This is a genomic window from Pseudomonas fluorescens (genome assembly GCF_902497855.1).
In the GTDB taxonomy this organism is placed as follows: Bacteria; Pseudomonadota; Gammaproteobacteria; order Pseudomonadales; family Pseudomonadaceae; genus Aquipseudomonas; species Aquipseudomonas fluorescens_BI.
On the sequence record NZ_CABVHU010000015.1, the window covers coordinates 1 to 113667 of the forward strand.

The 113667-nt window shown below is 61.3% G+C and carries 108 protein-coding genes (1 of these 108 only partly in view); 46 read left to right on the forward strand and 62 right to left on the reverse strand.

What is annotated here, in order from left to right; translation table 11 throughout:
- Window positions 1-257 precede the first annotated feature (257 nt).
- On the reverse strand, window positions 258-1181 hold the full coding sequence (locus F8N96_RS25765; protein WP_150800205.1) for a TIGR03571 family LLM class oxidoreductase: 924 nt from the start codon (window positions 1179-1181) through the stop codon (window positions 258-260).
- A gap of 259 nt (window positions 1182-1440) precedes the next feature.
- Here F8N96_RS25765 and mrdA point away from each other — a divergent pair, with 259 nt between their 5' ends.
- Complete coding sequence (mrdA, locus tag F8N96_RS25770; RefSeq protein WP_150800206.1) at window positions 1441-3333, forward strand: penicillin-binding protein 2; 1893 nt, start codon at window positions 1441-1443, stop codon at window positions 3331-3333.
- Between the two features lie 12 nt (window positions 3334-3345).
- On the opposite strand, the gene F8N96_RS25775 is transcribed toward mrdA, so the two are convergent.
- Window positions 3346-4302 (reverse strand): LysR family transcriptional regulator, encoded by a 957-nt coding sequence (locus tag F8N96_RS25775; protein ID WP_150800207.1) that lies wholly within the window; start codon window positions 4300-4302, stop codon window positions 3346-3348.
- 157 nt (window positions 4303-4459) lie between these two features.
- Between F8N96_RS25775 and F8N96_RS25780 the strand changes: the two genes are divergently transcribed.
- The 6 genes from F8N96_RS25780 (at window position 4460) to F8N96_RS25805 (ending at window position 9972) form a co-directional block, all read left to right on the forward strand.
- Window positions 4460-5761 carry an MFS transporter gene (locus F8N96_RS25780; protein ID WP_150800208.1) on the forward strand — a complete coding sequence of 434 codons (1302 nt, stop codon included), beginning with the start codon at window positions 4460-4462 and terminating at the stop codon, window positions 5759-5761.
- Window positions 5758-6513 carry a class II aldolase/adducin family protein gene (locus F8N96_RS25785; RefSeq protein WP_150800209.1) on the forward strand — a complete coding sequence of 252 codons (756 nt, stop codon included), beginning with the start codon at window positions 5758-5760 and terminating at the stop codon, window positions 6511-6513. Before F8N96_RS25780 ends, F8N96_RS25785 begins: the two co-directional genes overlap by 4 nt.
- Window positions 6510-7451, forward strand: a complete 942-nt coding sequence (locus F8N96_RS25790; RefSeq protein ID WP_191635387.1) for a 2-hydroxyacid dehydrogenase — start codon at window positions 6510-6512, stop codon at window positions 7449-7451. Before F8N96_RS25785 ends, F8N96_RS25790 begins: the two co-directional genes overlap by 4 nt.
- A 126-nt stretch (window positions 7452-7577) precedes the next feature.
- A complete protein-coding gene (locus tag F8N96_RS25795) occupies window positions 7578-8957 on the forward strand; it encodes an MFS transporter (protein ID WP_150800210.1) in 1380 nt (459 codons plus the stop codon).
- A gap of 18 nt (window positions 8958-8975) precedes the next feature.
- Complete coding sequence (locus F8N96_RS25800) at window positions 8976-9368, forward strand: RidA family protein (RefSeq protein ID WP_150800211.1); 393 nt, start codon at window positions 8976-8978, stop codon at window positions 9366-9368.
- A complete protein-coding gene (locus tag F8N96_RS25805) occupies window positions 9361-9972 on the forward strand; it encodes an RraA family protein (RefSeq protein ID WP_150800212.1) in 612 nt (203 codons plus the stop codon). Before F8N96_RS25800 ends, F8N96_RS25805 begins: the two co-directional genes overlap by 8 nt.
- Window positions 9973-10225: 253 nt before the next feature.
- On the opposite strand, the gene F8N96_RS25810 is transcribed toward F8N96_RS25805, so the two are convergent.
- A complete protein-coding gene (locus tag F8N96_RS25810) occupies window positions 10226-11158 on the reverse strand; it encodes a LysR family transcriptional regulator (protein ID WP_128869907.1) in 933 nt (310 codons plus the stop codon).
- 161 nt (window positions 11159-11319) lie between these two features.
- Between F8N96_RS25810 and F8N96_RS25815 the strand changes: the two genes are divergently transcribed.
- The 8 genes from F8N96_RS25815 (at window position 11320) to recR (ending at window position 21886) form a co-directional block, all read left to right on the forward strand.
- The gene (locus F8N96_RS25815) at window positions 11320-12630 is read left to right on the forward strand and encodes an MFS transporter (RefSeq protein ID WP_150800213.1); all 1311 of its coding nucleotides are present in this window, start codon (window positions 11320-11322) and stop codon (window positions 12628-12630) included.
- A gap of 286 nt (window positions 12631-12916) precedes the next feature.
- Window positions 12917-14146, forward strand: coding sequence for a Zn-dependent hydrolase (locus tag F8N96_RS25825; protein ID WP_150800214.1), 1230 nt, complete (start codon window positions 12917-12919; stop codon window positions 14144-14146).
- 151 nt (window positions 14147-14297) lie between these two features.
- Window positions 14298-15323, forward strand: coding sequence for a histone deacetylase family protein (locus F8N96_RS25830; RefSeq protein WP_150800215.1), 1026 nt, complete (start codon window positions 14298-14300; stop codon window positions 15321-15323).
- Between the two features lie 247 nt (window positions 15324-15570).
- Window positions 15571-17475, forward strand: coding sequence for a sigma-54-dependent Fis family transcriptional regulator (locus F8N96_RS25835; protein ID WP_150800216.1), 1905 nt, complete (start codon window positions 15571-15573; stop codon window positions 17473-17475).
- A complete protein-coding gene (locus F8N96_RS25840) occupies window positions 17475-19193 on the forward strand; it encodes an ABC transporter ATP-binding protein (protein ID WP_150800217.1) in 1719 nt (572 codons plus the stop codon). Before F8N96_RS25835 ends, F8N96_RS25840 begins: the two co-directional genes overlap by 1 nt.
- Window positions 19183-19860, forward strand: coding sequence for a S8 family serine peptidase (locus tag F8N96_RS25845; protein WP_150800218.1), 678 nt, complete (start codon window positions 19183-19185; stop codon window positions 19858-19860). Before F8N96_RS25840 ends, F8N96_RS25845 begins: the two co-directional genes overlap by 11 nt.
- On the forward strand, window positions 19857-21152 hold the full coding sequence (locus F8N96_RS25850) for an FAD-dependent monooxygenase (RefSeq protein WP_150800219.1): 1296 nt from the start codon (window positions 19857-19859) through the stop codon (window positions 21150-21152). Before F8N96_RS25845 ends, F8N96_RS25850 begins: the two co-directional genes overlap by 4 nt.
- 131 nt (window positions 21153-21283) lie before the next feature.
- Window positions 21284-21886: a recombination mediator RecR gene (gene recR, locus F8N96_RS25855; protein ID WP_150765892.1), complete on the forward strand. Its 603-nt coding sequence runs from the start codon at window positions 21284-21286 to the stop codon at window positions 21884-21886.
- Window positions 21887-22022: 136 nt separating this feature from the next.
- Here the strand turns inward: recR and F8N96_RS25860 are convergent, their stop codons facing one another.
- The 16 genes from F8N96_RS25860 to ccoN (F8N96_RS25940) form a co-directional block, all read right to left on the reverse strand.
- Window positions 22023-22571, reverse strand: a complete 549-nt coding sequence (locus F8N96_RS25860; protein WP_150800220.1) for an adenine phosphoribosyltransferase — start codon at window positions 22569-22571, stop codon at window positions 22023-22025.
- Window positions 22572-22650: 79 nt separating this feature from the next.
- Window positions 22651-23385, reverse strand: a complete 735-nt coding sequence (gene fnr / locus F8N96_RS25865; protein ID WP_128869390.1) for a fumarate/nitrate reduction transcriptional regulator Fnr — start codon at window positions 23383-23385, stop codon at window positions 22651-22653.
- 94 nt (window positions 23386-23479) lie between these two features.
- On the reverse strand, window positions 23480-24862 hold the full coding sequence (hemN, locus tag F8N96_RS25870; protein WP_150800327.1) for an oxygen-independent coproporphyrinogen III oxidase: 1383 nt from the start codon (window positions 24860-24862) through the stop codon (window positions 23480-23482).
- A 194-nt stretch (window positions 24863-25056) separates the two neighbouring features.
- Window positions 25057-25740: a sulfite exporter TauE/SafE family protein gene (locus tag F8N96_RS25875; protein WP_150800221.1), complete on the reverse strand. Its 684-nt coding sequence runs from the start codon at window positions 25738-25740 to the stop codon at window positions 25057-25059.
- A complete protein-coding gene (ccoS, locus tag F8N96_RS25880; RefSeq protein WP_150765888.1) occupies window positions 25733-25951 on the reverse strand; it encodes a cbb3-type cytochrome oxidase assembly protein CcoS in 219 nt (72 codons plus the stop codon). Before ccoS ends, F8N96_RS25875 begins: the two co-directional genes overlap by 8 nt.
- A gap of 23 nt (window positions 25952-25974) precedes the next feature.
- On the reverse strand, window positions 25975-28425 hold the full coding sequence (locus F8N96_RS25885) for a heavy metal translocating P-type ATPase (RefSeq protein WP_150800222.1): 2451 nt from the start codon (window positions 28423-28425) through the stop codon (window positions 25975-25977).
- A gap of 134 nt (window positions 28426-28559) precedes the next feature.
- Entirely contained in the window at window positions 28560-29099 is a 540-nt protein-coding gene (locus F8N96_RS25895) for a FixH family protein (RefSeq protein WP_150765886.1), read from the reverse strand.
- Window positions 29100-29110: 11 nt separating this feature from the next.
- Window positions 29111-30526: a cytochrome c oxidase accessory protein CcoG gene (gene ccoG, locus F8N96_RS25900; RefSeq protein WP_150800224.1), complete on the reverse strand. Its 1416-nt coding sequence runs from the start codon at window positions 30524-30526 to the stop codon at window positions 29111-29113.
- A gap of 274 nt (window positions 30527-30800) precedes the next feature.
- A complete protein-coding gene (locus tag F8N96_RS25905) occupies window positions 30801-31043 on the reverse strand; it encodes a hypothetical protein (RefSeq protein WP_150800225.1) in 243 nt (80 codons plus the stop codon).
- Between the two features lie 224 nt (window positions 31044-31267).
- Window positions 31268-32251, reverse strand: coding sequence for a cytochrome-c oxidase, cbb3-type subunit III (ccoP, locus tag F8N96_RS25910; protein WP_150800226.1), 984 nt, complete (start codon window positions 32249-32251; stop codon window positions 31268-31270).
- The gene (locus F8N96_RS25915) at window positions 32248-32433 is read right to left on the reverse strand and encodes a CcoQ/FixQ family Cbb3-type cytochrome c oxidase assembly chaperone (RefSeq protein ID WP_003175465.1); all 186 of its coding nucleotides are present in this window, start codon (window positions 32431-32433) and stop codon (window positions 32248-32250) included. The genes ccoP (F8N96_RS25910) and F8N96_RS25915 overlap by 4 nt, the downstream gene beginning before the upstream one ends.
- Before the next feature lie 5 nt (window positions 32434-32438).
- Window positions 32439-33047 (reverse strand): cytochrome-c oxidase, cbb3-type subunit II, encoded by a 609-nt coding sequence (gene ccoO / locus F8N96_RS25920; protein WP_018925301.1) that lies wholly within the window; start codon window positions 33045-33047, stop codon window positions 32439-32441.
- Window positions 33047-34489 (reverse strand): cytochrome-c oxidase, cbb3-type subunit I, encoded by a 1443-nt coding sequence (gene ccoN, locus F8N96_RS25925; protein WP_150800227.1) that lies wholly within the window; start codon window positions 34487-34489, stop codon window positions 33047-33049. The genes ccoO (F8N96_RS25920) and ccoN (F8N96_RS25925) overlap by 1 nt, the downstream gene beginning before the upstream one ends.
- A gap of 483 nt (window positions 34490-34972) precedes the next feature.
- Window positions 34973-35926: a cytochrome-c oxidase, cbb3-type subunit III gene (ccoP, locus tag F8N96_RS25930; RefSeq protein ID WP_150800228.1), complete on the reverse strand. Its 954-nt coding sequence runs from the start codon at window positions 35924-35926 to the stop codon at window positions 34973-34975.
- A gap of 38 nt (window positions 35927-35964) precedes the next feature.
- A complete protein-coding gene (ccoO, locus tag F8N96_RS25935) occupies window positions 35965-36573 on the reverse strand; it encodes a cytochrome-c oxidase, cbb3-type subunit II (protein ID WP_008157297.1) in 609 nt (202 codons plus the stop codon).
- A 10-nt stretch (window positions 36574-36583) separates the two neighbouring features.
- Window positions 36584-38008 (reverse strand): cytochrome-c oxidase, cbb3-type subunit I, encoded by a 1425-nt coding sequence (gene ccoN / locus F8N96_RS25940; protein WP_150800229.1) that lies wholly within the window; start codon window positions 38006-38008, stop codon window positions 36584-36586.
- Between the two features lie 95 nt (window positions 38009-38103).
- Between ccoN (F8N96_RS25940) and F8N96_RS25945 the strand changes: the two genes are divergently transcribed.
- On the forward strand, window positions 38104-38781 hold the full coding sequence (locus F8N96_RS25945) for an alpha/beta family hydrolase (protein ID WP_150800230.1): 678 nt from the start codon (window positions 38104-38106) through the stop codon (window positions 38779-38781).
- 232 nt (window positions 38782-39013) lie between these two features.
- On the opposite strand, the gene F8N96_RS25955 is transcribed toward F8N96_RS25945, so the two are convergent.
- The gene (locus tag F8N96_RS25955) at window positions 39014-39937 is read right to left on the reverse strand and encodes a LysR family transcriptional regulator (RefSeq protein WP_150800232.1); all 924 of its coding nucleotides are present in this window, start codon (window positions 39935-39937) and stop codon (window positions 39014-39016) included.
- A gap of 202 nt (window positions 39938-40139) precedes the next feature.
- On the opposite strand from F8N96_RS25955, the gene F8N96_RS25960 reads away from it, so the two are divergent.
- Window positions 40140-41345, forward strand: a complete 1206-nt coding sequence (locus F8N96_RS25960) for an acyl-CoA dehydrogenase (RefSeq protein WP_150800233.1) — start codon at window positions 40140-40142, stop codon at window positions 41343-41345.
- A 160-nt stretch (window positions 41346-41505) separates the two neighbouring features.
- Here the strand turns inward: F8N96_RS25960 and F8N96_RS25970 are convergent, their stop codons facing one another.
- Complete coding sequence (locus tag F8N96_RS25970) at window positions 41506-42312, reverse strand: TatD family hydrolase (RefSeq protein WP_150800234.1); 807 nt, start codon at window positions 42310-42312, stop codon at window positions 41506-41508.
- Window positions 42313-42541: 229 nt separating this feature from the next.
- On the opposite strand from F8N96_RS25970, the gene F8N96_RS25975 reads away from it, so the two are divergent.
- From F8N96_RS25975 to F8N96_RS25990, 3 genes are all read left to right on the forward strand, one after another.
- On the forward strand, window positions 42542-43963 hold the full coding sequence (locus tag F8N96_RS25975; RefSeq protein ID WP_150800235.1) for a transglycosylase SLT domain-containing protein: 1422 nt from the start codon (window positions 42542-42544) through the stop codon (window positions 43961-43963).
- Between the two features lie 106 nt (window positions 43964-44069).
- On the forward strand, window positions 44070-44504 hold the full coding sequence (locus F8N96_RS25980; protein ID WP_150800236.1) for a DoxX family protein: 435 nt from the start codon (window positions 44070-44072) through the stop codon (window positions 44502-44504).
- Window positions 44505-45534: 1030 nt separating this feature from the next.
- The gene (locus tag F8N96_RS25990; RefSeq protein ID WP_128871797.1) at window positions 45535-45843 is read left to right on the forward strand and encodes a class I SAM-dependent methyltransferase; all 309 of its coding nucleotides are present in this window, start codon (window positions 45535-45537) and stop codon (window positions 45841-45843) included.
- Between the two features lie 18 nt (window positions 45844-45861).
- Here F8N96_RS25990 and greB read toward each other — a convergent pair whose 3' ends face one another.
- From greB to F8N96_RS26005, 3 genes are read right to left on the reverse strand one after another with little or no spacing between them, the layout of a single operon-like run.
- Window positions 45862-46359 carry a transcription elongation factor GreB gene (greB, locus tag F8N96_RS25995; protein WP_064676581.1) on the reverse strand — a complete coding sequence of 166 codons (498 nt, stop codon included), beginning with the start codon at window positions 46357-46359 and terminating at the stop codon, window positions 45862-45864.
- 34 nt (window positions 46360-46393) lie between these two features.
- The gene (locus tag F8N96_RS26000; RefSeq protein ID WP_150800237.1) at window positions 46394-48898 is read right to left on the reverse strand and encodes an ABC transporter permease; all 2505 of its coding nucleotides are present in this window, start codon (window positions 48896-48898) and stop codon (window positions 46394-46396) included.
- Complete coding sequence (locus F8N96_RS26005; protein ID WP_150800238.1) at window positions 48898-49581, reverse strand: ABC transporter ATP-binding protein; 684 nt, start codon at window positions 49579-49581, stop codon at window positions 48898-48900. The genes F8N96_RS26000 and F8N96_RS26005 overlap by 1 nt, the downstream gene beginning before the upstream one ends.
- A gap of 10 nt (window positions 49582-49591) precedes the next feature.
- Here F8N96_RS26005 and F8N96_RS26010 point away from each other — a divergent pair, with 10 nt between their 5' ends.
- The 3 genes from F8N96_RS26010 to F8N96_RS26020 all read left to right on the forward strand — a co-directional run bounded on the left by F8N96_RS26010 (window position 49592) and on the right by F8N96_RS26020 (window position 51642).
- Window positions 49592-50197, forward strand: coding sequence for an arylesterase (locus F8N96_RS26010; protein ID WP_150800239.1), 606 nt, complete (start codon window positions 49592-49594; stop codon window positions 50195-50197).
- Between the two features lie 56 nt (window positions 50198-50253).
- The gene (locus tag F8N96_RS26015) at window positions 50254-50547 is read left to right on the forward strand and encodes a hypothetical protein (RefSeq protein ID WP_003226812.1); all 294 of its coding nucleotides are present in this window, start codon (window positions 50254-50256) and stop codon (window positions 50545-50547) included.
- 123 nt (window positions 50548-50670) lie between these two features.
- The gene (locus F8N96_RS26020; RefSeq protein ID WP_150800240.1) at window positions 50671-51642 is read left to right on the forward strand and encodes a L,D-transpeptidase family protein; all 972 of its coding nucleotides are present in this window, start codon (window positions 50671-50673) and stop codon (window positions 51640-51642) included.
- 121 nt (window positions 51643-51763) lie between these two features.
- Here the strand turns inward: F8N96_RS26020 and oprI are convergent, their stop codons facing one another.
- Window positions 51764-52015, reverse strand: a complete 252-nt coding sequence (gene oprI / locus F8N96_RS26025) for an outer membrane lipoprotei OprI (RefSeq protein WP_003172710.1) — start codon at window positions 52013-52015, stop codon at window positions 51764-51766.
- 632 nt (window positions 52016-52647) lie between these two features.
- Here oprI and F8N96_RS26030 point away from each other — a divergent pair.
- The gene (locus F8N96_RS26030; RefSeq protein ID WP_008057026.1) at window positions 52648-52935 is read left to right on the forward strand and encodes a GNAT family N-acetyltransferase; all 288 of its coding nucleotides are present in this window, start codon (window positions 52648-52650) and stop codon (window positions 52933-52935) included.
- 72 nt (window positions 52936-53007) lie between these two features.
- On the opposite strand, the gene F8N96_RS26035 is transcribed toward F8N96_RS26030, so the two are convergent.
- Window positions 53008-54084, reverse strand: a complete 1077-nt coding sequence (locus F8N96_RS26035; protein ID WP_150800241.1) for a 3-deoxy-7-phosphoheptulonate synthase — start codon at window positions 54082-54084, stop codon at window positions 53008-53010.
- A gap of 169 nt (window positions 54085-54253) precedes the next feature.
- Window positions 54254-54697 (reverse strand): PilZ domain-containing protein, encoded by a 444-nt coding sequence (locus F8N96_RS26040; RefSeq protein WP_150800242.1) that lies wholly within the window; start codon window positions 54695-54697, stop codon window positions 54254-54256.
- Between F8N96_RS26040 and F8N96_RS26045 the strand changes: the two genes are divergently transcribed.
- The 4 genes from F8N96_RS26045 (at window position 54696) to cysB (ending at window position 57762) form a co-directional block, all read left to right on the forward strand.
- Entirely contained in the window at window positions 54696-55082 is a 387-nt protein-coding gene (locus F8N96_RS26045; RefSeq protein ID WP_150800243.1) for a thioredoxin family protein, read from the forward strand. The two genes, F8N96_RS26040 and F8N96_RS26045, sit on opposite strands and share 2 nt — an antisense overlap.
- Before the next feature lie 91 nt (window positions 55083-55173).
- Window positions 55174-56079: a 5'-nucleotidase gene (locus F8N96_RS26050; protein WP_150765864.1), complete on the forward strand. Its 906-nt coding sequence runs from the start codon at window positions 55174-55176 to the stop codon at window positions 56077-56079.
- 94 nt (window positions 56080-56173) lie between these two features.
- Window positions 56174-56674 carry a universal stress protein gene (locus F8N96_RS26055; protein ID WP_150747258.1) on the forward strand — a complete coding sequence of 167 codons (501 nt, stop codon included), beginning with the start codon at window positions 56174-56176 and terminating at the stop codon, window positions 56672-56674.
- 113 nt (window positions 56675-56787) lie between these two features.
- Window positions 56788-57762, forward strand: a complete 975-nt coding sequence (gene cysB / locus F8N96_RS26060) for an HTH-type transcriptional regulator CysB (protein WP_150747259.1) — start codon at window positions 56788-56790, stop codon at window positions 57760-57762.
- A gap of 6 nt (window positions 57763-57768) precedes the next feature.
- Here the strand turns inward: cysB and F8N96_RS26065 are convergent, their stop codons facing one another.
- The gene (locus F8N96_RS26065; RefSeq protein ID WP_150800244.1) at window positions 57769-58251 is read right to left on the reverse strand and encodes a transcription elongation factor GreAB; all 483 of its coding nucleotides are present in this window, start codon (window positions 58249-58251) and stop codon (window positions 57769-57771) included.
- 164 nt (window positions 58252-58415) lie between these two features.
- On the opposite strand from F8N96_RS26065, the gene earP reads away from it, so the two are divergent.
- Together earP and F8N96_RS26075 are read left to right on the forward strand one after the other, a co-directional pair.
- Window positions 58416-59558 carry an elongation factor P maturation arginine rhamnosyltransferase EarP gene (gene earP, locus F8N96_RS26070; RefSeq protein ID WP_150800245.1) on the forward strand — a complete coding sequence of 381 codons (1143 nt, stop codon included), beginning with the start codon at window positions 58416-58418 and terminating at the stop codon, window positions 59556-59558.
- Between the two features lie 48 nt (window positions 59559-59606).
- Window positions 59607-60176, forward strand: a complete 570-nt coding sequence (locus F8N96_RS26075) for an elongation factor P (RefSeq protein ID WP_007943632.1) — start codon at window positions 59607-59609, stop codon at window positions 60174-60176.
- Window positions 60177-60282: 106 nt separating this feature from the next.
- On the opposite strand, the gene F8N96_RS26080 is transcribed toward F8N96_RS26075, so the two are convergent.
- Window positions 60283-61239, reverse strand: a complete 957-nt coding sequence (locus F8N96_RS26080; protein ID WP_150800246.1) for a LysR family transcriptional regulator — start codon at window positions 61237-61239, stop codon at window positions 60283-60285.
- A gap of 109 nt (window positions 61240-61348) precedes the next feature.
- On the opposite strand from F8N96_RS26080, the gene F8N96_RS26085 reads away from it, so the two are divergent.
- The gene (locus F8N96_RS26085; RefSeq protein WP_150800247.1) at window positions 61349-62098 is read left to right on the forward strand and encodes a sulfite exporter TauE/SafE family protein; all 750 of its coding nucleotides are present in this window, start codon (window positions 61349-61351) and stop codon (window positions 62096-62098) included.
- Here F8N96_RS26085 and F8N96_RS26090 read toward each other — a convergent pair.
- Window positions 62088-62942: a LysR substrate-binding domain-containing protein gene (locus F8N96_RS26090; RefSeq protein ID WP_150765860.1), complete on the reverse strand. Its 855-nt coding sequence runs from the start codon at window positions 62940-62942 to the stop codon at window positions 62088-62090. The two genes, F8N96_RS26085 and F8N96_RS26090, sit on opposite strands and share 11 nt — an antisense overlap.
- Before the next feature lie 95 nt (window positions 62943-63037).
- Here F8N96_RS26090 and F8N96_RS26095 point away from each other — a divergent pair, with 95 nt between their 5' ends.
- From F8N96_RS26095 to F8N96_RS26105, 3 genes are all read left to right on the forward strand, one after another.
- On the forward strand, window positions 63038-63259 hold the full coding sequence (locus F8N96_RS26095) for a DUF1127 domain-containing protein (protein ID WP_150765859.1): 222 nt from the start codon (window positions 63038-63040) through the stop codon (window positions 63257-63259).
- A 161-nt stretch (window positions 63260-63420) separates the two neighbouring features.
- Window positions 63421-63660: a DUF1127 domain-containing protein gene (locus tag F8N96_RS26100; protein WP_150800248.1), complete on the forward strand. Its 240-nt coding sequence runs from the start codon at window positions 63421-63423 to the stop codon at window positions 63658-63660.
- Between the two features lie 67 nt (window positions 63661-63727).
- Window positions 63728-64957 (forward strand): winged helix-turn-helix domain-containing protein, encoded by a 1230-nt coding sequence (locus tag F8N96_RS26105; RefSeq protein WP_150800249.1) that lies wholly within the window; start codon window positions 63728-63730, stop codon window positions 64955-64957.
- Between the two features lie 114 nt (window positions 64958-65071).
- Here the strand turns inward: F8N96_RS26105 and F8N96_RS26110 are convergent, their stop codons facing one another.
- A complete protein-coding gene (locus tag F8N96_RS26110) occupies window positions 65072-66418 on the reverse strand; it encodes a class II 3-deoxy-7-phosphoheptulonate synthase (RefSeq protein WP_150800250.1) in 1347 nt (448 codons plus the stop codon).
- Between the two features lie 148 nt (window positions 66419-66566).
- Between F8N96_RS26110 and F8N96_RS26115 the strand changes: the two genes are divergently transcribed.
- A complete protein-coding gene (locus F8N96_RS26115) occupies window positions 66567-67322 on the forward strand; it encodes a spermidine synthase (protein WP_150800251.1) in 756 nt (251 codons plus the stop codon).
- Window positions 67323-67457: 135 nt separating this feature from the next.
- Here the strand turns inward: F8N96_RS26115 and F8N96_RS26120 are convergent, their stop codons facing one another.
- Complete coding sequence (locus F8N96_RS26120) at window positions 67458-68249, reverse strand: crotonase/enoyl-CoA hydratase family protein (RefSeq protein ID WP_150800252.1); 792 nt, start codon at window positions 68247-68249, stop codon at window positions 67458-67460.
- A 422-nt stretch (window positions 68250-68671) separates the two neighbouring features.
- On the opposite strand from F8N96_RS26120, the gene F8N96_RS26130 reads away from it, so the two are divergent.
- A complete protein-coding gene (locus tag F8N96_RS26130; RefSeq protein WP_064676602.1) occupies window positions 68672-70345 on the forward strand; it encodes a DEAD/DEAH box helicase in 1674 nt (557 codons plus the stop codon).
- A 76-nt stretch (window positions 70346-70421) separates the two neighbouring features.
- Here the strand turns inward: F8N96_RS26130 and F8N96_RS26135 are convergent, their stop codons facing one another.
- From F8N96_RS26135 to minC, 9 genes are all read right to left on the reverse strand, one after another.
- The gene (locus F8N96_RS26135) at window positions 70422-71759 is read right to left on the reverse strand and encodes an amidohydrolase (RefSeq protein ID WP_150800253.1); all 1338 of its coding nucleotides are present in this window, start codon (window positions 71757-71759) and stop codon (window positions 70422-70424) included.
- A gap of 197 nt (window positions 71760-71956) precedes the next feature.
- Window positions 71957-74113, reverse strand: coding sequence for a mechanosensitive ion channel family protein (locus F8N96_RS26140; protein ID WP_150800254.1), 2157 nt, complete (start codon window positions 74111-74113; stop codon window positions 71957-71959).
- A gap of 77 nt (window positions 74114-74190) precedes the next feature.
- Entirely contained in the window at window positions 74191-74367 is a 177-nt protein-coding gene (locus F8N96_RS35125) for a hypothetical protein (protein WP_167355113.1), read from the reverse strand.
- A gap of 321 nt (window positions 74368-74688) precedes the next feature.
- The gene (locus F8N96_RS26145) at window positions 74689-75978 is read right to left on the reverse strand and encodes a M18 family aminopeptidase (RefSeq protein WP_150800255.1); all 1290 of its coding nucleotides are present in this window, start codon (window positions 75976-75978) and stop codon (window positions 74689-74691) included.
- 75 nt (window positions 75979-76053) lie between these two features.
- The gene (locus F8N96_RS26150; protein WP_150800256.1) at window positions 76054-77157 is read right to left on the reverse strand and encodes a hypothetical protein; all 1104 of its coding nucleotides are present in this window, start codon (window positions 77155-77157) and stop codon (window positions 76054-76056) included.
- Between the two features lie 33 nt (window positions 77158-77190).
- Window positions 77191-77826 (reverse strand): RluA family pseudouridine synthase, encoded by a 636-nt coding sequence (locus tag F8N96_RS26155; RefSeq protein WP_150800257.1) that lies wholly within the window; start codon window positions 77824-77826, stop codon window positions 77191-77193.
- A 194-nt stretch (window positions 77827-78020) separates the two neighbouring features.
- A complete protein-coding gene (gene minE / locus F8N96_RS26160) occupies window positions 78021-78275 on the reverse strand; it encodes a cell division topological specificity factor MinE (RefSeq protein WP_007944431.1) in 255 nt (84 codons plus the stop codon).
- Window positions 78276-79088: a septum site-determining protein MinD gene (minD, locus tag F8N96_RS26165; protein WP_150800258.1), complete on the reverse strand. Its 813-nt coding sequence runs from the start codon at window positions 79086-79088 to the stop codon at window positions 78276-78278.
- A gap of 201 nt (window positions 79089-79289) precedes the next feature.
- Window positions 79290-80027, reverse strand: a complete 738-nt coding sequence (gene minC / locus F8N96_RS26170; protein WP_150765848.1) for a septum site-determining protein MinC — start codon at window positions 80025-80027, stop codon at window positions 79290-79292.
- Window positions 80028-80144: 117 nt separating this feature from the next.
- Here minC and F8N96_RS26175 point away from each other — a divergent pair, with 117 nt between their 5' ends.
- Window positions 80145-81077, forward strand: coding sequence for a lipid A biosynthesis lauroyl acyltransferase (locus F8N96_RS26175; protein ID WP_150800259.1), 933 nt, complete (start codon window positions 80145-80147; stop codon window positions 81075-81077).
- A 174-nt stretch (window positions 81078-81251) separates the two neighbouring features.
- Entirely contained in the window at window positions 81252-82424 is a 1173-nt protein-coding gene (locus tag F8N96_RS26185; protein WP_150800260.1) for a patatin-like phospholipase family protein, read from the forward strand.
- A 250-nt stretch (window positions 82425-82674) separates the two neighbouring features.
- On the opposite strand, the gene F8N96_RS26190 is transcribed toward F8N96_RS26185, so the two are convergent.
- The 9 genes from F8N96_RS26190 to puuE all read right to left on the reverse strand — a co-directional run bounded on the left by F8N96_RS26190 (window position 82675) and on the right by puuE (window position 90805).
- Entirely contained in the window at window positions 82675-83460 is a 786-nt protein-coding gene (locus F8N96_RS26190; protein WP_150800261.1) for an outer membrane protein OmpK, read from the reverse strand.
- Complete coding sequence (locus tag F8N96_RS26195; protein WP_150800262.1) at window positions 83457-83834, reverse strand: hypothetical protein; 378 nt, start codon at window positions 83832-83834, stop codon at window positions 83457-83459. The genes F8N96_RS26190 and F8N96_RS26195 overlap by 4 nt, the downstream gene beginning before the upstream one ends.
- A 1-nt stretch (window position 83835) precedes the next feature.
- Complete coding sequence (locus F8N96_RS26200) at window positions 83836-84621, reverse strand: outer membrane protein OmpK (protein WP_150800263.1); 786 nt, start codon at window positions 84619-84621, stop codon at window positions 83836-83838.
- Between the two features lie 191 nt (window positions 84622-84812).
- Window positions 84813-86171: a nucleobase:cation symporter-2 family protein gene (locus F8N96_RS26205; RefSeq protein WP_150800264.1), complete on the reverse strand. Its 1359-nt coding sequence runs from the start codon at window positions 86169-86171 to the stop codon at window positions 84813-84815.
- A 139-nt stretch (window positions 86172-86310) separates the two neighbouring features.
- A complete protein-coding gene (locus F8N96_RS26210) occupies window positions 86311-87615 on the reverse strand; it encodes a urate hydroxylase PuuD (protein ID WP_150800265.1) in 1305 nt (434 codons plus the stop codon).
- Window positions 87616-87665: 50 nt separating this feature from the next.
- Window positions 87666-88169: an ureidoglycolate lyase gene (locus F8N96_RS26215; RefSeq protein ID WP_150783373.1), complete on the reverse strand. Its 504-nt coding sequence runs from the start codon at window positions 88167-88169 to the stop codon at window positions 87666-87668.
- Window positions 88170-88283: 114 nt separating this feature from the next.
- Complete coding sequence (alc, locus tag F8N96_RS26220) at window positions 88284-89279, reverse strand: allantoicase (protein WP_150800266.1); 996 nt, start codon at window positions 89277-89279, stop codon at window positions 88284-88286.
- An 87-nt stretch (window positions 89280-89366) separates the two neighbouring features.
- Window positions 89367-89882 carry a 2-oxo-4-hydroxy-4-carboxy-5-ureidoimidazoline decarboxylase gene (gene uraD, locus F8N96_RS26225; RefSeq protein WP_150800267.1) on the reverse strand — a complete coding sequence of 172 codons (516 nt, stop codon included), beginning with the start codon at window positions 89880-89882 and terminating at the stop codon, window positions 89367-89369.
- Window positions 89879-90805 carry an allantoinase PuuE gene (gene puuE, locus F8N96_RS26230; RefSeq protein ID WP_128871836.1) on the reverse strand — a complete coding sequence of 309 codons (927 nt, stop codon included), beginning with the start codon at window positions 90803-90805 and terminating at the stop codon, window positions 89879-89881. Before puuE ends, uraD begins: the two co-directional genes overlap by 4 nt.
- A gap of 421 nt (window positions 90806-91226) precedes the next feature.
- On the opposite strand from puuE, the gene uraH reads away from it, so the two are divergent.
- Window positions 91227-91580 carry a hydroxyisourate hydrolase gene (uraH, locus tag F8N96_RS26235; protein WP_150749121.1) on the forward strand — a complete coding sequence of 118 codons (354 nt, stop codon included), beginning with the start codon at window positions 91227-91229 and terminating at the stop codon, window positions 91578-91580.
- Window positions 91581-91744: 164 nt separating this feature from the next.
- Here the strand turns inward: uraH and F8N96_RS26240 are convergent, their stop codons facing one another.
- The 8 genes from F8N96_RS26240 to F8N96_RS26275 all read right to left on the reverse strand — a co-directional run bounded on the left by F8N96_RS26240 (window position 91745) and on the right by F8N96_RS26275 (window position 99774).
- On the reverse strand, window positions 91745-94063 hold the full coding sequence (locus tag F8N96_RS26240) for a hypothetical protein (protein ID WP_150800268.1): 2319 nt from the start codon (window positions 94061-94063) through the stop codon (window positions 91745-91747).
- A 396-nt stretch (window positions 94064-94459) separates the two neighbouring features.
- On the reverse strand, window positions 94460-95089 hold the full coding sequence (locus tag F8N96_RS26245; protein WP_150800269.1) for a LysE family translocator: 630 nt from the start codon (window positions 95087-95089) through the stop codon (window positions 94460-94462).
- A 65-nt stretch (window positions 95090-95154) separates the two neighbouring features.
- Complete coding sequence (locus F8N96_RS26250; protein WP_150749124.1) at window positions 95155-96504, reverse strand: NCS2 family permease; 1350 nt, start codon at window positions 96502-96504, stop codon at window positions 95155-95157.
- A 496-nt stretch (window positions 96505-97000) separates the two neighbouring features.
- Entirely contained in the window at window positions 97001-97372 is a 372-nt protein-coding gene (locus F8N96_RS26255) for a glutathione S-transferase N-terminal domain-containing protein (protein ID WP_150765834.1), read from the reverse strand.
- A gap of 101 nt (window positions 97373-97473) precedes the next feature.
- A complete protein-coding gene (folE, locus tag F8N96_RS26260; RefSeq protein ID WP_150800270.1) occupies window positions 97474-98019 on the reverse strand; it encodes a GTP cyclohydrolase I FolE in 546 nt (181 codons plus the stop codon).
- Between the two features lie 78 nt (window positions 98020-98097).
- On the reverse strand, window positions 98098-98655 hold the full coding sequence (locus F8N96_RS26265) for a Smr/MutS family protein (RefSeq protein ID WP_059404684.1): 558 nt from the start codon (window positions 98653-98655) through the stop codon (window positions 98098-98100).
- A gap of 76 nt (window positions 98656-98731) precedes the next feature.
- Window positions 98732-99052, reverse strand: coding sequence for a hypothetical protein (locus F8N96_RS26270; protein ID WP_150800271.1), 321 nt, complete (start codon window positions 99050-99052; stop codon window positions 98732-98734).
- A gap of 131 nt (window positions 99053-99183) precedes the next feature.
- Window positions 99184-99774 (reverse strand): cysteine hydrolase family protein, encoded by a 591-nt coding sequence (locus tag F8N96_RS26275; protein ID WP_150800272.1) that lies wholly within the window; start codon window positions 99772-99774, stop codon window positions 99184-99186.
- A 239-nt stretch (window positions 99775-100013) separates the two neighbouring features.
- Between F8N96_RS26275 and prmB the strand changes: the two genes are divergently transcribed.
- Complete coding sequence (gene prmB / locus F8N96_RS26280; RefSeq protein ID WP_150800273.1) at window positions 100014-100922, forward strand: 50S ribosomal protein L3 N(5)-glutamine methyltransferase; 909 nt, start codon at window positions 100014-100016, stop codon at window positions 100920-100922.
- Between the two features lie 124 nt (window positions 100923-101046).
- On the opposite strand, the gene F8N96_RS26285 is transcribed toward prmB, so the two are convergent.
- Together F8N96_RS26285 and F8N96_RS26290 are read right to left on the reverse strand one after the other, a co-directional pair.
- A complete protein-coding gene (locus tag F8N96_RS26285) occupies window positions 101047-101838 on the reverse strand; it encodes a hypothetical protein (protein WP_150800274.1) in 792 nt (263 codons plus the stop codon).
- 99 nt (window positions 101839-101937) lie between these two features.
- A complete protein-coding gene (locus F8N96_RS26290; RefSeq protein ID WP_150800275.1) occupies window positions 101938-102891 on the reverse strand; it encodes an alpha/beta hydrolase in 954 nt (317 codons plus the stop codon).
- A gap of 129 nt (window positions 102892-103020) precedes the next feature.
- Here F8N96_RS26290 and aroC point away from each other — a divergent pair, with 129 nt between their 5' ends.
- Genes aroC through F8N96_RS26305 form a run of 3 tightly spaced genes read left to right on the forward strand, consistent with a single transcriptional unit; the run spans window position 103021 to window position 105857 of the window.
- Window positions 103021-104112, forward strand: coding sequence for a chorismate synthase (gene aroC, locus F8N96_RS26295; protein WP_150800276.1), 1092 nt, complete (start codon window positions 103021-103023; stop codon window positions 104110-104112).
- Window positions 104113-104146: 34 nt separating this feature from the next.
- The gene (locus F8N96_RS26300) at window positions 104147-105292 is read left to right on the forward strand and encodes an MFS transporter (RefSeq protein ID WP_150800277.1); all 1146 of its coding nucleotides are present in this window, start codon (window positions 104147-104149) and stop codon (window positions 105290-105292) included.
- A 31-nt stretch (window positions 105293-105323) separates the two neighbouring features.
- The gene (locus tag F8N96_RS26305) at window positions 105324-105857 is read left to right on the forward strand and encodes a 1,2-dihydroxy-3-keto-5-methylthiopentene dioxygenase (RefSeq protein WP_150800278.1); all 534 of its coding nucleotides are present in this window, start codon (window positions 105324-105326) and stop codon (window positions 105855-105857) included.
- A 1451-nt stretch (window positions 105858-107308) separates the two neighbouring features.
- Here the strand turns inward: F8N96_RS26305 and F8N96_RS26310 are convergent.
- The gene (locus F8N96_RS26310) at window positions 107309-107587 is read right to left on the reverse strand and encodes a DUF3509 domain-containing protein (protein ID WP_064676634.1); all 279 of its coding nucleotides are present in this window, start codon (window positions 107585-107587) and stop codon (window positions 107309-107311) included.
- Between the two features lie 345 nt (window positions 107588-107932).
- On the opposite strand from F8N96_RS26310, the gene F8N96_RS26315 reads away from it, so the two are divergent.
- Window positions 107933-109768 (forward strand): long-chain-acyl-CoA synthetase, encoded by a 1836-nt coding sequence (locus tag F8N96_RS26315; protein WP_150800279.1) that lies wholly within the window; start codon window positions 107933-107935, stop codon window positions 109766-109768.
- Between the two features lie 96 nt (window positions 109769-109864).
- On the forward strand, window positions 109865-110383 hold the full coding sequence (locus F8N96_RS26320; protein ID WP_150800280.1) for an ankyrin repeat domain-containing protein: 519 nt from the start codon (window positions 109865-109867) through the stop codon (window positions 110381-110383).
- Window positions 110384-110619: 236 nt separating this feature from the next.
- Here the strand turns inward: F8N96_RS26320 and F8N96_RS26325 are convergent, their stop codons facing one another.
- Complete coding sequence (locus F8N96_RS26325; RefSeq protein ID WP_150800281.1) at window positions 110620-111960, reverse strand: substrate-binding domain-containing protein; 1341 nt, start codon at window positions 111958-111960, stop codon at window positions 110620-110622.
- 125 nt (window positions 111961-112085) lie between these two features.
- On the opposite strand from F8N96_RS26325, the gene F8N96_RS26330 reads away from it, so the two are divergent.
- Window positions 112086-113667, forward strand: the 5' portion of a protein-coding gene (locus F8N96_RS26330; protein ID WP_150800282.1) for a DNA polymerase II. 779 nt of this gene lie beyond the right edge of the window; the window shows 1582 of its 2361 coding nt (coding positions 1-1582); its start codon is at window positions 112086-112088; its stop codon lies beyond the right edge, outside the window.

The window sequence follows — 113667 nt, forward strand, 5'->3', positions numbered from 1 at the left end:
AGTGAAACGATGCATCGCCGATGGTAGTGTGGGGTTTCCCCATGTGAGAGTAGGTCATCGTCAAGATTAAATTCCGAAACCCCTATCTGCGTATGCAGGTAGGGGTTTTGTTTTTGCCTGGAATAAAGCGAAATCCTGTAGGAGCGAGCTTGCTCGCGATGGTCGCCAACGATGACGCTGGCCTCCTGATGCCCCGCGGTGTCCTGAAGTTCTTCGCGAGCAAGCTCGCTCCTACACACACACACATCGCGTTCGCATCAGTGAAACTTCGGCAGCACGTACTCAGCGATCTCTTCGATAACCTCGGCCACCGGTCGTTCGCTGCGACGCACATGCAAGCCAACATGCTGCACCCCCGCCTCACGCAAAGCCTGAAGCTCATCAATCAGGGCCAGCCGCCCACAGCAGCCACCGAACCGCACACGGCGCATCGGCGCATGGGGATTGGCCGCCAGATCCAGGTGCACGAAGCTGATGTAGGGCTTGTCTGCGCCGACCTCCCGCCACAGACCTGCTCGACGACGATGTTCCTCCGGCGTGCCAGGGTAAGCCAGCCAACCATCCATGTGGTGGCCAATCCAGGCCGGCGATTGTTGACCCAGACCGGCTACCAGCAACGGCACCGGCTGATCCCGTTCGGGAAGCAACCGGGCACCTTCAGGCAATCGCCCTTCACCTTGACTGCGCAACAACTCGACAGTCTCGCGAAAAATCTCTCCCCGCTGTTCATAGTCCACCCCAAACAACGGATATTCCATCGGCCGGTCACCACTGGCCACACCCAGCAGCAAGCGCCCTTCACTCAATTCATCGACACTGTTGGCGGACTTGAGCGTGAGCCAGGGCTGACGCAGTGGCAGCACCACCGCGGCCGTGCCCAGCATGATGTTATCGGTGATCCCCGCCAGGTAGCCCAAGTAGGAAAAGGTTTCGAACACCTGTGCGGCATCGCCGAAGTTGGGGTCGTAAACCGGCACGTCACGCACCCACAGGGCGCGGAAACCCGACTGGTCAGCCAGGCGTGCCATGGTCGCGTGCTGCTTCAGGTCGGGAACACCAAACGGCCTGTTCTCGGCGATTCGCAGTCGCTGCCCATCGCTGGACCAATCATTATCCAGCGGCAACTCCAGCCCGATGGAAAAGCCATTCGAGCCAAGTAATCGTTTAAAACGTGGGTGCATGAAAGACTCCGGATTGCACAAAGGGAATGACATGCACCCAGTATCTACAGGCGCTGCAGCCAGAAAAATGCATGAATCGGAATATCAATCTTGAGTGAAAGGCACGAGTGCGCCGCAAACTGCAGGTCAATGACCGCCCTTGGAGCAAATCGCACTAAAGTGACCCCGCGGTTTTTGGTATGGTGCAGCTCGTTTTTTAAAGGACTGATTTCAAGCCTGAGGAAGGGGCCCCCTTTAAAGTCAAAGAGCTGCTGCACAAATGCCCGAACCGATAACGATCAAGGACCATGAACAAGAGACGCGCCTGGTCAACAAACGACTGATGGCCTGCGCCTTGTTCGTTGCCGCGATTACCTGCGCCCTGGTCGTGCGCCTGTATGTCCTGCAGGTACTCGAATTCGACTATAACTCGACGATCTCCGAAAACAACCGCGTGCACGTACTGCCGATCACCCCCTCCAGAGGGCTGATCTACGACCGCAACGGCGTGGTCCTGGCCGACAACCGCCCCAGCTTCAACCTCACCATCACTCGCGAACGCGCCTCCGATATCAAAGGGGAGCTGGACGAAGTGGTCGACCTCCTGCATTTGCCCACCGAAGCCCGCACCCTGTTCGACAAGGCCATGAAGCAGGCCCGCCATCCGTTCGTCCCCGTCACGCTGTTCTACGAACTCAGCGAAGAACAGATCGCGGTATTGGCCGTGAACGAGTTCCGTCTGCCAGGGATCGACGTCGAGCCGCAGTTCGTTCGTCACTACCCGATGGGCGCGCACTTCGCCCATTCGATCGGCTACGTCGGCCGTATCAACGAGAAAGAATCCAAAGTCCTGGACTCGGTGGAATACCGTGGCACCCAATCCATCGGCAAGACTGGCATAGAGAAATTCTACGAGGCGCAATTGCACGGCCACGTCGGTTACGAAGAAGTCGAAACCAACGCCCAGGGCCGGGTGCTGCGCGTGCTCAAGCACACCGATCCGATCCCCGGCAAAAACATCGTCCTGAGCCTGGATGTAAAACTGCAGGAAGCCGCCGAGGCGGCGTTGGGTGATCGGCGCGGTTCAGTGGTCGCGCTCGACCCGTCGACCGGCGACGTGTTGGCCATGGTCAGCAAGCCAAGCTTCGACCCGAACCTGTTCGTGACGGGCATCAGCTTCAAGGAATACGCGGCGCTGCACGATTCCATCGACCGGCCGCTGTTCAACCGCGTGCTGCGCGGCCTCTATGCCCCCGGCTCGACCATCAAGCCGGAAGTGGCGATCGCCGGTCTCGACGCCGGCGTGGTCACCCCGCAAACCCGTGTCTACGATCCGGGTTATTACCAGCTGCCGGACTTCGATCACAAATACCGCAACTGGAACCACAGCGGCGATGGCTGGGTGGACATGGACGCGGCGATCATGCGCTCCAACGACACCTACTTCTACGACCTGGCCCACAAGCTGGGCATCGACCGCCTGCACGACTACATGGCGATGTTCGGCCTCGGCGAGAAGGTCTCGCTGGACATGTTCGAAGAGTCTGCCGGGCTGATGCCGTCCCAGGCCTGGAAGCGCGCCACGCGCCGCCAGCCGTGGTTCCCCGGTGAAACGGTGATCCTCGGCATCGGCCAGGGCTACATGCAGGTCACGCCGCTGCAACTGGCCCAGGCCACTGCGTTGATCGCCAACAAGGGCGTCTGGAACCGGCCGCACCTGGCCATGACGGTGGATGGCATCGCCCCGGTGGATGAGCATCCGATGCCGAACATCCTGCTCAAGGACCCCCGTGACTGGGAGCAGGTCAACCACGGCATGCAGATGGTGATGCACGACGCGCGCGGGATTGCCCGGGCGGCGGCGGCGGGCGCGCAATACCGCATCGCCGGCAAGAGCGGGACCGCGCAGGTGGTGGCGATCAAGCAGGGCGAGCGCTACAACCGTGCGAAAACCCTGGAGCGTAACCGTGATAACGCCTTGTTCGTCGGCTTCGCGCCGGCAGAGCATCCGAAGATCGTCATCTCGGTGATGATCGAGAACGGCGAGGCCGGTGGTCGTGTCGCCGGTCCCGTGGTGCGGCAGATCATGGACGCCTGGCTGCTCGATCAGGACGGCCACCTGAAGCCGCAGTACGCCACGCCGAGCAAAAAGCCAGGCGACCCGCACGTCTGAATGATCGAGGTTTCACAGCACAGGCTCACCAATGCTGAGCCGGTGCTGGAAGCTGTCGAGGAACACGGTTTCGGCCTGGCTCATCTTCTGCTCGCGATTCCACAACAGCTGGATATCGAAATCCACCACCCCGTCTTCCGGCGGCAAACGCCAGAGCAAACCTTGCTCGACATCCCGCCGCACCAAGTGTGTCGGCAGACAACCAATGCCAAAACCTGCGCAGATCAAGCGATAAATCTCTTCGAAACTCGTCGATGAAGCAACGATCTTGCCGGTGAACCCTTGCTGGTCGCGAAACAATGTCAACGGCGACAGATTGCCGCCGAGCTGATCGCTGGTGAAGCTCACGAAGTTCTCCGCCGCGAGCTGTTCCAGGGTCAGGTTCTCTTGTCCGAACAGTCGATGACGCTGGCCGCAAAAGTACGCATACGTCTCACGAAACAGGACTCGCTGCTCCAGCCGCGGTTGCGGTAAGCGGCACAGGCCAACGCCGATCGTCGCGGTCTTTTGCAGCAGTGAACTGATGATGTTCGAGCTGCCCATCACCTCCACTTCAAACTCGATTTTCGGGTGGGTTTCATGGAAATCGGCGAGGAAGTCATCGTAGTGCCGTGCCTGCACGCCACTGACGGTGAGGATGCGAATCTTGCCTACCAGATCGTCATGGCGACTCTCCACCACTGTGCCCAGTCGCGAAATATCTCCGTAAATATCTGCCGCGATACGCAGGACTTCTTCCCCGGTTTCCGTCAGATCGAACCGCCGCCCGCTGCGGGCAATCAATACACATTCGAGCTGTTCTTCCAGTCGTTTCAGTGCCTGGCTGACCGCCGATTGAGTGATGTGCAATCGCGCGGCGGCCCGGCTCATGCTGCCTTCCTGGCCGATCACCAGGTAGGTGCGCAACAGGTTCCAGTCGAGGCGGTCATTGAGAAAACGACGGCCGACCCACGGGTTAGTGGAAGACATAAGGATTCCAAGTAGTAGCAGTACTAATAGTAAAGATAAGAATATGAAAATTGACTAATCCTGGCACGAAAGCGATAAAGGCCACAAGCGCCACAGAGTGCAACCGTAAACCAGCCTTCAGTACCTGCCCAAAACTATAAATACACAGGGTCCTTGCATGCACACTACCCCTCAACCGCGTCGAGCCGCGGCCGCCGCCTTCATTGGCACGACCATCGAGTTCTACGATTTCTACATTTACGCCACCGCGGCGGCGCTGGTACTCGGGCAGGTGTTCTTTCCCAGCAGCGACCCGGTGATGAGCACGCTGGCAGCCTTTGGCAGTTTCGCCGTCGGCTTCATCGCCCGGCCCATGGCCGGCATGGTCTTCGGCCACCTGGGCGATCGCCTGGGTCGCAAGAAAATGTTGCTGGTGACCATGGCCCTGATGGGCGTGGCCACCGCCGGCATCGGCCTGTTGCCCAGCTACGCCAGCGTCGGCATCTGGGCGCCGATCGGCCTGATCGTGCTGCGCCTGATCCAGGGCATTTCGGTCGGTGGCGAGTGGGGCGGGGCAGTGCTGATGGCCAGCGAACACGCACCGGCCAGGCGCAAAACCTTCTATGCGTCCTTTGCCCAGCTCGGCAGCCCGGCTGGTTTGTTGCTGGCCTTGATCGCCTTTCGTCTGGTGACGTCGCTGGAGCCGGAAGACTTCCTCGCCTGGGGCTGGCGCCTGCCGTTTCTCGCCAGCGGCGTGCTGATGATGGTCGGCCTGATGATCCGTTCCGGGGTTCACGAATCGCCGGAATTCGCCAAGGCGCGGGACAACAACGAGACCGCCAAGTACCCGGTGAGGGATGTGATCCGCACCTGCTGGCGGCAAATCCTGTTTGCTGCCGCTGCCGTGACCATAGGCTCGGCCGGCTTCTTCTTCACCAACACCTTCATGATCACCTACGTCACCCAGTACCAGGGTATTGCCCGTTCGACGATTCTCGATTGCCTGTTCCTGGTAACCGTCATTCAACTGCTTTCGCAACCGCTCTCGGCGCTGCTCGCCGAGCGCATCGGCGAAGGCCGATTCCTCAAGCTCGTAGCGCTGCTGTGCATGGTCACGCCCTATCCGATGTTCCTGCTGGTCGGTACGCAGAACATTGTCCTGATGACCCTCGGCATCGCCCTGGCGGTGGTGATTCTGTCGGCGCTGTACGCGGTGATCGCCGGCTACATGACCCAGGCGTTCCCGGTGCACCTGCGCTACTCGGGCATTTCCATCGCTTACCAGCTCAGCTGTGCGCTGGCCGGCGGCACCACGCCGCTGATCGGCACGCTGCTGGCGAGCAAGTTTTCCGGACAATGGTTGCCGTTGGCGGTGTTCTTCACCTTGCTCTCGGCCCTGTCCCTGATCGGTGTTTGCGGCCTGGCCCGCCTGCGTGCCAACCCGGTCGTCACCCACGCTGCTAAAGAGGTGTATTCGTGAGTAAACCTGAACACATCGGCCCGATTGAATGGCAAGCCCGTTGCGAACTGGCGGCGCTGTATCGCCTGGTCGCGCACTTTCGCATGACCGACCTGATCGACACCCACATCACCCTGCGCATTCCGGGGCCGGAGCATCACTTTCTGATCAACCGCTACGGGGTGATTTTCGACCGTATGCGTGCCTCGGACCTGGTGCGCATCGATCAGGACGGTCGGGTGGTCGACCCGTACTACGAAGGCCACCGGGTCAACGCCGCCGGGTTCGTCATTCACTCGGCGATCCACATGGCCCGCGCGGATCTCAACTGCGTGATCCATACTCACACGGCCGCCGGCATGGCCGTCGCCGCGCAGAAGCAAGGGCTGCTGCCGATCAGTCAGCATGCATTGAAGTTCTACGGCAAGCTGGCGTATCACACCTATGAAGGTATCGCGTTGTCGCTGGATGAGCGCGAGCGCCTGATTGCCGACCTGGGGCCGCACCGGGCGATGATCCTGCGCAATCATGGGCTGTTGGTCGGTGGTTCCGGCGTGGCCCAGGCGTTCCAGGAGATTCACTTTCTGGAACGTGCCTGTCAGGCGCAAGTGGCGGCCCTGTCCGGTGGTTCGGCGTTGCATTACCCGTCCCCTGAAGTTTGCGCACACACCGCCGAACAGTTTGACCGCGATGAGCAGGACAACATCATCGACCTGGCCTGGGAGGCCGCCCTGACCCTGATCGAATCCCAGCGCGAGTCCTACTTATCGTGAAAACCGTCATCAACACCGTGGTTCTGCTGTCCCGCGACAGTCTTCTACTCAAGCAATTGCAGGCTGCATTTGCTCGCAGTGCGCCGCAACTCAAAGCAGTCCTGGCCGATGATCCGCAGGCTGCCAACGCGCAGATTGCCGCATGCTGGTTTCCCTTGCCAGGCAGCCTCGCCGCGTTGCCGAACCTGCAAGTGATTCATTCGGTGGCGGCGGGCATCGATCACCTGGATCACGACCCGTCGTGCCCGGACTTGCCGATCTGCCGAGTGGTCGATCCCGGCCACCGCCAAGGTATGACGGAGTACGTACGCTGGGCGGCGATTCACTATCACCGCGGCTTCGATCAGGTGCTGTTGCAGCAACAGCACCAGCGTTGGGAGCGGCCGCTGCAACGGGCGGCGGGGCAGTTCAAGGTCGGGGTGATGGGGCTTGGGTCGTTGGGCAGCGCCATTGCCCAGGACCTGGCCGCCGCCGGTTACGACGTTCGTGGCTGGGCGCGCCGCAGCAAGGACTTGCCGGGCGTGCAGACCTTTGCCGGTAAAGAACACCTCAACCCGTTTCTCGATGGCCTGGAGCTGCTGATCAACCTGCTACCCCTTACCAGTGAAACCCGCGGCATACTCGGCAATGCCACGTTCGAACGGCTCGCCAACGGCGCTGCGCTAGTCAACTGCGGCCGGGGCGGGCACCTGAACATCGATGACCTCGAACATGCACTCGAACGGGGAAAACTGCGCGGCGCTCTATTGGATGTTTTCGAACAGGAACCGTTGCCGGTCGATCACCGCCTCTGGACGATGCCCGGCGTCACTATCACTCCGCACATGGCGTCCGCGGCCTCCCATGACTGTATCGCCGAACAAGTTGCAGAGAATTTTCGCCGTTTAAATAGCGGTGAGCCGTTATTGAATTGTGCGGACCGAACACTCGGTTATTAATAAGAAACCGCCTTGCGAACTCGCCCATTGAGTTGGGCGCTATATAACAACAATCCCTCGCTTCGATGTTTTACTGCCAGTTAAAACAATTAAATACGAGTTCTTGATGAACTCCTGGAGACAGTAATGAGCGAACTATCGCCTGTAGAAAAGTCCGGCGCACCTCCGGAAGTTGCAGTCAGCATGAAGAAAGTGGCCGTGGCCAGTGTCATCGGCACCACTGTGGAATGGTACGACCTGTTTGTTTTCGCTACGGCTTCGGCGCTGGTGTTCAACAAAGTGTTCTTTCCGGATTTCGATCCGTTGATCGGCACCTTACTGGCGTTCGGTACGTTTGCTTCGGCCTACCTGGCCCGGATTGTCGGCGCGGCACTGTTCGGTCATTTCGGTGACCGCTTGGGACGCAAGTCGATGTTGCTGGTTTCACTGTTGACCATGGGCGCCGCGACGTTCGCCATCGGGTTATTGCCGAACTACGCGGCCATTGGTATCTGGGCGCCGATCCTGTTGTTGCTGCTGAGGGTGATTCAAGGCCTGGCGTTAGGTGGCGAGTGGGGCGGTGCGGTGCTGATGGCGGTGGAACACGCTCCCGCCAACAAGCGCGGCTTGTACGGCTCGTGGGTACAGATCGGCGTCCCGGCCGGGACCATGATTGCCAACCTGGCCTTCCTGCTGATTGCCGCGTGGCTGTCCCCTGAAGACCTGTTGGCTTGGGGCTGGCGTATTCCGTTCCTGGCCAGCGTGCTGCTGATCGCCGTGGGCTTGTACATTCGCTTGAACATCTCTGAAACCCCGGCCTTCAACAAGGTCAAGGAAGCCGAGGTGCAGGTAAAAATGCCGCTGGCGGAAGTGTTTCGCAAGTACTGGAAACAAGTGGTGCTGGGCGGGATCGCCACCATGTCCACCGGGGCGTCGTTCAACATCATCGTCGCCTTCGGCCTGACGTACGGCACGCAGAATCTCGGGTTCAGCCGCAGCGTGATGCTCGGCGTGGTGTTGCTGTCCTGCGCCTGGTGCATCGTCATGTTGCCGGTGTTCGGCGCGCTGTCGGACCGTTACGGACGCAAGCCGATCATCGTTGCCGGCATCGTGGCCGAAGCGTTGGTGGTGTTCCCGATGTTCTGGTTGATGGATACCAAAGAGTTGCCCTGTGTGATCTTCGGCTACCTGCTGTTGATGACGGCCTTCGCGGCCAATTACGGGCCGATCGCGACCTTCCTTGCCGAACTGTTCGGAACACGTGTGCGTTATTCGGGACTGTCCATCAGCTACATGTTGTCCGGCCTGCTCGGCAGTGCGGCGACGCCCATCGTCACCACCGCCTTGCTGGCGGCGACCGGCAAAGGCTCTTCGGTGGCCTGGTACATGATCGGCGCTGCGTTCATTTCGTTGGTGGCGCTGTTGCTGCTGACCGAAACCTTCAAGCGAGACATCAGTGAAATCCCGGCGGCGGTTCCCGTCGACGAGCCCGCGTTTGGCAAGCCTGTCAAATCGGCCGCCGCCTGATCAATGGAGCACAACGACATGCACAGAATCCAGTCAGCCCCGGGCTTCATCGGCCCGGTCGGCCCTTACTCCCAGGCGGTGGTCAGCGGCCACCTGGTGTTCACCGCCGGGCAGATTCCGGCCCAGAGCGGGCTCGATGACCAGCCCGCCGAATTCACCGAACAAGTGCGGCAAACCTTGCACAATCTGCAGGCGATCCTGATTGAAGCCGGGTCCGACTTCAGCCATGTGATCAAGGTCAATGCCTACCTCACCGATCCGGCACAACTGGAGCCGTTCAACGCGGTGTACCGCGAGTTCCTTGGCCATGCGCCGCCGGCACGCACCACGGTGTGCGTGGCGCTCTGGGGCGTGTCGCTGGAAATCGATTGTGTCGCCGAATTGATAGCCAGGGAGCCGCAACATGGATGAGTCGCAACTGATCGAACGGCTCAAGACGGTGAGCTTTCCGACCCTCGGACATTTCCTCGAGGAGGGCTTTGCCGACTCGCAACTGCGGGCCATGGTGCCCCATGTGAAAGTGGTCGGCCGCGCGCTGACCTTGAAATTGGTGGGCGCCGATGCCATCGCGGTCAACCGGGCCCTGGCGCTGATCCGGCCCGGTGACGTGCTGGTGATCGACACCGGTGGCGACTGGCAACACGCCCCGGTCGGCGCCGTCACCAGTTGCGCGGCGAGTTGCGCCGGGGCCGTGGGAATAGTGGTCGACGGCGCAGTGACCGACCTGTTGGAGTTGCGAGAAGGCGGGTTACCCGTTTTCGCTCGCGGCACCAGCCTGCTGACCACCAAGCTGCATGGTCGGGGCGACAGCCAGATCAATCAGCCGATCCAGTGTGCCGGCGTCACGGTGCATCCCGGGGACCTGGTGCTGGCGGACGACAACGGCGTGCTGTTTCTCGACTGGCCAACGGCGGCCGGCGTCATCGAACAGGCGTTGGCGTCCGATCAAGCCGAGCCGCGCCTGTTGGAGCGGTTGCACGCCGGTGAACCGGTGTCGCAGGTGTTGCGGGTCTAGGGGGCGTTTCCCCTCCGCGCCGGGTCTGCTGTTGTGCAGGGCAAGGCGCGAGAAGCGTGGTTTGGTCATTCCAAAAAAGCTTCGAGCAACGCAGCCCTGCACAACAGCAGGCCCGGCCCTTCGGGTTGTGCCTTAAAGCGGGCCAGGCTGCGTTGCAGGCCTTGGAAAGGGAACAACCATTCCCAGCGGCCTGCGCCTTGCCTGGCCCGCTTTAAGGCGACAACGCGGTGGGTAAACTAATTGAGAACGCCCCCTAGGTCGTCAGGCAGCGTTGCAGGCTCTCGAGAAAGATCGTCTCGGCCCGGCTCATGCGCTGCTCGCGGTTCCACAGCAGATGAATGTCCACATCGGCAATCCCTTCACGGGGCGGCAGGCGCCAGAGCAATCCGGCTTCGACGTCCGCCGCCACCACGTGCTCGGGCAGGCAGCCAATCCCGAACCCGGCGATCACCAGGCGCCGGACCTCTTCCAGGCTCTGTGACGAGGCGACGATCCGTCCGCTGAAACCCTGCTGATCACGGAAAATCGTCAGTGGCGAGAGCATGCCGCCGATCTGGTCGCTGGTGAAGCTGACAAAATTCTCCCGCTGCAAATCCCCTTCGACCACGTTCTGCCGGCCGAACATTGCATGGTGCTTGCCGCAGAAAAACGCGTAGCGCTGCCGCAGGAACAGCCGTTGTTCCAGGCGCGGTTGCGGGCGACGGTTGAGGCTCAGGCCGAGGGTCGCGGTCTTTTCCTGCAAGGCACTGACGATGTCGGAACTGCGCATCACGTCGACTTCCAGATCCACTCGCGGGTGCTGGCGGTGGAAGTCCGCGAGGAAGTCATCGAAGCGCTCGGAGAAGATCCGGCTGATGATCAGCAGGCGCACCTTGCCGATCACTTCGTCGGCCGGCTGCTCCAGCACACTGCTGACCTGGGACATCTGCCCGTAGATTTCCCCGGCCAGTTCGAAGATCTGCTCGCCGACTTCGGTCAGGGCAAACCGTGGCCCGCGACGGGCGATCAGTTGTCGGCCCAGTTGCTCCTCCAGACGCTTCAATGCCTGGCTCACCGCCGGCTGGGTCAGGTGCAGGCGGGCGGCGGCACGGCTGATGCTCAGCTCCTGGCCGATCACCCGAAAAGTGCGCAGCAGGTTCCAGTCCAGACGGTCATTGAGCAGGCGTTGCACATCGCGTTCGGCCATGGAGGCTCTCGATTATAAGCTGTCGTAATACTTCGCATAATAAATAGAAAATTGACTAATCATAGCCCCGGGACGATAAATCACTCCAGACAGGCGCCGTCAGAGCACCTTGATTTTGCTGTTTCACTCCTGCCAAAAAAATAACCAAAGGAGACCGACCCATGAAGCCCCAAGCTTCTCCTCAGCCGCGCCGTGCGGCAGCCGCAGCCTTTATCGGTACCATGATCGAGTGGTACGACTTCTACATTTACGCCACCGCCGCCGCGCTGGTGTTCGGCGCGCTGTTCTTCCCCTCCGAGGACAAGCTGTTCAGCACCATGGCCGCCTTTGGCACCTTCGCCGTCGGCTTCTTCGCGCGACCATTGGGCGGGATTATCTTCGGCCATATCGGCGACCGCATCGGCCGCAAGAAATCGCTGATCATCACCTTGCTGATGATGGGCGTGGTCACGGTGTGCATCGGCTTGCTGCCGACCTACGCGCAAATCGGCGCGGCGGCACCGGTGCTCCTGATTCTGCTGCGCATCGTCCAGGGCATCGCCGTCGGTGGCGAGTGGGGCGGGGCGGTGTTGATGGCCGGCGAGCATGCACCGAAAGGTCGTCGCAACTTCTTCGCCTCTTTTGCCCAACTCGGCAGCCCGGCCGGTTTGATCCTGTCATTGCTGGCCTTCAGCGCCGTCACCCGACTGCCGGAAGAAGAGCTGATGAGCTGGGGCTGGCGCTTGCCGTTCCTCGCCAGTTCGCTGTTGCTGCTGGTGGGCCTGGCGATTCGCCTGGGCGTGAATGAATCGCCGGAGTTTCTCGCCAGCCGCGAACTGGCCCGCAAAAGCACGCGCAAGGAGCAGGCGCCGGTCATGGAAGTCCTGCGTACCGCGTGGCGTCCGCTGTTGTTGTGCATCGGCGCCAACACCCTGGGCATCGCCGGGGTGTATTTCACCAACACCTTCATGATCGCCTACACCACCCAACAGCTTGAGTTGCCGCGCTCGCTGATCCTCGAGTGCCTGTTCGTGGTGGCGATCATTCAGTTCTGCATTCAGCCGCTGGCGGCCTGGGTGGCCGAGAAAATGGGCGCGACGCGTTTCCTGTGCCTGGTGTCATTGCTGGCCATGGCCTCGCCGTACCCGATGTTCGTGCTGGTCAGCTCGGCCCAGGCGCCGCTGATGATCCTCGGCATTGCCCTGGCGGTAGTGTGCATGGCCTCGTTCTACGCGGTGATCGCCGGCTATGTCAGTGGCATGTTCGAGACCCGGGTGCGTTACACCGCGATCTCGCTGGCCTATCAGGTTTGCGGTGCCCTGGCGGGTGGCCTGACGCCGCTGATCGGCACGATGCTGGCGCACAAATTCGCCGGTCAATGGTGGCCGATGGCGGTGTTCTACAGCCTGATCGCCGCGACGTCGCTGATCTGTGTCTTGTCCCTTGCCCGTCGCCATGCCAGTGCTGAACGCATCGAGCTGGCCAACGCCTGACGCCGATCAATCACGAACAACCACCCCCCCTGTAGGAGCTGGCTTGCCAGCGAAGGCGGCCTCAAGCCTTGCATCGCCCATGAAGACGCCTTCGCCAGCAAGCCGGCTCCTACAGGGCCCAGCTTTGAGCACAATCCATCTGTACACCGGGATCGTGTGTAGGAGCTGGCTTGCCAGCGAAGGCGGCCTCGAGCCTTGCGCCGCCCATGAAGACGCCTTCGCCAGCAAGCCGGCTCCTACACAGAAATCACCGTTTCCAACTGAATTTTCGTGGAGTGACTGACTTATGTTGAAGATTAAGGGTGAACGCCTGTGGGCGAGTCTGATGGCCATGGCCGAAATCGGCGCCACCGCCCGTGGCGGCAGTTGCCGCCTGGCCCTGAGCGATGAAGACAAGGCCGGCCGCGAACTGTTTTCCCACTGGTGCCGCGAAGCCGGCATGACCCTGAGCGTGGACGCCATCGGTAACCTGTTCGCCCGCCGGGCCGGCACCGACCCGGACGCCGCACCGGTGATGATGGGCAGTCACCTCGACACCCAGCCCGAAGGCGGCCGTTTCGATGGCGTCTACGGCGTACTCGCAGGATTGGAAGTGGTGCGTTGCCTCAACGATCTGGAAATCCGGACCCGCAAGCCGCTGGAAGTGGCGGTGTGGACCAACGAAGAAGGGGCGCGCTTCACCCCGGCGATGTTCGGCTCGGCGGTATTCACCGGGATCATGCCACTGGAGGCGGCGCTGGCGGTGCGGGACGTCGACGGCATCAGCGTCGACGACGAATTGAAGCGCACCGGTTACGCCGGCGAGCGCCCGCTGGGCGGCGCGGTGGACGCCTACTTTGAAGCGCACATCGAACAAGGGCCGATCCTCGAAGACAACGCCAAGAGTATCGGTGTGGTCAGCGGCGGCCAGGCGATTCGCTGGCTCGACGTGCGGGTCGAAGGCATGGCCGCCCACGCTGGCACCACGCCGATGCCGCTGCGCAAGGACGCCTTGTACGGCGTGGCGCGGATGATTCAGGCGATCGAAGGGTTGGCCGCTGATTTCGCCCCCGAGGGGCTGACCACGGTCGGCGAGTTGAGCATCAACAAGTCGTCGCGCAACACCATTGCGGGGCTGGTGAATTTCACCGTCGACCTGCGTCATCACCGCGATGAAGCCATCGAGGCGATGGAGCAGCAGGTGCGAGCACGACTGCAGGCGATTGCCGACGGTCGCGGACTGAATCTGACGATCACGCCGCACTGGATCAGCCCGGCCACCCCCTTCGACGCCGATTGCGTGGCGGCGGTGCAGCAGGCGGTGGATGCGCTGGGCTACGCTCAGCAATCGATTGTCAGCGGCGCCGGGCATGACGCGATTCACCTGGCGCGGTTCTGCCCGACGGCTATGGTGTTCATCCCGTGTGTCGGCGGCTTGAGCCACAACGAAGCGGAAGACGTGCTGCCCGAAGACGTGCGCCAGGGCACCGATGTGTTGCTCAACGCCGTGCTGAGCCGTGCCGGAAGAGCTGAATAAACGCAATCCCTGTGGGAGCGAGCCTGCTCGCGAATACGGAGTGTCAGCCAACATCATTGCAGGATGACACACCGCATTCGCGAGCAGGCTCGCTCCCACAGTTGAACGCACTCGGTTTCAAGATCTACGTTAACTGACAGGTATTAATCCCATGCGCAGTTTTTTCCATCCCGAACAATTGCTTCACCATCCACGCAGCTACTATTCCCGTGGGCAGATGCGCACGCCGCAGGAAGTGCCCGAGCGTGCTCAACGCCTGGTGCAGGCCTCGCGCGCCCTGGGTTTTACGGTCGAGCAACCGACCGATGCCGGGCTCGATCCGCTGCTGGCGGTCCACGGCGCGCCCTACCTGGGCTTCCTGCAGGAAGCCCATCAGCGCTGGAAGGAAATCCCCGAGGACTGGGGCGATGAAGTGATGTCGAACATTTTCGTGCGCGAGCCCAACGCCTTGCGCGGGATTCTCGCCCAGGCCGCGCGATACCTGGCGGACGGCAGTTGCCCGGTGGGCGCGCAGACCTGGCGCTCGGCCTATTGGTCGGCGCAGAGCGCTGTCGCTGGCGCCCAGGCATTGCTCGATGGCGAACCGGCCGCGTATGCCTTGTGCCGTCCGCCGGGTCATCATGCCCGGGCCGAAGCGGCGGGTGGGTTTTGCTATGTGAATAACGCGGCGGTGGCGGCGCAGGTGTTGCGCGACGGTTTTGCACGGGTCGCGGTGCTCGACACCGACATGCACCACGGGCAGGGGATCCAGGAGATCTTCTACGAGCGCGACGATGTGCTGTATGTCTCGGTGCATGGCGACCCGACCAACTTCTATCCGGGGGTGGCCGGCTTCGCCGATGAGCGTGGCAGTGGCAAGGGGGAGGGGTTCAACCTGAACCTGCCGATGGCCCATGGCGCGAGCGAGGCGCACTTCCTGGCGCAACTGGAGGTGGCGTTGGCGGCGGTGAAGGACTTCGGCGCCGAGGTGCTGGTACTGTCCCTGGGGTTCGATATTTTCGAACTGGATCCGCAGAGCAAGGTGGCGGTGACGCGGGACGGGTTTGCAGTGCTGGGCGAGCGGATTCGCAGCCTTGGGTTGCCCTGTTTGATTGTGCAGGAGGGGGGGTATCATCTGGAGAGTCTGGAGGATAATGCGCGGGCGTTTTTTGTGAATTCTGAAGTGTGGAAGATCTGAGTTTCGGGGTGTCCGGGAGGGCGCCTTCGCTGGCAAGCCAGCTCCTACAGTGGACCGGGGTGAACGCGAGATGTGTGGTCACCATTGCACCTGTAGGAGCTGGCTTGCCAGCGAAGAACGATAACGCGGTCATACTGTTGAAACACAAGTGCTGTAAGGCACTTGCCATCGCCCTTACGTTAACGTAAAGATTGCGCCAGGGCGCTGATCTTAAAAAAGCGCAGGGCGGACCGCTCCGGAGCGCTTGATGACGCTGATAAAAACAACTCCACCCAAGCCGCACCGCGAAGCGCGGCTGGCCCGGGAAAAACTCCATCTCGAGGGCGAAGTCCCGGATGGGGTGTTGCGGGCGGAAATCGATGCCTCGTGGCGACGCAGCCTCAGCCATGGCGTGCATTTCAATGCCAAGCACGAACTGGCGCTGGGATCGGGCGCGAGTCTCGACGTGCTGTTGGCGAGCAACCGCCTGCTGATCGACGCGGCATTGCCGGCGATCGATTACCTGGCCGAGCGCCAGGGCAAGGAAGGGCTGATCATCCTCGCCAATTCCGACGCCACTATCCTGGCCGTCGAAGGACGCGCCGATCGCCTCAAGGGCAGCGGCCTGCAAGACATCACCCTCGGCGCCTGCTGGAGCGAAGCCGCCCGCGGCACCAACGCCCTGGGCACCGCGCTGGTGGAAGCCCGGCCAACGATGATCGATTGCGGCGAACATTACCTCGATCGCCTGAGCGATTTCTCCTGCACTTCGGTGCCGATCCATTGCCCCCAGGGCGACATCCTCGGCGTGCTCGACCTGACCCGCGAAGGCCCGCTGGGCCGCGTCCATGACAGCACCGCGCTGCTGGCCATGGCCGTCAGCCAGATCGAAAGCCGCGTCTTCAACTCAAGCTATCCGGACGAAATCGTGCTGGCGTTCCACAGCCGTCGGCAATACCTCGAATCCCCCTGGCAAGGCCTGCTGGCGGTGAGCCTCGGCGGGCAGATTCTCGCGGTCAGTGTCCAGGCCTGCCAGTTGCTGCAGGCCGAACGTTCGGCGCTGGTCGGTCGACGCTGCGAAGAGTTTCTGGGCGTCGACGGCCTGCAACTGCTCTCGCGCCTGCATCAGGGTGGGGTCGGCAGTCTGCAGACCGCCAAAGGCGAGTTCTTCTACAAGACCCTGCGCGCGCCACAGCGCTCGATCAACGTCAGCACGCCCCCGCGCACCACCGCCAAGACCGCCAAACCGCAACCGGACCTCGAAGCCCTGGCCGGCAGCAACGTCCGTTATGCCCGCGCCTTGCGCATGGCCCGCCAAGGCCTGGCCAATGAACTGCCGGTGTTGCTGCTGGGCGAAACCGGTACCGGCAAGGAAGTCATTGCCCGTGCCTTGCACATGGCCGGCACCCGCTGCGATAAACCCTTCGTCGCGGTGAACTGCGCGGCGATCCCCGAAGGCCTGATCGAGTCGGAACTGTTCGGCTACCGCGAAGGCGCGTTCACCGGCTCCCGGCGTGGCGGCATGATCGGGCGTCTGCAACAGGCCCACGGCGGCACCTTGTTCCTCGACGAAATCGGCGACATGCCACTGGCCCTGCAGGCACGTCTGTTGCGCGTGCTACAGGACCGCAAAGTCGCCCCGCTGGGGGCTGGCGAAGAGCAAGACATCGACGTGGCACTGATCTGTGCCACCCACCGCGACCTCAAGCGCCTGGTGGAAGAAAAGCACTTCCGTGAAGACCTGTTCTACCGGGTCAACGGCATCAGCGTGATGCTCCCGGCACTGCGCGAACGGGACGATTTCAACGGCCTGGTCGCGCGCTTGCTGGCCAGGCTCGACGCGCCGACGATGCTCCTGCATGACGACCTGAGCCGCTTGCTCGGCGCCTATCACTGGCCCGGCAACATCCGCCAGCTGGAGATGGTCCTGCGCACCGCGCTGGCCATGCGTGAACCGGGCGATACGGTGCTCACCCTCGATCACTTGCCCGACAGCATGCTCGACGAGCTGACCGCCACCGAACGCCCTCAATCGGGGAGCATTCGCGAAAACGAACTGGAGCTGATTCGCCAGTCCCTGGACACTCATCAAGGCAACGTCTCGGCCGCCGCCGATGCCCTGGGCATCAGCCGCGCGACCCTGTATCGCAAACTCAAACAGTTGCGCTCGTGATGCAGCGCCTGATCGTGCGGCTGATCGACAGCCAGAACCCCGCAGCGCTGCAAGCGGCGTTGCGCTGGCTGTACAGCTTTGTACGGCCCCATCGGCTGGCGATTGCCGGGCTGCTCGGCTTGTCGGCCTGTGCCTCGGCGCTGGTGCTGGTGCAACCCTGGCTGACCAAGCTGTTGATCGACGATGGCCTGCTGGCGCGCAACTTTCCCATGCTGGTGCTGATCGCCGGGTTGATGATCCTGGCCGGGTTGCTCGGCACGCTGCTGTCGGGCATCAATCGTTACCTGCACACGCGGCTGTCCGGGCGGATTCTGTTTGCCCTGCGCGACGATCTTTATCGGCATTTGCAAACCCTGTCGCCGAACTTCTACGGCCAGCGCCGCATCGGTGACCTGATGTCGCGCCTCGATGGCGACGTCGCGGAGATCCAGCGCTTTGCCGTGGACTCGCTGTTTTCGGCGGTGTCGAGCGTGATCGGCCTGGTGGTCGCGGTGGCGATGCTGGTGACCCTGTCATGGCAACTCTCGTTGCTGGCACTGGTGCTGATTCCCCTCGACGTGCTCTGGCTGCGCTGGATGCGGCGCAAGGTCGAACGCGATGTGCGGCAGTTGCGCGAGCGCTCTGCAGATATGTCCTCGTTCATGGTCGAGACCTTGCCGGTGATGAAATTCATCCAGTCCGCCGGTCAGCAGCAGCGTGAGTCGCGACGCCTGGAAACCTTGGGCCAGGGCTATATGAGCCAGTTGCTGCGACTGCAAGTGACCGAGTTCTTTACCCAGGCGGTACCGGGCACGCTGACGTCTCTGTCACGGGCCTGCGCGTTTTTGATTGGCGGCTACTGGGTGGTGCAGGGCACCTGGCAGCTGGGTGCGCTGATCGCGTTTTCCACCTACCTGGGCATGGCGGTGGGGCCGGTGCAGAGCCTGCTGGGCCTGTATGTCGCGATTCAACGGATGACCGTCAGCCTCGGGCGGGTCATGGAGTTGCGCGGTGAAGAGCCGACGGTGCTCACACCCGTTACGCCGCAGCCGATGCCGAGCTCCGGCGAGCTGCGCTTCGACGACGTGCACTTCAGCCATCCGGGTCGCCCGACGACTTTGCGCGGCATCGAAGCGCGTATTCCCTATGGCTTGAAAGTCGCCTTGAGCGGTGGCTCCGGGGTCGGTAAATCGACCCTGATCGACCTGCTGCAACGGCACCACGATCCGCAGTCCGGCCGGGTGTTGCTGGGGGAGGTCGACTTGCGGGAGCTGGACCTGTTCCAGCTGCGGCGGCGAATTGCCGTGGTCAGTCAGGATATCGTGCTGTTCCGTGGCAGCCTCGCCGACAACCTGGCCTACGCCGTACCGGATGCCAGCCGCGAAGCGATCGCCGAAGTGGCGCGGCTGGCGCAACTCGACAGCCTGATCGCATCCTTGCCCGAAGGCCTCGACAGTCCATTGGGCGAGCGCGGCCAACAATTGTCCGGCGGGCAAAAGCAACGCATCGCCATTGCCCGGGCGTTGTTGCAGGACCCACTGATCCTGGTGCTGGACGAGGCCACCTCGGCGGTGGATGAAACCACCGAGCGCGAAGTGATCGAGGCCATCGACCGCCTGTTTGCCGGCCGTACGCGCATCCTGATCAGCCATCGCCCCTCGACCCTGGCCGATGCCGACCTGCGCTTTGAATTGCTCGACGGTGTGCTGACGTCGAAAACGGTGCCGCATGAAGCCTGAGTTGCGCATTGGCGTGGTGGACAGTGGTCACTCGGCGGTGCAGCGGGTGCAGGTGGTCGCCGGGCGGCGATTCTCGTTGCTGGAAGACGGGCTGGCGGAAAGCGATTTGCGCGACGATCCGCTCGGCCACGGCAGCGCCGTGATCGAGGCCATCGGTCGGCGGGCGCCGGCGGCAGTATTTTGCGTGGGCCAGGTGTTCGACCAGCGAGGAGTCACCAGCGCCTTGCAGATCGCCACGGCCATCGACTGGCTGGTGGCGCAGGACGTGCGCCTGATCAACCTGAGCCTGGGCCTGCGCCAGGATCGCAGCCTGTTGCGCGAAGCCTGCGCCGCGGCGGTGGCGCGGGGCATTCTGCTGTGTGCGTCCAGTCCGGCCCAGGGCGAAGGTGTGTTCCCGGCGAATTATCCACAGGTGCTGCGGGTCACCGGCGATGCGCGGTGCGCCGAATCGCAATGGTCGTGGCTCGACAGTGCCCAGGCGGATTTTGCGGCCTGTGTGCATGGGACCTATCCGGGGCAGTCCGGCGCCAGTTTGGGGTGTGCGGCCTTGAGCGGGCACATTGCCGGTTTCCTGGTGGAACATCCCGAGGCGAGCAACCAGCAAGTCATCGAATGGTTGCGCGAAAACGCTTGTTATCGCGGACCTGAACGGCGTTCCGGCCCATGACGGCGATTGTCATTCTCGGCGCCGGCCCGGCGGGAGCGGCCGTTGCGCTGGGGCTGCGGCGGCTCGGTTATCCGGTAACACTGGTCAGTGAGTGGCGCCGCTTTGCCGCGCTGGAAGGCGTTTCCGTGCGGGTGCTCGAGGCATTGCGGGGCGCGGGGCTGAATCAGGCGCTGGCGGATGCGACGTTGCCTTCCCAGCGCCAGGTGTCGTGGAACGGCCAGCAGCATGCGCAAAACATCGAATACCTAGTGGATCGCCCGAGTTTCGATCGAGGCCTGCGTGAGGACCTGCGCCTGGCGGGTGTCGAGCTGATCGAAGCCCGGGTGTTGACGGTGCACCCGTTGGCGGCGGGCCATCGGATCGAGCTCGAAGGGCGTCCGGCACTGCTGGCGGATTTTCTGGTGGAGGCCCGGGGCCGGCAGGCGCCTGCGCTTGGCAAAGGCCTGCGCGGGCCGGAGACGGTCAGCCTGCTCAATCGCTGGCAAGGTACGCCGGGCACCACCGCCAGCGCCGTGGAAAGCCTGGAGGACGGCTGGGCCTGGATGGCGCGGCGGGCCGACGGTCAGTGTTACTGGCAATGGACGGTCGACGTCGCCAGCGCCGGGTTGCCAGGCAAGGCGCAACTGCTCGATTACTGTCGTCAGCGGCGCCAGGGCTCGGCGTTGGCTCAGGCGTTTTTTGCGGCGGGGCCCGAGAACGATCTACAGCTGCATGCCCGCAGCAGCACGGCGATTCTGAGCCCGCAGGTTTGTGACGCTCACTGGATTCGCGTCGGCGATGCGGCAATGGCGGTGGACCCGCTGTCGGGCAACGGGATTTTCCAGTCCCTGTCTTCGGCGTTACAGGCCCCCACGGTGATCAACACGCTGTTGCGAAAACCTGAACGAGCGGCGCTGGCCCAACGGTTTCATCAGCAGCGGGTCGAGCAGTTGTTTTTGCGATTCGCGCGGATCGGGCGCGATTTTTATGCCGATGAGCAGCGTTGGTCCGGGCAACCGTTCTGGCAGGCGCGGCGACAGTGGCCGGATGCCGTGGTCGCCCATGCCGAGGCGGATTTCAACGCGCTGAGGATCGAGCGCGCGCCGGTGCTCAGGGAGGGCTTTGTCGATGAGGCCGAGGTGGTGATCACCGCCGATCAGCCATTGGGCATCTGGCATGTACAAGGGATCGAGTTGGCGCCGTTGGTGCGGCGGTTGCGTACCGAATCGGCGCAGCAGGCATTGGCGGGGTTAACGGTGGAGCAGGGGCGGGTGGTTCGCAGTTGGTTGCTGGCCCAGGGCTTCAAACCCTGACCGCTCCGGTGCACGCGCGGTTCGGGTCGCGCAGGCCGAGTAATCGACCCTGCCATTTGACGCTGCTATTTGACGCTCAAGGGGAGGCGCGGGTATAAACCGCGTCTCGTTGTTTTGTCGGACTTTTCCCCATGAGCTTCAGCCCTCTGATTCGCCAACTGATCGACGCCCTGCGGATTTTGCCCGGTGTCGGTCAGAAAACTGCCCAACGCATGGCGTTGCAGCTGCTCGAGCGTGATCGCAGCGGTGGCTCGCGCCTGGCCCTGGCGCTGAGCCAGGCCATGGACGGCGTGGGCCACTGCCGGCTGTGCCGCACGCTGACCGAAGACGACCTGTGCCCGCAATGCGCCGATACCCGTCGCGACGACACCTTGCTCTGCGTGGTGGAAGGGCCGATGGATGTCTATGCGGTGGAACAGACGGGCTTTCGTGGGCGCTACTTCGTGCTCAAGGGCCACCTGTCGCCGCTCGACGGCTTGGGCCCGGAGGCCATCGGTATTCCGCAACTGCTGGCGCGAATTGAAGAAGCGGGCACGTTCACCGAGGTCATCCTCGCCACCAACCCGACGGTGGAAGGTGAAGCCACGGCGCACTACATCGCCCAGTTGCTCAGCAACAAGGGGTTGATCGCCTCGCGCATCGCCCATGGCGTGCCCTTGGGGGGCGAGCTGGAACTGGTCGATGGCGGGACGTTGGCGCATTCGTTTGCGGGGCGTAAGCCGATCGCTTTGTAATCTGTGGTGTCTGGGCTGACGTCTTCGCGAGCAGGCTCGCTCCCACAGGGATTTTCTGTGTACACAACGCTCGTGTACGACCGAGATCAACTGTGGGAGCGAGCCTGCTCGCGAAGGCGTCGGTGCAGGCAACGCACTACTTATCGTCCAACGCAAACTGCGTCAGGCAAAAAGTAGGAATCCCCATATCTTCCAACCGCTGCGCCCCACCCAGCTCCGGCAGATCAATGATCGCCGCCGCCTCATGCACTCGCGCACCCATGCGCCGAATCAGGTTCGCCGCCGCTATCAGCGTACCGCCGGTGGCAATCAGGTCATCGAACATCACCACCGAATCGCCTTCACACAGGCTGTCGGCGTGGACTTCGAGGAAGGCTTCGCCGTACTCGGTCGCATACCCCTCGGACAGCACGTCGGCCGGCAGCTTGCCTTGCTTGCGGAACAACACCAGCGGCTTGTTCAACTGATAGGCCAGCACCGAACCGATCAGGAAGCCACGGGCGTCCATCGCCCCGATGTGGGTGAAATCGGCTTCGACATAACGGTGGGCGAAGCTGTCCATCACCAGGCGCAGGGCCGTGGGCGACTGGAACAATGGGGTGATGTCGCGAAAGATCACGCCCGGCTTGGGGAAGTCGATCACGGGGCGGATCAGGGATTTGATGTCGAAGGCGTCGAAGGCCATGGTCGAAGAATCCTGGCAGGCTACAAACGTTGCAGTATAACGGCGGCTGAACCCTTTCGCTCAGCCGCAAATGTTACCGTCAGCCTTCGAGCGAGCCGCCGGCCAGGGCGCACAGCTGGATCGGATCGAGGATATGAATTTCCTTGCCTTCGGCGGCGATCAGTTCGTTTTGCTGGAAGCGCGTGAACACCCGGGACACGGTTTCCACTGCCAGCCCCAGATAATTGCCGATTTCGTTGCGCGACATGCTCAGGCGGAACTGGTTGGCCGAAAAACCCCGGGCGCGAAAGCGTGCCGAGAGGTTGACCAGGAAAGTCGCAATCCGCTCATCGGCGGTTTTCTTCGACAACAGCAACATCATTTGTTGATCGTCACGAATCTCGCGGCTCATGACGCGCATCAACTGTCGGCGCAGTTGCGGCAGTTGCAGCGCCAGCTCGTCGAGGCGTTCGAACGGAATTTCACAGACCGAGGTGGTTTCCAGGGCTTGCGCCGAGACCGGGTGTTTTTCGGTGTCCATGCCCGACAAACCGACCAGTTCACTCGGCAAATGGAAACCGGTGAGCTGCTCTTCGCCGCCATCGCTCAGGCTGAAGGTCTTCAAGGCGCCGGCGCGAACTGCATAAACGGAATCGAACGTGTCGCCCTGGCGGAACAGGAACTCGCCCTTTTTCAGCGGGCGGCCACGTTTGACGATTTCGTCCAGCGCATCCATGTCTTCCAGATTCAGTGAAAGTGGCAGGCAGAGGGGGGCCAGGCTGCAATCCTTGCAATGGGCCTGGCTATGAGCGCGCAGTTTTACTGGCTCGGACATTTCTTCAATCCTTGTGGGAAAAAACACACATAAGCCGTAAGGGTAACCCACGGGAGGACATTCAGGCCAGCGCCTGGCGATTTTGCCGCAGGGTCTAGATCACCCGTGAAAATCGCTGGGGATTCTGCGCGCCCAGATAGGCGTCGAACACCATGCACACCGAACGCACCAGCAACCGACCCGCGGGCAGTACGCTGATTTTTTCGTTATCGAGTTCGATCAGGCCGTCTGCGGCCATGCTCTGCAGTTGCGGCCAAAGTTCGGCGAAATAACCTTGAAAGTCGATGTTGAAGGCGTGTTCGATCCGGGCAAATTCCAGGCTGAAGTGGCAGGTCAATTGCTGGATGACGGCGCGACGCAGACGATCATCGGCGTTGCACAGCAGACCGCGATGGGTGGCCGGTTGCGAGGAGGCCAGCGCGTTCTGATACTGAGTCAGGTCGCTGCTGTTCTGGCAGTACAGGTCGCCGATCTGGCTGATGGCCGAAACGCCCAGGCCGATCAGGTCGCAGTGACCGTGGGTGGTGTAGCCCTGGAAGTTGCGTTGCAGGGTCGATTCTTCCTGGGCAATCGCCAGTTCGTCGTCGGGCAGCGCGAAGTGATCCATGCCGATGTAGCGGTAACCGGCGGCGGTCAGCTGTTGGATGGTGCCCTGGAGCATCTCCAGCTTCTGCGCCGGGGTCGGCAGTTCGTCGCTGTTGATGCGCCGCTGGGGCATGAAGCGTTCCGGCAGGTGCGCGTAGTTGAACACCGACAGCCGGTCGGGTTGCAGCGCGATGACTTCGTCGACCGTGCGCGCGAAGTTGTCGGGCGTCTGTCTCGGCAAGCCGTAGATCAGGTCAATGTTGATCGAGCGAAATTGCAGGGTGCGGGCGGCGTCGATCACCGCGCGGGTCTGTTCCAGGCTTTGCAGGCGATTCACCGCCCGTTGCACCGCCGGATCGAGGTCCTGCAGGCCGATGCTGACCCGATTGAAGCCCAGTTCACGGAGCAGGCCCATGGTCGACCAATCGGCTTCGCGAGGGTCGATCTCGATGCCGTAGTCGCCGGAATCATCCTCGAGCAAGTTAAAGCTTTTGCGCAACCGGGCCATCAGCTGGCGCAGTTCGTCGTGACTGAGAAAAGTCGGGGTGCCACCCCCGAAATGCAACTGCTCTACTGTCTGCGCCGGGTCGAGGTGGCAGGCGATCAGCTGGATTTCCTGTTCCAGGCGCTGCAAGTAGGGCAGGGCCCGGCCGCGGTCCTTGGTGATGACTTTGTTGCAGGCGCAGTAGTAGCAAATGTTCGCGCAGAAGGGCACATGCACATAGAGCGACAACGGACGCTGGGCCTTGCGGCTGTCACGCAGGGCGTGGAACAGATCGAAGGTGCCGACATGGTCGTCGAACTGCAGGGCGGTCGGATAGGAGGTGTAGCGCGGGCCCGCCAGGTCATAGCGGCGGATCAGATCGGTGTCCCAACGAATGGCGTCGAGCATCATGCGGGCATTCCCCCGGATAGGCTGGCTGTGGTGGCGAGTCTGGGGGGCGGGGCGCAGGGGCATCTTGATTTGTATCAACGGTCGGGATGTGTGTTGGCAGTGGGGACCTCTTCGCGGGCAAGCCTCGCTCCTACAAGGGATCGCGAACTCCTGTAGGAGCGAGGCTTGCCCGCGAAGGGCGCGCCGCCGATCTAATGACCCATGAGCCAATGCTGATGCGGCCCAGGCAAGGTCCAGATACCAAACAGCATCACCAGCAACCCACCGGCCATACGCACGCTGCGCTTGCGCAACAGCGCCGTGACCCGTTCGGCCGCCAGCCCCGTGGCCAGCAGCACCGGCCAGGTGCCCAGACCGAACGCGAGCATCAGCAGCGCACTGTCCAGCGCATTGCCCTGACTTGCCGACCACAGCAGCGTGCTGTAGACCAGTCCGCAGGGCAGCCAGCCCCAGAGCGCACCCAGCAGCAGCGCGCGGGGCAGGCTCGACACCGGCAGCAACTTGTTGGCAACCGGCTGGATGTGCCGCCACAGGCCGCGACCGAGGCTTTCGATGCGGGTCAGGCCGCTCCACCACCCGGCAAGGTACAGGCCCATGGCGATCAGCAATAATCCGGCGATGACGCGCATGAACATCGCGGCCGGGCTGTTGGCCACCGCCCATCCGGCCAGTCCGATCAGCAGGCCGGCAGCGGCATAGCTGAGAATTCGTCCCAGGTTGTAGGCCAGCAGCAACCGAAAGCGTCGGCTGCGCTGTTCCTGGGGAATCGCCAAGGTCAGCGCGCCCATCAGGCCGCCGCACATCCCCAGGCAATGACCGCCCCCGAGCAGGCCGAGAATCACCGCAGACACCAACAGGGGCGCCAACTCAAGCATGCGGAGGCGCCTTGTCGTCCGGTTTGGCCGGCTGGCCGCTGGCCTCGTCGACCGCCGCCTGGTGGTTCGGGTCCTGATCGTCGAACAGGATGCTGTGGGCCGGGCCGTCCAGATCGTCGTACTGACCGCTGTCGACCGCCCAGAAGAAAATGTAGATCGCAATGGCCACGATCAGCAGCGCGGCCGGGATCATCACGTAGAGAGCTGGCATGGGTCACTCCATGCCCGCGCGGCTCAGGCCGGCAGCGGGCGGGTTTGTGGCGTGGCGCTGGCGGCAGGCGCGCTCGGCAGGCGAGTCAGGCGCAGGGCGTTCAGCACCACGGTCAACGAACTGATGGACATGCCGACCGCAGCCCATACCGGGGTGATCCAGCCGAGGGCGGCGAAGGGCAACATGAGGCCATTGTACAGCCCGGCCCACAGCAGGTTCTCGATGATTACCCGCCGAGTGCGCCGGGCCAGGCTGAAGGCTTGCACCAGTGCGTCGAGCCGGTTGGACAGCAACACCGCATCGGCACTGGTCTTCGCCAGGTCCGTCGCCGACCCCATCGCCACGCTGATGTCGGCGGCGGCCAGCACTGGCACGTCGTTGACCCCGTCACCGAGCATCAGCACCTTGCGCCCTTCCTTGTGCAGTTGTTGCAAGACCTGCAATTTATCGTCCGGACGCAAGCCGCCACGGGCTTCGTCGATGTCCAGTTCAGCCGCCACGCTGGCCACCATCGGCGAGCTGTCGCCGGACAGCAGCAACGTGCGCCAGCCGCGGGCCTTGCACGCGGCGAGCAGCGCGGGGGCGTCGCTGCGCAAACGGTCGTCGAGGACAAACCAGGCCAGCGGTCCCTGGTGGTTGCCGAGCAGCAACCATTGGCCGGCTTCATCCGGCATGGCGGGCACGGCGGCACCACTGAGTTCGCAGACAAATCCCGGTTGGCCGATACGCAAACGCTGTTCACCGACCATGCCCTGGAGGCCAAGGCCCGGCGTACTGTCGACTTCTTCAGCGGCCAGCGGCGCCCGGCCGAAAGCGCGGGCGATCGGGTGTTCGGAACGGTTTTCCAGGGCGGCGGCGAGGCTCAGGCATTGATCGCTGTCGAGCGCCCCGAGCGGGCGGATCGAGCGCAGCGCCAGGCGGCCTTCGGTGAGGGTGCCGGTCTTGTCGAAAATCACCGTGTCGATCTGGTTCAGGCCTTCCAGCACATGACCGCGCGTCAGCAACAGGCCGAGTCTATGCAGCGTTCCGGTGGCGGCGGTCAGGGCGGTCGGTGTGGCCAGGGACAAGGCGCACGGGCACGTCGCAACCAGCATCGCCAGCACGATCCAGAACGCCCGTGACGAATCCAGTTGCCACCAGACCAGACCGATGACGGCGGCGGCAATCAGCGACAGCAGCAGGAACCACTGCGCGGCGCGGTCGGCAATTTCCGCCAGCCGCGGCTTTTCGGCCTGGGCACGGTCCAGCAGGCGGACGATGGCGGACAATCGGGTGTCCTGGCCGAGGGCCAGCACTTGCACGGTCAACGCGCCCTCGACGTTCAGGGTGCCGGCGGTGACCGCATCGCCCGGCAGCCGTGACTGCGGCAGGTATTCGCCGGTGAGCAGGGATTCGTCGATGCTCGACTGGCCCTCGAGGATCTTGCCGTCGGCCGGGAGGATCGCGCCGGGATGCACCAGCACGTGATCGCCCACGCGCAGTTCGCTGAGCAGGATCCGCTCGCTCTGGCCGTCAGCGCTCAGTCGCAGGCAAGAGGCGGGCAACAGATTGACCAGCTGCGCGGTGGCGGCGGCAGTCCGCTCCCGGGCGCGGCGTTCCAGGTAGCGCCCGGCCAGCAGGAACAGCGCAAACATGCCGACGGCATCGAAGTACAGTTCGCCGACCCCGGTGATCGAGGTCCAGATTCCGGCGATATAGGCGCTGCCGATCGCCAGCGATACCGAGACGTCCATGGTCAGGTGCCGGGTACGCAGGTCGCGCATGGCGCCCTTGAAGAAGGGCGCACAGCTGTAGAACACGATCGGCGTCGTGAGGAACAGCGCGACCCAGCGCAGGATGGTGTGCAGTTCGGGGCTGAGGTCGATATTGAATTCCGGCCAGGTGGCCATGGTCGCCATCATCGCCTGGAACCACAGCAGGCCGGCGACCCCGAGCTGGCGCAGGGCCAGGCGGTTTTCACTGGCCAGTTGTTCGCTGGCGCGGTCGGCTTGATAAGGGTGTGCGGCGTAACCGATGTGGCGCAATTCGCTCAATACCCGACTCAACGGCAATTGCGCATCGGCCCAGCGTACGTGCAGGCGATGGTTGGACAGGTTCAGGCGTGCTTCGGCCACGGCCGGCAAGCCGCGCAGGTGTTTCTCGATCAGCCAGCCACAGGCGGCGCAGCTGATGCCTTCCATCAACAAGGTGGTTTCGGCGAGGTCGCCTTCGTGGCGAACGAAGGGTTGTTGCACGTCGGCGCGGTCGTACAGCGCCAGCTCGTCCACCAGTTGTACGGGCAAGGCTTCGGGGTTGGCCGAGGCTTCGCTGCGATGCTGGTAATAGCTTTCAAGGCCCCCGGCGACAATCGCCTCGGCCACGGCCTGGCAACCCGGGCAGCAGAACTCGCGGGTTTCACCGAGGACGGCAGCGGTGAAGCGGCTGCCGGCCGGGACGGGTAGGGCGCAGTGATAGCAGGGGGTAGGCGTGGTCATGAGGCGTGGTCCGATGATCGTTCCCACGCTCTGCGTGGGAATGCCTCCCCGGACGCTCCGCGTCCGCTTTGGCTGGGACGCGGAGCGTCCCTGGCTGCGTGCCCACGCAGAGCGTGGGAGCGATCAGTGGGTGCTTACTTTTTCAGGTCTTCAGCGCCTTGCAGCGGCTCATCACCCAGCAGCAGATCCTTGTCATGGCTGACCTGTTCTTCCTCGAACATGCGCCAGGTTTTGCCATCCTGCACACCCAGCAACTCCACGAAGCGACGGCCGTCGACCTTGTCGCTCACCTGGCCGATGTAGCGGCCCTGTTCGGTGTCGCTGCGGGCGAGGGTGATCTTGCGATCCTTCTCCGGCTGGGTCGGCGAGATCAGGTTCAGCTCCAGGGTGGCCGGTGCGCTGTTGCCGTTCAGGCGGACGTCGACTTCACCGGTCACGCCATCCAGATGCACGCTGGCGCGCAACAGCAGGGTCTGGGCCAGCAGTTCACGGTCCAGCGAACGGTTGATGCCTTTGCCGGCCTCGTAGTAGTTATCGTTGACCAGGTTGTCCGGGTTGTTCACCGCGATCGTCACCATGGACAGGGTGAGGGTCACCGAGCAGGCCAGGATGGCGATGATGATCCACGGCCAAAGGTGCTTGTACCAGGGACTTGTGGCAGTTGCTGCGGGCATGGTCACTTCTCTCAACGAATTTGTGGGCCGATGAATCGGCTCTTGGCTTCAACGTGGATGCTGGCGTCATCGGCGTCCTTGAGGATGAACTTCACCTCGTTGGTGCTCGACGGCAGTTGTTCCGGTGCGCTGGACAACTCGACCGGCTGGCTGAAAATCTCCCCGGCGGCGACCTTGATCTCGCGCTTGCCTTGCAGCTTGAGGTCCGGCAGGCCCGTGGCTTCCAGCAGGTAGGTGTGGTCGCGCTGGTCCTTGTTCATGATCTTCAGGCTGTAGACGTTCTCGATCCGGCCTTCGGCGTTCTCGCGGTACAGCACGCGGTCCTTGCTGACGTCGAAGCCGACCAGCGAACGCATGAAGAACGCGGTCACCAGCAAGGCGATCATCGCCAGCAGCACCGTGGCGTAGCCGAGCAGGCGGGGCCGCAGTTTATTGGTTTTTTGCCCGGACAGGTTGTGCTCGGTGGTGTAGCTGATCAGGCCGCGCGGGTAGTCCATCTTGTCCATGATGCTGTCGCAGGCATCGATGCAGGCGGCACAGCCGATACATTCGACCTGCAGGCCATCGCGGATGTCGATACCCGTCGGGCAGACCTGGACGCACATGGTGCAATCGATGCAGTCACCCAGGCCCATCGCCTTGTAGTCGACGCCTTTCTTGCGCGGGCCACGGGATTCACCACGGCGCGGGTCGTAGGACACGATCAGGGTGTCCTTGTCGAACATCACGCTCTGGAAGCGTGCGTACGGGCACATGTAGATGCACACCTGCTCACGCAACCAGCCGGCGTTGCCATAGGTGGCGAGGGTGAAGAAGCCGACCCAGAAGTAGGACCAGCCATCGGCTGCGCCGGTGAAGAAGTCGATGGTCAGTTCGCGGATCGGCGAGAAGTAGCCAACGAAGGTCATGCCGGTCACGAAGCCGATCAACAGCCACAGCGCGTGTTTGCTGAATTTGCGCAGGAACTTGTTGGCGCTCATCGGCGCCTTGTCGAGCTTGATGCGCTGGTTGCGGTCGCCTTCGGTGACCTTTTCGCACCACATGAAAATCCAGGTCCAGACACTCTGCGGGCAGGTATAGCCACACCAGACCCGCCCGGCATACACGGTGATGAAGAACAGGCCGAAGGCGCTGACGATCAGGATCCCCGAGAGCAGGATGAAGTCCTGGGGCCAGAAGGTCGCGCCAAAAATGAAGAACTTGCGCTCCGGCAGGTTCCACCAGACGGCCTGATGGCCACCCCAGTTCAGCCAGACCGTACCGAAATACAGCAGGAACAGCCCGGCACCGCCCATCATCCGCAGGTTGCGGAACAGGCCGGTGAAGGCGCGGGTGTAGATCTTTTCCCGAGAGGCGTAGAGGTCGACGCTGTTGTTGGTGTTTTTGGCAGGCGGGGTAACGTCGTGTACCGGAATCTGGTTGCTCATCATTGCATCCCACGGCAGTGGAAAAATGCCCCGGTCAGTACATGCCGACCGCGGTCAAAAAAGGTGTAGCAGTGGCGCAATGATACGCCTGTCGCTCTGGCTCAAGGGTGCGACCTTTGGTCGCGTTGGGGAAAAATCTTGAATGGTGTAGCAGATGTAACAAAACATGATGCAGGTCAATTGACTGTAGCCGAACGCTACTGCTCGCCGATGGACGACGCCTTCAAGCCTGAGGGCGCAGCGGGTCGCCACTGCACCCGTGTACGAGTACTGCTCAATCCAGGCGACCACCTCCCAGGCTGTCCAGCCCGCTACCCTTGGTGCGCTTTTTGTCGTCTCTGTCCCCGGGAGCGGCAAAGTTGGCGCGACGACTCGAAATACCTGCGGTTGCAGGGGCTTGCGCTGGAGCATCCGCGTCGATCGGCGGCGAAACCTCCGTGTCTGGAGTGGTCTGCGGGGTGACTCTGGATTCCGGGAAATAACAGGTTGTGGGTCGGTTTTGCTTGTTTTTGGACATTTGATGAACTCCTTGTTCTCGATGAGGTATTCCCTTGTCCCTGAGTGACCGGAGTCGCAGGGATTGCCCGCTTCCGGCCACCAGGTGGATCGACGTTACCCCTGGTCGCCACGCGGGCCTATCGAATATAGGTTTCAATGTGTGAAAGGTGGGTTCATCCAGGCCCCAAACAAAACGGCCCCGCCAATTCTCATTGGCAGGGCCGTTTTTTACTGCATCAAGCGTTACTGGGCATCCGCCACCGGAGCCTTCTCACCGTGAGACAGGCTGTAGACGTAAGCGGCCAGCAGGTGGACCTTGTCGTTGCCTTGCAGCTGTTCCTGCGCAGGCATCTGGCCCTGACGACCGTAACGGATGGTCTGCTGCAGCTGAGCGAAGCTCGAGCCGTAGATGAACGCACCCGGGTGGGTCAGGTCAGGGGCGCCCATGGCTGGCGTCCCTTTGCCAGCCGGCCCGTGGCATGCCACGCAGTTGGCGGCGAACAGTTTCTGCCCGGCAACCGGGTCGGCCTTGGCGCCTTCCGGCAGCTTGCGCCCATCGAGGTTGGTCAGCACGAACGCGGCAACGTCGGCAACGCCTTGCTCGCCGATCACTTCGGCCCAGGCCGGCATCACCGCGTGACGACCGCCCATGATGGTGGTCTTGATGGTCTCCGCTTCGCCACCCCAGCGCCAGTCGGCGTCGGTCAGGTTAGGGAAGCCATAGGCGCCTTTGGCGTCGGAACCGTGGCAGACCGAGCAGTTGGAGGCGAACAGGCGGCCACCCATCTTCAGGGCTTGCGGATCCTTGGCCACTTCTTCAATGGGCATGGACGAGAATTTGGCGAAGATCGGGCCGAACCTGGCGTCCGACTTGGCCATTTCCTTTTCCCACTCGTGAACGCCGGTCCAGCCGGTCTGGCCATTGGCGAACGCGGTCTGCTTGTCGTTATCGAGGTAGTTATAGCCCGGCAGCAGGCCTTTCCAGTTGCCCAGGCCCGGGTACAGCACCAAGTAGCCCAAGGCGAAAATGATGGTGCCCACGAACAGCATGAACCACCATTTTGGCAGCGGGTTGTCGTACTCCTCGATCCCGTCGTAGGCGTGGCCAACCGTTTCCTCTGTGGACTCGCCGCGCTGGCCCTTGCGGGTAGCCAGCAGCAGCCAGGTCAGGGCGAAGATAGTGCCGAGAGTGAGGACTGTGACGTACAGACTCCAGAATGTAGTCATTCTTTGTTACTCCTAGAAGCTTGCTCGACGTGCTTGATGGCTTCGGGATCATCCGCGAAAGGCAGCAAGGTCGCGTCTTCAAACTCCGACTTGCGCTTGGGGCTGAACACCCACAACGCCAGACCGATAAAGGCCACCATCACAACAACGGTGCCCAGGCCACGAATCATCCCGATATCCATCTAAATCACCGTTTGCTTTTGATGATGGTGCCCAGGCCTTGCAGATAGGCCACCAGCGCGTCCATTTCGGTTTTGCCCTTCACAGCATCCTTTGCGCCGGCGATGTCTTCGTCGGTGTAAGGGACGCCGAGCGTGCGCAAGACTTCCATTTTCTTCGCGGTGTCTTTGCCGTCGAGCTTGTTTTCCACGAGGAACGGGTAGGCCGGCATTTTCGACTCGGGCACGACGTTGCGCGGGTTGTACAAATGCGCACGCTGCCAGTCATCGGAGTAACGACCGCCAACACGGGCCAGGTCCGGACCGGTACGCTTGGAACCCCACAGGAACGGGTGATCCCAGACGCTTTCACCGGCGACCGAATAGTGGCCGTAACGTTCGGTTTCAGCACGGAACGGGCGGATCATCTGCGAGTGGCAGCCGACACAACCGTTGGCGATGTAGATGTCGCGGCCTTCCAGTTCAAGGGCGGTGCGAGGCTTCATGCCTTCGACCGGCTTGTTGGTGACGTCCTGGAAAAACAGCGGAACGATCTGGGTCAGGCCGCCGATGCTGACGGCGATAACCATGAAGAAGGCCAGCAGGCCAATGTTCTTCTCGACTGCTTCATGCTTCATCAGTGAGCTCCAACTACAGCAATCTGTTCAGCAGCTTTGGCTTCAGCCGGGTTCGAGGCACGTACGGTCCGCCATACGTTGTAGGCCATGAACAGCATGCCGCTGGCAAAGAACGCACCGCCCAGGGCGCGAACGATGAAACCTGGGTGGCTGGCTTGCAGCGCTTCGACGAACGAGTAGGTTAGGGTGCCGTCGTCGTTGATTGCACGCCACATCAGACCCTGGGTGATGCCGTTGACCCACATCGAAGCGATGTACAGCACGGTACCGATGGTCGCGAGCCAGAAGTGGGTGTTGATCAGGCCGATGCTGTGCATCTGCGCGCGACCGAACAGTTTCGGGATCATGTGGTAGATCGCACCGATCGAGATCATTGCTACCCAGCCCAATGCACCGGCGTGTACGTGGCCGATGGTCCAGTCGGTGTAGTGCGACAGCGAGTTGACGGTCTTGATGGCCATCATCGGGCCTTCGAAGGTCGACATGCCGTAGAACGCCAGCGATACCACGAGGAAACGCAGGATCGGGTCGGTGCGCAGCTTATGCCAGGCGCCCGACAGGGTCATCATGCCGTTGATCATGCCGCCCCAGCTTGGTGCCAGCAGGATGATCGACATCGCCATGCCCAGGGACTGAGCCCAGTCCGGCAGTGCGGTGTAGTGCAGGTGGTGCGGACCGGCCCAGATGTACAGGGTGATCAGCGCCCAGAAGTGCACGATCGACAGACGATAAGAGTAGATCGGACGCTCGGCCTGCTTCGGCACGAAGTAATACATCATCCCCAGGAAGCCGGTGGTCAGGAAGAAACCGACCGCGTTGTGGCCATACCACCACTGGATCATCGCGTCAGTCGCACCGGCGTAAGCCGAGTAGGACTTGAAGAAGCTGACCGGCAGGGAAGCGTGGTTGACGATGTGCAGCATCGCGGTCACGACGATGAAGGCACCGTAGAACCAGTTACCCACATAGATGTGCTTGGTCTTGCGCTTGACGATGGTGCCGAAGAACACCAGACCGTAGGTGACCCAGACGATGGCCAGCAGAATAGCCAGGGGCCATTCCAGTTCCGCGTATTCCTTGGTGGTGGTCAGACCCATCGGCAAGGTAATGATCGCGCCGACGATCACCGCTTGCCAACCCCAGAAGGTGAAGGCGGCGAGGCTGTCGGAAATCAGTCGCGTTTGGCAGGTTCGCTGCACGACGTAATAAGAAGTGGCAAACAGTGCACAACCACCGAAGGCGAAAATCACCAGGTTGGTGTGCAGCGGGCGCAGGCGTCCAAAGCTCGTCCATGCCAGACCGAAGTTCAACTCCGGCCAGACCAGTTGCGAGGCGATGAAGACACCGAGCCCCATGCCAAGGATCCCCCAGACCACCGTCATGATGGCGAACTGGCGGACTACCTTATAGTTATAAGCAGTCGGACTGATTGCTGTGCTCATTCTAAGGTTCCACGGTTTGGGTGTTTTATTAGGAGTAAAAATCGGCCGCAAGTATGGAGAAAGCGGGGGGTCATTGCAACGCGCCATGACCCTGGTCAATGCTTTCAAAAGCTGATTCTGCGGCCTTTCCATGCGCCGCGTAGGGACAAAATTGGCCCCGGACAAAATGTCGCAGTGGACGAAAAAGATGAGGGGGTCAGGTCAGATGTAACGGGGTATGTTCAAACATGACGATTGGATGGCCGATGGCCAATTGGCACGACAGCCGGTGTCCACCAGCCTTTGCGGCCTTCCATCGAGCAGGTTTGTCGAACACATCCGCTAAGGGCGACCTGGAACCGGCTCATGCCAGTCCGCATCGGAAGAAGCTTAGACCCGAAACTGGGGAACCGAAAGGAGGACTAACGGAGGGTGCGACACTTGGTCGCAAAGAAGCAGGGAACTGCCGCATCCGGGAGAATGCGGCAGCAGAGCGGTCGAGATTTATTCCTGTTTGCCTTCAGCCTGCAAACGCTCTGTATTCAGACCCTGTGACAGGCTGTACACATAAGCGGCGAGCAATTGCACCTTATCGTTGCCGAGCAGTTCGTTCTGCGCCGGCATATGACCCTGGCGACCATGACGAATCGTTTGTCCAAGCTGCGCCAGGCTTGTTCCGTAGATAAAACCGGCCGGTTGCGTCAGGTTCGGCGCGCCCATGGCTTCAGTGCCCTGGCCGTTTGCCCCATGACAGGCTACGCACATCGTGCTGAACGCTTGCTGTCCGGCGTGCAGGTCGGCACCGCTGTCGGCAGGCAACGGCAGGCCGGCCAGGTCATGGCGCACATAGGCCGCGACGTTCTTCACGCCGGCATCACCAAGGATTTCACCCCAGGCCGGCATCGCCGCCATGCGACCGCCCATGATCGTGGTTTTGATGGTGTCGGCGTTGCCGCCCCAGCGCCAGCTGTTGTCGGCCAGGTTGGGGAAGCCAAAGGCGCCCTTGGCGTCCGAGCCGTGGCAGACCGCGCAATTGGAGGCAAACAGGCGACCGCCCATTTTCAATGCTAGCGGGTCCGTGGCCACTTCTTCCACGGGAATCGCCGCGAATTTTGCGAAGATCGGCCCGAACTTCGCCTCGGCCTTGTTCATCTCCTTTTCCCACTCGTGGACGCCGGTCCAGCCGTCCTCGTAGCCGGGCAGGATGCCTTTCCAGTTGCCCAGGCCGGGGTAAAGCACCAGATAACCCACGGCGAACACCAGCGTGCCGGCGAACAGCATGAACCACCACTGCGGCAGCGGGTTGTCGTACTCCTCGATGCCGTCAAAGCTGTGGCCCATGGTCTGGTCGACGCTGCCCTTGGTTTCGCCCTTGCGGGTGCCGATCAGCAGCCAGGTCAGGCCGATCAGGCTGCCGATGGTCAGTACGCAGATCCACGTACTCCAGAAGGTGGTCATGGCCGGGTACTCCTTGTTGAGGGTTCAAAGAACATGGCTCACCTCTTGCTCTTGATGGAGGTGCCGAGCACTTGCAGGTAAGCGACCAGCGCGTCCATTTCGGTCTTGCCCTTGAGCGAAGCCACTGAGCCTGCGATGTCGTCGTCGGTGTACGGCACGCCGAGGGTGCGCATCGCCTTGATCTTGGTTTCGGTGTGGCTGCTGTCGAGTTGATTGGCCACCAGCCACGGATAGCCGGGCATTTTCGATTCCGGCACCACGTTGCGCGGGTTGTACAAGTGCGCGCGGTGCCAGTCTTCGGAGTAGCGACCGCCGACCCGGGCGAGGTCCGGACCGGTACGTTTCGAGCCCCAGAGGAACGGATGGTCCCAGACGCTTTCACCGGCAACTGAGTAGTGACCATAGCGTTCGGTCTCGGCGCGGAACGGCCGGATCATCTGCGAATGGCAACCGACGCAGCCTTCGCGGATGTAGATGTCGCGACCTTCCAATTGCAGCGCGGTGTAGGGCTTCATACCTTCCACCGGTTTGTTGGTCACATCCTGGAAGAACAGCGGGACGATCTGGGTCAGGCCGCCGATGCTCACGGCCAGCACCATCAGCAACATCAGCAGGCCGACGTTTTTCTCGATTGTTTCGTGTTTCATGGCGGCCTCCTCAGGCAATCTGCGCGGCAGCGGCGACTTCGGCAGGCTGCGAGGCCCGCACGGTGCGCCAGGTGTTGTAGGCCATCAGCAACATGCCGCTGAAGAAGATCGCACCGCCTACCAGGCGCACGACGAAGCCCGGATGGCTGGCCACCAGGGTTTCGACGAAGGAGTAGGTCAGCGTCCCGTCTTCATTGACCGCGCGCCACATCAGGCCCTGGGCGATGCCGTTGACCCACATCGACGCGATGTAGAGCACGGTGCCGATGGTGGCGAGCCAGAAGTGCGCGTTGATCAGGCCGATGCTGTGCATCTGCTCGCGGCCGAAGACTTTCGGAATCATGTGGTACAGCGCGCCGATCGAGATCATGGCCACCCAGCCCAATGCACCGGCGTGTACGTGGCCGATGGTCCAGTCGGTGTAGTGGGAGAGGGCGTTCACCGTTTTGATCGCCATCATCGGCCCTTCGAAGGTCGACATGCCGTAGAACGCCAGCGACACCACGAGGAAGCGCAGGATCGGGTCGCTGCGCAACTTATGCCAGGCGCCGGAGAGCGTCATCATGCCGTTGATCATCCCGCCCCAGCTCGGTGCCAGCAGGATCAGCGACATCACCATGCCCAGCGACTGGGCCCAGTCCGGCAGCGCGGTGTAGTGCAAGTGGTGCGGGCCGGCCCAGATGTACAGGGTGATCAGCGCCCAGAAGTGCACGATCGACAGGCGATAGGAATACACCGGGCGTTCGGCCTGTTTCGGTACGAAGTAATACATCATCCCGAGGAAGCCGGCGGTGAGGAAAAAGCCTACGGCGTTGTGCCCGTACCACCACTGCACCATGGCGTCGGTGGCACCGGCGTACACCGAGTACGACTTGGTGAAACTCACCGGCAGTTCGAGGTTGTTGACGATGTGCAGAATCGCCACGGTGACGATGAACGCGCCGAAGAACCAGTTACCGACGTAAATGTGCCGGGTCTTGCGCTGCATGATCGTGCCGAAGAACACCACTGCGTACGCGACCCAGACGATGGTGATCAGGATGTCGATCGGCCATTCGAGTTCGGCGTATTCCTTGGAAGTGGTGTAACCCAGCGGCAGGCTGATCGCTGCCAGCAGAATCACCAGCTGCCAGCCCCAGAAGCAGAATGCGGCGATTTTCGGCGCAAACAATCGGGTCTGGCAGGTGCGCTGCACCGAATAGAAAGAACTGGCGAACAGGGCGCAACCGCCAAAGGCGAAGATCACCGCGTTGGTGTGCAACGGGCGCAACCGGCCGAAACTGGTCCATGGCAGATTGAAGTTGAGTTCGGGCCATACCAACTGGGCGGCGAGAAAAACCCCGAGTCCCATGCCGACGATGCCCCACACCACCGTCATAATGGCAAATTGGCGGACCACCTTGTAGTTGTAGGCGGTACTGATAGAAGTGTTCATGGTTCCCCATCCACGGTTCAGCCGAAGTGAAGGCGGATGCGCAAGGCAACGCTCACTTCGCCTGGAGTTATAGGCAGACTGACAGCGAGGCAAGCATGGGCAAAGAGCACAAGGCCAGTATTGACGGGGATCAATGGGCGCAGTGTGTGCGCGACCATGGATGGTTGTGGAATGCCGCTTCAGCGCCGGCATCGGCGACGTTGATTCTCGCCCACGGCGCCGGTGCGCCGATGGACAGTGACTGGATGAGCGACATGGCTGCACGCCTTGCGGCTCAAGGCGTCAACGTGTTGCGGTTCGAGTTTCCATACATGGCGCAGCGGCGGCTGGATGGCGGTAAACGTCCACCAAACCCGGCACCCAAACTGCTGGAATGCTGGCGTGAGGTCCATGCCGTGGTGCGACGCCATGTCGCTGGGCGCCTGGCCATTGGCGGCAAGTCCATGGGCGGGCGTATGGCCAGTCTATTGGCGGATGAACTGGGGGTGGATGCGCTGGTGTGCCTGGGGTATCCGTTTTATGCGGTTGGCAAGCCGGAGAAGCCGCGGGTCGAGCATTTGGCAGGATTGAAGACGCGGACGTTGATCGTTCAGGGGGAGCGGGATGCGTTGGGCAATCGTGACGCGGTCGAGGCTTACACATTGGCGCCGAGCATCGAGGTGTTCTGGCTGGTGGTGGGGGATCACGATTTGAAGCCACTGAAGGTTTCGAGACTTACGCATGAACAGCATCTGGCGGCAGCGGCGAGCAAGGTTGCCATGTTTCTTCTGTAAGCTTTCGCTGCCGCCCGGGGACTCATGTCGGAACGCCGGCCTCGCTCCAGATTCCACGCCGGTTGTGCGATTTGACGCGACTCCTGAACTGTAGGAGCCGGCTTGCTGGCGAAGGCGTCGTCATGGGCGCTGCAAGGCTTGAGGCCGCCTTCGCTCGCGATGGTCCCGAGGGCGACGCGTTTATTCAGGGAGCACGCGTTATCGTTGGCGTCCATCGCGAGCAAGCTCGCTCCTACAGGGGCTTCTTTTCATGGGCCGTCACCTGCTGGCACAGCTCGATCATCTGCTCGCGCATCCAGCGGTTGGCCGGGTCCTGGTCGGTGCTTTCGTGCCAGTAGAGGTGGGTTTCCACCGGCGGCACGTCATTGACCGGCAGGTTCACCGAGTACAAGTCATGACGGCGGGCGAAGCGCTCGGGCACGGTCATGACCATGTCCGTCTGCTGCAACACTTGCGAGGCCATCAGGTAATGCTGGGAGCGCAGGGCGATCTTGCGCTGGATGCCCATCTTGCCCAATGCCAGATCGACATGGCCCAGACCGCTGCGTCGGCTGGAGATATGGATGTGGGTCTGGGACAGGTAGTCATCGAGGCTGAATTTTTCCTTGCCGGCCAGCGGATGCCCCTTGCGCATGGCACACACGTAACGGTCTTCCATCAGCTTGACGTGGCGCACCTGCGGGTCGGTGTTGAGCGGCGCGTCGACGGCGAAGTCGAGGCGCCCGGCCGCCAGTTCCTTGGTGGTTTCGCGGCGCTTGGACAGGAAGCTCTCGATGATCACGGCGGGGGCCAGGCGACGCAGGCGCTGGAACAGGGGCGGCAAAATCACCGCTTCGGTGAGGTCGGTCATGCTGATGCGGTAGGTCTTGACCGCCTGCAACGGATTGAAGATGCGGCTTTCCTGCACCGAGACCCGCAGCAGGGAGAGGGCGTTGCGGACCGGGCCGATGATGTTCTGGGCCATCGGTGTCGGGACCATGCCCTGGGCGGTGCGCACGAACAACGGATCGTTGAAGGTCTCACGCAGGCGAGCCAGGGCGTTGGACACCGCCGGTTGGGTGATCCCGACTATCTGCCCGGCCCGGGTCAGGTTGGCTTCGGTGTAAATCGCGTCAAAGACGATGAAAAGATTGAGGTCGACCTTGCTCAGATTCATTGGCTGCACTCTTGTTATAGGGGCGGTGTTATAGGGGCGGTGTCATAGGGCTGGGTGGCCTTGCCGATCAGTCGATCATATATCGGTGATGAATGTTAATACACGCCGAGAATAGGCTAGGTAAATTTTCGTAGCTGTTCTAGCATCGATTGCATGACCTGAACAACTCATCAAAACCCCCTGTCAATAGGTAGAGCTGCCCATGGATTTCGCTTATTCGCCCAAGGTGCAAGAACTGCGTGAGCGCGTGACCGCGTTCATGGACTCCTACGTTTATCCTGCCGAAGCCGTGTTCGAACGCCAGGTCGCCGAGGGCGATCGCTGGCAGCCGACGGCAATCATGGAGGAGCTCAAACTCAAGGCCAAGGCGCAAGGGCTGTGGAATTTGTTTCTGCCTGAGTCCGACCTCGGCGCCGGCCTGAGCAACCTGGAATACGCACCATTGGCGGAAATCATGGGCCGTTCGCTGCTGGGACCGGAACCGTTCAACTGCTCTGCGCCGGACACGGGCAACATGGAAGTGCTGGTGCGTTACGCCAACGAAGAACAGAAGCAACGCTGGCTCGAACCCTTGCTGCGCGGCGACATTCGCTCGGCGTTTGCCATGACCGAACCGGACGTGGCGTCTTCCGACGCCACCAACATGGCCGCCCGCGCAGTGCGCGATGGCGACGAGTGGGTGATCAACGGCAAGAAATGGTGGACCTCGGGCGCCTGCGATCCGCGCTGCAAGATCCTGATCTTCATGGGCCTGAGCAATCCGGACGCACCGCGCCATGCCCAGCACTCGATGATTCTGGTGCCGGTGGATGCCCCGGGGGTGAAAATCGTGCGCCCGTTGCCGGTGTTCGGTTATGACGATGCCCCTCACGGTCATGCCGAAGTGCTGTTCGACAATGTCCGGGTGCCGTACGAAAACGTCCTGCTGGGCGAAGGACGCGGCTTCGAAATCGCCCAGGGTCGCCTTGGCCCTGGCCGGATTCACCACTGCATGCGTTCGATCGGCATGGCTGAGCGCGCGCTGGAACTGATGTGCAAACGCTCGGTGAACCGTACCGCGTTTGGCAAGCCCCTGGCGCGTCTGGGCGGTAACATCGACAAGATCGCCGACTCGCGGATGGAGATCGACATGGCGCGCCTGCTGACATTGAAGGCCGCGTACATGATGGACACCGTCGGCAATAAATTTGCGAAGAGCGAAATCGCGCAGATCAAGGTGGTGGCGCCGAACGTCGCCCTGCGAGTGATCGACCGGGCGATCCAGATCCATGGCGGGGCAGGGGTGTCCAACGATTTCCCGCTGGCCTACATGTACGCGATGCAGCGCACCCTGCGCCTGGCCGATGGCCCGGACGAAGTGCACCGCGCGGCGATCGGCAAGTTCGAGATCGGCAAGTACGTCGGGTAGGAGCAAGCTCGCTCGCGATGGACGTAAACGATAACGCCTGTTTACTGAATAAACGCGGCGCTCATGTAGGAGCCGGCTTGCCGGCGAAGGACGTCAACGATGACGCGTGCTATCTGGATGAACGCGTTATCGTTGACGTCCATCGCCGGCAAGCCGGCTCCTACACTGCCATCGGCAGCCCATAGAACGCCCGCGCACACGCCGTGCTATGAGCCGCCAGGTCTTCCTCGCTTTCCCCGCGATGCAGCGCCACTTCGCGCAACACCTCGGTGAGATACGCCGGCTCGTTGCGCCCGTTTTTCGGCTTGGGCCGCAAACTGCGCGGTAACAGGTACGGCGCATCGCTTTCCAGCATCAACCGCCCGCGCTTGATTTCCTTCACCAGTGGATGCAGGTGCGTCCCCCGGCGCTCGTCGCAAATCCAGCCGGTGATGCCGATATGCAAATCCAGATCCAGGTAGCTGAACAGGGCCTTTTTTTCGCCGGTGAAGCAATGCACCACCGCCGCGGGCAATTGATCACGGTAGTCACGCAGGATCTCCAGCAAACGCTGGCTGGCATCGCGCTCGTGGAGGAACACGGGCATTTGTAGCTCGACCGCCATCGCCAGGTGCTCTTCGAGGACTTTTTCCTGCTGCGGACGCGGCGAGAAATCGCGATTGAAATCCAGTCCGCATTCACCCACGGCCACCACATTCGGTTCCTTGAGCAAACTGCGCAGTTGCCGCTCGCTGTCGGCGTTCCAGTCACTGGCCGAATGAGGATGAATACCGGCGGTGGCAAACAGGCGTTGCGCCGTTTCATCCAGCTGGCGACACAGCTCCAGCGCCTGTTCGCTGCCCTCGACACTGGTACCGGTGAGCACCAACTGGCAGACCCCGGCCGCGTAGGCGCGGTCCAGTACAGCCTGGTGTTTGTCGGCAAAACTGGGGTTGGTCAGGTTGACGCCGATATCGATGAGTTGCATGGTGCTACCTCGGACCAAAGGCCGGAAAGCATATCAGAGCTGCAGATTTATAAGAAAAACCAAGAACTACAACGGTTTATTGCTGTCTCTTGAGTCCGAGAGACAGGTCCGGCTGGTGAATGTGCCATCACTGTGCCAGTTTTCGGCACCTTGTCAGCGCTCAATGCGCTCTGTTTCTGTCGTTCGATCCCATGACAACGATCGACCCGGTATTCTTTGCGGAGAGCGGATGATTCGTCCCTCGGTTTTGCTACTGCTGTGTTGTTCGTTGCTGCTGCCGATGCCCGCGGTTGCGCGCCTGGCCGGGCCGCTGCAAGCCGTGCCGGCAGTCAAGGTCCGCGATCTGGCGGACATCCGCAGCAGTCAGGTGTTGAGGGTGTTGGTCAATCAGAGCCGCAATAGCTCCGGCGAAGTCCAGGGTCAGTCCATTGGCGTCGAATACCATCGCCTGCGCGCCTTCGAACAATACCTCAACGGTCACGCCCGAGACGGTCAGGAAATCACCCTCAAGATCATTCCCAAGGCCAAGGATCAATTGCTCGGGGCGCTGCAGCGCGGTGAGGGGGATCTGGTGGCGCCCGGGGAACTGCTCGATCTGCGACCCGGCTACGCCGTGAGCACCAGTGCGCCGGTTTCGAGCAACGTGCCTTTGCTGCTGGTCGGTATCAAGGGCGAGCGACGCTACACCCGTCTTGAACAACTCTCGGGCAAAACCCTGGCGCTACCCACCGGCAGTGCCGCTGGCGATGCCGTCAGTCAGATCAATCAGAAGCTGGCGCTGCACAAGCTGGCGCCGGTGAAGATCGAGTGGGTCGATCCCAGCCTGGCGGTGGAGGATGTGCTGGAGATGGTCCAGGGCGGGATTTTTCACCTGACTATCGTCGAACAACCGATCGCCGAGCGCTGGGGCAAGATCCTGCCCAAGCTGCGTTTTGATCGGCAGGTGCTCATCAGTGAGCCGGGCGAAGAGTTCTGGTTCGTGCGCCGCGATGCTTCGATGCTGCGCGCGAGCATCGATCGCTTCCTGACCGGCTACAAGAAGCCATCGGATCAGGACGTCGCATTCCTGCGGACCTATCGACGCTTGTATCGAGTGCACTATCCCCTGGCCAAGGCGGATCGACAGCGCCTGGAAAAACTTCGACCGGTGCTGCAGAAACACGCTGACGCTCAAGGCATGGACTGGCTGAACCTGGCGGCGCTGGCGTTCAAGGAGTCGTCGCTGCAACCCAATGCCCGCAGCGGCAGCGGCCCCACCGGCCTGATGCAGATCACCCCCTCCGCGGCCCAGCGGGTGGGGGTCAACAATATCCAGAACCTCGACGCCAATGTGCAGGCCGGGGCCAAATACCTGGCCTTGATCCGTCGCAAATTCTTTTCCAGCCCCAAGCTCAACGAGCGCGAGCGCATGGCGTTCGTCCTGGCGGCCTACAACATGGGGCCGGAGCGCGTGCAAGGTATGCGTGCCGAGGCGCGTCGCCGGGGCTTGAATCCCAACCAGTGGTTCTTCCAGGTGGAACGCATCGCCATGGAGCAGGTGGGAATGGGTGCCGTCAGCTATGTTAATAGCGTGAACAAGTATTACCTGGCGTTCGATCGGGAGCGGGAGTCGTTGGAGCCCGGGAGGCAGAAGGTTGTCTCGCGTAAATGATCGAATAAACTGATTGTTATGGCGGATTTATTGCGCTTTTAACATGATATTTACTGATTAATATAGCGGCCAATCCCACACTCAACTCCAGAATGGATGACACAGCATGAACACACTGATCAACAAGGTACTGTTTACCCGCGCCGGCTATGGCCTGACTGTCCTGCGGATTTTCGTCGGCATCATCTTCGCGGCCCATGGTTCGCAGAAACTGTTCGGCGCGTTTGGTGGTTATGGTCTGGCGGGCACGGCGCAGTACATGGAGAGCATCGGTCTGACGCCAGGCTACGTGATGGCGACGCTGGCGGGTGGGACCGAGTTCTTTGGCGGCCTGGCATTGATCATTGGCTTGCTGGCACGCCCGGCGGCACTGGGTCTGACTTTCCTTTCGCTGGTGGCGATTTTCACTGTGCATATTGGCAATGGGCTGTTCATGGCCAACAACGGGTATGAATTCGCCTTGGCGCTGTTGGGTGGCAGTATTGCGGTGTTGATCGAAGGTGCGGGCAGGCTGTCGGTTGATCGGGCCATCGCGGGTTGATCGTTTTCTGTGTACATATCCGTTTCTGCGGTAACGGCCGCTGACGGTTTCGCTCTTACAGCGAGTCACTTTCGAAAAGCGCGAAAGTAACCAAAGCGCTTTGCCCCGCCATTCGGTGCCTCGCCTAGGCTCGGCATGCCGTAACGAAGGCATTGCTCCGGGGGCCCGCCGCCATCGGCCATCCATGGCCGGGGGCGGCTACCGCGGCATCCCTGCCGCGGTGCCCCCTGCGCAACGCCTGCGTTCGGCCTCTGGGAAAGGGGCGGCAGATCTGAAGCCAAAGCAACGGCAACAGCAACAGCAAAGGCAAAGGCAAAGGCAAAGGCAAAGGCAACTTCAGCGAACTCGGTGCTGGGCATCACACAGTTCAACTGTAGGAGCTGGCTTGCCAGCGAAAGCGGTGGGTCAGCTAGAAAATTTTTTGACTGAACGGACGCCTTCGCCGGCAAGCCGGCTCCTACAGAGGATTGGCGTACGGCTTTTGCTTTTCACCACTCAACAGGCCGAGCGTTAGCTCGCCTGCAGCTTTTGATCTTGATGCACCGCCGCCTCGAGAGGCCGAGTGGAGGTTCTGCGCAGTGGGCAACCCGGCATGGATGCCGGGTTAGCCGCCCCCGGCCATGGATGGCCGATGGCGGCGGGCCCACGGAGCAGGACCGGAGCGAGGGCATGCCGAGCACTAGCGAGGCACCGAACGAAAGGGGCAAGAGCGTTTGGTTACTTTGCGCTTTTCAAAGTGACCCGCCGTAAGGGCGGAACCGTCAGCGGCCGTTACCGCAGAAACGGATATGTACTCCCACATTCCCATCGCGCAGCCCGTTGTTTTGTTGCGCGTCATTCTTGACACCCTCCGGTCAGCTTCTCTAGGATGCTGCTCATGCGCCGATTTAAACAGCTACTTGCGGGGCGCCAGGTGACTTATCCAGTTGCCGACAGAAGCTTGCAGCAAGCTTCGAAATACCGCTAAAGCGCTGGTTCGGTGTTGCCTCTCACCTGCCATGCAGACTTTTTGAGGCAGAGACACGACACGATGAATGCACTAAGCCCTGTTATACGCCCCGCGCCGATCACGGCCCACCTGACCCAGCGCAATCCAAAAATCCTGCTTGGCGGCAAACATCAGCCGACGCTCCTGCGTTATCTCGATGGCTGGCCACGTCGCACCGGCGGCCCTGCAGCCTTCCTGATCCAGTTTGTCGAAGACGGCGAGTCCCTGGCCCGATTTGCCAGCGACAGCTTTGATCTGGCGGTGATTCAATCGCCCAGCATTGAAGACGCCCCCGAAGTGATCAGGCAACTGACCCGTGTTGCCCGACAAGGCCTGATCACCCGCCGCTGAAGTTCAGCGCACTGCGACTCAGGGATAGTCGATCGCCACGATATACACACACTGCTCGCCGGTCGGCGTCTGGACCCTGACCTCGGCGTCCAGTGCCTTGCCGATCAAGGCGCGGGCCAGCGGTGAGTCGATGCTGATCAGCCCCAACTTCAAATCCAGCTCATCCGGACCGACGATGCGATAGCGCGACTCTTTGCCAGCCTCGTCTTCAATGGTGACCCAGGCGCCAAAATAAACCTTGTTCGGATCGCTCGGCTTCTCGCTGACCACCTTGAGCGCTTCCAGCCGCTTGGTCAGAAAGCGCACGCGACTGTCGATCTCGCGCAGCATTTTCTTGCCGTAGGTGTACTCGGCGTTCTCCGAGCGATCGCCCTGGGCCGCGGCCTCGCTGACCGACTGCGTGACCTGTGGGCGGCGCACATGCCAGAGTTCATGGAACTCGGCCCGCATCCGCGCTTCACCCTCGGGGGTGATCAGCGCAGTGCCTGCGGTGCGGGGAGGGCGATAACGGCTCATGGCAACTTCTTGTGGTGGAGAAGGCTTGAGTCTATCAACCCTCGCGCAAGACTGTCAGGGGGCTGGCGTTCAAGGCGCGACGAGTCCCGAACACACCGGCACCACCGATCAGCACGGCGCCGATCAGCGGCAGCACCAGCAGCCACGGATGCGGCTGCCAGGGCAGGTCGAAGGCGTAGCGGTAAAGCACCAGGCTCACCAGTTCCGAGCCCAGCGCCGCCAACAAGCCGCTGACTGCGCCAAGCAACCCGAACTCGATGCGTCGGGCCTTGACCAGCAACTGCCGCTCGGCCCCCAGCGCCCGCAACAAGGCACCTTGGCGAATGCGCTCGTCCAGCGTCGCTTGCAGGCCGGAGAACAACACCGCCATGCCTGCCGCCAACACGAACAACAACACGTACTCCACCGCCAGGGTGACCTGGGCGAGGATGCTGCGCAACTGCGCGAGCAAGGCTTCGACTTGCAGAATCGTCACCGCCGGGAAGGACCGGGACAGGTCGACGATCTGCTGATCATGACCGGCCGCCAGGTAGAAACTGGTCAGGTAGGTGGCCGGCAAATCCTTCAACGTGCCAGGCTGGAAGATCATGAAGAAGTTCGGCTGAAAGTTGTCCCAGTTGATGTCTCGCAGGCTGGTGACTTTCGCTTCGCGATTCATCCCGCCGACGGTAAACACCATGTGATCGCCGAGCTTGAGCTTCAAGCTCTCGGCGACCTTGCCTTCCACCGATACGCCGGGAATCTCGTCCGGCGCCTGTTCGGGCCACCAGTTGCCGGCGGTGAGCGTGTTGCCCGCCGGCAGGTCCGCCGCCCAGGTCAGGCTCAAGTCGCGCTGGATCGCCCGATCACCGGCCGAATCCTTGCTGACGATTTCCTGCACCGGTTCGCCATTGATGCTGATCAGTCGCCCCGGCACCACCGGGTACAACGGCGCCGACTGTGCCGACAGTTCGATCAACCGGTCGGTGAAGGCCTGCTTGTCCGCCGGCAGAATGTTCAGCGCGAAATAGTTTGGCGCATTTTTTGGCAACTGGTTCTGCCAGGTGTCCAGCAGTTCGCCGCGCAACAGGGCGATCAATGCCATGGACAGCAGAATCAGGCCGAAGGCCAGGGCCTGCCCCGCGGCGGCCAGCGGATGGCGCAGCAACTGGCCCAACCCGAGCCGCCATGGCAGGGGCGCGCGCGCGAGCATTCGACGCAGGCTGTTGAGCAGCAGCAACAGCAAACCGCCCAGCACCAGCGCGGCGATCACACCACCGCCGAGCAGGGCAAAGGTCAGCAGCAGGTCCAGGCTCAGGCGCCACATGATCAGGCCGAGGGCGCCCAGCGCCGCGCCGTAGACCATCCAGGTGCTGGTGGGAATCGGCAGCATGTCCCGACGCAATACCCGCAAGGGTGGCACCCGACCCAGCGCAGCCAGCGGCGGCAAGGCGAAACCGGCCAATGCCACCAGCCCGGTGCCGATCCCGGCGATGCCCGGCAACAGGCCGCCCGGCGGCACATCGGTCGGCACCAGGTCATGCAGCAAGGCGAACAGGCCGAGCTGCGCCAGCCAGCCGATAAAGGCGCCGCCGATACTGGCGAGCAGTCCGAGCACCGTCAGCTGCAAACTGAACAGCACCATGGTTTCCCGACGGGACAAGCCCAGGCAGCGCAACAAGGCGCTGGCATCGAATCGGCGCGTAGCGAAACGCGTCGCCGACAATGCCACCGCCACACCGGCCAGCAGCACCGCCACCAGGCTGGCCATGTTCAGGTACCGTTCGGCCTTGCCCAGGGCGCCGCCGATCTGCCGGTTGCCGTCCCGGGCATCCTGTATGCGCTGGTTGGCGGCCAGCCCGGGCTTGATCAGTTGCCGATAGGTTTCCAGGGCCTCGGCATTGCCGCGCCAGAGTTCGCGGTAGCTGACCCGGCTGCCGGGTTGCACCACGCCGGTCGCCGCGAGGTCGTCGAGGTTGATCAGCACCCGTGGCGTGAGGCTGTAGAAATTGCCGGCACGGTCGGGTTCGTAGGTCAGCACGCGCGCCAGTTTCAGGGTTTTCATGCCGACGTCGATGCTGTCGCCGATCTTCAGGTCCAGCGCGGTCAGCAGGCGTCCTTCGACCCAGGCTTCACCGGGTTTCGGCCCGCCACCGGCTTCTTCCGCGGCAAAGGGCGCGGGGGTGCTTTTCAGTTCGCCGCGCAGCGGGTAGACGTCGTCGGCGGCCTTGATGCTGGAGAGCTGGATGCCGTTGTCGGTGGCAATGACGCTGGAAAACTCCACCACCTGCGCGTGTTCCAGGCCCAGCTCCACGCCACTGCTGATCTGTTCGGGGCGCGCCGGCGAGCTGCCTTCGAGCAGCAGGTCGGCGCCGAGGAATTCGGTGGCGCGCAGCATCATGGCACCGTTCAGGCGGGCACCGAAGTAGCCGATGGCGGTACTCGACGCCACGGCCACCAGCAGGGCGAAGAACAACACCCGCAGTTCACCGGCGCGGGCGTCGCGCAGCAGTTGGCGGATAGCGAGGCTGAACAGGCGCAGCAGCGGCAGGCGTGCCATCAAGGCTCCAGAGGGGCGACCAGCAGGCCGGCTTCAAGGCGGATCAGGCGCCGGCAGCGATGTGCCAGGCGTTCGTCGTGGGTCACCAGCACCAGGGTCGTGCCCCTTTCCTGGTTGAGTTCGAACAGCAGGTCGCTGATGCGTTCGCCGGTGTGGCTGTCGAGATTGCCGGTGGGTTCGTCGGCGAATAACACATCCGGTTCGGCGGCAAAGGCGCGGGCGATGGCCACGCGCTGCTGTTCACCGCCGGAGAGCTGGCGGGGCGAGTGGCTCAGGCGTTGGCCGAGGCCGACCCGTTGCAGCAATTGGGTGGCACGCTCACGGGCGTCTTTGCGACCGTCGAGTTCCAGCGGCAGCATGACGTTTTCCAGGGCGTTGAGACTGTCGAGCAGCTGGAAGGATTGAAAGACAAAACCGACATGTTCGGCGCGGATGCGGGCGCGCTGGTCTTCATCGAGTTGGCTCAGGCCTTGCCCGGCCAGGGTGACTTCGCCGCTGCTCGGCAGGTCGAGGCCGGCCAGCAGGCCGAGGAGGGTGGATTTGCCGGAACCGGAGGCGCCGACGATGGCCAGGCTGTCACCCTTGTTCAGTTCCAGGCTGAGTTCGTGCAGGATAGTCAGTTCACCTTCCGCGCTGGTTACCACTTTGCTGAGGTTCTTCGCGGTGAGAATGCTTGCGCCCATGGAGAATCCGATGCGAGTGTGGTTTTTGAGTGCTGGCCTGGCCTTGATGTGCATGGCCCAGAACGCAGCGGCGGGTACAGTCCTGATCGTTGGCGATAGTATCAGCGCCGGTTTCGGCCTGGATACCCGCTTGGGGTGGGTGTCGCTGCTCGAGCAACGGCTCAAGCGCGAAGGTTTCGACGATAAAGTGATCAATGCGTCCATCAGCGGCGACACCAGTGCCGGAGGCCAGGCGCGCCTGCCGGCGCTGCTTGCGGAGCATAAACCGGAACTGGTGATCCTCGAGTTGGGCGGCAATGACGGGCTGCGTGGAATGCTGCCAACGCAATTGCAACAAAATCTTGCGTCGATGATCGACAGCTCCCGCGCCAGTGGCGCCAAGGTGCTGTTGCTCGGCATGCAATTGCCACCCAACTACGGTGAGCGCTACACCAAGGCTTTCGCCGAGGTTTACACCAAGGTGGCCGATGAGAAAAACATCTCGTTGGTACCGTTTTTTCTCGACGGCGTGGGCGGTCATCCGGACTTGATGCAGGCCGACGGCTTGCACCCGGCCGCAGGGGCGCAGGACAAGTTGCTGGAAAATGTCTGGCCGGCACTGAAACCGCTGCTTTGACGCTTTTCTAGCGGTCGCGTTTCGGCTAAGGTGGCGCCCCCGATTTGGAGCCCCCGATGCCGCGTCCCGCCTGGTCACTTTTTGCCTACCAACTGATCGAGCCTGACGAACAGCTGGATCTGTTTGCCTGCCAGGAAGTGCGGGTGCATCTGGTGACCCGTCAACTGGAGCTGGGCGGCTCGGCGGACCGCACCTTGTGCGGCAGCCTGCTGCCGGCGCAGCCACGGTGGTCGAGCGTCGACCGTCGGGTGTTCCAGGACCAGCGCCTGTGCTCGCTGTGCCGGGCCATCCTCGAATCGCAAAAGCGTGGCACCTCGCCGATCTGGCCGGAATTGCGGTTCGAACTCTAGGGCCCTGTGGCAAGCCCACCGCTGCCTTGCATCGCTTGTAACTACTCGACCTCCCCGAAATAACGGGCGCCAGTGTACAATCCCGTTTTTATACCCTTGTCGATCATGCGAAGGATTTTCCGGATGTTGCCGCGTTTTCCTGCCGTCACCCGCAGCCTGACCCTTGCCGCCCTGTGCGTCGCGGGCCCGGTTGCAGCATTGGAGCTGCCCCTGCCACCGCCCGGTGAAGACATCGTCGGCCAGGTGCAAGTGATCAAGGCCAAGTACGAAGACACCTTCGCCGACCTTGGTACCACCTACGATCTGGGCTATTCGGAAATGGTCGCGGCCAACCCCGGGGTCGATCCATGGTTGCCGGGCGCCGGCACCGAGATCGTGCTGCCGACGCGCTTCATCCTGCCCCCGGGCCCGCGTGAAGGCATCGTCATCAACCTGGCCGAATACCGCCTGTATTACTACCCGAAAGGCCGGGACGTGGTTTATACCTTCCCGCTGGGTATCGGCCGTGAAGGCTGGGGCTCGCCGATTGCCCACACCAGCATCATCGCCAAGACGCCGAATCCGACCTGGACGCCTCCAGCGTCGATCAAGGCCGAGCACGCCGCCGATGGCGATCCCTTGCCGAACGTGGTGCCGGCCGGTCCGGACAACCCGTTGGGGCCGTTCAAGTTCACCCTGGGCACCCCGGGCTACCTGATCCATGGTTCGAACAAGAAGTTCGGCATCGGCATGCGCACCAGCCACGGTTGCTTCCGCATGTTCAACAACAACGTGCTGGAAATGGCCGACATGGTGCCGGTAGGCACGTCGGTACGCATCGTCAGCGATCCTTACAAGTTCGGCGTCAGTGGCGGCAAGGTGTACCTGGAAGCCCACACGCCGCTGGACGACGCGGGCAACCCATCGGTGGTGGACAAACACACTGCCGTGATCAACGCGATGCTCAAGCGTGAGGACATCACCAACAACCTGCGCATGAACTGGGATGTGGTCCGTGACGTGGTGGCTGCCGAAGACGGCCTGCCGGTGGAAATCGGCGTGCCGGATGCGTCGGTGCCGATGGTGACGAGTGCACCGATCGACCCGCTGCAGTAACGCTTGAAAAGAACCCGCCGATGCTGACCGCGTCGGCGGTTTTTTTTTGCCTGCACGAAACAGCGGGCAAAAAAAAGCCGACCCATGAATGAGTCGGCTTGATAACAATCCCGAAGGACTATTACTTGCGGCTAGCTTTTTCCAGCATGCGCAGAGCACGCTCGTTAGCTTCGTCAGCAGTCTGTTGTGCTTTTTGAGCAGCAGCCAGAGCTTCATCAGCTTTACGGTAAGCTTCGTCTGCACGAGCCTGGGAGCGAGCAGCTGCGTCTTCGGTAGCAGTCAGACGTGCTTCGGTTTCTTTCGATACACTGCTGCAACCGGTAGCCAGAACTGCGGCCAGCGCCAGAGCAGAGAATTTCAGAACGTTGTTCATCGTGTTCCCCTTCAAGGACTTTCTAGTAAGTAGCTGTCTCCTCAGAGTGAGGAAATGGCCGGCGTACATACTACCCATTACTTCTAGTAAGTAAACTGACGTGAAGCAAGAAGCAAAAAAAATTGTAGGCGTTGATTCTTTTTCGAGCAACTTTTAACTGCATTGTTTAAAAAATATCCAGCTGCGAGGCCCGAATTGAGCGAGCCCAAGGAGAAAAGTTCCCCGTGCTCACCGCTGTTTTACCGGTCTTGGCCAAAGTCTGTCTATATGGATTCGTCTACACTTTTGTTCAGCATGTGTGCGGCACCTCTCATATCTTTCCTAGTTGAGGTGACTTTAACGGGGGGCGTTCGTCTTAAGTCTCAATATCCGGCAATGTTCGGGCACCGACCTGGTGGAACACCCGGTCGAGCCATCCTGCGCCACCCGGAGCGGCACCCGCCAACCTGCATGATGACGAGCGCACCTTGAGCATTTTTGCCAATGGTGCCTACTATTTGTACGTGCCCGGTTGCGCGAGATCGTGCAGCTCTTCTCGGTGTCCATTCAGGCACGGGGTGGCGTAGATGTTCCTTCGCCGGAAAAACATCGGTAAGGTAGGGGTCTGAATCCAAGACCCGCGAGGAGTAGTGATGAGCGAGGCGTTGTCCATCCACCATGACCAGGCTGGTCATCAGTTCGAGACCAATGTGGACGGTCATCGTGCCTACCTGACCTATATGGATCTGGGGAAACAGACCCTGGATATCTATCGCACCTTTGTGCCCAATGCGTTGCGTGGTCGCGGCATTGCGGCCGCCTTGACCGAAAAGGCCCTGGAGTACGCCGAGGAAATGGGCTACACCGTCATTCCTTCGTGCTCCTACGTGGAGCGCTACATGGAGCGTCATCAGCGGCATGCGGCCAAGCTGAGCCAGTAAAACGAACGCATAAAAAAACGCCGGGCTGAGCCCGGCGTTTTTTTGTCTGGTGTTTTTTTTCTGAAGCAGCGATCAGGTGCGGTCGCGTTTGGGCAGCACATCCTTGAGCTTGGCATGCATGCTGCGCAAGGTGGTTTCGGTGGCGGTCCAGTCGATGCAGGCGTCGGTGATCGACACGCCGTATTGCAGGTCGGCGAGGTCTTTCGGGATCGCCTGGCAGCCCCAGTTCAGATGACTTTCGACCATCAGCCCGATGATCGACCGGTTGCCTTCGAGGATCTGGTTGGCGACGTTCTCCATCACCAGCGGTTGCAGGGCCGGGTCCTTGTTGGAGTTGGCGTGGCTGCAGTCGACCATGATGTTCGGCTTGATCTTCGCCTTGTTCAGCGCTTGCTCGCAGAGCGCGACGCTGACCGAATCGTAGTTCGGCTTGCCGTTGCCGCCACGCAACACCACATGACCGTAGGCGTTGCCCTTGGTGGTGACGATCGACACGCCACCTTCCTGGTTGATGCCCAGGAAACGGTGCGGGCTGGAAACCGATTGCAAGGCGTTGATCGCCACGGTCAGGCCACCGTCGGTGCCGTTCTTGAAACCGACCGCCGAGGACAGGCCGGAAGCCATTTCCCGGTGAGTCTGGGATTCGGTGGTACGTGCGCCAATGGCTGACCAGCTGATCAGGTCCTGCAGGTACTGCGGGGAGATCGGGTCGAGGGCTTCGGTCGCGGTCGGCAGGCCCATTTCGGCCAGGTCCAGCAGCAACTGCCGGCCGATGTGCAAGCCGTCCTGAATCTTGAAGGAGTCGTCCAGGTACGGGTCGTTGATCAAGCCTTTCCAGCCGACGGTGGTGCGTGGCTTCTCGAAATACACGCGCATGACCAGATACAGGGTATCGGACACTTCGGCCGCGAGTGCCTTCAGGCGCTCGGCGTATTCGTGGGCCGCCTTGATGTCGTGGATCGAGCAGGGCCCGATGACGACAAACAGGCGGTGATCGGTGCCATCCAGAATGTTGCGAATGACTTCGCGACCCTTGGTGACGGTGCGCAGGGCAGCGTCGCTCAGAGGGATATCACGCTTGAGCTGGTCAGGAGTGATCAGCGTCTCGTTGGAGGCGACGTTTAGGTCGTTGATCGGTAAATCAGCCATCGTTTACTCGTCAGGTCACGGGTGCCGGCCGCCAGCGAACCCGCGCGGCGGAGCACAGCAAATTAAGCGCGTCGGGGAGCGGAACCTTAGCGCGTTACACCGTGGCTCGACAATGGGCAGACGCCGGTTTGCGGCGACAATCCGGCGGGAAACCCACCGAGAACGCTCGCTAATCCAGGACCGGCTGTGCAAATGCCCGGCGAACCGTGTCATGGGAGAACTCGTCGGCGTGCTCCTGGACCCATTCCAGGGCCAGTGCCTGGTTATCGTGCAAATCGCTGTGGGTCTCATGCATGCGGCAATAACGTTCGATCTGGCACACCTGTTCGCCCATCCGCGCACTGAACAGCGTCTGCTCGTCAACGAAGGCAATGCCCACCAGATAGCCACGCTTTCGTCGCAGGCACCAGGCCACATAGCCCAGGTAGCGCAAGTCCGGGTTAACGCTGGGCACGCGCACCTGCAGCGCCGTCCCGTGGCGCCACGCACGGTGGTAATTGCAAGCCATGCCCCCGAGGCTGATAGAGTGCAGCCGTTGCCGCGAGATACACTCGGGCGTAAGCAACGTCAACTCCACGGGTACATCGTCAGGATGAGGAAGAAAACGTCCCATGAGCACGGACTCCATGTGTCGGCCATCTGACATCGTTCCCAGCAGTATAGTGGTCGAATCGGAACTGACGGATTTCGACGCCGACCAACGGCTGCTGGCGATGAGTGGTGTGTCGCTGCTGATTTTCACCAGTGTCGGTTGCGCCGGATGCCGTTTTGCCCGTGAGCGGGTTCCGCAATTCGATCTGCAAGTCGATCGGTTGTGCTGGATCGATGCCGGGAACAATGGCGGGCTGGTCGAGCGTTATCAGGTTTTTCATTTGCCGGCGCTGTTTGTCGTGCGCGATGGCGAGTTTTTCGGGGGGCTTCAATCGCGCCTGACGGGTACCGAACTGAATGAAGCGCTGGATCAGGCGTTGAGACGAACAGCAGAGGAGTTGCCATGATGGAGCAGTTGCCAGGCCGACAATCGGTATTATCGGGTGAGTTTCATCGATCGACGTAACGCTTGAGTCGATCGACCAAAGGGGAAGGGGCATGGCCAAGACTATCGATGACAAACTGGTGCTGGCGATTTCCTCGCGGGCGCTGTTCGACCTGAGCGAAAGCCACAAGGTCTACCTGTCGAGCGGCGTTGAAGCCTATCGCCAGTATCAGATCGAACATGAAGATGAAATCCTCGAGCCCGGCGATGCGTTCCCGCTGGTGCAGAAACTCCTCAACCTCAATGCCCATCTGGGGCGCGCCCGGGTCGAGGTGATCCTGGTGTCGCGCAACAGTGCCGACACCGGCCTGCGGGTGTTCAATTCGATCCACCACTATGGCCTGGCGATTTCCCGGGCGGCATTTGTCGGCGGCCGCAGTCCTTATCCTTATCTCAAGGCCTTTGGCTGCGACCTGTTTCTCTCGACCCATGCCGAAGACGTGCGCAGTGCGCTGGAGGCCGGGTTCGCCGCGGCGACCATTTTGTCGGGCGGCGCCAGCCGTGCCGCCAGCGATGAGTTGCGAATTGCCTTCGACGGTGATGCGGTGCTGTTTTCCGACGAATCGGAGCGCGTCTATCAGTCCGCTGGTCTGGAAGCCTTCCAGGCCAGCGAACGTGAAGCGGCCCGCCAGCCTTTGCGCGGTGGCCCCTTCAAAGGCTTCCTGGCCGCCCTCAACCTGTTGCAGCGCGAGTTCCCCGACGACGCGTGTCCGATTCGTACGGCCCTGGTGACGGCGCGTTCGGCGCCGGCCCATGAACGGGTGATCCGCACCTTGCGCGAATGGGACATTCGCCTGGACGAGTCGTTGTTCCTCGGCGGCCTGACCAAGTCGGCGTTTCTCGAAGCCTTTGCCGCCGACGTGTTTTTCGACGATCAGGCTGGCCACTGCGAGCTGGCCCGGGAGGTGGTTGCCACCGGTCATGTGCCCCATGGCATAAGCAACGAGCAAAAGGTTTAAGCCGGTGCTTCAAGGTGTTGCACGGCACGTCGTACTCGCCAAGGCACTGCTAAGCTGAATCAATCTCCGCCATGTTGGCACTCGAGGAGGTCATATGATTCGTTCGATGCTATATGCCACTGACCTCGGCCTGTACGCGCCTTTGGTGATGCAACATGCCCTGGCGCTGGCGAAAACATTCAACGCCGACCTCTACGTGGTACACGCTGTTGAACCGATGGGCTTGTTCGCCGAATCGGTACTTCAGAGTTACCTCGATGAGCAGGCGCTGAACGAGTTTCACAGTCAGGGCTTGAATACGGTGATTGCCAATATCGAGCGGCGGGTACTCGACAGCTTTCGTGAAGAGCTGGGGGAGGACGGTGAGCAGGACCTGGAACGGATCAAGGCGGTGCGGGTGCTGCAGGGCGACCCGTCGCAGGTAATTCTCGACCAGGCGCAGAAACTCTCCGTGGATTTGTTGATCGTAGGTAGTCATAGCCATGGTGCTGGCGCGGAAACGCCGCTGGGCAGGACGGCGGCGCGGGTGTTGCAACTGTCTCGGGTGCCGGTCTATCTGGTGCCGCGGGTGGAGCGTCGGCGCCAGGATCGCTAGAACACGAATAATGGCCTTTTGACAAAAAAGTTCTAGATTTATTCTTCAAACCATTAATATAGTTATATACCGTCGCTGATGCCCGTGGCGTCTACCTGCTTTGAGGGATTCATATGAAGCTTCAACAACTGCGCTACATCTGGGAAGTGGCGCACCACGATCTCAACGTTTCCGCTACGGCCCAAAGTCTCTACACCTCGCAGCCGGGCATCAGCAAGCAGATCCGTCTACTGGAAGACGAGTTGGGCGTCGAGGTTTTCGCCCGCAGCGGCAAGCACCTGACCCGCGTCACCCCGGCCGGCGAGCGCATCATCACCACCGCTGGCGAGATCCTGCGCAAGGTAGAAAGCATCAAGCAGATCGCCCAGGAATTCTCCAACGAGAAGAAGGGCACCCTGTCGATCGCCACCACCCACACCCAGGCACGTTATGCATTGCCGCCGGTGATCAGCAATTTCATCAAGCAATATCCGGACGTGGCCCTGCACATGCACCAAGGTTCGCCGATGCAGATCGCCGAAATGGCCGCTGACGGCACCGTGGATTTTGCCATCGCCACCGAAGCGCTCGAGCTGTTTGGCGACCTGGTGATGATGCCGTGCTATCGCTGGAACCGCTGCGTGGTCGTGCCCCACGGCCACCCGCTGACCAAGCTGTCGAAGCTGACCCTCGAGGCCCTGGCCGAATACCCGATCGTGACTTACGTGTTCGGGTTTACCGGTCGTTCGAAACTCGACGAAGCCTTCAGCCATCGCGGCCTGACGCCCAAGGTGGTGTTCACCGCGGCCGACGCCGACGTGATCAAGACGTACGTGCGTCTGGGCCTGGGCGTGGGCATCGTGGCGAAAATGGCGGTCGATGCCAAACTCGACAGTGACCTGGTGGTGCTCGATGCCAGCGAACTGTTCGAATCCAGTATCACCAAGATCGGTTTCCGTCGCGGCACCTTCCTGCGTGGCTTCATGTGCGACTTCATCGAGAAGTTCGCCCCGCACCTGACCCGCGAAGTCATGGCCAAGGCGATCCAGTGCCACAACAAGCAGGAACTGGAAGAGCTGTTCGACGGGGTCGAACTGCCGGTGCATTGATGTCCTTCAGATCACCTCGGTGACAGCAAATTGTTGCCGGGTGCCCGCCACCAGAATCTCCACCTCGTCCCCGTCGAACTTGCCCAGCAGGCTTTTGCCCAGTGGCGAGCGCGGGGTGATGACGGTGATCAGCTGCCCCACCAGATCGATCTTCAAGCCGGCCGCTTCGGGGGCCAGGAACAGCCATTGCTCGCGACCCTTCTCGTCCTCCAGGCCGAGCAGGGCGCCGACTTCGATGCCGCGCTGATTGTCGTAAGGGCGCAGCATCAGGTTCTGGCACAGCGTCAGTGACTGTCTGATTTCTTCTACCCGTTTAGCCTGTCCGGCCGCCAGGTAAGACGCCTCCAGGCCCAGGGTGTCGTACTTGTTTTCGGCGATGTTCTCTTCATGGGTCGCGGTTTCGTAAGCGGTTTGCGCGGCTCGCTCGGCGATGTCGAGATCGATCCGCAGCTTGTCGAGAATCAGTTGGTGAACGATGTGTTTATTCATGGATCGGCAACGGGCGGTGCGGGTCGGGACGGTAGGGCATGACTGCCTCCTGGCGGGCGGTCGCGGGCAAGTGGCGATTGTCGCATGAAGATTAATCGCCGTCGGGTCTTCTGTACGGGGTAATTTATGCGGACAATCGGCGCCTTTGCCAACGGGAGCCTGCAATGCCTGAACTGAACACCCGCTGGGATATTTTTTGCACCGTGGTCGATAACTTTGGCGACATCGGTGTGACCTGGCGCCTGGCCCGACAGCTGGTGGCCGAACATCCGGTGACGGTTCGTTTGTGGATAGACGATCTACGGGCCTTCGAGCGCTTGTGCCCGGACATCGACATTGACGCTGCGCATCAGTGGCAGCAGGGCGTCGAGGTCTGTCAGTGGACGGCCGACTGGCAACCCACCGACGCCGCCGATGTGGTGATTGCCGCGTTCGCCTGTCAATTGCCGAGTGCTTACATGGACGCCATGGCCGAGCGGGAACAGCCGCCGCTCTGGATGAATCTCGACTACCTGAGTGCCGAAGACTGGGTCGTCGGCTGCCATGGCCTGCCGTCGGTGAAGTACAAGCACGTGCAGAAATATTTTTTCTTCCCCGGGTTCCAAAAGGGCACCGGTGGCTTGCTGCGTGAAAACGGCTTGCTGGAGCGGCGTCGGCAGTTTCAGCAAAGTCCGCAGGCTCAGCGCGAATTCCTGCAAGGCCTGGGGATTGATCGCGCCGAAGACGCGCTGCTGATCTCGCTGTTTGCCTATGAAAATAGCGGCCTGGCGAGCTGGCTCGAGACGATGGCCGGTGATTCGACACCCACGCATCTGCTGGTGCCCGAAGGGCGGATTCTCGCTGATCTCGAACGCTGGCTGGGGGTGGACGGGCTGGCGGCTGGCGCCGTGCATGTGCGCGACGCCTTGACCGTACAAGTCCTGCCGTTCGTCCGGCAGGACCAGTATGACCTGCTGCTGTGGAGTTGCGATTTCAATGCCGTGCGCGGCGAAGATTCCTTTGTCCGTGCCCAATGGGCGGCGCGGCCGCTGCTCTGGCACATCTATCAGCAGGAAGAAGATGTCCACCTGGACAAGCTCGAAGCTTTCCTCGAGCGCTACGGGCAAGGCCTTACGCCAGCCGCCAGCGAGGCGATCAGCGGTCTCTGGCGGGCGTGGAACGCGGGTGAGACAATGGGCGATCACTGGCAATCGACCCGCAAACATTGGCCCGAACTGCAAAAACATGCCGACGCGTGGTGTCTGGAACAGGCCTTGCAGGCTGATCTTGCCGCGGCGCTGGTACAGTTTTATGTAAATTGGATATGATACGCGGCCTAGATTTTTGTAAATCCCATCCAAATTCGGATATTCGCAATGAAAACTGGTAAAGAACTGAAACCCGGGACCGTGATCCGTCTCGAAAACGATCCTTGGCTGGTTCAGAAAGCTGAATTCACCAAGTCCGGTCGTAACAGCGCGATCATGAAGACCAAGCTGAAAAACCTGCTGACCGGTTACAAGACCGAGATCGTTTACAGCGCCGACGACAAACTGGACGACGTAATCCTCGACCGCAAAGAAGCGACCCTGTCCTTCATCAGCGGCGACACCTACACGTTCATGGACACCACCGACTACACCATGTACGAGCTGAACGCTGAAGACATCGAAGCCGTTCTGCCTTTCGTTGAAGAAGGCATGACCGACGTCTGCGAAGCGATCTTCTTCGAAGAGCGCCTGGTTTCCGTAGAACTGCCGACCACCATCGTGCGTCAGGTCGACTACACCGAAGGCTCCGCTCGCGGCGACACTTCCGGCAAGGTGATGAAGCCTGCCAAACTGAAGAACGGTACCGAACTGTCGGTAGCTGACTTCATCGAAATCGGCGACATGATCGAGATCGATACCCGCGAAGGCGGTTCCTACAAAGGCCGTGCCAAATAAGCACCGCTTCAGGAATGAAAAAGCCCGACCATTGAGTCGGGCTTTTTTGTGCGTGCAGATTCAAGGCCAGCGATGAACTCCTGTGGAGAGAGCCCCCCGCCATGGATCAGTGGCTACCGAAGTTGTTTTGCAGGGCCAGGTCCCACGGTGGCACCGGGCTGAAACGGGCCTTCAGGTATTCCAGCAACAAGCGACTGCGGGAATTGGGTTGCTGCTCCAGGCGCAAGGCGTAAATACCCGTCGTTTCCGCTTGGGGCAGGCCGTTTTCGCAGAACAACGGCAGCAGTTCGCCACGCAACAGGTATTCGCTGGTCAGCCAGGTCGGCAGATGCGCGACACCCAGCCCGGCCAATGCGCCTTCGATCAGCGCCTCGGCATTATTGGCGCTCATGCGGATGCGCCCGGGGCGGTGCAGGTGCATGTGCCCGGCGCGTTCGAAGCGCCAGGCGAAAGGCGGGGCCAGGCCATCCCAATCGAGCCCGTCATGTTCGACCAGCTGCGCCGGATCGGTGGGTACTCCACGGCGCTGCAAATAGTCGGGACTGGCACAGGCGATCCGCACCATGCTTGCCAGCGGCGTGGCCACCAGCCGGGTATCGGCCATTTGCCCGGCACGCAGCACCAGATCCACCTTGCCCAGGTTCAGGCCCTGCATGTCGACAAAACTTTCGATCAGATGAAGTTGCACATCGAGGCCGGGGTACAGCATCAGAAAATCGGCGATCACCGGCGCCAGGTGCAGCCGGCCGAACGCTGCCGGCGCATCCAGCCGGATCAGGCCTTCCGGCGCGCTGCTCAGGGACACCGCTTCCGCCCGGGCCAACTGCAATTCCGCGACGATCCGCCGCGCGCGCTCGGCAAAGGCCAATCCTGCCGGCGTTGCGCGCACTGCGTGGGTGCTGCGGATGAACAACTGGCTGCCGACCGCATTTTCCAGGCTGTCGATGCGCCGCGCCACTGCCGAAGGGGTCAGTGGATGACGGCGGGACGCGGCGGAAAAACTGCCGGTTTCCAGCACGTCGAGGAACAGGCCCAATTGCCCGGTCAATTGATTGGGATTCATGCTTGCTCTGCGCTTGTGCGAATTTGGCACAGCCATTGTGCGTTGCTGTGCGTTTCCCTGCCAGTGGCGACTGCGTAGGATGACCGTACTGAAGTGAGGGAATGGGCAAGTGATCGAGTTTTTGATGTACCTGGTGTTTGGCGCTGCCTTGGGGACCCTCGGTGGATTGTTCGGCATCGGCGGCGGCTTGATCGCGATTCCGCTGCTGGGCGTGCTGTTCGGCCTTGATCAGCAGATCGCCCAAGGCACGGCGCTGGTGATGGTCGTGCCGAATGTGATGCTGGCGCTGTGGCGTTATCACCAGCGCAACCGTATCGAGATGCGCCATGCCGTGCCGCTGGCGTCGATGGGCTTCTGTTTTGCCTGGATCGGTTCGATCTGGGCCGTGGGCATCGATGCGCAAACCATGCGCATGGCGTTTGTCGCCTTCCTGGTCGCCCTGACGGCCTACAACCTCGTGCGAATGTTCACGACCCACTCGCCGCCTTCGGCGCAGATGAACCATTCGCCACGGTGGCTGGGTGTGCTCGGTGCCGCGTCGGGCAGCATCGGCGGACTGTTTGGCGTGGGCGGGGCGGTGGTGGCGACGCCGGTGCTGACCAGCGTCTTCGGCACCAGCCAGGTGGTGGCGCAGGGGCTGTCACTGGCGCTGGCATTGCCCAGCACCGGCGTCACCCTGGTGACTTACGCGGTGCACCAGGAAGTGAACTGGACGATCGGCGTGCCCTTGGCGGTCGGCGGTCTGATGAGCATCAGTTGGGGAGTGAAGGTCGCCCACGCCTTGCCGGAGCGGCTGTTGCGCGCGCTGTTCTGCGGTTTCCTGGTGCTGTGCGCGGTAATGCTCGCCTTTAAAGTTTGAAGCCTTCGACAATGTGCTCGGCCAGGCACTCGGTGATCGGCGACGGGTTGTGCAGGTTACGCACCAGCATGATGCTCGCCTCCGGCAGAACCGGAAGGTCCTCGGCGTCCCCCAGGATGCGCATGTCGGGGGTGATCAGGCTTTCCAATTGCGCAGTGATTGCCAGGCCGGCGCTGACCACCGCCATGATCGCCGACAGGCTGGAACTGTTGTAGGCGACGCGGTAATCGCGGCCCATGGCGTCCAGCGCGTTGCAGGCCCACAGCCTGCAGAAACAGTCGCTGTTGAACATCGCCAGCGGCAACGGCGTCTGCTCATGAACGCTGTAGCACTGCGCTTCGGCCCAGACGAAACGCTCCTTGCGCAGCAGCTGGCCGATCTCGTTGCCCGGTTCCCGGGTGACGATGGACAAATCCAGGTCCTGACGCAGCAGCAATTGTTTTGATGATTCGCAGTGCACCTCGATCTGGATCAGCGGATAGGACTGGGCAAACCGCCGCAGGATCCCCGGCAGAAAACGCATGACGTAATCGTCCGGCGTGCCGATGCGCACCATGCCGACCATGTGCGGCTCGCGCAAGGTATTGAACACCTCGCTGTGCAGCTTGAGGATGCGCCGGGCGTAACCCAGCAGCACCTGGCCTTCCGCCGTCAGCCGCACCTGCCGTCCGTCGCGCTGGAATAATTGGCGCTGCAGCACGTCCTCTTCCAGTCGCTTCATCTGCATGCTCACGGCGGACTGGGTGCGGTTGACCTGTTCGCCGGCGCGGGTAAAACCGCCCTGGTCGGCGATGGCGACAAAGGTGCGCAGCACTTCGGTGTCGATACTCGGGTAGGCGGACATTCATCAATCTCCGAGATGTATTGCATCAGAAACATTCGTTGGATTGATCTTAGCCCCGGCGCGACACTTGAGCCATCCAAACGGAGGGCAACACGATGAAAGGTCAAAAAGGTTTTATCACCGTTGAAAAACACTCCATCCACCTGGTGACCGACCTGCTGCACAAGATCAATCGCTGGTACGAACTGCACCGCGAACGTGAAATGTTGGCGGGCATGAGCGATGAAGCGCTGAAGGATATCGGCCTGACTCGCGCGGATGTCGCGCAGGAAGCTGAACGGCACTTCTGGCAAGACCCCCTGAGCAATGGAAAATAAGCTGAACGCTCTGTGGGAAATCCCTGGTCACAACCCCATGATTGCGGCGCAAGCCCCTGAAATGGGGTTCGTGGCGACCTGAAACAGACGGTCATAGACATTCGCTGGAGCCTGGCCGACACCTGGCAAAGACTGCCGCCTCGACGCTGAGGAGCATCATCATGGAACGATCGTTTATTGCACGGCGCAGCACGTTACAGGCATTGAGCCAGGGCTTGGGCAGGGTCGGCCTGCCGCTATCCAGGGCAACGGCGCAACTGATGCGCTGGCGACAACTGAGCAGGGATCGCGCCGAACTGGCGCGCTTGAGTGATGACTGTCTGCGGGATATCGGCTTGAGTCGGGCTGACGTCATGTTGGAGTCGTCCCGGCCGTTTTGGGACGATCCGCTCAAGCGATGAAGCGGCAGCGCTGGCGTTTTATGCGCAGGTCGCTAAGGTGGGAACAGACCTCGCCATGAGCCGTTGAATGTCCACTTCCTCGAGTTTTTCCTTGAAACAGGCCAGGCGCCTGGCACTGACTGCCCAAGGCTTTACCGGGCGTCAGCCGCCAGCGCCGGTCAAATCGGCCCGGATCAATCGATTGATCGAGCGTCTGGGTACGGTGCAGATCGACTCGGTCAACGCGTTGGTGCGTTCGCACTACCTGCCCCTGTTCTCCCGCCTCGGCCATTACTCGCATGATTTGCTCGACCAGGCGGCCTGGGGGCGGGGCCGGCAACGCACGCTGTTCGAATATTGGGGCCATGAAGCCTCGCTGCTGCCGTTGTCGATGTACCCGCTGATGCGCTGGCGCATGCTGCGGGCGAGCCGTGGCGAGGACATCTATCAGCAACTGGCGCGTTTCGGCCGCGAGCAGCAGGACACGGTACGCCGGGTGCTGGCCTCGGTCCAGACGCTTGGCGCGCTGGGGGCCGGGAGCCTGTCGACCCGTCAGGAGCGGGCAGGGCCCTGGTGGGACTGGAGCGCGGAAAAGCATGCACTGGAATGGTTGTTCGCCGCCGGTGAAGTGACGGTGGCCGGGCGGCGCGGGTTCGAGCGGCTGTATGATTTGCCGGAGCGGGTGATTCCTGCGGCGATTCTCCAGCAGCCCTTGCTGTCGGAGGCCGAGGCGCAGCGGGGGTTGTTGCTGCACGCCGCAACCGCCTTGGGGGTCGGTACGGAAAAAGACCTGCGCGACTATTTTCGCCTGGGGCCGGCAGACAGCCGACCGCGGCTGGCGGAGTTGGTCGAGAGCGGTGACTTGCTGGCCTGCGAGGTTCAGGGCTGGCGACAACCGGCGTTCTGCCTGCCCGAGCCGAAGGTGCCGCGCAAGGTCGAGACCAGTGCGCTGCTGTCACCCTTCGACTCGCTGATCTGGGAGCGCAGCCGCACCGAGCGGCTGTTCGATTTTCGCTACCGGCTGGAAATTTATACGCCGCAACACAAGCGGGTCTATGGCTATTACGTGTTGCCGTTCTTGCACAACGAGCGGATTGCCGCGCGGGTGGACCTGCGCGCCGAGCGAGCGCTGGGCAGGCTGGCGGTGCACGCCGTGCATGAGGAAGAGCCGGGGCTGGATGAGGAGGGGATGCTGGCGTTGGCGGTCAATCTGCAGCAGATGGCGGATTGGTTGGGGTTGGAGCGGGTTCAGTTGAATTGTCCGCGGGCGAGTGCGGCCAGATTGCGGGTGGCATTGGCTCAGTTCGATGGTGATTGAACCGACGCCTTCGCGGGCAAGCCTCGCTCCTACGGGATTTGTGTCGCCCACATTGCCGATGGACGACACAAATCCCGTGGGAGCGAGGCTTGCCCGCGAAGGCAGCGACGCGATTTAACGCCGAACCTGCTTCAGAGTCTCGGCAATCAAAAACGCCAATTCCAGCGATTGATCGGCATTCATCCGCGGGTCGCAATGGGTGTGATACCGATCCGACAACCCGTCTTCGGTTATCGGCCGTGCCCCGCCGATGCACTCGGTCACATTCTGCCCGGTCATCTCGATGTGAATCCCGCCGGCATAACTGCCTTGCGCTTCGTGAACCTGGAAGAACTGCTTCACTTCGCCAAGGATCTGCGCAAAGTCGCGGGTCTTGTAGCCGCTGCTGGCCTTGATGGTGTTGCCGTGCATCGGGTCGCAACTCCAGAGCACCTGCTTGCCTTCACGCTGCACCGCCTGGATCAGCTGCGGCAAGTGATCGCCGACCTTGTTCGCGCCCATCCGCGCAATCAGGTTCAGGCGCCCCGGATCGTTGTCCGGGTTGAGCACGTCGATCAGGCGGATCAGGTCGTCAGGGTTCATGCTGGGGCCGACCTTGACCCCGATCGGATTGTTCACCCCGCGCAGGAATTCGACATGAGCGCCATCGAGCTGACGGGTGCGGTCGCCGATCCACAGCATGTGCGCCGAGCAATCGTAGTAATCGTTGGTCAGGCTGTCGCGACGCACGAAGGCTTCTTCGTAGTTCAGCAGCAGCGCTTCGTGGGCCGTGAAGAAACTGGTTTCGCGCAATTGCGGCGAACTGTCCATGCCACAGGCGCGCATGAACGCCAGGGTTTCATCGATGCGATCGGCCAGGTGGCTGTACTTTTCAGCCAGTGCCGAGTTGGCGATGAAGTCCAGGTTCCACTTGTGCACCTGATGCAGGTCGGCAAAACCGCCCTGGGCAAAGGCGCGCAACAGGTTCAGGGTCGCGGTGGACTGGTGGTAGGACTGCAGCAGGCGTTCCGGGTCCGGCACGCGGCTTTTTTCGTCGAAACCGATGCCGTTGACGATGTCGCCCCGATAGGCCGGCAGGGTCACGCCATCGATGGTTTCGTCATTGGCCGAACGCGGTTTGGCGAACTGGCCGGCCATGCGCCCGACCTTGACCACCGGGACACCGGCGGCAAAGGTCATGACGATGGCCATTTGCAGCAGCACCTTGAAGGTGTCGCGGATTTTCGCGGCGGAGAACTCGGCGAAGCTTTCGGCGCAGTCGCCGCCCTGCAACAGAAACGCGCGACCCTGGGTCACTTCGGCAAACTGACGGCGCAACTCCCGGGCTTCACCGGCAAACACCAGCGGCGGATAGCTGGCCAGGGTCTGCTCGACGTGCTGCAAATGGGCGGCGTCGGGGTAACGGGGTTGTTGCTGGATCGGCAGGGCGCGCCAGCTGTCAGGACTCCAGGGTTGGCTCATCACGGTCTCTAATGGTTTACGCTCGGACTGTCATGTTATCAGCAATTAGTGCGTGACCTGTTCCCGTCGCTTCGCGGACAATCGCCCCTTTGCCGCGCCACGCCGTGGTTTCAATGTGTCGCCTGTCGGGCGACGATCAGGAGACAAGATGACTGAGGAGCGCGTCGAGCATCTGCTCGCCGAGGTACAGGATGAGTTTGGCGTGATTCGCGTGCTGGAAGTGGCCGATTACCGTTTTCTCGAGTTCGGTGATGCCATCGAGCAAAGCTGCGTGTTCACCGCGGACCCCAGCTGGCTCGAATACGATTACACCCGCGCGATGCTGATCGGTGCGCTGTGCCACGAGCAGCCGGAAAACGCGCTGTTCCTCGGGCTGGGGGCCGGTACGCTGACCCAGGCGTGCCTCAAGTTCCTGCCGCTGGAAGACGTCGAAGCCATCGAACTGCGCCCCGACGTGCCGCGCCTGGCCATCGAATACCTTGGGCTGGATGACGATCCGCGGCTGTATATCCGCGTCGGCGATGCGCTGGAGCTGCTGGATACGGCGGAACCGGCGGACCTGATTTTCGTCGACCTCTATACCGATGTCGGCCCGGGTGCCGGGCATCTGGCGTGGCGCTTCCTGGAAAACTGTCAGAAACGCCTGAACCCGGGTGGCTGGCTGGTGATCAACCAGTGGGCGACCGACGACGGCAAGCCGTTGGGCGCGGCATTGTTGCGCGGGCTGTATCACCGGCATTACTGGGAATTGCCGGTGAAAGAGGGCAATGTGATTCTGCTGGTGCCTTCGGAGCTGGATCAGGAACTGGACATGGACGGGCTGATGACACGGGCCGAAGGGCTGGCGCCGCGGTTGGGGTATTCGTTGCAGTCGCTGATCAAGGCCATCCGCCCGGCGACATAAGTCGGTGCCTGTGCGGGCCCCTTCGCGGGCAAGCCTCGCTCCTACAAATTGACGTCGTTCGCCGGAAATGTGAACGACACAAAACCTGTAGGAGCGAGGCTTGCCCGCGAAAGCAATATCCGCATCGCCACAACCTCAAAGCCCTTTGAACACCCCAGGCCGCTTCTCGACCATCGACCGCACACCTTCTTTGGCATCCTCACTGGCCAACAACTTCTTCACCAACGCCGGCAACCCCTGGGCCGCCGCCGTTTCCCCTTCATAACGCGCCTGCCGGGCCGACATCAAGGTCGCCTGGACCCCAAGCGGCGCCTGCCGGGCGATTCGCTCCGCCAGCTCAAGCGCTCGCGGCAGCAAATCCTCACTGGCCATGACTTCCTGCACCAGCCCCAGATGCAAGGCATCATGGGCGTCGAATTCATCGCCGGTCAGCAGCCAGCGCATGGCATTGCCCCAGCCCGCGACTTGATGCAGGCGCAAGGTTGCGCCGCCGAACGGGAAAATCCCGCGCTGCACTTCTTTCTGGGCGAATCGGGTGTTGCTCGCACACAGGTTGATATCAGCGGCCAGCATCAGTTCGATGCCGATGGTCAGGCAATAGCCTTGCGCGGCGACGATCACCGGTTTGCTGACCCGGGGCCCGGCAAACACTCCCCACGGATCACAGCCGCCTGGGGGTGCCTGCCAGCCTTCGGCCAGGGCCGCGCTGGCATCGATCAGATCGAGCCCGGCGGTGAAATGCTCGCCATGGCCAAACACCACCGCCACCCGCGCCTCGCTGTCGGCCTCGAATTCGCCGTAGGCCAGGCTCAATTCATTGAGCAGGTCGAGATCGAAGGCATTACGCTTGGCCACCCGATCCAGGCCGAGCAACAGGACATGGCCGCGACGTTCACGGGTTACACGACTGCGGCCGGGCTGATTCATTGGCATTTCCTCGGGGCGGGAAGGGGCTGTCGGACTGCCGGTTCGCCGCACCGCGGTGAACCGTTTTAGCGCGATCGCCAGCAGGGCCGGGGCCTTTGAAAAATAGACCCTTGCACGATTATCCGCAAAGCCTGTGACACAACGGTGAATCCGTCAGTTTTCCGACAAATAATGCTCCCTTTTTGGCCGATTTCCGGTATAGTGCGCGCCGGCCTTTAACCGGGCCGCGTTTAGGTAGCGCAATTCCCCGAAGCCAGCTTCGGCTGCATGTCCGCACAGCGGACTCTTCCTTGACGAATCTTTTTCATTCATTCGTTTTCGCAAATCCCCGCCGACAAAGCAGCCAGGGCGACTCTTGAGTCTTACACGGCATGCGCAGCTTTGGAGCATGGGTCTTTGCGGATGCACTTAGAGGCAGACCCATGACCCAGGAAACCGGCGGCTTCGCCGCTTTTAATCTTAATCCGAATATCCTTGCAGCCGTCATCGCGACTGGCTACGAAGAACCTTCGGCTATTCAGCAGCAATCGATCCCGATCATCATGGCCGGCCAAGACATGATTGGCCAGGCGCAAACCGGTACCGGTAAAACCGCCGCGTTCGCCCTGCCTATCCTGCACTGCATCGATCCTGCCAAGCGCGAGCCGCAAGCCCTGATCCTGGCGCCAACCCGTGAGTTGGCGCTGCAAGTAGCAACCGCTTTCGAAACCTACGCCAAGCAAATGCCGGGCGTTACCGTTGTGGCCGTTTACGGCGGCGCCCCTATGGGTCCACAACTGAAAGCAATCCGTAATGGCGCACAGATCGTTGTCGCCACGCCGGGCCGTCTGTGCGACCACCTGCGTCGCGACGAAAAAGTATTGTCGACCGTGAACCACCTGGTTCTCGACGAAGCCGACGAAATGTTGAAGCTGGGCTTCATGGACGACCTGGAAGTCATCTTCAAGGCCTTGCCAGCAACCCGTCAGACCGTATTGTTCTCGGCCACCCTGCCGCAGTCGATCCGTGCCATTGCCGAACGCCATCTGCGCGATCCGCAACACGTGAAGATCCAGACCAAGACTCAGACCGTTACCGCGATCGAACAGGCTCACCTGTTGGTTCACGCTGACCAGAAGACCTCGGCTGTATTGAGCCTGCTGGAAGTGGAAGATTTCGACGCCCTGATCATGTTCGTGCGCACCAAGCAAGCGACCCTGGACCTGGCCAGTGCCCTGGAAGCCAAAGGCTACAAAGCCGCTGCGCTGAACGGTGACATTGCCCAGAACCAGCGTGAGCGCGTGATCGAATCCCTCAAGGATGGCCGTCTGGACATCGTTGTGGCGACCGACGTTGCCGCTCGTGGCCTGGACGTTCCGCGCATCACTCACGTGTTCAACGTTGACATGCCGTACGATCCGGAATCCTACGTGCACCGTATCGGCCGTACCGGCCGTGCCGGTCGCGAAGGTCGGGCACTGCTGCTGGTGACGCCGCGTGAGCGCCGCATGCTGCAAGTGATCGAGCGTGTAACCGGTCAAAAGGTTGCCGAAGTTCGCCTGCCGGACGCCCAGGCCGTTCTCGATGCCCGCATCAAGAAACTGACCAACAGCCTGTCGCCGCTGGTCGCTGATGCCGAATCGACCCACGGTGATCTGCTGGATCGCCTGACCGCCGACATCGGTTGCACCCCGCGTGCACTGGCTGCCGCTCTGCTGCGCAAGGCAACCAACGCTCAGGCGCTGACCCTGGCCGCGATCGAGAAAGAACGTCCACTGGTGCCGAACAACGCACCCCGTGGCGATCGTCCAGAGCGCACCGGTGATCGTCCGGACCGTGGTGATCGCGAGCGTCGTGCTCCGGTTCCATTGGCCGAAGGTCGTGCCCGTTGCCGTACCGCGCTGGGCGCGCGTGACGGTATCGCGGCCAAGAACCTGCTGGGCGCCATCCTCAACGAAGGCGGCCTGGCCCGCGAAGCGATCGGTCGCATCCAGGTGCGTGACAGCTTCAGCCTCGTCGAGCTGCCGGAAGATGGTCTGGAGCGTCTGCTGACCAAGCTGAAGGACACTCGCGTTGCCGGCAAGCAGTTGAAGCTGCGTCGCTATCGCGAAGATTGATCCGCTCTCGGGCTGATTGATCGAACATAAAAAATCCCCGACTGGTTCGGGGATTTTTTTATGCCTGGATTTTGACTCAGGGCTTGGCGTTGGCGTAGAGATAGTCCGTGGCCAATGACGCCAGCGTTCGCACGCCGACCACCAACGCCGCCTCATCCACAAAGAACCCCGGATTATGATTCGGCGCGGCCTTGCTCATGTCCTGGTCTTTAGGCGTGACCCCCAAAAATACAAACAACCCCGGCGCCTCTTTGGCGTAGAAGGAAAAGTCTTCGGCGCCACCCACCAAAGGCCCCTGCACCACATCGTCCTTGGCCGCCCAGCGCAAGGTCGGCAGCATTTTCTCGGTCAGCGCCGGGTTGTTGATCGTCGGGTCGTACTTCTCGATGATCGTCACTTCAGCCTTGGCGCCGCCGCTTTCGGCGATTTTCTCCACGGTCTGGCGTACGTCGGCGTGCAGCTTCTGGCGGATCCCGTAGTCATAGGAGCGGATGGTGCCGCTCATGTCCACGGACTCGGGGATGATGTTGTAGCGGGTGCCGCCGTTGATCGTGCCGATGCTGACCACCGACGGATAAGACGAGATGTCGGTACGGCGGCTGACCACGGTTTGCAGGCCGACGATGGTCTGCGCCCCGACGGTGATCGGGTCGATACCGTCCCACGGGCGTCCGGCGTGGGTCTGCTTGCCGAGAATCTTGATGCGCAGGTCATCGGAGCTGGCCAGGGTCGGACCCGGGCGATAGGCGATCCGGCCGGCGGGAACGCCGGCCCAGACGTGCAGGCCAAACACCGCGTCCGGTTTCGGCGATTTCATCACGCCTTCTTCGATCATCATTTTCGCGCCCCAGGTGTTTTTGCCGTCGGGGATGAAATCGCTCGGGCCTTCTTCTGCCGGCTGGAAATAGAACACCACCGTGCCGGGCAAGGTGTCGCGCATGCCGGTCAGGATTTTCGCCGTGCTCAGCAGGATGGCGGTGTGCGCGTCGTGGCCGCAAGCGTGCATCACGTCGACTTCTTTGCCGAGGTAGGTGCCCTTGGCTTTCGAGGCGAAAGGCAGGTCCGAGACTTCCTTGACCGGCAGCGCATCCATGTCGGCGCGCAACGCGACGGTCGGTCCGGGCAGGGCGCCTTTGAGAATGGCCACCACGCCAGTGCGGGCGACACCGGTTTTCACCTCCAGGCCCATGGCCTGGAGTTGCTTGGCGACCATTTCCGAGGTGCGCTTTTCGGTGTTGCCCAGTTCCGGGTGGGCGTGGAGGTCGCGGCGGGTTTCCAGCAGCTCGGGCTCCAGGGCCTTGGCCTGTTCGGCAATGTGCGTGCGCGCGCCTTCCAGCGTATCGGCGCTGGCGTGACCGGCCAGCGCGCCGAACAGGGTCAGCAAGCAGGTTTGGGCAATGCGGGTCAGCTGCATGGGTCTCTCCATGATTGTTGTTTTTTTGGCTTCAGTGCCAACACGGTCCCCTGTAGGAGCTGGCTTGCCAGCGAAAGCGGTGTGTCAGTCGACACATGTATTAACCGACCCTCCGCCTTCGCTGGCAAGCCAGCTCCTACAAGGGTTGCGGTGTCGGGGGGAATCGATGAAGGTCACCCGAGTGCTGGCGTTAAGTGCTATTCCTGCACCTGGCCGCCACCGGCCGTGATCACTTGCACGCTCATGCGTGGCGTCGCCAGATCGAGCCCGGCCTCATCCAGATGCCGCTTGAGCGACAGGTTGAACGCCCGGGAAACCTCCCACTGCTTGATCGGCGCGGTCTTGAACCGGGCGCGCAGGATCGCGTTGCCCGACTCGAAACTCTCGACGCCCTGGATCTCCAGAGGCGACCAGATATTGCGCCGTTGCAGCGGATCGGTGCGCATCTTCTGCCCGACGTCGCGCATCAGTTTGATCGCGTTATCGATGTCCATGTTGGACGGCACCGCCACCCGGAAGATCGCGTAGCCGAATTCCCGGGAGTAGTTCTTGATGCTTTTGATTTCGCTGAACGGAATGGTATGGACGATGCCGTCGATGTCCCGCAGGCGCACGGTGCGGATGGTCAGGCCTTCGACGGTGCCCAGGTGGCCGCCGACGTCCACGTAGTCGTCGATGGCCAGGGAGTCTTCGATGATGATGAACAGCCCGGTGATCAGGTCGGCGACCAGCGACTGGGCACCGAAACCGATGGCCAGGCCGATCACCCCGGCACCGGCCAGCAGCGGCGTGACGTTCATGCCCATGTTGGCCAGGGCGACGATCAGCGCGATGATGAAAATGGCCACGAACAGCACGTTGCGGATCAGCGGCATCATCGTCTGCGCGCGGGCATTGGCCAGGCCTTTGCGCGAGCGGGTGAGGGCGTGGTGCACGGCGGTGTCGCTGAGAATCCAGATCAGCCAGGCAAAAATCAGCGTGCCGCCGAGGCTGAACAATTTGACGCTGATTTCATGGCCTTCGCCTTCAGTGAAGGCGATGAACGACAGCCCCCAGACCCGCAGGCCGAGCTCGATGAAGGCCAGCCACACCAGCAGATGGGCGAGGGTGTAGAAGAAGCTTTTCAGGCGATCGGAGTACAGCGCATGACGCTTGGCGCTGCGCTGCGGCTTGAGGGAATGGCGGCGCACCAGCCCGTTGATGACCATGCACAACACCAGCAGCACGGTGCAGATCAGCGACTGGCGCAATGCCGTGCTGGTGTCGCCGGCCGAGACGAACGTGGCGAACAGGGAAATGGCGACCAGCACCAGCGCCGGCACGTACCAGAAGGTGCCCAGGATATCGATGGTGTCGCTCAGGGCGCGTCGGGTCAGGCGTCGGGACAGCGGTTGGTTGCGGATCAAATGGGCGATCGGGCGGCGGAACCGCAGGATGAACAACCCCGTGGACAGCGCCGCCAGCACGTTGGCGATCGTCGCGGCGGTATGCGCCAGGTGAGTGCCGAGGCTGGCCACCAGTCGCGGGTCACTCAGGGCTTCACCGAAGGCGGCGAAACTGCCGATCAGCCACAGCGGCCGAAAGGCCTGATGGCGCAGGATGTACAAGGCGCGGTGGCGGTGCGGGCCGTCGAGCACGGAAAACGCGATCACGCAGATCGCCGAGAAGCAGGTACCGACCACCAGCGCATAGGCCAGCACCATGGCCAGGCTTTTGCCCAGCGACGAGGGCAGGGCGTAGCTCATGTACACCGTGATGACCAGGGCAATCAGCCACGGCCCGAGTTTGCGCAGGGCAAAACGCAGCATGTCCAGGGCCCTGGGGTGTTGCGGCAGTTCTTCGGTCAGGCCGAAGCGCATCCGCACCCGGTGCCCGAGCCAGATCAGCGCGGCGGCCAGCAGGCTCCAGACCATCAGGATCATGGCGAAGGCAAAGATGATCGGCAGCCATTCATTGGCCGGCAACACCAGCGCCGCCAGTTCATCCTCGGCCAGTTCGAACTCTTGGGTCCAGCGCGTGAGCGGGCTGTCGGCGCCGGAAAACTGTTTTTCGAAATTGGCCAGGGTGCCGCCGATCAGACCCAGAACGCCTTCTTCAGTGGCGGGCCGGGCTTTGAGGGTGGCATCGCGCAGTTTTTTCAGGTCGGTCAGCAACTGGGTCCGTTGCTGATCGTTCTCCAGCGACTTGATGACTTCGTCCAGGGACTGGCCCAGGGGTTCTTGCGCCTCGGGCTGGGTTTTCGCCGAACCGCCGAGCAAGCCCGGCAAACCGACCGCCTGGGCAGGGGCCAGCGGCAGCAGCGTCATCAGGCAGACGAAGAAAAGAGATGGCAGGGCAAAAAGACGAGCGAACACTAGGCGGTCAACCTCGGATGAGCGGATCGACCGAGTGTACGAGCCCGTCAAAATCAATGCGAGCCGGGGTTGAGGATTTATTCGTTGAGTTTGGCGAGGATCTTGAACACCACGGTGGCGAGGATCGTCAGCATGCCGATCCACATCGCGAACACGCCGAGGTTCTTGTCGCGGAAATTGAAGCCGATTGCCAGCATGATCATCCCGGCGAGAATCGGGATCAGCATGGCGTGGAACGAAGACATCGTGATCATGGGCGACTGCCTTGTCGAAGGGGATGATTGAAGTCTAGGTGGCTTTTGAACTGTAGGAGCAAGCTTGCTCCTACAGGTTTACGCGAATCCCTGTAGGAGCAAGCTTGCTCGCGATGGGCGTGAACGATAACGCTCGAAACCTGGCACCCCGTGGCGCTCTCAGGTTCTTCGCGAGCAGGCTCGCTCCTACAGGTTTACGCAAATCCCTGTAGGAGCGAGCTTGCTCGCGATGGACGTGAACGATAACGCTTGAAGCCTGACACCCCGTGGCGCTCTCAGGTTCTTCGCGAGCAAGCTCGCTCCTACAAGGGTCATGGGCGGTTACGGCAACTCGCGGCAGGCGTAGAACGCGCCCAGCACCTTGACCAGGTGCGCCAGGTCATGGCTGCCGCACAGCTCGCGGATCGAGTGCATGGCGAACGTCGGCAAGCCGATGTCGACGGTGCGCACGCCCAGGTGGCTGGCGGTGATCGGGCCGATGGTCGAGCCGCAGCCCATGTCGCTGCGCACCACGAAGCTCTGCACCGGGACTTCTTCGGCCATGCACAGATGGCGGAAGAACCCGGCGGTTTCGCTGTTGGTGGCGTAGCGCTGGTTGCTGTTGACCTTGATCACCGGGCCGGCATTGAGTTTCGGGCCGTGGTTGGCGTCGTGCTTGTCGGCGTAGTTGGGGTGCACGCCGTGGGCGTTGTCGGCCGAGACCAGCAGGGATCTCTGAATGGTCCGTACGAACTCATCACCTTCGGGCAGCAGGCGACGCAAGGTTTGCTCGAGCATCGGGCCATCGGCACCGCAGGCGGAGCTGGAGCCGACTTCTTCGTGGTCATTGCAGACCAGCACGCAGGTTTCGTCGGTCTCGGTCGTCAGCAAGGCTTGCAGGCCGGCGTAGCACGACAGCAGGTTGTCCAGGCGCGCGCCGGCGATGAAGTCGCCATGCAGGCCAATGATCGCGGCGCTCTGGGTATCGTAGAAGCTCAGCTCGTAATCGAGCACCACGTCGGCGTTCAGCCCATGCTCGAGGGTGAGCTGGTTGGTGAGCACGGCGCGGAAGTCGACCCGTTCGTCACCGGCAAATTGCGCGAGGATCGGTGGCAGCTCGGTCTGGGCGTTGATGGCCCAACCCATGTTGGCTTCGCGATTGAGGTGAATGGCCAGGTTCGGGATCGTGGCGATCGGTGCCTTGAAGTCGACCAACTGACTCTCGACCTTGCCGTCGCGGCGGAAGGTCACGCGCCCGGCCAGCGACAGGTCGCGATCGAACCACGGCGCCAGCAGCGCGCCGCCATACACTTCCACGCCCAGTTGCCAGAAGCCCTGGCGTTGCAGTTCCGGCTGGGGCTTGACCCGCAGGCAGGGGCTGTCGGTGTGGGCGCCGACCAGGCGAATCCCGCCGTGCAGCGGCGAATGACGGCCCATCTTGATCGCGACGATCGAAGAGTCGTTACGGGTGACGTAGTAGCGACCATGGGTTTCGGTGGTCCATGGCTCGCGCTCGTCCAGGCGTTGAAAGCCCGCCGCTTCCAGGCGCTGAACAAGGCTGGCGGTGGCATGAAAGGGGGTAGGGGAGGCCTTGAGGAAGTCGATCAGGCCTTGGTTCAACTCTTCGCGCATAAGTAGCTCCAGACAGCAGTGGAGCCAGTTTAACGTATTGGTCGGGGGCTTTGGGCCTGACGTGTACCGCTCAGGTCAGCTCGCCGCCCCGACCCGGTTTTTCAGGTACTGCATGATGATCCGCTCATCCTCGGGCTTTTCCGGCCGGGGCAGTTGCGCGGGCCAGCCCTGCTTCGTCTCCAGCAGCTTTTTCTGACGGCTGCGGTCCCAGCGGAGAATCTCCCGGGAGGCGCTTTCCCACCACTCGTGACGGCAAGCCGCGTGGTACGGGTGATCGGGTGCTGCGCTGCCGTACAGCAGATCGCGTCCGACCTTTCTCAGCGGGCCGCTCTGGTGACGTAGCTTCCATTTTATTTTCAGCCGCTGCCAGGCCGGAGGAAAGGGTTTCACCCGCGGCACATCACGGCACAGTTCGACCAGGTTCTGACTGAATGCCTCGCCATGCCGAGTGAAGAACAGCGCCTGCATCGCGTGGAAAAAGCGTTTATCGGCAAAGTAGTGATAGATGGACTTGCTGGTTTCACCCACAGGCTTGCCGTGCAGGGCGAACGACAGGGCGATCTGCTCGATGGTATGAATATCGAAGCCGTCGCGGGTCCATTCGTCGATGAAGCGGATGGACGCGTCGAACAGCGCCGTATCGCAATCGGTCACGCCGCACACGCCGCTATTGAACAGCTTGAAACCGTTATTCGCGCTAACGCCGTGAGCGCGCAGGCAATCGCCGAGCTTCACATAGTCAGGGCGTTCGTGGACGTTTTTCCAGTCGTATTCAAACCGGTCCATCAAGTACTGCCCAGGCTCGATCCGCTCGAGTATCTGCATCGGATCGCGGGTGAACAAGGTATCGGTGTCGACGAACAGGGTCTTTTGCGCCAGCGTCAGCCCATAGGCGATCGCGCAGGCCTTGCGACGATGGTGATAGCCGTTTGCGCCTTGCCACAGGTCCAGGGTTTCCTGGGTCAGGGGGACGGTTTCCACTGGCCAGCCGGCATAGTCCTGCGGACGATCCGTGAGGATTCTGATGCTCGGCAGCTTGCCGTTCGTGGCGTGGGACAGTGCGGTCAAGATACTGAACTTGGCTTCCCGCCGGTACACGTCATGGTCGCCGTAGATCAGGTAAAGCAGCTGGTGTCGGGTTTTTTCGACGGGTATCGCCAGGCAATCGGTACAACTCATCCGGATGACTATCCTTTCTCTGAAGCGGTGTGCTTAAAACGGTGCCGGGCATTCGAAGCGCAAGCGTTCGCCGGTTTGCGGATGGGTGAAGCCGAGCATGCTGGCGTGCAGGCAAAGGCGCGGCCAGGCGGCCAGGGCCTGTTCGTGCGCATAGAGCCCGTCACCCAGCAGTGGGTGACCGATGGACAGCATGTGCACGCGCAGTTGATGGGAGCGGCCGGTGATCGGTGTCAGTTCGACGCGGCACCAGTCACCGCACCGTTCCAGCACTCGCCAGAAGGTCAGGGCATGCTTGCCGAACTCATGGTCCACCACGTGGCGCGGCTTGGTCGGCGGGTCGTAACGCAGCGGCAGATCGATACTGCCACTGTCGAGTTCCGGTTGGCCCCAGCACAATGCGGTGTAGGCTTTTTCGGTTTCGCGGTCGTGAAATTGCCGAGACAGCTCGCGATGGGTGTCCGGATCCCGGGCCAGCAGAATGATGCCGGACGTTTCCCAATCCAGGCGATGGACGATTCGCGCTTCCGGGTAGCCGTTTTCTTGCAGTCGGGTAATCAGGCAGTCCTTGTTGTCGTCGGCCCGACCAGGGACGGAGAGCAACAGGGTCGGTTTATCCACCACCAGTACGGCGGCGTCCTGATGGATGATGCGGATGTTGGACAACGGCATTAAAACAGCCTCGTAACAAATGCCAACGGCGGCTCGATCACCTGTACGCCCCTTTCTGTAGGAGCCGGCTTGCTGGCGATGCGGGCAACGCGGTGTTACTGATACACCGCGTTGATGCTATCGCCAGCAAGCCGGCTCCTACAGGATAAAGGGCGCCCGATTGATCGAGCCGCCGTGGCTCCTTTCGGATCGACTCAGCGATCCGGCAGGGTGATATTGAGTTCCAGAATCGAGCAGCTGCCCTGGTTTTCCAGCGCGACGTGCACGTCATCGGACCCGATATTGACGTACTTGCGGATCACTTCCACCAGTTCCTTCTGCAAGGCTGGCAAGTAGTCCGGCGTACTGCGTTGACCGCGTTCATGCGCCACGATGATCTGTAGACGCTCTTTCGCTACCGAGGCAGTGCTTGGCTTCTTGTTGGCACGAAAGAAGTCAAAAATGTTCATTTACCTACCTCCAAACAGGCGCTCGAAGAACCCCTTCTTCGTGACATCGAGGAAGCGATGTTCCACGGTTTTACCCAGCAGGCGATCGACTGCATCGCTGTACGCCTGGCCGGCGTCGCTCTGATCGTCGAGAATCACCGGCACGCCGGAGTTGGAAGCCTTGAGTACCGCCTGGGATTCCGGAATGACACCCAGCAGGGCGACCGCCAGGATTTCCTTGACGTCTTCGACGCCGAGCATTTCGCCGTCACTGACCCGTTGTGGGTTGTAACGGGTCAACAACAAGTGTTCCTTGATCGGATCTTCGCCCTTTTCCGCGCGGCGCGACTTGCTGGCCAGCAGGCCGAGCATGCGGTCCGAGTCACGTACCGAGGACACTTCCGGGTTGGTCACGATGATCGCTTCATCGGCGAAATACATCGCCAGGTGAGCACCTTTCTCGATGCCGGCCGGGGAGTCGCAGACGACGAATTCGAAGTCTTCCTTGAGCGCCATCAGGACCTTTTCCACGCCTTCGACAGTCAGCGCGTCTTTGTCGCGGGTCTGACTGGCGGCCAGTACGTAGAGGTTTTCCAGGCGCTTGTCTTTGATCAGCGCCTGCTGCAGGTTGGCTTCGCCGTTCACGACATTGACGAAGTCATACACCACGCGGCGCTCGCAACCCATGATCAGGTCGAGGTTACGCAGGCCGACGTCGAAGTCGACGATGACTGTTTTGTGACCACGCAGAGCGAGGCCGGTACCGATAGCGGCGCTGGTGGTGGTCTTACCCACACCACCCTTGCCGGATGTAACCACGAGAATCTTGGCCAAGGTGTTTCACCCCTAAGGAAAAAGGACATTTAGCCCCTGAAAAACATCTCTTGAAAAACTACTGCAGTCGGACAGCCTTGGCTGGAATCCGGTTCAGAGCGGCACTTACTTGCGGTAAACACTACTTGTAGCCTTTTTCCTACTTCGTTTGAGCCGTTTTCGCTGCGTTTTAGAGATGTTTGGAAAATGCGGCAGTATCCGTTAAAGCCGAATGATGTTCAACACATCGCCCGACAGGCTGACCTGCACGCCCGACCCCCACAAAGGGTCGCGACGCAGATCCTCCGAAACTTTGTAGTGACCTGCAATGGAGACTAGTTCAGCGCTCATCTGCTGGCAGAAAATCCTGGCTTTGGTGTCGCCTTTGACCCCGGCCAATACACGACCACGCATCGGGCCGTATACATGGATGTTCCCATCGGCGAGAAGTTCCGCCCCCGGACTGACCGACGAGACCACCACCAGATCGCAACCCTGGGCATAAATCTGCTGCCCACCCCGTACCGGCGACGTGATGATCTTGGTCGGCTTGAGCGTCGGCTCCGGCGGTTTTTCCGGTTTTTTCTTCACCTCGCCTTCGTACGGGTCCAGCGGACGTTCCCGGGCGCCGGACGGCGGCAGCACCGGCAGGTCGACCGCGATGGCGGCGGCGATGTCCTCGATGCGGCTGGCCCGGATCGCCAGGGTGCGCAGGCCGTGCTGGCGGCAGATGCGCATCAGGCCGGGCAGATCGACGGCGCCTTCGTGGGGCGGCAGTTTGTCCAGGGCCAGCACCAACGGCGCGTTACTGAAGAAATTAGGCGCCTGGGCCACCTTGGCGGCCAGTTGCCGATCGAGGTTCTCGAGGTCGTTACGGGCCAGTTCCAGCACCGTGATGGCAAGCATGCTGCCCTTCAACTGGAACACGGGATCTTGGTCTAGCGGATCGATTTTGCTCATGTCGGCGTACAACGGCTTGTCACTAAAAGTGCCGAGACTTATAACGAGAACGCCCGCGGGCCGCAAGCCGGGTCGAACGATGTAGAATGCGCGGCCACTGTCTTGACGGAAGCTTTAATGGATCGCCCGCGTTTTCGAACAGCATTTCTTTCTCCACGTTTCTGGCCGCTGTGGTGCGGGCTGGGGCTGTTGTGGCTGATTGTCCAGTTGCCGTACCCGGCATTGCTGGGCATCGGTCGCGCCCTGGGTGCATTGATGTATCGAGTGGCGGGCGACCGACGGCGCATTGCCAAGCGCAATCTCGAGCTGTGCTTCCCTGAAAAAACCGCTGCCGAGCGCAAGCGGCTGCTCAAGGAAAACTTTGCCTCCACCGGCATCGCGTTTTTCGAGATGGCGATGAGCTGGTGGTGGTCGCGCGAGCGTCTGGCCAAGCTGGCCCATGTCGAAGGGCTGGAGCACTTGCAAAAGGCCCAGCGTGAAGGCAAGGGCGTGATCCTGATGGCCGTGCACTTCACCACGCTGGAAATCGGCGCGGCGCTGCTCGGCCAGCAGCACACCATCGACGGCATGTACCGCGAGCACAAGAATCCGTTGTTCGACTACATCCAGCGCCGCGGTCGCGAGCGGCACAACCTCGACTCGCTGGCGGTGGAGCGCGACGACGTGCGGGGCATGCTCAAGCTGCTGCGGGCCGGCCGGGCCATCTGGTACGCACCGGACCAGGACTACGGCGCCAAGCAAAGTATCTTCGTGCCGCTGTTCGGCATTCAGGCCGCGACCGTCACCGCCACCAGCAAGTTTGCGCGGCTGGGCAAGGCGCTGGTGGTGCCGTTCACCCAGCAGCGCCTGGCGGATGGCAGCGGTTACCGCCTGGTGATCCATGCGCCGCTCGAGGGTTTCCCCGGCGAGAGCGAAGAAGCCGACTGCATTCGCATCAATCAGTGGGTCGAAGGCGTGTTGCGCGAATGTCCGCAGCAATATTTGTGGGCTCATCGCCGCTTCAAGAGCCGCCCGCCGGGCGAGCCCAAGCTGTACGCCAAACGCGATTGATCGATCCCTGTAGGAGCGAGCTTGCTCGCGAAAAACTTGAGACCACCGCGGTGTGTCAGGCTGCGAACGTAATCGTTGACGACCTTCGCGAGCAAGCTCGCTCCTACAGGTATCAGGTATTTTATTAGGCAGGGTTGGCGCAATGACATCCGATCCAGCACGATGGAGATTGCCATGAGTCCTGCTGAACCGGTCACAGGCTTGATTCTTTCCGGTGGCGGGGCCCGGGCGGCCTATCAGGTCGGGGTGCTGGCGGCGATTGCCGAACTGCTGCCGGTGGGTGCCAGCAATCCGTTTCCGGTGATCGTCGGCACGTCGGCCGGGGCGATCAACGCGGTCAGCCTGGCCAGTGGGGCGATGGATTTTCGCGGCGCCATCGAGGGGCTTACCGCATTCTGGCAGGGCTTTCGCAGTCACCTGGTACTGCGCAGTGACTGGCCCGGGGTGATCCAACAGGCCAGCCGTTTTGTCAGTCACAGTCTGCTGGGCATCGGTGCCCGGGTTCCGGTGGCCCTGCTCAACAGTTCGCCGCTGCGCGGGTTGCTCAACGACAAACTGCACATGAGCGGTATTGACGAGGCCATTGCGCAGCAGCAACTGCAGGCAGTGGCGGTGACTGCGTTCGGTTACGAGTCGGGCCAGGCAGTGACCTTTTATCAGGGCGGCGGCACCATCGACGCCTGGTTGCGCCATCGACGAATCGGCGTGCCCACACAGTTGACCGTCGAGCACTTGCTCGCCAGCTCTGCCATTCCGCTGTTGTTCGCACCGGTGAAAATCGGCGAAGAATATTTCGGCGATGGCGCGGTACGCCAATCGGCACCGATCAGCCCGGCCCTGCACCTGGGCGCCAGCCGCGTGCTGGTGGTGGGCGTCAGCGGCAACCCCCGCAGCGTCGACCCGCAGCAACCGCTGCAACGTGCCTACACCGGCCAGCAGCCGACCCTGGCGCAGATCGGCGGGCACATGCTCAACAGCACGTTCATTGACAGCCTGGAAAGCGATATCGAGTTGCTGCAACGGCTCAATCAGTTCAGTCATCTGCTGCCCGACGGCACACCGACCCGCACGCTCGGCGTGGCACCGGTAGAGGTGTTGGTGATTTCGCCAAGCCAGCCGATCGACGAAATCGCCGCGCGCCATCGCCAGGAACTGCCGGCGGCGCTGCGCCTGTTCCTGCGCGGGCCGGGGGCGACCAAGACCAGCGGGGCGGGGGTGTTGAGTTATCTGCTGTTCGAGGCGGGGTATTGCAGCGAGTTGATTGATCTGGGGCGGCGGGATGCGTTGGCCAAGCGGGATGAGTTGTCCCGGTTTCTGGGGTTGGCGGAGCCGGTCGTTCCGGCTTGAGATCGGTGGTGTGGCCATCGTCGGAACGCGGCCCGGAGCAAGCTCGCTCCCACAGGTTTTATATCGTTCACATAATCGGCGGACGACACAAAACCTGTGGGAGCGAGCCTGCTCGCGAAGGCGGCGGCCCAGTCAATATTAATGTCGCCTGACACACCGCTTTCGCGAGCAGGCTCGCTCCCACAGGGATTTCGCTTAACTGTCTAACATTAGGGCTTGCTCGCGAAGCGTCCTCATAGACGCCAATGAATCAGAAGTGCAACTTCACCAAAAAGCTCGTAGTGCTCTGATCGGTCTTGAACACCTGGCTGTCCTTGATCCCGTACTTATCCGACCAGTAGTCGTACTCCACCCCCACATACAACTGCTTCTCACCAAAATTCAGCGCTTTACCCAAGTCATATTTAACCTGCGGGTTGAAGTGCAGGTTGGCGTGATAATCGCCTTTGGAGTTCGAGTCGTTGTCCACCACCCAATCCATGAAGCCATCGATCAGGATGCTCGAGTTGCCCACGGGAATGGTGTAGGACCACACCGGCGTGATCTGCCAGACGTTGTCGCCCGCACGGCTGCCTTCGGTGTGGCGCTGATAGAAGTTCAGCTGGAAGTAGTCGAAGCCCGGGATTGCCAGGTCGAAACCCGGGCCGATCAGGTAGGACTCGGTATCGCCTTCACCGAACTCGTAGGTCATGGCCAGCAGGACGTCTTTGATCGGGCCGAATTCGATTTTCTGGTCGAGGACCTTGCCCAGGGAAATGCGCGGCTGGAACTCACCGTAATAGGTGTTCGGGCCGGCGTTGAAGTTTTTTTCGCCGTTGTAGAAGATCTTGTCGACGAAGAAAAAGTTATCCCCATAGGTCCAGGCGTCGGCATGCTCGAAGGTCACGGTCTGCTGAATGCGCGGGTTGACCTGGAAGTCCTTGCCATACAGGTAGGTCAGGCTGTTGTTCTGCCATTGCAGCAAGTCGCCGGCCATGGCCTGGCCACCGGCCAGCAAGGATCCCGCGAGCATCAGGCTAGTGCACGTACGTTTCATTCGGTTGCTCCCAAAAAGTTGGTGTTCCACGTTATTTTTCTAAGGTCGGCGTTCTGGTCTGACGCCTTTTTCTCAAGCTGTAGAAAATCGTCCAATCGGTCCGCTTCAGGGCTGCTGGCAAGCGCTGCGCCAAGGTTTGCGCAAAGCACAAAAACTCCCGCTCGGCTGCTCGAGAACAGTCGATTGAGAGAGGGAGTGGGTTGCCTTTGAACCGTCCAGAGCCGGGATAAGTTGGCTTTCTGGTCAGGAATTAAATCCGGGCTTTTTTTTAAAGCGGATTCGGGCGGCGGCGGAGAATACTGACTCCTTGGCCAGGTCTCAAGTGCCCCGCAACAGCGCACCGACGACGGGACGGGGGCGTGGTTGCGGGTCATCTTAGAAATGCACCTTCACCAGCAGGCTGGTGGTGTTCTCATTGGTGTCGAAGTTGCCGCTGTTTTCGATGCCGTACTTGTCTTTCCAATAGCTGTATTCGACGCCGACGTATACCTGTTTCTCCCGCCAGCCCATGGCCTTGCCCAGGTCGTACTTGATCTGCGGGTTGAAGTGCAGGTTGGCGTGATAAGTGCCATGGGAGTTCTGGTCGTTATCCACGACCCAGTCGATGTAGCCGTCGATCAACAGGTTCGAGTTGCCCAATGGCAGGGAGTAGGACCAGGCCGGCGTGATCTGCCAGACATCGTCGCCGGGACGCGAGCCTTCGGTCTGGCGATAGTAGAAGTTCAAGGTGAAAAAGTTGAAGCCCGGTACCGCGAGGTCGAAACCGGGGCCGATCAGATAGGCCTCGGTGTCGTCTTCGCCATTCTCGTAGGTCATGGCCAGCAACACGTCCTTGATCGGGCCGAATTCGAAGCGGCGGTCAAGGATTTTGCCGAAGGAGAGGCGCGGACTGAACTCGCCGTAATAGGCGTGAACGCCTTTGTTCCGATCCTTCTCGCCGTTGTAGTACGTGCTGTCGACGAACAGGAAATTGTCGCCGTACTTCCAGCGGTCGGCATGCTCGAACGTCACCGTTTGCTGGATCGACGGATTGACCGCGAAGTCCTTGCCGTACAGGTAGCTGAGGCTGTTGGTTTGCCACAGCAGTAAATCGCCGGCCATGGCCTGACTGGCGACCAGAAGACCACCGCACAACAACATGTTTGTCTGTGTCCGAATCATCTGTTGCTCCCTCTTGTTTTTATTGTTTGAGGCGCAGGAAGCCACTGACCTCTGTAGGAGCTGGCTTGCCAGCGAAGAGGCCAGAAGATCCACCATCAATGTCGTCTGACACACCGCCTTCGCCGGCAAGCCGGCTCCTACAGGGTTTGTGCCATTACCGGGTTTACGGGGGGGGGGACGGCGTCAGTGGGTCAATGCGGGTGAGCGTGGCAGTCGTTTACTGCCGCGCGTTCGGCCCCGCCGAGGATGTTGAACAGCAGGTTCAGCGCCAGCGCACTCAGCGTGGCCATCGCGATGCCGCTGTGGGTAATCGGGCTCATCCACAACGGCAGGTGCGCGAAGAATTCCGGGCGCACCACCGGGATCAACCCCATGCCGATGCTGACGGCCACCAGCAACTGATTGCGGCGGTCACCGATGTCGGCTTCCTGGAGAATCTTGATCCCGGTGGCGGCGACCATGCCGAACATGGCGATGGCCGCACCGCCCAATACCGCCGGTGGAATCGACGCCACCAGGAAGGCCGCTTTCGGCAGCAGGCTCAGCACCACCAGCAAACCGCCGGCGACAATCGTTACCGAGCGGCAGCGCACGCCAGTCATCTGCACCAGGCCGATGTTCTGGGCGAACGAGGAGTGGGTGAAGGTATTGAAGAACCCGGCAAAGAACGAAGCACCTGCATCGCAGAGCAAACCGCGACGCAGCATCCGCGGGCAGACTTCCTGGCCGGTGATCTTGCCCAGCGCGAGGAACATCCCGGTGGACTCGACGAAGATGATCACCACCACCAGGCACATCGAAAGAATCGGTGCGAGCTCAAACTTCGGCATGCCGAAATGCAGTGGAGTGACGATTTGCAGCCACGGCGCCTGGGCCATGCCGCTGAGGTCGACCATGCCGATCAAGCCGCAGATCACGTAGCCCAGGCACATGCCGATCAGCACGGAAATGTTGACCCAGAAACCGCGCATGAAGCGATGAACCAGCAGAATGGTGGCCAGTACCAGAGCGGCGATGGCCAGGTAAATCGGCGAGCCGAATTGTGCGGCGCCAGCGCCGCCACCGGCCCAGTTCACCGCCACGGGAAACAGCGACAAACCGATCGAGGTGATGACCGTGCCGGTGACCAGCGGCGGGAAGAAACGTACGACCTTGGACATGAACGGCGCGATGAGCATGCCGAAGAACCCGGCGGCGATGGTCGCGCCGAAGATCCCCTGCATGCCGATGCCCGGCATGCCGGCCATCGCCACCATGCTGCCGACGGCCGCGAAACTGGCGCCCATCATCACCGGCATGCGGATGCCCATGGGGCCGATGCCCAGCGATTGGACGATGGTGGCTATCCCGGCGACCAGCAGGTCGGCGTTGATCAGGAAGGCGATTTCTTCACGGCTCAGGCCGGCGGCCTGTCCGATGATCAGCGGCACGGCGATGGCTCCGCCGTACATCAGCAATACGTGTTGCAGGCCCACCAGGATCAGTTGCAAAAGGGGCAAACGCTGAATGGCGGGTGCGTCGGGGATGCGGGCTTCGGATAGCTCGGACATGCAACACCTCGGATCTTTTTTATTCTTGTGATTATTTGCAACAGGTAGACCGCGTTGCGGCCGTTCGCGGGCAAGCCTCGCTCCTACGGATATGCAGTGTCCCTGTAGGAGCGAGGCTTGCCCGCGAAGCTTTTAGCGATTATTGAGTCGGAGCACCCTGCACAATCCACGCACCGATCAAGTCACGTTCCTGCTGGGTCATCTGGGTGATGTTGCCCAGCGGCATGATCTGGCTGGTGACGGCTTGCGCCTGGATCCGCGCGGCGTTCTGGCGGATCTGCTCGGGGGTGTCGAACATCACGCCCGCCGGAGCCGCACTGAACAGCGGGCTGGTCGGTTTGGCCGAATGACAGACCGTGCAGCGTTCCTGAATCACGTTGTGCACCTTGTCAAAGCCCGGACCTGCGTTGGACGCTTGCGCCGGTGCGGCGGCAGGCGCTTCTGCGGGTTTTGCTTCAGCCGGTTTCAAACCACCGCCCACTGCTGTTTCCGGCAGAGGCTGGTATTCGATCTTCGCCGGGGCGTTGGCCACTTCAGGCGCGCTGGACATCGGCTTCGGACCGGACACATAGGCCAGGCAAATCATGCCCACCGCTGCCACGGGCAGGGTCCAGGCATATTTGTGGCTGTCGTGGCGGGTGTTGAAGTAGTGACGCACCAACACCGCCAGCACCGCGATACCGGCCAGGATCAGCCAGTTGTATTGGCTGCCGTAGGTGCTCGGGAAGTGGTTGCTGATCATGATGAACAGCACCGGCAAGGTGAAGTAGTTGTTGTGACGCGAACGCAGCAGGCCTTTGGCCGGCAGCGCCGGATCGGGTGTGCGGTTCTCGGCGATCGCCGCCACCAGTGCCCGTTGCGCCGGCATGATGATGCGGAACACGTTGCCGACCATGATGGTGCCGATGATCGCGCCGACGTGCAGGTACGCGCCACGACCGCTGAACACCTTGCTGAAGCCGTAGGCGGCGCCAATGATCAGGACGAACAGGATGAAACCCAGCAGGGCAGGGCGTTTGCCCAGGGCCGAATCGCAGAGGAAGGAGTAGATGAACCAGCCGATGAACAACGAGCCAAGACCGATGGCCACGCCTTCAGGACCGCTCAGGGTGCTGCCCGGTGCCAGCAGGTACAGCGTCGGGTTGGAGTAGAACACCACGCACAGCAGCGCGATCCCCGACAACCAGGTGAAGTAGGCTTCCCATTTGAACCAGTGCAGGTTGTCCGGCATGGTCGGTGGGGCCAGTTTGTATTTTTCCAGGTGATAGATGCCGCCGCCGTGGATCGCCCACAAGTCGCCGGCCAGGCCGCTTTTCGGGTTGACGCGGTTGAGGTTGTTCTCCAGCCAGACGAAATAGAAAGACGCACCGATCCAGGCCACGCCAGTAATCATGTGAACCCAGCGTACGCTCAGGTTCAGCCATTCCAACAGATGTGCTTCCACAGTCTTTACCTCTCGCCCGTCACGCTTATGTCGCGTGATCGGACCTTCTCTTATTGGTGGGGGGCAAGGATCAAACGCTCATCCTCTTTGAAAAAATGCTCATCGCAGTTGTTGCCTTTGCCACTGCGATCAACCACCAGGAAGTCATCCCGCTTTTCGATCGTCAGCACCGGATGGTGCCAAACGCCGCGATGGTAATTAATGCCCTGCCTGCCGTTGGTGAGGAAGGCGCGGACCAAGCCCGATACAGGTACATCGCCAAGTGGCGCGACCACGATCAGAAAGGGGTTGCCGAGCAGCGGAATGAAAGCCTGGCTGCCCAGCGGGTGACGCTCCAGCATGCAGACGGTCAGCGGCATGTCCTGCGCGTCGGCGCGGAAGATGCTGATGATCGCGTTGTCCTCTGGCGTGGCGGTTTCCACCGTCGCCAGTTTGTGAAAGCGCATCGTCGAACCGTTGTTGATCATGAAGTGATCGCTGCCGTCGGTTTCGATCACGTCACCGAAAGGGGCGAAAGCTTCTTTGGTCAGCGGTTCAATCGTCAATGTGCGCATGCTGGTCTTCTTAATCTCAAATGTGTGGGGTGCTGCTTTTGTAGGAGCTGGCTTGCCAGCGAAGGCGCCCTCACTGACGCCTTCGCCGGCAAGCCGGCTCCTACAGGCTCAGCATTACTTCGCGACCTTGCCCAAAACCCGCAGGCGGCTCACACCACCATCCGGGAACACGTTCAGGCGGATGTGGGTGATCGGGCCCAGCGCCTTGATCTGCTCGGCGAAGGTGTGTTCGGCGTGCATCTCCAGTTTCTGCGCCGGCAGCAGTTCGCGCCAGAACAGCGATTGGGTTTCGATCTGGCTGTCGGTGCCGCCCTTGACGAACGCGCCCTGGATCGAGCAAGTGTCCGGGTAGTTGCCCTTGAAGTGCAGGGTGTCGACGATGACTTTTTCGATCTCGCCGGCATGACCCAGCGCGACGATTACCCAGTCATTGCCTGGCGTACGACGGCGTGCGGTTTCCCAGCCGTCGCCCATGTTGATGCCGCGGCCCGGGTTGAGAATGTTGCTCATGCGCCCGAAGTGTTCGTCGGAGCAGGCGAGGGCGCGGCCACCGTTGAGGGCTGCAGCCAGGTCGACTTGCTCGTTGTCACCGATAGCGGACCAGTCGCGGAACGGAATGCCGTACACGCGCAGACGGGCCACGCCGCCATCCGGGTAGATGTTGAAACGCAGGTGGCTGAAGGCCTTGTCATTGCTGATTTCGTGGTAGTGGTGGCTGTTGCCCTGCAGCTCGACGGCGGACAGCACTTCAGTCCACTGGGTGTTATCGTCCGGCTCGCCCGAGGCCAGGAAGCAGGCTTCCAGGGAGGCAGACGGCGGGAAGTTGCCGGTGAAGAATGAAGTGTCGATGTCCACGCCTTTGATCGAGCCCGGTACGCCCAGGCGGATCACGGCGCTGTCGTAGCCTTCGAAGCGCTTGCGGCGCGACTCCCAGCCGTCCATCCACTTGCCGTTGTCATCGAACACGCCCTCCTTCCACTCAGCCGGGGTCGGCTGGAACAGGCGGTTTGCATCAGCGAACCAGTCATCGGTGACCGAGATGATTTTGGTGCCCAGGCGGGCGTCGGCCAGGTTGACGAACTTCTCGAAAGGTACGGCGTAAGCTTTCATTCTTCTAGTCTGCCTTTTATTAGTTGGCTTGGGATGCTTGCAGGGCCCGGGGCGTCATTTGCGTTCATCAACGTCGGGCCAGGCTTGCTATAGGGTCAGTAATCGGAACAGGGCAATCTTGTTGATCTGCGCCAGCGCGCATTTGAACTCGGTGTCTTCCGGGTTGTGAATGCGCGTTTCGAACGCCGCGAGGATCTGATGCCGGTTGCTGCCTTTTACCGCCATGATGAAGGGAAACCTGAACTTGGCCTTGTAGGCGTCGTTCAGCTCGGTGAAGCGAGAAAACTCTTCGGCCGTGCATTGGTGAATACCCGCGCCAGACTGTTCTTCCGTACTGGCTGCGGTAAGTTGGCCCTGGACGGCAGCTTTGCCGGCCAGGTCCGGGTGAGCGTTGATCAAAGCCAGCTGGCTTTCGTGATCGGCGCTCAACAGGATGTCGCTCATGCGCTGGTGCAGGGTTTCGATCTGGTCGATCGAAGCGTCCTGGCCCAGGTCGAAGGCCTTCTCGGCCACCCATGGCGAATGTTCGTAGATGTCGGCGAAGGCGGCGACAAACGCATCGCGGCTCAGGGTCGATGGCTTCAGGGTTTGAAACTGGCTCATTTCGCCGCCCCTTGGTACGGGTGGGTTTCGTGCCAGTGGCGAGCAATGTCGACACGACGGCTGAACCACACCTGTTCATGACTTTTAGCGTATTCGATAAAGCGCTTGAGCGAAGCCAGGCGCGCCGGACGGCCGATCAGGCGGCAGTGCAGGCCGATCGACAACATCTTCGGTGCTTCGGCGCCTTCGGCATACAGCACGTCGAATGCGTCCTTGAGGTATTCGAAGAAATCGTCGCCCTTGTTGAACCCCTGGACCTGGGTAAAGCGCATGTCGTTGGTGTCCAGGGTGTACGGGATCACCAGGTGCGGCTTGCCGGTCGGGTTGTTCGGTTCCCAGTAGGGCAGGTCGTCGTCGTAGGTGTCGCAGTCGTAGAGGAAACCGCCTTCTTCCATCACCAGGCGACGGGTGTTCGGGCCGGTGCGGCCGGTGTACCAGCCCAGCGGCCGCTCGCCGGTGATTTCGGTGAGCACGCGGATCGCTTCGAGCATGTGCTCGCGTTCCTGGGCTTCGTCCATGTACTGGTAGTCGATCCAGCGATAGCCGTGGCTGCAGATCTCGTGGCCGGCATCGACCATGGCGCGGATCACGTCCGGGTGACGCTGGGCGGCCATGGCCACGGCGAAGACGGTCAGCGGGATGTCGAATTCCTTGAACAGTTTCAGAATCCGCCAGACGCCGGCACGGCTGCCATACTCGTACAGGGATTCCATGCTCATGTTGCGAGCGCCTTGCAGCGGCTGCGCCGAGACCATTTCCGAGAGGAAGGCTTCGGATTCCTTGTCGCCGTGCAGGATATTGCGCTCGCCACCTTCCTCGTAATTGAGGACGAAGGACAGGGCGATACGGGCGTTGCCCGGCCAGTGTGGGTGAGGAGGGTTACTGCCGTAACCGATCAGGTCGCGTGGATAGTCAGCGCTCACTGCAGTCTTCCTTCTTGTTCGTGTTGACAGGTTGTGTGACAGCCCTGGTGTTGGGGTGACAGGCCGGTGTCACAGCGATGGAATGATTGTATACAACTTTATATCGACATTGTAAGCCTGTTTTTTCGCATATTTCGCTAACGGTCATCATAGCTTGAGGTTGCAAGAAACCTGCCCGATCGGTCAGCTAATGGATAGAAGGTCCTTTTGTTTCATGGTGCGAAGGCTGATTCGCAGGCAATCCAGGAATGGCGGGGGTAGGGCAAAAATGTCATTTTTATTGTGTACAATTTTTTGTAAAAGTGTCTTAATCGATGCCTCGCCGCAGCGTTTCGTGCTCCGAACCGCTGCGGTCTCCTTTTCAACTGACTTCGGGAGGCGCGAGGCCTGACTGCTCCATGCAGCCAGGCGCGCAGAATCAATGGGACGTTTGACTACACACATTTTAGACGCTGCACACGGTTGCCCGGGCAGCTCGATCAAGGTCGAGCTGTACCGCGTTGAAGGCTCGCAGCTGGAACTGGTCGCCACCGCGATCACTAACAGCGACGGCCGTGTCGATGCACCGCTGCTGCAGGGCGACGACTACCGCTCCGGGGTCTACCAGGTTCAATTCCATGCAGGCGACTACTACCGCGCCCGGGGCGTGCAGCTTCCGGAACCGGCGTTTCTGGATGTGGTGGTGCTGCGGTTTGGCATCTCTGCCGAGCAGGATCACTACCACGTGCCGTTGCTGATCTCGCCCTACAGCTATTCCACGTACCGCGGCAGCTGATCCCCCAAGCAGCTGCCTCACCCTGGAAGCGACTGCGCATATAGCTTCTTTGGTCTTTCGCCCGCTCACACTGCGGGCTTTTTTTTGCGCGTCCAATGGCTTTGCAGGCGACGTTCCAGTGGTGAGTCGGCGGGACCTGGATCGGGCCATTTCTTACCAGACCCCTACAGGCTCTGGGCCGCCTGCATGGCGCTCCTGTTTATCGCTAATAAATAATCGCCTTTGGCCATGTTTGTGCTTTTGCCTGTAGGGTTGCTGTCCCTCGATTTTTTGAAAGTGTGGAATCCCAAGGTATTGAAAGCCGTCTCCTTCTGAGGTGAGTAAGCGTTGGTAATAATCACTTTCGCGCCGTTTTTACTCAGGGGCATTACGTGCTTTTCAATTTTTGTTATGAAGGCCTCCACGGATAAATGGGTGTCGCTGAAATGGCCGCTTAAAATGATTAAATCGTTTTTGTTTTTGCTTTCGTCACGCAAGCTATCCAATAGCGTCCACCCGTCCTCGTTCGCGACATGGGTGGGGTGCTTTGCGCTTGCATGAAGGTGGCTGATGTAATTGATGTGATTGATGTTCGCCAGTCCGCCGGAAAATAATTTGACTGTCGGGCCGTCTGTTAACATCATGGAAACAGGGAAATGCAAGCTATGGTTTCCGGTGTTTATCTTTTTTATTTCAACAATGCTGGTGTTGCGCTGGTTGTTGTTTTGAGTGATATAAAATACTGCCGCCAGAAAGGCTTTTTCGTTAGCAGTGGGAGGGGGGAGGCTGATGACGAGCTCATCGCCTTGTAATTGAGCGCTCACAGAAGCTCTTCGGGTGGGCGGGTCACTGATGACCAATTCTCCGTTTTTCAATTCAACGACAACGTCCACGACCTCGTTGAAGTAATTCTTTACCGCATCACGAAAATTCTTGACGGGTTCGGTCTTGACGAATGCCTGGCTGTCTTGTTTGCTTTTAAATTTTATCGAGAGGTTAACAGGATTGAACTCAAAACCATATTGCTTGCCCAACGCAACCAAATCCTCTTTAATGGAATCAATGTAGTACTTTACCCGGTCAGGCTGTTGGATGATTTCCTTTTGGCTCCATGAAATAAGTGGGTTGATATCATTTATTAGCATATCTCCTTCGAACCCTACGGCCCTGGCGTAATTGGCATAAAAGCCTGAGCCCGCCATGGGTTCGATAATGCGTTGAATAGCGGCCTGGCCATTTGATTGTTGATTGACAAGGTCGGCGATCAGTCCGCCGTCGATGGTTGTTACTTCAGTGACCACTTGACCTGGTAACTTGAAAAAGGCTAGCGAATGGAGGTCGATTTTCATCCCCCATTGAGTAAACGTCTCTATTTTCAGTTTGATATTGTCAGCGCTGGTCGCTGCTTTCAATAACGCAGAACCCCGCTCAAGAAGCGCTTTGTAGTGGGGCATGCGGCCTACTTCACTCGTGAACGGGTAAAAAGGATTCTGCGAAGTCCATGAGTTCTTTTCCAATCTGAATTTTGCTGCATGCCTGGAATGGCGTAAGGCGAACGGCTGAATGGCGCCCCCCGCGTTCGGCTGCCACCTGCCATTCCAGACCGTATCCGGGTCTGAAGGGCCGGGCTGGGTAACGGTGTGCACAGTGTCGACGGGTTGCTCAAGGCGTGGGCGCTTGCCGGGTCCTGGGCTGGCTTCTTCGATCCGCCACTGCATCGTCCTTCCGATTCTTTCCAGTACGGGGCCATCGGGGATCAGCACCCTGGCGGTCGTCGCCTGGTATCTCCCGTCCCCTGTGGGCACGACCATGACAGTAGTGCCGTTCTCAAGATCGACATATATCCTCTCGATAGTGTCTCGACGAGTCGCTGTGTCTCGACGAATTCCGTTGGTGTCTGGCGTCGTCAGGGACTTGGCGTATGCTCTTGGAATGATCAACTCGTTGAGGCTTACAGGTTGTCCGAGCTCAGGAGAAGGTTCGTTTTCGCCTGTTTTCGTCGGACGAGAACCGGCGTTCTTTTTTCGCCATAGTGGTTTACCTTCGATTTTCTCCAGCACCATAAGGTGTGCCGATGCCGTCTTGATTTCGTATTGGCCGTTTGGGTTTATCCGAATAAGCACATCACCGATGTCTTCCATGTGAGCATACAACGAGCCGTCACGACTGCGTGAGATTCCAGAATTATCAATGAGTACCAGGTCGTCGCCGAGCGCGGGCCTGTAAATATGCATGTCGTCGGGGAACTCTGGCGAAGAGCGCCCAAGAACCGGAAGATCGGTAATCATGATTGCGGATTTTGAAGGTGGATCGATGTCTGCCGAAAGTTCGCGGGGCAGTGTCTCGGACGTTGTATCCCTTCCCGGCCAGTGAAAATCAGGCTGTTCGGTAGTGGTCCGGTTACCGGAGGGTTGAATAGTCTCCGAAGGAACTCTCGTCGTAGTCGAAGTGCCGCCAGATGAATCGGAATCGGGCGTTTTAATTTTTACCGGTGGCTTGGCCATTTGTTGTAGTCCAATAGATTGCGAGATAGTCGGTGTGCGCGTGAAGGGAGTCATGATTCAAGAAAATATGAGCAGGTATTTTCTGAATACGGCTCGATATACCCGAATGTGGTCAACATTCAAGAATTCACTCGCTTTCTATCAGAATGGCGAAGTGTCAGCAGATCGAAGTATAAATATATATGACGTTGTTTCTATGTGTTGCGGGTTTTCCGCAAAAAAGAACTGTATGTCGCGGGGTTGTTGCATCGGTAAAGAGCGGCGCGCCAGTAACAGGCTATGGATATAACACCCGATGCATGAGGCAGGGGGGGGTAGCTATTGGCGGGGGTCTGCCCTCCTGAATGATTTCGCGAATCAGGAGGGCAGCAGGGAAGAGGAGCTGTAATTAGGGTCTCAGTGACTACTGAGCAAGGAAGCGGCACCCGCACCCCCGAACAATCCGGCACTGATCCGGTTGAACCAGCTTTGCCCCTTGCCGCTGCGCAGATACCGCGCCGCACCATGCGCCCCCAGCCCATAGGCCAATTTGCACAGCAGATCCAGCACGGTCCAGGTCGCGATCATCACCAGCAACTGCGGCAGGAACGGTTGTTCGGCGCTCAAGAACTGCGGCAGGAACGCGGCGAAGAACAGAATGTCTTTCGGATTACTGGCACCTAACACAAACGCGCGCCCGAACAGGGCACGGAAACGCGGCACCGGCGCGGCCTGGGGCACTTCAGCGCCTACCGAGGGTTGGCGCGATTGCTGCCAGCTCTGCCAGCCGAGGTAGAACAGGTACAGCGCGCCGACGATCTTCAGGGCGCTGAACAACTGTTCCGATGCGAGCAACAACGCGCCCAGCCCCAGCGCCGAAGCACTGAGCAAGCAGATCGACGCAAACACGCCACCCAGAAATGCCGGGTAGGAACGGCGCAGGCCGTAATTCAGGCTGTTGCTGATCATCAGCAACGACAGTGGCCCCGGGATCAGGATCACCACCAGCGCAGCGCCGCTGAACAGCAGCCAGGTTTCCAGACTCATCACTTTCCTCCATTTGCACAAAAGCCTCACCCGACGGGGTGAGGCTGGTTCGATGCGTTTACGGCTTACAAGAAAACGAACTTGGCGATGAAGATCGCGCAGAGCACCCACAAACTGATGGAAATTTCCTTGTGCTTGCCGGTACAGGCTTTCAGCACCACATACGTGATAAAGCCCAGCGCGATGCCGTCGGCGACCGAAAAGGTCAGGGGCATCATGATCGCGGTAACGATCGCCGGAATGCTGTCGGTCGCCTCGTCCCATTCGATGTGCGCCATGCCGCCCATCATCAACATTGCCACATAGATCAGGGCACCGGCGGTGGCATACGCGGGGATCATGCCAGCCAACGGGGCGAAAAACATGGCTGCAATAAATAACACACCTACGGTCACGGCGGTAAGACCAGTCCGACCACCTGCCGCTACACCCGCGGCACTTTCCACGTAGCTGGTGACGGGTGGAACACCGACCACAGCACCGAATACGCTGGAAGCACTGTCGGCTTTCAGGGCGCGGGAGAGGTTTTCGATCTTGCCGTCGGCGTTCACCAGGCCGGCGCGCTGGGCCACGCCCATCAAGGTGCCGGCGGTATCGAACATGTGCACGAAGAGGAATGCCAACACCACACTGATCATGCTGATGTTGAACACGCCGGCGACGTCCATGGCCATCCAGGTCGGTGCCAGGCTCGGCGGGGCCGACATGATGCCCTCGTAGTGCACCAGCCCCAGGCCCCAACCGGCCAGGGTCACGGTGATGATGCTGATCAGGATCGCGCCGAACACCTTGTGGTAGCTGAGCACCGCAATCATCAGGAAGCAGATGGCAGCCAGCAACGGACCCGGTTCGCGCAGGGAGCCGAGCTTGATCAGGGTGGCTGGGCTGTCAACGACGATGCCGGCGGTTTTCAGACCGATCAGCCCCAGGAACAAGCCCACACCGGCGCCCATGGCATAGCGCAGACTCACGGGGATGCTGTTGAGCAGCCATTCGCGAATCCGGGAAAAGGTCAGGAACATGAACAACACGCCGGAAACGAATACCGCACCCAGGGCCGTTTCCCAGTTGTAGCCCATGGTGCCGACCACGGTGTAGGTGAAGAAGGCGTTCAGGCCCATGCCCGGCGCCAGGCCGACCGGCCAGTTGGCGTACAGGCCCATCAACAGGCAGCCCAGCGCGGCGGCGATGCAGGTAGCAACGAATGCGGCGCCGTGATCGATCCCGGCGTCGGCCATGATGTTGGGGTTGACGAAGATTATGTACGCCATGGTAATGAAGGTCGTCAGACCGGCGATCAGCTCGGTCTTCACCGTGGTGCCATGCAAGCTGAGTTTGAAGATGCGCTCCAGCCAGCCGTTGCGTATCGGCGGCGAGAGTTCCAGGGTCGAGGCTTCGGATTTGCGGCTTTCCACAGCGAGTACTCCTCAAGAGTTTTATTGTTATTTCCAGGGCAGGACCCATGAGGGTGGCAGCGGCCCTTTGAGGTGCTTGCAAAATTGTTGACCGCCTGGTCAAGAACTCGCACGAAGTGGATTATGCTTTTGTATACAAATAAAGCAAATAATGTTTTTGATTTTGTAGACGAAAAGTTTGGTAATTGGGATATATGCGCGCCTGGCAGCGTTCGCGGGCAGGTCGAATCGTCGCACCGTCGCTCCCACGGGAGATTAGTTTGGTGAAGGATATTTTTGGCGGTGGTGCGTCAGGCTCAGGCGGCGAACGCGCCTGAGGGGAGGGCAGAAACGAATAAACCGGCGCAGGGGCCGGTTTATTTTTGTCTGGAGATGCGCGGTGTTTTTGCCGGCCTCTTCGCTGGCAAGCCAGCTCCTACGGGATTTGGCGAGCGCTACCGTTCATTGTAGGAGCCGGCTTGCCGGCGAAGGCGTCCTCAAGGTCACCACAAAACCATCAGGCCGCCGCAAACCGCTTATCCAGATAATCAATAATCACCTTGGACTCATACATCCAGGTGGTCTGCCCATTCTCTTCAATGCGCAGGCACGGCACCTTGATCTTGCCGCCTTGCTCCAGCAGCGTCCGGCGATCCTGTTCATTGTTCTTTGCGTCGCGCAGCGCCACCGGCACGTTCAGGCGGCGCAGGGTGCGGCGGGTTTTCACGCAGAACGGGCAGGCATGGAACTGATACAGGGTCAGGCCCTTGGCGGCCGTGTTGACCTTGGCCTGAACTTCGGCCGGGCGTTGCTTCTTGCCGGGACGGGTGATGAAGTCGATGAAAATGATCAGTTGGCCAAGGCCGACACGAAGCGCTTTAACGAACACGGGATAAGCCTCACAGGGCAAACGGAAGGCGCGCAGCTTACCTGATTTTTCGCAGGCGAAAAAAAACCGGCGATGAACGCCGGTTTTCTTCGCGCTGCGGATTACTTGATCAGGCTGAGAAACTCGCTGCGGGTCGCCGCGTTTTCACGGAACTCACCGAGCATCACCGAAGTGATCATCGACGAGTTCTGTTTCTCCACACCGCGCATCATCATGCACATGTGCTTGGCCTCGATCACCACTGCAACGCCCAGGGCGCCAGTGACTTCCTGGACCGCATCGGCGATCTGGCGGCTGAGGTTTTCCTGGATCTGCAGGCGGCGGGCGTACATATCGACGATCCGCGCGACTTTCGACAGCCCCAGCACCTTGCCGCTCGGGATGTAGGCGACGTGGGCCTTGCCGATGAACGGCAGCAGGTGGTGTTCGCACAACGAGTAGAGCTCGATGTCCTTGACCAGCACCATTTCGCTGTTGTCGGAGCTGAACAAGGCACCGTTGGTGACCTCTTCCAGTGTCTGTTCATAACCGCGGCAGAGGTACTGCATGGCTTTGGCGGCACGTTTTGGCGTGTCGAGCAGGCCCTCGCGGGAGGCGTCCTCGCCCAATTGGCCGAGAATCTCGGTGTAATTCTGTTCCAGGGACATGAAACTACCTGTGGGATTTTTACGCAAAGGCCAAGGGTACGGTGGCGGACACGGCGCTGCAAGCACGAAGCGACAGCCTCACTCGTCGCGACCTTCCATCATGGTTCGTTTGAGCATCACATAAACCGCTCCGGCACCGCCGTGTCTGGCCTGGCACGAGGTGAAGCCAAGTACCTGGGAATGCTGGCGCAGCCAGGTGTTGACGTGGCTTTTGATCATCGGGCGCTTGCCGTCCAGGCGCACGGCCTTGCCGTGGGTGACGCGCACGCAGCGGATTTCGAATTTGGTCGCTTCGGCGAGGAAGGCCCAGAGGGTTTCCCGGGCCTTTTCGACATTCATGCCGTGCAGGTCCAGGCTGCCTTCGAACGGAATCTGGCCGATCTTGAGCTTGCGCATCTGGCTTTCCTGCACCCCGTCGCGCGCCCACATCAGCTCGTCTTCCGGGCCGACGTCGATGACGAACTGATCGGACAGCCCGTCGACGGTGGTGGCATCGGTGCGCACGGTAGCGGCCTGGCGCAGCTTGGCGATCTGCGCGCGGTCAGCTTTGGGTTTGCCGGTTTCGGCGCGATCGTGCTTGATCGGCTTGACGCCTTGGATCGCGCTTTTGAACAGGGAAAAATCGTCGTCTTGCATGTCAGCCTCCGCGAAGGGCGGCCAGTTTACCCAACTCGGGACGAATGGGGCGCGACAAAACGCCAGCGGGTTCGGCTCAGTCGTGTTTTTTCATCAGGTGCGGAGCAATGTTCAGTTCCCGCGACTGGCGCGCACGGCGACGGCAGCGGCGCCACAGCCACACACCGAGGTACAGCACGAACAGGCCGACCGCCAGCACGATTGCCGAGCCCAGCGGGCTGGCATTCAACTCGCCCAGTGCCGGTGGGCGGCCCAGCAGGCTGGCCGCACCGGCCATCGCCAACAGCACGCCACAGGTCGCCAGCAAGGCAGCGAAGGCTGCGCCGAAACGAAAACGCCAGTTGCTTCGGCTTTTGGGCCGCAAGCGGCGAGCGTCAAATCCATCGGATAACTTCATTCCGACCTTCCTCAATGGGTATCGGCCCTTCGACCGGGAGTTGACCGGGATGTTCCTGAGGCTAAGACAATTACAGCACACGAATCGCTTTAGCGGATGAGCGGCGGCATACACCGCTCATCGAATGTCGATCAAATCAACTCGCGGGTCACGGCGAGAGTGGCGAAGTTGTCCGCCATGATCGCCATTTCGGTCTGCTGCACATGCTCGGCAGTCAGGACGCCACCTTTGTACGGCAGGTCGCGGGTGGCACAGGCATCTTCTACCAGGGTGCAGCGAAAGCCCAGGTTCTTGGCGGCGCGCACAGTGGTGCTGACGCTGGAATGGCTCATGAAACCGCAGACGATCAAATCCAGCGAGCCGAGATTCTGCAGGTGTTCCAGCAGTTTGGTGCCGTGAAACGCACTCGGCAGCAATTTGCCGATGATGGTTTCGTCACGCAGCGGTTCGAGCCCCGGAATGAATTCACCGCGTGCGCCTTGTGGATCGAACAGCCCACCGACGGTGCCAAGGTGGTGCACATGCACGATCGGCCGGCCGGCTGCGCGGGCAGCGGCCACCAGTTGCTTGATGTTCGCGACGGCAGCATCCATGCCGATCAGGGCCAGCGGACCACTGAGGTATTCTTTCTGGGCATCGATGATGACAAGCGTCGCATTGCTCAGATTGGCTGCAGCGTAACCGCGGCCGCTGAGTTGAAACATCGTTTTTGGAACGGACATTCTGGGGCTCCTTCGGGTGGGGCTTTTGCGACATTGTCCTCTGGCTGAGCGCTTCTGTGAATCGCTACTATCGCAGGCGGTGTCGTTGCTGGCTCGCAGCCTTGTCAAGATGTCAGTTTTGTTCAATAGCCAGGCTCAAAAAGAGAATAGTCCTACAACTGGTCCGGTGCTTTTCCTGCGTCGTCGTGGCGCGATTTGGCTGTTAGAATCGCCAGTCGTTTTTTCTGGAGTTTGCTGCCGTGATCACTTCCCGCCTTCGCACCCTGCGCGACCATATCCGTTGGGCCGTCAGCCGCTTCCATGGGGAGGATCTGTTTTTTGGCCATGGGACCGACAACGCCTGGGACGAAGCCCGCCAACTGGTGCTGGGTGCCTTGCACTTGCCATGGGAAATGGCCGACAGCTACCTTGACTGCAATCTGGAAGACGATGAACTGGTCAAGGTGCAGCGCTTGCTCAAGCGGCGCATCGAAGAGCGCATTCCGACCGCGTACCTGCTGGGTGAAGCCTGGTTCTGCGGTCTGTCGTTCATCGTCGACGAGCGTGTGCTGATCCCGCGCTCGCCGATTGGCGAGCTGATCGAAAAACGCTTCGAACCCTGGCTGGGCACCGAGCCGGCGCGGATTCTCGACCTGTGCACCGGTTCCGGCTGCATCGGTATTGCCTGCGCCTATGAATTTCAGAAGGCCGAAGTGGTGTTGGCCGATCTCTCGTTCGAAGCACTGGAGGTGGCTAACCAGAACATCGAGCGCCACGGCGTCGACGAACGGGTGTACACGGTGCAGGGCGATGGTTTCGATGGTTTGCCGGGTCAGCGTTTCGACCTGATCGTGTCGAACCCGCCATATGTCGATGCCGAAGACTTTGCCGACATGCCGGACGAATACCAGCACGAGCCGGAGCTGGGCCTGGCCTGTGGTGACGATGGCTTGAACCTGGTACGGCGCATGCTCGCCGAAGCGGCGGATCACCTGACCGAGAAGGGCTTGCTGATAGTCGAAGTGGGCAACAGCCAGGTTCACGTCGAGGCGCTGTACCCGGAAGTCGACTTCGCCTGGCTCGATTTCAAGCGCGGCGGGCATGGGGTGTTCATGTTGACGGCGCAGCAGTGCCGGGATCATCAGGCCCTGTTCGCGACCCGCGTCTGACTTAAGGACGCCTTCGCGGGCAAGCCTCGCTCCTACAGGTTCTGTGTCGTAGCCATGATGCGGCACACACAAAACCTGTAGGAGCGAGGCTTGCCCGCGAAGGCCGCGCCTCGGTCTCAAGCCCTCACCGCTGCGTAGCAATCCAGATCAACAACCCCGCCTGAAACACCGCAAACGCCACCAGGCAAGTAATGGTAAACCGCAGCCCGGCATCTTCGCGCATGTACTGGCTGACCCGTTCCTCATGTTGCTTGAGCTTTACTTCCTGCTCGGCCAGGTTCTGCTCGGCGTTCTGCAGCATCTGCGCCGCTTCGATAATCTCCACTCCCTGCAGCTTCTCGGCGTTCCAGTCATCCAGCAGGTCGCCGACCCGCACCTCTTTGACCCGGCCCTTCAAATGCTGGGCGTCGGCGTAGACCACATCAAAACCCTGCATCCGCAGAAAATGATCGCGGCGCAGACGGCTGTCTTCATTCAACGCATCTTTATTATTCAGGTCGGTGCCGTCGACGGTGTAGCCGGGCCATCGCTGCTTCGCCCAGCCAATGCCCTGAGCCGCCATGAAACGGCCGAGCCCGCGGTTCATCGGTTCGATCTGCAAGCCGCTGTCCGGGCCGAAATGCACGCGTTGGGTGCGGTGATCGACCCACACGTCCAGATGATTCTGTTCCTTGCGCACGCGCTGGCCGGGCAGGGTGATGCTCATGCGCATCAGGCTGTGTTCCTTGCCCAGGCGATGCGCATAACCGAATTCGACAAAGCGCAGCGGACGGGCACCGGTATTGCGGTCGGTTTTCAGCGGCGCCAGGCGCAGCAGCCTGCGATGCTCGACGTTGACGTCCGCCCATGGCAGCTCGACCACTGGCGCAGCCTCTGTTGCAGCGGTAATGTCGGGTGAAGCCGGCGTATCAGTCATGACGGCGAGATCCTGTCCAGGCCCTGCTTGTCGCCACTGATAGAGATGGCGACAAAGGCTTATCGGCCGTTTTTGTCAGGACTGAAGGGCTGGCAGCGCCTAACGGGTGCGAAGCCCGTCAATAAATCCGATGATCCGCGCGCCCAACTCGGCCGCCAGCGGCAATTGCGGATCCTTATAGGACGCCAATTGCCGTTTTACGTCGTTGGGCACGATGCGCATCACATGGTTCATGCCCTCGATCAGTGCCAGTTCGGCGTCCGGCTTGGCGGCCTTGAGCAGCCGGGCGTCATTGACGCCGACCTGGATATCGTTACTGCCCTGAATGATCAGCGCCGGCATCTTCAATTGGCCGAAGGCTGCGGCCGGGTCCTGGCGGAACAGCGAAATCAGGTACGGCTGTACGCTCGGACGAAAAATCACCTGCAGCTGCGGCGGCACGTTGTCGTCGGTGCGGCCGGCCTTGAGGCTGTCGAGCAGTTCGTTGCTGCGCAGCATCAGGGGCGGCGGCAAGCGATTGCTCAGCTGCTGGCGCAACACCTGGTCGATCGGTCGCGCGCTGCCGGACATGGAAATCACCGCGGCGGCGTCCAGGCTCGGTGCCGCAAGGCTGGCGATCAAGGCGCCCTCGCTGTGGCCGAGCAGGATCAGTTGGCCAAAGCGCGGGTCGGCTTTCAGCTTCCGGCCCCAGGCCTCGGCGTCGGCGACATAGGCTTGCACCGACAGGTTGCGTTCGTCCGGGGTCGCCGCCAGGCTCGCCGCCACGCCGCGCTTGTCGTAACGCACGCTGGCGATGTTGTGTTTGGCCAGGACCCAGGCCAGACGCTTGAGGCTGTCATTGCGCCCGCCGTCGGGGTTGTTGCCGTCGCGATCCGTAGGGCCGGAGCCGGAAATGATCAGGACGACCGGCACGGGTTGCTCGGATTTTGGCAGCAGCAACGAGCCGAAAAGCTCGCCGGTACCGGTATCCAGGGTGATCGGCCGTTGCAGGACAGTGGCCTGTACAAAGCCGGTAAACAGGGTAAGGCTCAAGGCTAGAACTCGCAGCATCATCACGCCATCATGAACAAGGTGCCGGTTGGACTCGCAGGCACCCGTAAGGTTCGAGGATGAACTACTTGGGTAGCCTGCGTATACTGGCGCGCATTACGTATTCAGGTTCGATTTCACGGAGCGTCCCGCATGTCCGGCAATACCTACGGCAAGCTGTTCACTGTCACCACCGCTGGCGAAAGCCATGGGCCGGCGTTGGTCGCCATTGTCGACGGCTGCCCGCCGGGGCTGGAGATCTCCCTCGACGATTTGCAGCGCGACCTCGATCGCCGCAAACCCGGCACCAGCCGCCATACCACCCAGCGCCAGGAAGCCGACGAAGTCGAGATCCTTTCCGGCGTGTTCGAAGGTCGCACCACCGGTTGCGCCATCGGCTTGTTGATCCGCAATACCGACCAGAAGTCCAAGGACTACTCGGCGATCAAGGACCTGTTCCGCCCGGCCCATGCCGACTACACCTATCACCACAAATACGGCGAGCGCGATTACCGCGGCGGCGGTCGCAGCTCGGCGCGGGAAACCGCGATGCGCGTGGCGGCCGGCGCTATCGCCAAGAAATACCTGGCCACCCAGGGCATCGTCATTCGCGGCTACATGAGCCAGCTGGGCCCGATCGAGATCCCGTTCAAGACCTGGGATTCGGTGGAACAGAACGCGTTCTTCAGCCCCGACCCGGACAAAGTGCCGGAGCTGGAGGCCTATATGGACCAGCTGCGCCGCGACCAGGATTCGGTGGGCGCGAAGATCACCGTGGTCGCCGAGGGCGTGATGCCAGGGCTCGGCGAGCCGATCTTCGACCGTCTCGATGCCGAGCTGGCCCATGCGCTGATGAGCATCAACGCGGTCAAGGGCGTGGAAATCGGCGCCGGTTTCGCCAGCGTTGCCCAACGCGGCACCGAACACCGCGATGAAATGACCCCGCAAGGTTTCCTCAGCAACAATGCCGGCGGCATTCTGGGCGGCATTTCCTCCGGTCAGCCGATCGTCGCGCACCTGGCGCTGAAGCCGACTTCGAGCATCACCACGCCGGGCCGTTCCATCGACATCCACGGCAACCCGGTGGACGTTGTCACCAAGGGCCGTCACGACCCCTGCGTCGGCATCCGCGCCACGCCGATTGCCGAAGCGATGATGGCCATCGTGCTGATGGATCACCTGCTGCGTCACCGCGGGCAGAACGCCAATGTACGGGTGAGCACCCCGGTGCTGGGTCAGCTTTAATGGCTGATCTCAAAGCCGCTGCAGTCTGACGACGGTGGCGGCGCTCCCGTACTGGCGGCTCTCCAGTTTCTATCTGTTCTATTTCGCCTTGCTCGGTTCGACGGCGCCGTTCCTGGCGCTGTACTTCGATCACCTGGGTTTTTCCAGCGCGCGGATCGGCGAGCTGGTGGCGATCCCGATGCTGATGCGCTGCGTGGCACCGAACATCTGGGGCTGGCTCGGTGACTACACCGGCCAGCGCCTGGCCATCGTGCGCTTCGGCGCGGTCTGCACCCTGCTGACGTTTTCCCTGATCTTCGTCAGCAAGACCTACGCCTGGCTGGCGATGGTCATGGCCTTGCACGCCTTCTTCTGGCACGCCGTGCTGCCGCAGTTCGAAGTCATCACCCTGGCGCACCTGAAGGGGCAGACGTCCCGTTACAGCCAGATCCGGTTGTGGGGTTCCATCGGCTTCATCATCACCGTGGTCGCGCTGGGCCGGCTGTTCGAATGGCTCAGCCTCGACATCTATCCGGTGGCGCTGGTGCTGATCCTGGCCGGGATCGTGGTCAGCAGCCTGTGGGTGCCGAACGCACAACCGCTCCAAGGGGAGCGACTGGCGGGGGACGGTTTTCTCAAGCAATTGCGCAGCCCCGGGGTATTGGCGTTTTACGCTTGCGTGGCACTGATGCAACTGAGCCACGGGCCGTATTACACCTTCCTGACCTTGCACCTCGAGCGACTCGGTTACAGCCGTGGCTTGATCGGCATGCTCTGGGCTGTCGGCGTGGTGGCCGAAGTACTGATGTTCCTGGCCATGAGCAAGATCCTCGCGCGCTTCTCCGTGCGGCGGGTGCTGCTGGCGAGTTTTCTGCTGGCGGCGCTGCGTTGGCTGTTGCTCGGTTCGTTCGCCGAGTACCTGTGGGTGTTGCTGTTCGCCCAGGTCCTGCACGCGGCCACCTTCGGCAGCTTCCACGCGGCAGCCATCCAGTTCGTGCAACGCAGTTTCGGCGCACGCCAGCAAGGGCAGGGGCAGGCGTTGTACGCGGCACTGGCCGGCACCGGCGGCGCACTGGGGGCGTTGTACGCAGGCTATAGCTGGAACGCCCTCGGGGCCACATTGACCTTTAGTATTGCCAGTCTCGCCGCGTTCGCGGCAGCCGTTATGATTGCGACATGCATGCAAGAGGACAGGCCATGAGACTGTCCTGTGAATAATCGAGGAAACCACCATGAGCAGCCTGTCCGTTTACCCTGTCAGCAGTCCGGAACTGCCGAACAAGGTACTGACCCACTTCGACGATATCGCGTCGACCCTGGCCGAGCAGGGTGTGCGCTTTGATCGCTGGCAAGCCGCGACCAAACTCCAGCCTGGCGCCAGCCCGGAAGAAATCATCGGCGCATACCAGGCGCCGATCGACGAGCTGATGACCGAACAGGGGTATATCGGCGTTGATGTGGTCAGCCAGACCAACGATCACCCGCAAACGGCCGAGCTTCTCAAGGAGCACCGCTGTGATGAAGATGTCGTGCGATTTTTCGTGGCGGGGCGTGGCTTGTTCAGCCTGCATATCGGAGATTACGTCTACGCCGTGCTATGCGAGAAGAACGACCTGATCTCGATCCCGGCCGGTATTCCCCACTGGTTCGATCTGGGTGAGCATCCGCATTTCGTCGCGATCCGTCTGTTCAATCGTCCGGAAGGCGGGGTGGCCCACTTCACCGGCGAGGACATCGCCAGTCGCTTTGCGCTGCTTGAGGATTGAGTAGAGGCGGTCTACCGACTGGCCGGGCTCTCTGATCCGCATGCATATCAAAATGTAGGAGCCGGCTTGCCGGCGAAGGCGGCCTGAAGCCATGCAGCGCCCATGAAGACTGCGCCCTGTAGGAGCGAGGCTTGCCGGCGAAGGCGGCCTGAAGCCATGCAGCGCCCATGAAGACTGCGCCCTGTAGGAGCGAGGCTTGCCCGCGAAGGCGGCCTCAAACCCTGCACCGCCCATGAAGACGCCTTCGCCGGCAAGCCTGGCTCCTACAGGGGTTGGCGTTGCGCACAATTAATCGATACACAGCTGATCGTGTAGGAGCCGGCTTGCCGGCGAAGGCGGCCTGAAGCCATGCAGCGCCCATGAAGACTGCGCCCTGTAGGAGCGAGGCTTGCCCGCGAAGGCGGCCTCAAACCCTGCACCGCCCATGAAGACGCCTTCGCCGGCAAGCCTGGCTCCTACAGGGGTTGGCGTTGCGCACAATTAATCGATACACAGCTGAGCGTGTAGGAGCCGGCTTGCCGGCGAAGGCGGCCTGAAGCCATGCAGCGCCCATGAAGACTGCGCCCTGTAGGAGCGAGGCTTGCCGGCGAAGGCGGCCTCAAACCCTGCACCGCCCATGAAGACGCCTTCGCCGGCAAGCCGGGCTCCTACAGGGGTTGGCGTTGCGCACAATTAATCGATACACAGCTGATCGTGTAGGAGCCGGCTTGCCGGCGAAGGCGGCCTGAAGCCATGCAGCGCCCATGACGACTGCGCCCTGTAGGAGCGAGGCTTGCCCGCGAAGGCGGCCTCAAACCCTGCACCGCCCATGAAGACGCCTTCGCCGGCAAGCCTGGCTCCTACAGGGGTTGGCGTTGCGCACAATTAATCGATACACAGCTGAGCGTGTAGGAGCCGGCTTGCCGGCGAAGGCGGCCTGAAGCCATGCAGCGCCCATGAAGACTGCGCCCTGTAGGAGCGAGGCTTGCCGGCGAAGGCGGCCTCAAACCCTGCACCGCCCATGAAGACGCCTTCGCCGGCAAGCCGGGCTCCTACAGGGGTTGGCGTTGCGCACAATTAATCGATACACAGCTGATCGTGTAGGAGCCGGCTTGCCGGCGAAGGCGGCCTGAAGCCATGCAGCGCCCATGACGACTGCGCCCTGTAGGAGCGAGGCTTGCCCGCGAAGGCGGCCTCAAACCCTGCACCGCCCATGAAGACGCCTTCGCCGGCAAGCCTGGCTCCTACAGGGGTTGGCGTTGCGCACAATTAATCGATACACAGCTGATCGTGTAGGAGCCGGCTTGCCGGCGAAGGCGGCCTGAAGCCATGCAGCGCCCATGAAGACTGCGCCCTGTAGGAGCGAGGCTTGCCCGCGAAGGCGGCCTCAAACCCTGCACCGCCCATGAAGACGCCTTCGCCGGCAAGCCGGGCTCCTACGACGGCCTGTGTGTTTGCAGCATTACAACGATTTACGCCGAATGATAAGTCGGCAGGGCAAACCGTTGCTGGCTTTGCAGCATGGAGATCTGCGGCAGCTCACTGGCCTGTTCCGCGAGATCGCGGCGGATCGCGCTGATGACCCACGACAGCTGATCGCCAGCATGCAATTGCTGGTAGGAAATCGAGCGCTTGAACACTTTGCCTTCGGTGCTGCGCAAGGTCAGCAGGATACCACCGTCCGGACGTGGCTGGGTGGTCACTTCGAAGTTGGAAAACAGGGACGAAAATTTTTCTTGAATCAGGCTCATGTCTATCGGCTCCGTTAGCACTTGATTGGCAAGCATGGAGAGGAAGTTGCAGCCTTTGTGCCAGCCTTTGTATTTTTAAAAATCCTTATAAATCAATGGCTTAATTTCATAGCGATTTCAGCCGTTCGTGCAATCTGCATGAACGGCCATCGTGCATCCTGCATTTTGCGTGGTCGCCACTGTTTCAACGGAACCAATCGCCTGGCCGAGACTCGCGATTTCGCCTGCCAGGGTCCTGGATACAAAACATTTCAAAAACCGCGTGTACAGCCTCCGAAGCGCTGACGTATTTTCGGCCTCAATCAAACGCCGCCCGACAATAAAAAACATCGAACGGGAGCCTGCATGAGCACGCCGCACGACACCATTACCTGGGGCATGATGCTCCGCAAACTCCCTGCCATCGCCAAAGCCATCCCCCGTGTGGTGAAAGGCATGAAAGCTGCCAACGTCAAGGACCCGACCCAAGCCTGTGGCCTGGGCTGGAGTTTCGAGCAGGCGACCTTGCGCAATCCCGATGGCCCGGCATTGCTGCAGGGCGAAGTGGTACTGAGTTATGCACAGGTCAACCAATGGGCGAATCGCATCGCCCATCACCTGATCGCCCAAGGCATCCGCAAGGGCGATGGGGTGGCGGTGTTCATCGAGAACCGCCCGGAACTGCTGGTGACGATTCTGGCGGTGGCCAAGGCCGGCGCGATCAGCGCCTTGCTCAATACCTCGCAAACCCGCGACACCCTGGCCCACAGCCTGAACCTGGTGGCGCCCGCGGCAATCATTGTCGGCGAGGAGCTGGTCCCGGCGTTTTCGGCGGTGCGCGAACGGGTATCGATCGCACCTGCGCGCACCTGGTTCGTCGCCGATCAAGGCACCTATACCCATCCGGGCATTGCGCCCGACGGTTTCGTCAACCTGATGGCGGCCAGCGTCGATGCGTGCAGTGACAACCCCGCCAGCAGCCAGCAGGTTTTTTTCGACGACCCTTGCTTCTACATCTACACCTCGGGCACCACCGGATTGCCCAAGGCCGGGGTGTTCAAGCACGGTCGCTGGATGCGCAGTTCCGCCAGCTTCGGCATGATCGCGCTGGCTATGCGCCCCGAAGATGTCGTCTATTGCACCTTGCCGCTCTATCACGCCACCGGGCTGTGCGTGTGCTGGGGGGCGGCGATCAGTGGCGCCTCGGGCTTCGCCATCCGCCGCAAGTTCAGCGCCAGCCAGTTCTGGAACGATGTGCGCCAGTACCGCGCGACCACCCTCGGTTACGTCGGCGAGCTGTGCCGTTATCTGGTGGATCAACCGCCCGCTGCCGACGACAACCGGCACAGCGTGACGAAGATGATCGGCAATGGCCTGCGGCCCGGCGCGTGGCGCGAATTCAAGACGCGATTCGGCGTCAACCATATCTGCGAACTGTACGCCGCCAGTGACGGCAACATCGGCTTCACCAACGTACTGAACTTCGACAACACCGTGGGTTTCTCCCTGATGTCATGGGAACTGGCGGCGTACGACCACGACAGTGGCTTGCCTGTTCGAACCGCCAAGGGCTTCATGCGCAAGGTGGCCAAAGGCGAGCAGGGCCTGTTGCTGGCGAAGATCGACGACAAGGCGCCGCTGGATGGCTACACCGATCCGCTGAAAACCGAAAAGGTCGTGCTCCACGATGTATTCGCCAAAGGCGACCGCTACTTCAACACCGGCGACCTGATGCGCCACATCGGCTTCGGCCACGCCCAATTCGTCGATCGCCTGGGTGACACCTACCGCTGGAAGGGTGAAAACGTCTCGACCACCGAGGTCGAGAACATCCTCCTGCAGCACCCGAACATTTGCGAAGCCGTGGCCTATGGCGTGGAAATCCGCAACACCAACGGCCGCGCCGGGATGGCTGCAATCACCCCCGCCGAATCCCTGGCGACCCTGGATTTCAGCGAGCTACTGGCCTTCGCCCGGGAGCAGATGCCGGCCTATGCCGTGCCTTTGTTCCTGCGGGTCAAAGTGAAAATGGAAACCACCGGGACCTTCAAATACCAGAAGACCCGGCTCAAGGATGAAGCCTTCGACCCCGGCAGAACCGGGGATGATCCGATTTACGCCTGGTTGCCAGGGACCGGGACTTACGTGCCGGTCACCGAGCAGTTGCTTGCTGAGATTTATGGCGGCAAGTACCGTTATTGAAATTGGCTATGGCAGCCCATGAGAAAAAACAAGTGACAGCTTCGGGGCTCATCGGGAAACTGTCGGCTTTGCGAATAACCGAACGTGGAGCCCCCGATGTCAGACCAAAGCCGCCAGATGACCCCCGAAGAAGCCGCTGAATTTGCCGAACAGGTATTCAACAAGGCGCGCGAGGGCGATGCGGCCATGATGGCTGCGCTGCTGACCAAGGGCCTGCCGCCAAACCTGCGCAACCACAAGGGCGATACCTTGTTGATGCTGGCCGCTTACCATGGCCATGTGGAGACGGTAAACGTCCTGCTCGAGCACAAGGCCGACCCGGAAATCCGCAATGACAACGGCCAGAGCCCGATTGCCGGCGCGGCGTTCAAGGGTGACCTGGCGACGGTCACGGCGTTGGTCGAAGGCGGCGCGCAGGTTGAAGGTTCGTCCTTTGACGGCCGTACGGCGCTGATGATGGCGGCGATGTTCAATCGCGTCGAAATCGTCGACTACCTGATCGGCAAGGGCGCCGATCCGAAGGCCAAGGATGCCAATGGCGTCACTGCGCTGGATGCGGCCAAGACCATGGGCGCGGTGGATACCACGGCTCAGCTTGAGAAGCTGCCTGGCTGATAGGCAACGTCCTCAGGCAAGCCAAACGCCTTAGTGAGGTGAGTTAAGACGCGGACCTGTAGGAGCTGGCTTGCCAGCGAAGGCGGTCTGTCAGTTAATATTGATGTTGCCTGGCACACCGCCTTCGCTGGCAAGCCAGCTCCTACAAGTCCGCGCTTAACTGGCTGGCATCGGGGCCTGCCCGTTCGCCACAGGAGTTCACTGACGCAAAGGATGTTTCCAGATCAACCAAAGCCTCAATGCACCCACACCTCAACCCGCCGATTCCTGATCCGCCCCTCGTCCGCGCTATTGGCCGCCACCGGCATCTCGGCGCCAAAGCCGCGAACCTCGCGCAACACCACACCGCTTTTCACCAGCTCCCGGCGCACCGCCATGGCGCGCAGTTTCGACAGCAGATCGGCCCGCGCCGGATCACTCTTGGCGTCGCCAAACCCCACCAGCGTCACCTGTCGACGGGTCTTGTCGTGCTGCTTTATATAGTCGAGCACCCTAGAGAGGTCCTGCCGGGCCTTGTTGTCCAGGGTCGCACTGCCTTCTTCGAAACGGAAGTTGACCGACAGCCGCTGGGCATGGCGGCTGAGCGCCTGATAACCCTCGGGCATCAGCGCATTCGGCGTGACCGCCATGGCCTGGACGGTCTGGGCGACAAACCCATTGGCGGCGACGATGGCCTGACCCTGGCGGCCCTGGGTGAAGGCGACGAGCGCGTTGGCCCAGGGATTGTTCCCGGTGGGTGGCAGATAAAAGAACAGTCGACGGGACAGTGGATAGTCTTCCGTGGCGATCAGGCTGTCGAGCGGCAGCATGGCCTGGGATTGGCCGTCGGCAATGGCTACGGCTTTGGCCTGGCGCACGTAGGGCAGGCCGATGAAGCCGATGCCTTGCGGATCCCCGCTCACTGCATCGGACAACTGCTCGCTGGATTCGAAACGCTTCGCGGTGCTGCTCAGGGTTTTCCCACGACCGGCGAGGACCAGTTCGTTGAACGTGTCATACGTACCCGAATGGTCATCCCGCGCATACAGATGAATCGGCCCACCGCGACCGCCGAGTGCTTCCCAGGTGCCGGCCTCGCCGCTGAAAATCCGCGCCAGTTGTTCGGTGTCGAGCTGATTCAACGGGTTTTGCGGATGAAGGATGATCGCCAGGCCATCGATGGCGATCACCTGCTCGGCGCCGGGTTGTTTCAGATCGCCCAGGGATTGCAGGACTCGCCGTTCGCGGTCCTTGATCGGGCGCGAGGACGCGGCGAGGTCGGCGGTGGCGGTTCTCAGGGCGGTGAAACCGGTGCTGGATCCGTGGGCGGCGATGTCCACCACCACTCGACGCCCTTGCACGGTTTCGCCGACCACCCGCAGTTCGTTGGCTATGTCCCGGGCTTCGCGGTGAACCTTGAGCAGACCCTGCTCGCGCATCAAGCCTTCGACCAGGGCCGGGCCCAGTGCGGCGCCGATGGTATTGGACCCCTGGATGCGCAGCACCGAACCCTGTTCGGGTGTCGGTAGATCACCGGCCGAAACCACCAGCGGCAGGCTCGCGCAGAACACCCACAGGAACAACACGCGCAGCATCATGCCGGCACCTTATAAGACCAGGAAAGTGCCGGGAGAATAAGTCAGTCAGGTGACCGAAAGATGACAGATCAATAGCTCGTCTAACGCGTAGAATTGCGCTCTGGAGCAAATCTGAGGTTGCAGTGGTGGATTTACAGCGGGGCTTCGTCCTGACCCGGCATTGGCGCGACACACCGGCCGGTACGGAAGTCGAATTCTGGTTGGCGACCGATACCGGTCCCCGGCGCATCCGCCTGCCTTATCAGCCCTCGGTGGCGTTCATCCCGGCGGCTCAGCGCGAGCAGGCCGAGGCGCTGTTGCAGGGTGAAAAAAACCTCGAACTGCGACCGCTGGCCCTGCAGGATTTCGAGCATCGCCCGGTGCTCGGCCTGTATTGCCAGCAGCATGGGCAGCTGATGCGCCTGGAAACCGCGCTGCGCAAGGCCGGCGTCGATATGTTCGAAGCCGATGTGCGCCCGCCCGAGCGCTACATGATGGAGCGGTTCATCACGGCGCCGGTGGTCTTTGGCGGCACGCCCGGTGCCGAGGGCCTGCTGCTGGACGCGCAGATGAAACCCGACCCGGACTACCGACCCAGGCTCCGGCTGGTGTCCCTGGACATCGAAACCACCGCCCGGGGCGAGTTGTATTCCATCGCCCTGGAAGGTTGCGGCGAGCGTCAGGTCTATATGCTGGGCCCGCCCAACGGCGACCCCGGCGCGGTGGATTTCCAGCTCGAATACTGTGACTCGCGAACCCTGCTGCTGAAAAAACTCAATGAATGGTTCGCCCGCCATGATCCCGACGCGATCATCGGCTGGAACGTCGTGCAGTTCGACCTGCGCGTACTGCACGAGCATGCCCGGCGCCTGGCGGTGCCATTGAGACTGGGGCGTGGCGGCGAGGAAATGCAGTGGCGCGAACACGGCAGCCGCAACCATTACTTCGCTTCGGCCGCTGGGCGATTGATCATCGACGGCATCGAATCCCTGCGCTCGGCGACCTGGAGCTTCCCCTCGTTCAGCCTGGAAAACGTCGCGCAAACCCTGCTCGGCGAAGGCAAGGCGATCGACAACCCTTACCAGCGCATGGACGAAATCAACCGCATGTTCGCCGAGGACAAACCGGCCCTGGCCCGGTACAACCTCAAGGACTGCGAACTGGTAACGCGCATCTTCGCCAAGACCGAGTTGCTGACCTTCCTCCTGGAACGGGCCAGCGTCACCGGTTTGCCGGCGGACCGCAGCGGTGGTTCGGTGGCGGCCTTCACCCACCTGTACATGCCGCTGATGCACCGCCAGGGCTTCGTCGCGCCCAATCTCGGCAGCAAGCCTGCGCAAGCCAGCCCCGGCGGATTTGTCATGGACTCGCAACCGGGGCTGTATGAATCGGTGCTGGTGCTGGACTACAAAAGCCTTTACCCGTCGATCATCCGCACCTTCCTCATCGACCCGGTAGGCCTGATCGAGGGCCTCAAGCATCCCGCAGACAGCGAGTCGGTGCCGGGCTTTCGCGGCGCGCGTTTTTCCAGGACCCGACATTGCCTGCCGGCGATCGTCGCCCGCGTCGCCGAAGGCCGGGAAACCGCCAAGCGCGAACACAATGCGCCGCTGTCCCAGGCGTTGAAGATCATCATGAACGCCTTCTACGGCGTGCTCGGTTCCAGTGGTTGCCGCTTCTTCGATACGCGCCTGGCATCGTCCATCACCCTGCGCGGCCACGAAATCA

Bases quoted from the DNA above. Each gene is read 5' to 3' on its own strand.
- F8N96_RS25765 (WP_150800205.1), bottom strand. From the start codon at position 1,181: ATGCACCCACGTTTTAAACGATTACTTGGCTCGAATGGCTTTTCCATC.
- mrdA (WP_150800206.1), top strand. From the start codon at position 1,441: ATGCCCGAACCGATAACGATCAAGGACCATGAACAAGAGACGCGCCTG.
- F8N96_RS25775 (WP_150800207.1), bottom strand. From the start codon at position 4,302: ATGTCTTCCACTAACCCGTGGGTCGGCCGTCGTTTTCTCAATGACCGC.
- F8N96_RS25780 (WP_150800208.1), top strand. From the start codon at position 4,460: ATGCACACTACCCCTCAACCGCGTCGAGCCGCGGCCGCCGCCTTCATT.
- F8N96_RS25795 (WP_150800210.1), top strand. From the start codon at position 7,578: ATGAGCGAACTATCGCCTGTAGAAAAGTCCGGCGCACCTCCGGAAGTT.
- F8N96_RS25800 (WP_150800211.1), top strand. From the start codon at position 8,976: ATGCACAGAATCCAGTCAGCCCCGGGCTTCATCGGCCCGGTCGGCCCT.
- F8N96_RS25805 (WP_150800212.1), top strand. From the start codon at position 9,361: ATGGATGAGTCGCAACTGATCGAACGGCTCAAGACGGTGAGCTTTCCG.
- F8N96_RS25810 (WP_128869907.1), bottom strand. From the start codon at position 11,158: ATGGCCGAACGCGATGTGCAACGCCTGCTCAATGACCGTCTGGACTGG.
- F8N96_RS25815 (WP_150800213.1), top strand. From the start codon at position 11,320: ATGAAGCCCCAAGCTTCTCCTCAGCCGCGCCGTGCGGCAGCCGCAGCC.
- F8N96_RS25825 (WP_150800214.1), top strand. From the start codon at position 12,917: ATGTTGAAGATTAAGGGTGAACGCCTGTGGGCGAGTCTGATGGCCATG.
- F8N96_RS25830 (WP_150800215.1), top strand. From the start codon at position 14,298: ATGCGCAGTTTTTTCCATCCCGAACAATTGCTTCACCATCCACGCAGC.
- F8N96_RS25835 (WP_150800216.1), top strand. From the start codon at position 15,571: ATGACGCTGATAAAAACAACTCCACCCAAGCCGCACCGCGAAGCGCGG.
- F8N96_RS25840 (WP_150800217.1), top strand. From the start codon at position 17,475: ATGCAGCGCCTGATCGTGCGGCTGATCGACAGCCAGAACCCCGCAGCG.
- F8N96_RS25845 (WP_150800218.1), top strand. From the start codon at position 19,183: ATGAAGCCTGAGTTGCGCATTGGCGTGGTGGACAGTGGTCACTCGGCG.
- F8N96_RS25850 (WP_150800219.1), top strand. From the start codon at position 19,857: ATGACGGCGATTGTCATTCTCGGCGCCGGCCCGGCGGGAGCGGCCGTT.
- recR (WP_150765892.1), top strand. From the start codon at position 21,284: ATGAGCTTCAGCCCTCTGATTCGCCAACTGATCGACGCCCTGCGGATT.
- F8N96_RS25860 (WP_150800220.1), bottom strand. From the start codon at position 22,571: ATGGCCTTCGACGCCTTCGACATCAAATCCCTGATCCGCCCCGTGATC.
- fnr (WP_128869390.1), bottom strand. From the start codon at position 23,385: ATGTCCGAGCCAGTAAAACTGCGCGCTCATAGCCAGGCCCATTGCAAG.
- hemN (WP_150800327.1), bottom strand. From the start codon at position 24,862: ATGCTCGACGCCATTCGTTGGGACACCGATCTGATCCGCCGCTATGAC.
- F8N96_RS25875 (WP_150800221.1), bottom strand. From the start codon at position 25,740: ATGCTTGAGTTGGCGCCCCTGTTGGTGTCTGCGGTGATTCTCGGCCTG.
- ccoS (WP_150765888.1), bottom strand. From the start codon at position 25,951: ATGCCAGCTCTCTACGTGATGATCCCGGCCGCGCTGCTGATCGTGGCC.
- F8N96_RS25885 (WP_150800222.1), bottom strand. From the start codon at position 28,425: ATGACCACGCCTACCCCCTGCTATCACTGCGCCCTACCCGTCCCGGCC.
- F8N96_RS25895 (WP_150765886.1), bottom strand. From the start codon at position 29,099: ATGCCCGCAGCAACTGCCACAAGTCCCTGGTACAAGCACCTTTGGCCG.
- ccoG (WP_150800224.1), bottom strand. From the start codon at position 30,526: ATGAGCAACCAGATTCCGGTACACGACGTTACCCCGCCTGCCAAAAAC.
- F8N96_RS25905 (WP_150800225.1), bottom strand. From the start codon at position 31,043: ATGTCCAAAAACAAGCAAAACCGACCCACAACCTGTTATTTCCCGGAA.
- ccoP (WP_150800226.1), bottom strand. From the start codon at position 32,251: ATGACTACATTCTGGAGTCTGTACGTCACAGTCCTCACTCTCGGCACT.
- F8N96_RS25915 (WP_003175465.1), bottom strand. From the start codon at position 32,433: ATGGATATCGGGATGATTCGTGGCCTGGGCACCGTTGTTGTGATGGTG.
- ccoO (WP_018925301.1), bottom strand. From the start codon at position 33,047: ATGAAGCATGAAGCAGTCGAGAAGAACATTGGCCTGCTGGCCTTCTTC.
- ccoN (WP_150800227.1), bottom strand. From the start codon at position 34,489: ATGAGCACAGCAATCAGTCCGACTGCTTATAACTATAAGGTAGTCCGC.
- ccoP (WP_150800228.1), bottom strand. From the start codon at position 35,926: ATGACCACCTTCTGGAGTACGTGGATCTGCGTACTGACCATCGGCAGC.
- ccoO (WP_008157297.1), bottom strand. From the start codon at position 36,573: ATGAAACACGAAACAATCGAGAAAAACGTCGGCCTGCTGATGTTGCTG.
- ccoN (WP_150800229.1), bottom strand. From the start codon at position 38,008: ATGAACACTTCTATCAGTACCGCCTACAACTACAAGGTGGTCCGCCAA.
- F8N96_RS25945 (WP_150800230.1), top strand. From the start codon at position 38,104: ATGGGCAAAGAGCACAAGGCCAGTATTGACGGGGATCAATGGGCGCAG.
- F8N96_RS25955 (WP_150800232.1), bottom strand. From the start codon at position 39,937: ATGAATCTGAGCAAGGTCGACCTCAATCTTTTCATCGTCTTTGACGCG.
- F8N96_RS25960 (WP_150800233.1), top strand. From the start codon at position 40,140: ATGGATTTCGCTTATTCGCCCAAGGTGCAAGAACTGCGTGAGCGCGTG.
- F8N96_RS25970 (WP_150800234.1), bottom strand. From the start codon at position 42,312: ATGCAACTCATCGATATCGGCGTCAACCTGACCAACCCCAGTTTTGCC.
- F8N96_RS25975 (WP_150800235.1), top strand. From the start codon at position 42,542: ATGATTCGTCCCTCGGTTTTGCTACTGCTGTGTTGTTCGTTGCTGCTG.
- F8N96_RS25980 (WP_150800236.1), top strand. From the start codon at position 44,070: ATGAACACACTGATCAACAAGGTACTGTTTACCCGCGCCGGCTATGGC.
- F8N96_RS25990 (WP_128871797.1), top strand. From the start codon at position 45,535: ATGAATGCACTAAGCCCTGTTATACGCCCCGCGCCGATCACGGCCCAC.
- greB (WP_064676581.1), bottom strand. From the start codon at position 46,359: ATGAGCCGTTATCGCCCTCCCCGCACCGCAGGCACTGCGCTGATCACC.
- F8N96_RS26000 (WP_150800237.1), bottom strand. From the start codon at position 48,898: ATGGCACGCCTGCCGCTGCTGCGCCTGTTCAGCCTCGCTATCCGCCAA.
- F8N96_RS26005 (WP_150800238.1), bottom strand. From the start codon at position 49,581: ATGGGCGCAAGCATTCTCACCGCGAAGAACCTCAGCAAAGTGGTAACC.
- F8N96_RS26010 (WP_150800239.1), top strand. From the start codon at position 49,592: ATGCGAGTGTGGTTTTTGAGTGCTGGCCTGGCCTTGATGTGCATGGCC.
- F8N96_RS26015 (WP_003226812.1), top strand. From the start codon at position 50,254: ATGCCGCGTCCCGCCTGGTCACTTTTTGCCTACCAACTGATCGAGCCT.
- F8N96_RS26020 (WP_150800240.1), top strand. From the start codon at position 50,671: ATGTTGCCGCGTTTTCCTGCCGTCACCCGCAGCCTGACCCTTGCCGCC.
- oprI (WP_003172710.1), bottom strand. From the start codon at position 52,015: ATGAACAACGTTCTGAAATTCTCTGCTCTGGCGCTGGCCGCAGTTCTG.
- F8N96_RS26030 (WP_008057026.1), top strand. From the start codon at position 52,648: ATGAGCGAGGCGTTGTCCATCCACCATGACCAGGCTGGTCATCAGTTC.
- F8N96_RS26035 (WP_150800241.1), bottom strand. From the start codon at position 54,084: ATGGCTGATTTACCGATCAACGACCTAAACGTCGCCTCCAACGAGACG.
- F8N96_RS26045 (WP_150800243.1), top strand. From the start codon at position 54,696: ATGAGCACGGACTCCATGTGTCGGCCATCTGACATCGTTCCCAGCAGT.
- F8N96_RS26040 (WP_150800242.1), bottom strand. From the start codon at position 54,697: ATGGGACGTTTTCTTCCTCATCCTGACGATGTACCCGTGGAGTTGACG.
- F8N96_RS26050 (WP_150765864.1), top strand. From the start codon at position 55,174: ATGGCCAAGACTATCGATGACAAACTGGTGCTGGCGATTTCCTCGCGG.
- F8N96_RS26055 (WP_150747258.1), top strand. From the start codon at position 56,174: ATGATTCGTTCGATGCTATATGCCACTGACCTCGGCCTGTACGCGCCT.
- cysB (WP_150747259.1), top strand. From the start codon at position 56,788: ATGAAGCTTCAACAACTGCGCTACATCTGGGAAGTGGCGCACCACGAT.
- F8N96_RS26065 (WP_150800244.1), bottom strand. From the start codon at position 58,251: ATGAATAAACACATCGTTCACCAACTGATTCTCGACAAGCTGCGGATC.
- earP (WP_150800245.1), top strand. From the start codon at position 58,416: ATGCCTGAACTGAACACCCGCTGGGATATTTTTTGCACCGTGGTCGAT.
- F8N96_RS26075 (WP_007943632.1), top strand. From the start codon at position 59,607: ATGAAAACTGGTAAAGAACTGAAACCCGGGACCGTGATCCGTCTCGAA.
- F8N96_RS26080 (WP_150800246.1), bottom strand. From the start codon at position 61,239: ATGAATCCCAATCAATTGACCGGGCAATTGGGCCTGTTCCTCGACGTG.
- F8N96_RS26090 (WP_150765860.1), bottom strand. From the start codon at position 62,942: ATGTCCGCCTACCCGAGTATCGACACCGAAGTGCTGCGCACCTTTGTC.
- F8N96_RS26095 (WP_150765859.1), top strand. From the start codon at position 63,038: ATGAAAGGTCAAAAAGGTTTTATCACCGTTGAAAAACACTCCATCCAC.
- F8N96_RS26100 (WP_150800248.1), top strand. From the start codon at position 63,421: ATGGAACGATCGTTTATTGCACGGCGCAGCACGTTACAGGCATTGAGC.
- F8N96_RS26105 (WP_150800249.1), top strand. From the start codon at position 63,728: ATGTCCACTTCCTCGAGTTTTTCCTTGAAACAGGCCAGGCGCCTGGCA.
- F8N96_RS26110 (WP_150800250.1), bottom strand. From the start codon at position 66,418: ATGAGCCAACCCTGGAGTCCTGACAGCTGGCGCGCCCTGCCGATCCAG.
- F8N96_RS26115 (WP_150800251.1), top strand. From the start codon at position 66,567: ATGACTGAGGAGCGCGTCGAGCATCTGCTCGCCGAGGTACAGGATGAG.
- F8N96_RS26120 (WP_150800252.1), bottom strand. From the start codon at position 68,249: ATGAATCAGCCCGGCCGCAGTCGTGTAACCCGTGAACGTCGCGGCCAT.
- F8N96_RS26130 (WP_064676602.1), top strand. From the start codon at position 68,672: ATGACCCAGGAAACCGGCGGCTTCGCCGCTTTTAATCTTAATCCGAAT.
- F8N96_RS26135 (WP_150800253.1), bottom strand. From the start codon at position 71,759: ATGCAGCTGACCCGCATTGCCCAAACCTGCTTGCTGACCCTGTTCGGC.
- F8N96_RS35125 (WP_167355113.1), bottom strand. From the start codon at position 74,367: ATGATCACGATGTCTTCGTTCCACGCCATGCTGATCCCGATTCTCGCC.
- F8N96_RS26145 (WP_150800255.1), bottom strand. From the start codon at position 75,978: ATGCGCGAAGAGTTGAACCAAGGCCTGATCGACTTCCTCAAGGCCTCC.
- F8N96_RS26150 (WP_150800256.1), bottom strand. From the start codon at position 77,157: ATGAGTTGTACCGATTGCCTGGCGATACCCGTCGAAAAAACCCGACAC.
- F8N96_RS26155 (WP_150800257.1), bottom strand. From the start codon at position 77,826: ATGCCGTTGTCCAACATCCGCATCATCCATCAGGACGCCGCCGTACTG.
- minE (WP_007944431.1), bottom strand. From the start codon at position 78,275: ATGAACATTTTTGACTTCTTTCGTGCCAACAAGAAGCCAAGCACTGCC.
- minC (WP_150765848.1), bottom strand. From the start codon at position 80,027: ATGAGCAAAATCGATCCGCTAGACCAAGATCCCGTGTTCCAGTTGAAG.
- F8N96_RS26175 (WP_150800259.1), top strand. From the start codon at position 80,145: ATGGATCGCCCGCGTTTTCGAACAGCATTTCTTTCTCCACGTTTCTGG.
- F8N96_RS26185 (WP_150800260.1), top strand. From the start codon at position 81,252: ATGAGTCCTGCTGAACCGGTCACAGGCTTGATTCTTTCCGGTGGCGGG.
- F8N96_RS26190 (WP_150800261.1), bottom strand. From the start codon at position 83,460: ATGAAACGTACGTGCACTAGCCTGATGCTCGCGGGATCCTTGCTGGCC.
- F8N96_RS26195 (WP_150800262.1), bottom strand. From the start codon at position 83,834: ATGACCCGCAACCACGCCCCCGTCCCGTCGTCGGTGCGCTGTTGCGGG.
- F8N96_RS26200 (WP_150800263.1), bottom strand. From the start codon at position 84,621: ATGATTCGGACACAGACAAACATGTTGTTGTGCGGTGGTCTTCTGGTC.
- F8N96_RS26205 (WP_150800264.1), bottom strand. From the start codon at position 86,171: ATGTCCGAGCTATCCGAAGCCCGCATCCCCGACGCACCCGCCATTCAG.
- F8N96_RS26215 (WP_150783373.1), bottom strand. From the start codon at position 88,169: ATGCGCACATTGACGATTGAACCGCTGACCAAAGAAGCTTTCGCCCCT.
- alc (WP_150800266.1), bottom strand. From the start codon at position 89,279: ATGAAAGCTTACGCCGTACCTTTCGAGAAGTTCGTCAACCTGGCCGAC.
- uraD (WP_150800267.1), bottom strand. From the start codon at position 89,882: ATGAGCCAGTTTCAAACCCTGAAGCCATCGACCCTGAGCCGCGATGCG.
- uraH (WP_150749121.1), top strand. From the start codon at position 91,227: ATGGGACGTTTGACTACACACATTTTAGACGCTGCACACGGTTGCCCG.
- F8N96_RS26240 (WP_150800268.1), bottom strand. From the start codon at position 94,063: ATGGCCAAGCCACCGGTAAAAATTAAAACGCCCGATTCCGATTCATCT.
- F8N96_RS26245 (WP_150800269.1), bottom strand. From the start codon at position 95,089: ATGAGTCTGGAAACCTGGCTGCTGTTCAGCGGCGCTGCGCTGGTGGTG.
- folE (WP_150800270.1), bottom strand. From the start codon at position 98,019: ATGTCCCTGGAACAGAATTACACCGAGATTCTCGGCCAATTGGGCGAG.
- F8N96_RS26265 (WP_059404684.1), bottom strand. From the start codon at position 98,655: ATGCAAGACGACGATTTTTCCCTGTTCAAAAGCGCGATCCAAGGCGTC.
- F8N96_RS26270 (WP_150800271.1), bottom strand. From the start codon at position 99,052: ATGAAGTTATCCGATGGATTTGACGCTCGCCGCTTGCGGCCCAAAAGC.
- F8N96_RS26275 (WP_150800272.1), bottom strand. From the start codon at position 99,774: ATGTCCGTTCCAAAAACGATGTTTCAACTCAGCGGCCGCGGTTACGCT.
- F8N96_RS26285 (WP_150800274.1), bottom strand. From the start codon at position 101,838: ATGACTGATACGCCGGCTTCACCCGACATTACCGCTGCAACAGAGGCT.
- F8N96_RS26290 (WP_150800275.1), bottom strand. From the start codon at position 102,891: ATGATGCTGCGAGTTCTAGCCTTGAGCCTTACCCTGTTTACCGGCTTT.
- aroC (WP_150800276.1), top strand. From the start codon at position 103,021: ATGTCCGGCAATACCTACGGCAAGCTGTTCACTGTCACCACCGCTGGC.
- F8N96_RS26305 (WP_150800278.1), top strand. From the start codon at position 105,324: ATGAGCAGCCTGTCCGTTTACCCTGTCAGCAGTCCGGAACTGCCGAAC.
- F8N96_RS26310 (WP_064676634.1), bottom strand. From the start codon at position 107,587: ATGAGCCTGATTCAAGAAAAATTTTCGTCCCTGTTTTCCAACTTCGAA.
- F8N96_RS26315 (WP_150800279.1), top strand. From the start codon at position 107,933: ATGAGCACGCCGCACGACACCATTACCTGGGGCATGATGCTCCGCAAA.
- F8N96_RS26320 (WP_150800280.1), top strand. From the start codon at position 109,865: ATGTCAGACCAAAGCCGCCAGATGACCCCCGAAGAAGCCGCTGAATTT.
- F8N96_RS26325 (WP_150800281.1), bottom strand. From the start codon at position 111,960: ATGATGCTGCGCGTGTTGTTCCTGTGGGTGTTCTGCGCGAGCCTGCCG.